The organism is Sorangium sp. So ce887, from assembly GCF_051521455.1.
Taxonomy (GTDB): Bacteria; Myxococcota_A; Polyangia; order Polyangiales; family Polyangiaceae; genus Sorangium.
On sequence record NZ_CP150354.1, the window covers coordinates 922,745 to 1,038,087 of the forward strand.

A 115,343-nucleotide genomic window follows, 5' to 3' on the forward strand; every position below is an offset into this window, starting at 1 on the left:
CCAGCTCCCGTTCCCCGGCGACCTCGCCAGCGTTGTGGCCTCGAAGATCCTGCTCGCACCGCCGCCCGCGGCGACGCAGCTCGTGCCGAGCCTGCCTGCCGGGCTGGACGGCTTCTTCGAGAAGGCGTTCGCGCGCGACCTCGCGCGGCGCTTCCGGTCGATCGACGAGATGGTGGAGTCGCTCGTCCGGATCGCCGACCTCGCGCCGCCTCCCTCGTCCGGCGTGCTGCGCCCGCCCCCGCCGGTGCGCGTCCCCTGGGTCCCTTCGGCGCGGCCGCTGGCCGCGCTGTCCGCGGAGGTGGCCGCGTCCGGCGTTGCGGCGCGGGCGGAGCCTGGCACCGAGCCACCGAGCGCGGGCCGGAGGGCGGCCCCGGTCACGCAGCTCAGCGCGGAGAGCGCCGAGGTCGTGCGCGGGCTCGACGGGCTGTCTGCGCGCGCGGGGTGGGTCATCCCGGCCGGCCTCGTCGCGCTGCTCGGCGTGGCGGTGTTCGCGACGACCGCTCGGCTGGATCGGCCCAGGCTGACGACGGCTGCGACCGGCGCCGCGACGGCTGTGCTCTCGGCCTCCCTCGCCCGCCGCGTCGAGGCGCTGCCCGCCGCCCCCGAGGTGGCCTCCTCCGCGCTCTTCCGTCGAGCGCCGCTCGCCTCTCCCCAGCGCAGCGCCCACGTACCGCCGAGCGCCGCGCCGCCGCGTCCTGCGCGGCCGCGCTCCTCTGCGGAGGCCGCCCCCGGCGGGCCGCGCTAGAGCACCAATCATGTTGAAACCCGGAGAAATTTCACAGGGAGGCGGGGAGGCGGGGAGGAAGAAAAAGAAGAATCTCTTCCTCTCGCCGTCTCTCGCTCCCCGCCTCCCCGCCTCCCTGTGAAATTTCTGCTTTTTTTCGGGGTTTCAACCCGTTTGTTGCTCTAGGCGCTCCGGGCAGCGTCGTCCTCGGCTGCGGCCTTCTCGGCTGCGGCCTTCTTCTCCTCGGCGATGTCGCGCGCCTTGCGCGCCTCGTGCGCCGCGCGGATGGCCGACAGCGGGCCGCGCGCGTCGCGGTGCGTCCGTTCGGCTTCCGCTCCGGGCTCGCTTCCGTTCGCGATGCGCGCGCCGGTCATCACCTCGAAGTACCCGGATTCGCTCCAGACGGCGCCGAGCGTGTGCGCGACCTCCGCGCCCTCCTGCCCGAAGTACCCGATCGCGCCGCCGTAGACCCACCGTGGCCCGACCTCGAGGCTGCGGCTGATGGCGCTCGCGCGCGCTGCCGGCTGGCCCACGGCGCTGCCGCCTGCGAGGGCGGCGCGCAGCGCCTCGACGGGCGACGCGTCGCCGGGGCGCGGCCCGGCCGACGGATCGCGCTCGACGTGGACGAGCGTCTCCCCCGAGGTCCCCGCGATGGTGAGCCCCGGCGCGAACGGCGACTCGGCGAAGTCGACGAAGTAGAGGTGCGTCGACGGCGCGAGCACCCGCAGCGCGCGGTACACGTCGAAGGGATCTGCGCCCCGGAGCGGCGCCCGGAACCTGCGGGCGAGCACGACCTCCGTCGCCTCGCCGGCCGTGATGCGCTGGCGCGCGGCGGCCACCTGCGCCGCGTAGCGCTCGTCGCTCACCGGCGTCTCGAGGTGCTCCGGCAGGGCCTCCGGATCGAGCGCGGGCAGGCTCTGCTGCTCGGGCCCGTGCGCCATCTCCCACGCGCAGCGGTTCACCGCGCCCTGCGATCGGCCGGCGAGGGTCATCGTCTGCGCCACGCTGTCGAACACGACCACGGTCGCGTCCTTCAGCACCCGTCCGAGGTACATCTCCTCGGGCCACGGCTCGATGCCCATGAGCTGGTGCACCGTGTCGTACGAGAGGAAGCCGACCCACGCCTGGCAGACGCGGGCTGCCAGATCGCTCGGCGGGCCCGACGCTGCCGGTGGGCCGAGCCCCTCGGCCAGCGTCGCGAACGGGTCGAACCCGCTCGGGAGGAGGCTCTCGGTGCGCGCCCGGTATCCCAGGATCGCGTAGCGGCCCCAGCGTTCACCGGAGACGGCGGACTCGAGCATGAACGATGATCGGCCCGGCGACTGGGCGCGGAGCGCGGCGTAGGCGCGGACCGGTGTGATGTGATCGGCCGGGAGGGTGCGGGTCACGACGGAGCTCATCGCGGCCGAGCCTACACGACGTTGCGCCGCCCGGCGAAGGAGGGCAAGGTACCCGGAGGAACACGGTGCGAAGCGCGATCGCCCTCTCCTCTGTCCTCTGCCTGGCCGCTTGCGGCGGCGCTCAGCCCGCCGCGGCGGACGCGCGCACCACCGTCGTCTCGCTGCAGAAGATCGACTGTGAGGCGTGCGGCGCCGAGCTCGTCGCGGATCTCCGCGAGCGCCCCGGCGTCTACGCGGCCACCTTCAACAAGCGCCGCGCCGAGATCGCCGTGACGGCGTCGAGCTCGTTCGACGTCGCCGGCGCCGTGAAGCGGCTCGCCGCCGACGAGGGGTTCGAGGCGGTGATCGGCGGCGGCAAGGGTCAGTACCTCGGCTGGGCGACGTTCCCCGAGGGCGCGGACGCCCGGACGATCGCCGACGGTGGCGCGGACGTCCCCGATCTCGGCGTCCACATCGCCTTGGGCAAGGTCACGGTCATCGACTTCGCGGCGAGCTGGTGCCTGCCCTGCCGCAAGCTGGACGCGCACATGGCCGAGGTGCTCGAGGCTCGCCGGGACGTCGCCTACCGCAAGCTCGACATCGTCGACTGGGACACCCCGCTCGCCCGGCGCTACCTGAAGCAGGCCTCGAAGCTGCCTTACGTGATCGTCTACGACCCGACCGGCGCACAGGTGGACGCGTTCGTGGGCCTCGAGATCGACAGGCTCGACGCGGCGATCGAGCGCGGCGCGCGGCGTTGACACGGCGTGGATCTGCGCGCCTGCCCGGGCGTGCGGGTCGGCGGAGGGCGGAGAGCCGCGCGTGGCGGCTCCGGCATCGCCCCTCGCGGATCAGTAGTGGCCGAAGAGGTCCTGGATTCGCGACTCGAGCGCGACGGCGATCTTGTAGAGCGACGAGATGGACGCCGACGACTCGGCGCGCTCGATCTGCGAGAGCAGCGACACGCTGAGCCCTGTGCGGCGCGCCATCTGCTTGAGCGTCAGGTCCTTGTCCTTGCGGAGGTTCCTGATCGTGTCGCCGATGACGCGGTGGAGCTGCTCTTCGGGGGTCCGCGCGAGGCCCTTCTTGCGCATGACGCGGGCGAGCACCTCGCGGAACTCGTCCACGTTGAACGGCTTCTTGATGTAGTCGACCGCGTCGAGCTTCATGGACGCGACGGCGCTCTCGAGGTTGGGGAAGCCGGTGAAGATGACGACGGCGATGTCGTTGTCGACCTTGCGGATGCGCTTGAGCACCTCGATGCCATCGAGCTTCGGCATCATCAGGTCGAGGATGATGAGGTGGTAGCCGCCCGCGCGGACCTCGTCTTCCACGGTCGTCGGATCGCCCAGCGTCTTGACCTGATAGCCGTCGCGCTCGAGCAGCGTCTGCATGTAGTCACAGATCGCCCGGTCGTCGTCGACGATCAGAATGCGTACAGCGGGAAGCTCAATTGCCACCTGTTCCTCCTCTCACGTACGACCGCCGAAGTCGGTCGCTCTTGTCTCACGAGCGACCGCCGAAGCCGGTCGCTCTTGTCCGTTCTGGAAGGGGCCGCACAGGCGGTCCCTGACTCCACGTTGCACGAGCAGGGGCGAGGCCCTGACCGGCGCCCCAGGCACCTCGCTCTCTGCTTCCTATCGGCAACATCGGGATTCCAGTGACACTTTAACACGACCTGAGCAAGGTGGAGACGGGAGTTTTTTCTTGCGCTCCACCGATTCTTGGCTTCGTGAAACGTCCGGGGCGCCGGATAGGCGCCCAACGGCCGTGTTTCCGGCCATTTCCCGCCATTTGTCCGGGCTGTGGTGTGCCGTCGTTCGGGGGAGCGGGGGCTGCGCCGGTCGGGTCCTGATTTATTTCGTCTTGACAGGAGGCTCGCTCTTGGCGATGTTGCGCGCCCGCTGTTCAGCGGGCGTTGCTTCGCGGCAGCGTACGGGGCGTAGCGCAGCCTGGTAGCGCACTCGGTTCGGGACCGAGGAGTCGGAGGTTCAAATCCTCTCGCCCCGACTCATTTCTTCGCATGTTGGCAGGTAGAATCGCCGCGGGACGGCCCTTGCCGTCCTCGCTGGCGTCCCTGTCGTTGATGCCCGACAGGAGCCCTTCGCCGAGGCGTTCGCTCGGCGTGCGCCAGGACCACGGAGGTCCCTGCTCGCCGCGAGAACGCCGGTCCGAGGCGCTCGTTCGGTAGGCGGTAAGTCCGAGGAGGCCCTCCGCCCCGGACGACCTGGAGCCCCGCCGCTAGCCCGTGCGCCCGGCCAGGTTGGCGATCACCGCCGCGAGCTCCGACGCCTCGATCGGCTTGGGAACATGCGACTGGAATCCGGCCAGGAGCGCCCGCGTCCGGTCCTGGGCGCTCGCGTACGCGGTCAGCGCCGCGGCCGGGATGCGCCCGCCCTGCTCGGGGCTCTGCGCGCGCAGCCGCCGGATCAGGCTGTAGCCGTCCTCGCCGGGCATCCCGAGATCGCTCAGGATCACGTCGGGCTTCTCGCGCGCGATCGCCGATAGCGCCTCCTCGACCGTCGCCACCGCCGTGATGGTCGCCCCCTTGCGCTCCAGCACCGTCGTCACGAGCTCCCGCGCGTCCGGCTCGTCGTCGACCATCAGCACGCGGACGCCCTGGAGCGTCGGCTCCGTATCGGCGGCCAGGTGGCTCAGCCCGTCGGCCTTCCGGAGCGCCGCGATGGCCCCCCGCGGCGCCAGCGGGATGTCCACCACGAACGTCGCGCCCTTGCCCTCGCCCCCGCTCTCCGCCTTCACGGTGCCGCCGTGGAGCTCGATCAGGTGCCGGGCGATCGCCAGGCCGAGCCCGAGCCCGCTGTGCGGCCGCGTGCTCGTGCTGTCGGCCTGCCGGAAGCGATCGAACACGTACGGCAGGAACTCCGGGACGATGCCCTGGCCTGTGTCGCTCACCTGGATGCGCGCCAGGCCCTCGGCCTTGCCGAGCTGGATCGAGACCTTGCCGCCGCGCGGCGTGAACTTGATCGCGTTCGACAGGAGGTTCCACACCACCTGCTGCAGCCGGGTCTGGTCGCCCGAGATCGGCCCCGCGTTCGGGTCGAGCTGCACGACGAGCTCGATCCCCTTGGCGTCCGCGCCGTGGCGGACCGCGTCCATGGCCGCGTTGATGATCGGCGGCAGATCCACCAGCATCACGTCGAGCCGCAGCTTGCCGGTGATGATGCGGGAGGCGTCGAGGAGGTCCTCGACGAGCTGCGCCTGGAGCGTGCCGTTGCGCTCGATCGCCTCGAGCGCGCGGACGTGCGTGTCCGGCTTCAGCGAGCCCTGCCGGAGCATGCGCGCCCAGCCGAGGATCGCGGTGAGCGGGGTCCTGAGCTCGTGGGAGAGCGTGGCGAGGAACTCGTCCTTGGCGCGGTTGACCTGCTGCGACTCGCGGTAGAGCTGGGCGTTGTCGAGCGCGAGCGCCGCGAAGTTGCAGAGCTCCTCGGCGAGCGCGAGATCGTCGACGCCGTAGCGCCGGCTCGACTCGGTCGAGAGCAGCGTGATCGCGCCGCGCGTCCGGCCGCGGGCGCGCAGCGGGACGATCATCGCCGAGCGGACGCCGAGCTCCCGGAGCAGCGCGAGGTAGACCGGATCGTGCGCGCCCGACCAGGCCTCGTTGCCGGGCTGGAGCGACGAGGCCCGCTGCCACGCCATGCCGTCGACGTCCGGGAGCAGCATCGACTCGCCGCACCGGAGCACCGCGTGCACCGCGCGCGGCACCTCGGGATCGGTCGGGTAGCGGACCGACAGGTCCTTCCCCAGCGAGAGCTTCGCGCTGCTCGCGTGCACGGCCGCGAGCCGGCTCAGCGAGCCGTCCGGCTCGACGATGTCCACCACCGTGGCCTCGGCGATGTGCGGCACCGCGAGGCGCGCGACGTTGGACAGGGTCGTGTCGTACTCGAGGCCCGACAGCGCGAGCTGCCGGCTCGCCTCGCCGATGAAGTAGCGCCGCTTGTCGGCGAGCCGCTTCTCGGTCACGTCGCGGAAGACGAGCACCAGCCCGACGAGGTCGCCCTCGTCGCTCCGGATCGGCGCGCCGTTCGAGTCGATCGCGAGCTCCGAGCCGTCCCTGCGCAGGAGCAGCGTCGTGTCGTCGAGCCCGATGATCCCGCCGTGGCGCAGCACCTCGGTGACCGGGTTGTCGAGATCGTCGCGCGTCTGCTCGGAGATGACCCGGAAGACCTCGGACAGCCGGCGATCCCTCGCCTCGTCGAGCGTCCATCCCGTCAGCGTCTCGGCCACGGCGTTCATGAAGTCGATCCGGCCCGAGCCGTCGGTCGAGATCACCGCGTCGCCGATGCTCTTCAGCGTCGTCGAGAACTTGGTCCTGCTGACGCGCAGATCCGCCTCGAGCTGCTTGAACTGGGTGATGTCGGCGAAGATGGAGACCGCGCCGAGCATGTCGCCGTCCGGCGAGAAGAGCGGCGCGCAGCTGCCGAGCAGCATCCCGAGCGTGCCGTCGAAGCGCTGGAAGTGGACCTCCTCGGCGGGGACGGTCTCCCTGAGCGTGAGGCACCGCGCCATCGACCAGTCCTCGGCGGCGAACGGCCGGCCGTCGGGGTGGAACGCGCGGTAGCGCCCCCACCCCTCGACGTTCTCGGCGGTGGCGCTGCCGGCCCAGATCCGCTCCGAGGCGCGGTTCTGGAGGGTCAGCTTGCCCTGGTTGTCGGAGACGATGATGCCGTGCGGGCTCTCGCTGAGGAGCGCGTCGAGCAGCCCGCGCTCGTGCTGCGTGATCGCGCGGAGCCGCTCGACCTCGCGGCGCAGCGCCTCGAGCTCGGTGTCGATCGGCGGCACCGACGCGGCGAGGGGCGTGAGCTCGAACGAGGCGCTCGCGGTCGGGTCGAGGCTCGCGATCGCGCGATCGATCTCGACGACCGCCGGGCCGAGGAGCCGTCGCTGCTCGGCGGTCGAGGCCGCTTCGTAAAGCAATGCCCTGGCCTGAGCGAGCGCCGTGACGATCGGGATGTCCGAACGTTCGGGCATAGCGTCAAGGGATCCCACGGCCGCCGGTCGCGAACAAGATGCTAGGCGGGCGACCTGACACGGAAACTACGTTGCCGGACGCGGACTTCTTGCTGGACGGACTCTTCCGGTGTGCCGGGGTACGGTCGCGGGCTCTTGGGGTGTGCCGGGGTACGGCTGCGGCCCTGGAGGGCGGCGCGGGCGGACCCCGGCGGGGTCGAGCGCCGCGACGGTCAGCTGCGCGCCGCCTGGATCAGCTGCGCGCCGCCTGGATCTGCTTCACGAGCTCGGGCACGGTCGCGAAGAGGTCGGCGACCAGGCCGTAGTCGGCCACCTGGAAGATCGGCGCGTCGGCGTCCTTGTTGATCGCCACGATGACCTTCGACCCTTTCATCCCGGCGAGGTGCTGGATGGCGCCCGAGATGCCGATGGCGAAGTAGAGCGACGGCGCGACGACCTTGCCCGTCTGTCCGACCTGCAGGTCGCTGGCGGCGTAGCCGGCGTCGCATGCGGCGCGGCTCGCGCCGACGGCGGCGCCGAGGACGTCGGCGAGCGGGTCGAGGATCTCGTTGAAGCGCTCCTTCAGGGCGCGGCCGCCGGAGACGACGACCTTGGCCTCGGCGAGCTCGGGGCGCTCGCTCTTCACCTGGTCGAAGGAGACGAACTCCACGCGCTCCGCGGCGGCGCTCGGCGGGACGACCGCGACCTGCTCGATCGGCGATTTCGACCCGGCGGGCTCCGCGGCGGCGAACGCGCTCTGCCGGACGCTCACGACCTGGACCTGGGTCGTGACGGTGCAGATCCCGTACGCGTTGCCGGCGTACATCGGGCGCTTGTACTTGAGCGTCGAGCCCTCGGCGAGGAGCTCGGAGATGTCGCTCGCGAAGCCTGCCGAGAGCCGCGCTGCCACGCGCGGGAGCAGGTCCTTGCCGTAGGCGCTCGCGGTGCCCACGACGACCGCGTATCCCTTGGCGGCCGACGCGACGGTCGGCACGTAGCGCTCTGCGACGTAGTCCTTGAGCGCGCTCGACTCGGCGACGAGCACCTTGGCCGCGCCGAGCGTCGCCGCTTCCGCGGCCGCCTCGCCGAGGGCGTCGCCGATCACGAGGATCGCGTACGTCCCGCCGAGCGCCGCGGCCGCTTGCCTGGCGAACGTGACCGCGGAGTGCGTCGTCTTCTTCAGCTTTCCATCGGCGGCCTCGGCCACCACGAGAACGTCAGCCATGAATCCCTCCTGCACCTCGTCGACTCGTGTCGGTTCATCCCCGCGCGCGCGGGGGCCACGACCTGTTTTCGCCGTCCGTCAGAGGACCTTCGCCTCGTCCTTGAGGCGCGTGACGAGCTCACCGACGTCTTTCACCTTGATGCCTGCCTTGCGCGCCGGGGGCGCCTGGAACGCCTGGTACTGGACCTTGAGCGTCGGGTCGGCGGCGAGCTCGGCGAGCTTCACCTCGACGAGGGGCTTCTTCTTGGCGGCCATGATCGCGGGGAGCGCCGCGAAGCGCACGCCGTCGTTGTACTTGAACGCGGGCGCGGTCTTCATCGAGTAGACGCTGGTCGGCGCGACGATGCGGAGGTCGACCGTGACCACGGCCGGCAGGCGCACGCGGAGCGTGGCGACGCCGCCGTCGACCTCGCGGCCGACGAGCAGCGCGCCCTTTTCTTCCTTGAGGGTCGCGGCGAAGGTGGCGAGCGGCCAGTCGAGCAGCTCGGCGAGGATCTGGCCGACCTGGTTCGAGTCGCCGTCGACGGCCTGCTTGCCCATGAGCACGACGTCCGGCTTCTCGCGCTCGACGAGCGTCTTGAGGGCGCGGGCCACGAGGTCGCCGTCGAGCTTGTCGTCGGTGACATCGACGCGGAAGGCCTTATCGGCGCCGGTCGCGAGGGCGGCGCGGAGGGTCTGCTCGGTCTCCTTGGGCCCGAAGGTGACGACGACGACCTCGCCCGCGCGCACCTTCGGCGCCTTGCCGTCCTCGGTCAGGCGCAGCGCCGCTTCCAGGGCGTACTCGTCGAACGGGTTCGGCTTCCACTCGAGCCCGGTCGTCTCGATTTTGTCCCCTGAAGGAGGGATCTTCACCTTGTTCGCGTTATCCGGATCGGCGACGCGCTTGAGCGGAACGAGGATCTTCACGGCTCGGTTGGCTCCTGTGGCTGTGGGGGTAACGCAGAGCGTAGTCCGCCCGGGCAGGGGCGCGCCATACACGACAGACGGGCCGGCGGACCCGAGCGTGGATCCGGCGAGCCCGACTGAAATAACGCGCCCGAGGCGGAGGAAATCGGTCATGGCAGCGCCGACGTGGTGCGTCAAGCAGGCGTGGTGGTTCTGTCGGCATGGAGGCGACCCGTTGTGAGGCGCCTCGCGGCGGCGAGGGGCGCGACGGATGCGAACCGTTGAGAGGGGGCTGGCGGCGGGGGGCGTGACGGATGCGAACCGTTGAGAGGGGGCTGGCGGCGGGGGGTCGCGACGGTTGCGAACCGTTGAGAGGGGGCTGGCGGCGGGGGGCGTGACGGACGCGAACCGTTGAGAGGGGGCTGGCGGCGGGGGGCGTGACGGACGCGAACCGTTGAGAGGGGGCTGGCGGCGGGGGGCGTGACGGTTGCGAACCGTTGAGAGGGGGCTGGCGGCGGGGGGTCGCGACGGATCGAGTCCGTCAGGAGGGGCTGAAGGCGGGGGGTCGTGACGGATCGAGTCCGTCAGGAGGGGCTGAAGGCGGGGGGTCGTGACGGATCGAGTCCGTCAGGAGGGGCTGGCGGCGGGGGCTGCCACGTCAATCCACCCCGGCCACGGGCGCTTCCTCGTCGATCGCGGGCTCGCCCGCGCCGCCGTCTGCCGGCGGGGCGCCGTCGGCCGCGTCGGTCTCCTTGCCGCCCGAGCGCCGGCGCTCGGCCTTGCCCGCCTCCCGCTGCAGCGGCGCGAGCAGGCGGCGCGTCGTCTCCGTGTCGGCTTCCTCGAGCTCCAGCATCTGAAGCACGGTGCGCACCACCTTGATCCAGCGGTTGCGTGCCCTGAGCTGACCGCCGCGCGACTCGGTCGCTCCCGGCTGGTCCTGCGCCTCCAGGTGGACGCGCTGCGCGTCCAGCTTGCCGAGCTCGTCGCCCGCGGCGAACCACGCCTGCACCGCCTTGAGCAGGTTGCCCCCCGGCGTCGGCAGCGCCTTGAGCGCCGCCTTCGACTCCGGCGTCAGCCGGTCGCGCGCGAGCTTCACCTCGCCCGCCTCATCGCTGTAGCTCGCCGAGATGAACTTGAGCCCATCGGCGAAGAGCTGATCGCGGAGATCGAGGTAGATCGCGGCGTCCTCGGGATCGTCGGCCAGATCGGCGAAGCCGGTGAGCACCGCGTGGGCGCCGCGGGCCTTGCGATCATGGATCTGATCGAACACGACCTGCTTTTGCTGGATGCCGGTGAGCTCGTCATTCGCCTTCTTCTGCCGGCGGTGCGACTTCAAGATACCGTCGTGCGCGGCCTCGATATCGTCGATGAGCGGAGCGCACCGCTTCAGCGACGCGAGGCGCGGCCTTTCGCGCTCCGGGTCGAGCCAAGCGGCCGTGATCTGGACCATCTGACGAGGAGAGAGGTCTTTGAGCGCCATGGTGCCTCCTTGGTCTTCCTCCGGCGACGATCGCCGGGGAACGCACCCTCGGTGAGGCTTTCAGGTCGGGCGCTGTCCGTGAAGGCCATTCGCGCGACGCGAACGTGCCCTCGCTACCAGCTCTGCGGCAGTTTTTCGGCCGGCTTGAACCGAGGCCGCCCGGCGCCGCCCTCCAGCCGCCCTCCTGCCTCGCAGGCGAGGACACGACAAGCAGCTTTTCGACCTTGGACCTGGTGATGCTCGGTAACGGTTGAACGCGGTGGGCGCCCTACGGCGGTTCGCTCGGCGGCGGCGCATCGACGTCGCTCGCCCGCAGATCGCCCCTTAGCCGCCTTCGCAGCTGCTCGTCCATGCGCAGCGCGTACTTCTCGTGCACGCCGAGCGCCGCGGCGACCTTGGCCCAGGAGAGGTCCTGCCAGTACCGGAGCTCGATGAGGCGCGCCTCCCGCTCGTCGAGGCCGCGGAGCGCCGTCCTGAGCGCCTCGAGGGCCTGGGTGCGCGCCATCGCGTCCTCGGGGTGCGCCCTGAGCCGCTCGCCGGCATCCGCGACGAAGCGCGCGAAGACGAGCGCGCGACACTGGTCCTTGAGCTGGTTCAATACGTCGGTGTCGTCGTCACCGAACGGATCGCCGGCGTCGCGCATCGACTCGGCCGCAGCGAGCGCGGCGTCGAGGCCGGCGCGCCGGAAAGACGCCTCGCGGGTGAGCAGCCGGAGGACGGCGCCGGCGACCCGCTTCCATGCGTAGACGCCGAACGGGACGCCGCGCGCGGCATCGTATCCGGGGCTCGCTTCGAGGAGCGCCTGATAGGCCGTCTGCTCGCAGTCCTCCAGGCCCTGTCGCGTCCGCACGCCATAAACCCGCGCGGTCGTCCGCGCGACGTGGCGGGCCATGGGCAGCGCCTCCAGCACGCGCTCCCGATCGAGGGGATGTGGAGACGGACGCTGGCTGCCTGTCACCGCCGCCCACCGAAGGTCCCGTCGCCCGGCTCCGGCACCGCCTCGCCCTCGCCCGCTCCCTCACGGGCCACCGTGCCGCTCTCGGACAGGACGGGGTGCCGCGCCCGCAAGCGATCGTCGAGCGCCGCCGCCGCCGGGTGCGTCGTGATGAAGACCGTGAGAAACCTGCGATAGTCCTCGATCTCCTCGGGGGAGAGCGCCCGGAGGTACGGGCCGAGCGCGTCGGCGAGAACGACCTCCAGGAGGGGATCCGCGTCGCCTGTCAGGTCCAGGTCGTCGTGGTCGGCAGCGTCGTGCGTCATGGTGACCTCGCGCAGGGGAGCCCGGGTGCGGTGCGGCGCCCCTTCTATCTCGAAATCACCCCCGGCGGGCCGGTTCGGACAAGGAAAGCGACGTGACAGGATTGTTTGTCGCGCCACCCGGAGGCGCTGCGGCGTCGGGCGCGGGCCGGGGCCTTGCGCCCGCGCGCTCGGCGGCTGGCAACTCCTTGAAACGACGTTGCTTTCCGACAATCGACAGCGCCGGTGCGCTTTCTTTGTCCGAGCCGGCCCGGTGCTCGTGATTTCCTTCTCAGGAGACCCTGCTGGTGGCACGCCTCACGTCAGACAGCTCCGGGCCCGCCGGCGACGCCGTGGATGCGCTGGAGGGGACACCGTACCGGGCGCTCCGGGCGCTCGGGCGCGGGGGCATGGGGGAGGTCATCGAGGCGGAGCACCGCGCCCTCGGGAAGCGGGTGGTGGTGAAGCTGGTCCGCCGCGCGCTCGCGGGGGATCCACGGTTCGCGGACCGGCTGCGGGTCGAGGCGCAGGCGCTCGCGGTGATCGCGTCGCCGCACGTGGTGGCGGTGATGGATCTCGGAACGACGCCGGGAGGCCGCGCGTATCTCGTGATGGAGCGGCTCGAAGGGGGGACGCTGAGGGAGGAGCTCGAGCGGCGCGGCCCGCTGCCGGTGGCCGAGGCGATCGAGGTCACGCGGCAGGTGCTGGCCGGGCTTTCGGCGGCGCACCGGGTCGGGATCGTGCACCGCGACGTGAAGGTCGACAACGTGTTCCTGTGCGCGCCTGGGGCGGCGGCGCCTGGGGCGGCGCGCGTCGTGAAGGTGCTCGACTTCGGGGTCGCGAAGGTGCTCGACGCCGGCGTTGCCCGGACGGGGCCGGGGGCAGCGCCGCCGCGATTCCTCGGCGGGCCGGCGTATCCGACCGAGGCGGGATTGCTCGTCGGGACCCCCAGGACGGCCTCGCCGGAGCAGGCGCGATGTCAGCCGGTCGACGCGCGGACCGACGTGTATGCCGTCGGGTTGCTGATGTATACGCTCCTTGTGGGGCACGGTCCGTTCGCTCATGTCGAGGACGCGCTGGAGGTGCTGCGGGCGCACGTGGGGGAAGCGCCGTCGCCGCCGTCGCGGCATGCGGCGCAGGTGATCCCGCGGGGGCTGGACGGTGCCTTGATGAAGGCGCTGGCGAAGCTGCCGGAGGAGCGCTTCCAGAGCGCCGAGGCGTTCGCGGAGGAGCTCGGGCGGATCGGGGGCGGGGTGGGGGTGGGGGTGGAGGAAGAGTGCGCGGCGGGGCCTGGGGCGGGGGCGGGGGGACCCGGGGGAGGCGGGCGGATGCTGGGGGCGACGGGCGGGGGAGGGAAGGCGGAGGCCGCGTGGGAGCCGGAGATCGGGGCGTGGTTCGAAGCGACGCCGTGCGGCAGCCGAGGCGGGGCGAGAGCTGGGGGGCGCGTGGCGGCGGGCGCGGGGGAGGGAGCGGCGCCGGCGCCGGTGGACGCGCGGCTGTTCGCGGTGCTGACGCTGGCGAGCACGGTGGTGTTCTCGACGCTGGCGGCGGTGGTGCTGCGCGGGCTGGGAGCGTGGTGATGGGGCGGGGACCGCTGCAGGCCGGCGACGTGTTCCTGGACTACCGGATCACGGAGCTGATCGACGCGGGCGGGATGGGGGAGGTGTACCGAGCGGTGGAGGACTACTCGGAGGATGTCGTGGCGATCAAGTGCATGTCGCCACGGCACGTGAGGAGAGAGGACTTCGCGAGGCGGTTCCGGCAGGAGTGCAAGTTCTACCCGAAGCTGAAGCACCCGAACATCGTGAGGATGAGGAAGGCCGGGGTGTCGCCAGAGCACGTGGCGTACATCGTGATGGATTACCTCGAGGGTCGTACGCTGAGGAAGCTGCTGACCAAGGCGTACCGACTCGATTTTTTGAGCGCGATGCACGTGATGCTGCAGGTGGCGGACGCGATGACGTTCGTGCACTCGAAGGGGATATGGCACCGTGATTTGAAGCCCGAGAACATCATGGTGGGGACGAAGGCGGACGCGAAAGGGCACGTGTGGCTCCTGGACTTCGGGATAGCGAAGTTCGCGGACGGCGGAATGAACACGGACGACCTGCCAGACGTGGGGACGGTGAGGTACATCTCTCCGGAGCAGGTGAAGCAGCTGTACGGGGCGTCGAAGAAGGCGGAGCGCGCGAAGCCTGACGGGCGTACGGACATCTACGCGTTCGGGGCGATCTTCTACGAGGTGCTGACGGGCAAGCACCTGTTCCTGGACGACAGCGAGCCGGCGACGGCGGAGGAGACGCTGACGGGGCACCTTGTTGCGGCGCCGGAGCCAGTGCACGAGATCGTGCCGGATTGCCCTGAGTTCGTGTGGCCCGTGGTGTCGCGCTGCATCGCGATCGACGTGGAAGAGCGGTACGCGAAGTTCGACGAGGTGGCGCGAGATCTGCGGTCGCTGCTGAGAGACACGGTGCCGGCAGGACACGTGCTGGCGCGGCGGCTGGCGCAGGAGCGGATCAAGGCGGAGCGGGAGGCGGCGTTCGCGGGGGTGGAGCTGGAGGACAGCGCGCCGGTGAGCGGGAGCGGAGGAGAGGCGGCGGAGGGGGAGGGGGAGACGGAGGAGGCGCGGGCGCGCGGCGAGAGCGAGGGGGGCGGGATGGCGCGGTCGAGCGAGGAAGAAGAGGGAGCGAAGAGGGGGCGGCGGGTGGCGCACGGGGAGACGGCGCCGCTGGCGCATTTCATGGCGCCCGTGAGCGCGCTGCCGTTCGCGCCGGCGTCGAGGGCGCCGGCGCGCTCGCTGCGGGGGCTCGGCGTGGGGTACACGGAGCCGCTGCCGTCGACGTTGCCGTCGCTGAGGGCGCGGGAGGCCGCGGGGCCGGCGAGGACGGGGCGGGAAGCAACCGCGGTGCTGGGGGGGGCGTGGGCGGAAGGGACGGCGCAGCGAGGAGGGCTGCCGCCGCCGGAGGTGAGGGCGCAGGCGTATGCGGGGCCGCCGCCGCTGCCGCCGGAGGTGAGGGCGCAGGCGTATGCGGGGCCGCCGCCGCCGCCGGAGGTGAGGGCGCAGTCGTACGCGGGGCCGCCGCCGCCGCCGGAGGTGAGGGCGCAGGCGTATGCGGGGCCGCCGCCGCCCGTGATGGAGACGCAGCACGCAGCGCCACCGCAGTCGCTCTGGCGAGAGGCGCCGCCGCTGCGGGAGGTTGCAGTGCAGTACGTGACGCCGCCGTTGCCGGTGACGCAGCGAGAGGCGCCGTTGCCGGAGGTTGCGTCGCCGTACGTGACGCCGGAGCTGCGCGAGGTTGCGGCGCAGTACGTAACGCCGCCGTTCCCATCGTCGGTGACGGAGGCGCCGCGAGCGGCATCGGCGCCGCTGCCGGTCGCCGGGCCGCCGACGGCGCCGAGCTCGTTGACGGCACCGAGCGCTCGACCGCCGAAGCCGTTGCGGAGCGAGACGCCGAGGCTGCCGACGGTGATGATCGCACCGCCGCGGCGGGCGATGCGCGCGTACGTGCTGGCGCCGCTTGTGGCGCTGGGGATCACGGTGGTGGGCGTGGGGGCTGCGCTGGGTCTCCGAGCGATGAGCGGCGCGGCGTCGGCGCCGGCGATAGGAGAGCCGGCGGCCAGCGCGGCGCCGGCCGAGAGCGTGACGGCGAGCGCGACGTCGGCGAAGGTCGCGCCCGCGCCGCCGCCCACGGCTGTATCCGCGGCGCCCGCGCCGGAGGCGCCCGCGCCGGAGGCGCCCGCGCCGGAGGCGCCCGCGCCGGAGACGACGGCGAGCGCTGCGGCGGTGAGCCCGGCCGAGGCGGCTGCGGAAGCCGGAGCCCCTGCGAAGGCCGAGGCGGCCGCGGAAGCGGAGGCATCTCCGAAGGAGCAGCTGGCGGCGCCGGCGAGGCCGTTGCCGGTGAGGACCGCCCCGGCGGAGACGGAGGACGAGGAGGACATCTACCCGATGCCGAAGCGGCAGAAGCCGTCGTTCCTGCGGGTGCTGTCCGAGGAGAAGAAGAAGGCGGCGCCGGCACCGAAGGCGGCGCCGGCGAACCAAGGGGGCGCGAAGCCAGCGGGCCCGTGCCCGGCCGTCGGGTGCAGGCCGTTCTAGTCGCTGATGGAGAGAGGTCTTGGATATGGGCAGCAACAAGGACAGCGACGACATCCGGCAGTACCTGCCGGACCTGGAGAGCATCCAGCGCGAGGCGGATCCGGCGGTGGCGGAGCGGAAGCTGCAGCAGGCCCTCGACAACCCGGAGCTGGACCGAGCGCTGTCCGAGATGCAGCACCAGAAGGCGGCAGGGCAGCCGCTGTTCCAGTTCCCGGTGGTGCCGGCACTTCCCAAGGGGCAGGCGGGGCCGCAGGGGGCAGGGCTGCCGCAGGGGGCAGGGCCGCCGCAGCGAGCGGTGCCGCCGCCGCTGCCGGTGATGGAGACGCAGCGGTCGGTGATGCCGCCGCTGCCGGTGATGGAGACGCAGCGCTCGGTGACGCGGCAGGGCGCGGCGCCGCAGCACGGACCGATGATGCCGCAGGGAGCGGTGACGCAGCAGGGCGCGGTGATGCCGCAGCACGTCGGGGTGATGCCGCCGGGCGGGGCGCCGCAGCAGCGCGCGTCGGCGCCGCCCGGAGCGATGGCGCCGCAGCAGCGCGCGTCGGCGCCGTCCGGTGCGCCGGTGCCGCTGTACGGTGGTGCGGCGGCGCCGGTGTACGGCGGTGCGGCGGCGCCGGTGTACGGCGGTGCGGCGGCGGTGCATGGAGCGGCGGTGTCGCGTGGTGCCGTGGTTGGGCCGAGCGCAGCGGTGCAGCAGGGCGCGCCGGCGTCGCAGGGAGCGATGGCGCCGAGCCAGTGGGCAGACCGGGGGCTGCCGCCGATCGACAAGGCGCTGCTGCCGTCGTCGTTGCTGCCAGTGACGCCACCGCCCGTGACCCCACAGAAGCCGCCGGCCGATGCGCAGGCGACCGCCGAGGGTCGGTGGAGGATGCGGTGGTGGGTCGTGGCGCTCGCGCTGCTCGCGCTGAGCATGCCATTCGTGACGCTGGCGCTCGTGCGACGACAGGCGCCGCCGGAAGAGAAGGAGCCAGCGCCGCGGTCGAGCGGGGCGCCGGCGCGGAGCGCGGTGGCGCCGCCGGTGGCCTCGGAGCGGCCGCCGCCGGAGGAGGTCGAGCCAAGCCTTGACGATGTCGTGACCGAGAGCGACCCGCCTGCGCCGCAGGCGCCTGCGCGGCCTGCGCCAGCGGCGCCGCGTCCGCCGCAGGCGCCGGTCGCGCCGGTGCCGGCCGACAAGCCGCTCGCTGATGACGTGATGGAGTGAAATCGCGTGGAGCTATGACGATGAACTGCCGACCCCTTGCTCTGTTGCTCACTGCGGCGACCGTGATCGCCGCCCCTGACATCGCCGCCGCGCAGCCTGCGGCGCCGCGGGAAGCCGCTGCCAGCGCCGATGCGGCGGCGCGCGCCGATGCATCGTATCGGCGCGGCCTGCGCCTGTACTCGGACGGAAAATACGTGGAGGCGGAGTCGGAGCTTCAGTCGGCGTGGGAGCTGAGCCCGACGTTCGACGTGGCGTACAATCTCGGGAACACGAAGTACCAGCTGAAGAAGCACAGGGAAGCAGCGCAGTACCTGTCGCATGCGCTGCGGCACTGGCCGTTGATGAAAGCGGCGGCGAAGCTGAAGCCGACGGCGGAGAAGCGGCTGGCGGAGTCGCGAGCGCAGGTGGGAGCGCTCGTGGTGACAGTGGGCGTGGTGGGGGCGGAGGTGGTGGTGGACGGCAAGGCTGTGGGGAAGGCGCCGCTGGAAGGAGAGGTGTTTGTCGAAGCCGGCGAGCACCGGGTGGAGGCGAGGCTGGAGGGGTATGCGCCGGCAAGCGAGACGGTGAAGGTCGCCAAGGGAGGGACGGCGGCAGCGGCGCTGGCGCTGGTGCCGGTGAAGAGCGAGGCGCAGGAGGCGGCGCCGGGCGCGAGGGCGGCCGAGGGGGGGCGCGCGCCGGGCGCGGGGGCCGGTGCGCCTGCCGCGGAGATGCCGCCGGCGGAGCCGGCGTATCCGGGGCCGGAGCCGCAAAAGCGGAGCTGGGTGCCGGTGATCGCGCTGGGGGCGGCGAGCGCGGTGGGGCTCGGCGTGGGTATCGGGACGACGGTCGCGTCGAACGCTGCGAGCGATGACGCCCACAAGCAGAGCGCTGCGATCATTCAGGGCCGCGGACAGTGCGTGAAGCCGGCGTCAGCGTGGGTTGGGCCGTGCGAGCAGGTCCGGAACGACGCGACTCGTGCCGACACGTTGGGCAACGTCGCACGAGTGGCGTTCATCGCGTCGGGCGCATTCGCGATCGCTGCGGCAACGTACGTTCTATGGCCCAAGCCGAAGCGCTCCGAATCTGCCGTTGCGCTGCCCGTGGTGCACTCGGATGGCGCGGGGATCGCAGTGATGGGGGCGTGGTGATGGAGCTCCGGAAGGCAAGGCACATGCGGAACATGCGCAGAACAGTCGGCGGGTTGGCGTTCGTCTTGGCGGTCAGCGGTTGCGATAGCTTCTGGAGCCATCTGGCGGAAGACTGCGGGCTCCTGGTCACCTGCGATCACTTTTATCCGTCAGGCACGGGAGGGGGTACGCCGAACCCCGAGTGCGATGCGGACCCGAGGCAGGACGCGGGCGCGGTGATAGACGAGTGCGCGGTGTTCGTGAGCGCGAGCGCGGAGGCGGGCGGAGATGGGACGAAGGCGAAGCCGTACGCGTCGCTCGGGGAGGCGGTAGCGAACGCGGGCGGTAAGCGGGTGCTGGCGTGCACGAGCGGAGCGTTCGAGGAGAGCGTGACGATCGAGGCGGGGCTGGAGGTGATCGGGGGCTTCGACTGCGAGGAGGAGTGGACGTGGAGCGAAGAGGCGCGGAGCGCGATCGAGGCGCCTGCAAATCAGATCGCGCTCACGCTGGGGGAAGGTGCGAGCGGGGCGAAGGTGCGGAGCTTTTCGGTGCGTGCGGAGAGCGCGACGGAGGCGGGCGGGTCGTCGATCGGCGTGGCGGTGGCGGACGTCGAGGCGGAACTGGCGCAGGTGGATGTGACCGCGGGCGATGGGATGGCCGGCGCGAAAGGCGAGACACCGACGGAGGCGTCGCAGGCGGGGGCGAGCGCGTCGGAGGTGGTGTCGGATGCGTGCGAGGTCGTCTTCGGCGGCGAGCCCGGCGTGACGATGTGCCAGGACGGCGAGACGCGCGGCGGCGCCGGTGGACTCGGCGGGACCAAGGGTGCCGACGAGGGCAACGGGCAGAAGGGTGCGGATGGTGCGCCGTTGCCGGAGCCGAACCCGAACAACAAGGGCCTCGGAGGTACCGGACAGGCGGATGCGTCCGGCGAATGCAGGCGCGGGGAAGACGGCAAAAGTGGTGATACCGGCAGTGCCGGTGAGGCCGGCAGCGGCACGCAGCTGACGCTGGCCGGCGTCGTTGGCGGTGACGGCGATAGCGGAACATCTGGGAAGCGAGGTCAAGGGGGAGGAGGCGGCGGAGGCGCGAAAGCAGGGCTGTTCTGCGGGCCCGTCGCGAACCCGGTGGATGGCCCCGGCGCCAACGGCGGCGGAGGCGGAGCCGGCGGCTGCGGAGGCAAGGGCGGCGGTGGCGGGAAGGCGGGCGGGTCAAGCATCGGGATCGTGAGCCTGGGGACGAAGCTGGTGCTGAGGGAGGTGACCATCGCGGTGGGCAAGGCAGGCAACGGCGGAGATGGAGTGGTCGGACAGAGCGGAGCAAACGGCGGGGCCGGCGGCCCTGGCGGAGATGCATCGGGAGTGTCCCCCTCGATCCGTGGCTGCGATGGCGGACGAGGCGGTCAAGGCGGAGCGGGCGGCCCTGGCGCCGGCGGTCGAGGCGGCCACGCGGTGGGGATCGCCTACGCTGCGGCGCCGAGCGCAGCCGTGGAGCTGGCAAACTTCATCGCGGGCACAGCCGGCGCCGCGGGCAGCACGGCGCAGGGCGGGATCGCCGGCGAAACAGGTACGAGCGGAGAATGCTGGGACTTCACCGTCAATGCGAGCTGCGGGCAGTGAGGAGTGAAGTGTCGTTGCGGTGGTAATTCCGCAGCGCTCAACGGAATGCAATCGGTCGGTGAGCGCGCGCTGTGATCCGTGAGCAGCTGAGCTGAAGGAGACAACAAGAAATGGTTGGACGCCCTCCGCGCGTGGGTGGTAGGGAGTGGTTTGTCGCGGAGACGCGGCACGGTGGGCTGCCCGGCGCTTACAACCTCGCCACCACAGCGTGGAGTGCCCAAGGCGCGGGCAGATGGACCGGAGATCTGCTGACCCCTTCTGTGTCGGGCCGCGAGTACGGATATTATCCGACGGTCGCTGAAGGCAGCCCAGCAGCAGATCGCTTTTGCCTTCTGCGAGAGCCGTTGGCCTTGGCCGCAGTCTGGTGGACGCGTCGCAGGGCAGCGGCGAGAGCCGCCGGCGAGCAGGAGACCCCTCCCGTCCCGCGCGCAGCGCGGGGCGTGGGAGGGGCGGACCGCGCGCAGGCCCGAAGGGCCGAGCACGGGCCGGGGGTGGGCATCCTTGTATTCCTCTCTGTTCTCCTCTGCGCCCCAGCGCGAGATGCGCGATGCGAGGAGCTTGGTCCGTCGTCCGACGTGCGGCCACGGAAGTACCAAGAAGCGGAGGCGGAGCTTCAATCAGCGTGGGAGCTGAGTCCGACGTTCGACGAGGCGTACAACCTCGGGAACGCGAAGTACCAGCTGAAGAAGCACAGGGAAGCAGCGCAGTACGTGTCGTATGCGCTGCGGCACTGGTCGCTGATGAAAGCGGCGGCGATGCTGAAGCCGACGGCGGAGAAGCGGCTGGCGGAGTCGCGAGCGCAGGTGGGAGCGCTCGTGGTGACAGCGGGCGTGGTGGGGGCGGAGGTGGTGGTGGACGGCAAGGCTGTGGGGAAGGCGCCGCGGGAAGGAGAGGTGTTTGTCGACGCCGGCGAGCACCGGGTGGAGGCGCGCTTGGAGGGGTACGCGCCGGCGAGCCAGACGGTGAAGGTCGCCAAGGGAGGGACGGCGGCAGCGGCGCTGGCGCTGGTGCCGGTGAAGAGCGAGGCGCAGGAGGCGGCGCCGGGCGCGAGGGCGGCCGAGGGGGGGCGCGCGCCGGGCGCGGGGGCCGGTGCGCCTGCCGCGGAGATGCCGCCGGCGGAGCCGGCGTATCCGGGGCCGGAGCCGCAAAAGCGGAGCTGGGTGCCGGTGATCGCGCTGGGGGCGGCGAGCGCGGTGGGGCTCGGCGTGGGGGTGGGGATGACGGTGGCGTCCCGCAACGCGCGTAGCGAGGCGGATGCACAGCGCGCGGCGATTATGTCACGCGGTCCTGGATGCGTTCATGCGCCGAGCGACGTCGCGAGCGCCTGCGGCGCTTTCGAGGACAGTACGAGCCGCGCCGGAACACTGGGGACAGGCGCGATTGTGGCCTACGCCGCGTCCGGTGCGCTGGCCACCGGTGCGTTGGTCTACGCGCTGTGGCCTCGCTCGACCGTGTCGGGCACCTCGGTTGGTATGCGCCCAACCGCTTCCCTGGCGGCGGATGAGACGATGCTCGGTGTCGTCGGTGTGTGGTGAGCGGTGACGGCAAGGAAAGGACGCGAACGTGAGAGGACATAGAGGCTTCACGGCTGGCGCCATCTGCGCAGTGCTCGCGGCCGTCGGGTGCGATGCGCTGTCGATCAACCTGACCGACGACTGTGACTACATGCTGACGTGTGCACGTCATGACTGGCTCCAAGGAAATGGGGGCGGCACGCCGAACCCCGGGTGCGAAGCGGATCCGACCGAGAATGCGAGTACGGTGAGCGACGCGTGCGCGGTGTTCGCGAGCGCGAGCGCGGAGCCTGGCGGAGACGGGACGAAGGCGAAGCCGTACGCGTCGCTCGGGGAAGCGGTAGCGAACGCGGGCGGCAAGCGGGTGCTTGCGTGCACGAGCGGAGCGTTCGAGGAGAGCGTGACGATCGAGGCGGGGCTGGAGGTGATCGGGGGCTTCGACTGCGAGGCGGAGTGGACGTGGAGCGAAGAGGCGCGGAGCGCGATCGAGGCGCCTGCGAATCAGATCGCGCTCACGCTGGGGGGAGGTGCGAGCGGGGCGAAGGTGCGGAGCTTTTCGGTGCGTGCGGAGAGCGCGACGGAGCCGGGCGGGTCGTCGATCGGCGTGGCGGTGGCGGATATCGAGGCGGAGCTGGCGCAGGTGGACGTGACCGCGGGCGATGGGATGGCCGGCGCGAACGGCGAGACGTCGACGGAGGCGCCGCAGGTCGGAGCGAGCGCGCCAGACACGGAGCAGACGCGCGCGTCGAATGCGTGCGGTCTACCCGCGGCAGTTCGAGGTGGCGATCCTGGCCTGACGATGTGCGAGGACGGCGAGACGCGCGGCGGTGCCGGTGGGCTCGGCGGGATCCCGGGTACCGACGACGGCAACGGCCAGAAGGGGGCGGATGGTGCGCCGCCGCCGGAGCCGAATCCAAGCAACAGGGGACTTGGAGGTTTGGGGCAAGCGGATGCCGCTGGCGAATGTGATGCTGGGGCAAACGGCAAGAGCGGCGATCCTGGCGACGCCGGCGTCGCCGGCAGTGACACGACCATGACGCTGGCCGGTATCGCGGGCGGCGACGGAGGCAACGGCGTAACCGGGAAGCGAGGTCAAGGTGGAGGAGGCGGCGGCGGAGCGAAGGCGGGGCTGTTCTGCCCGGCCGGTCCGAACACCATCGAAGGCCCCGGCGCAAGCGGCGGCGGGGGCGGAGCCGGCGGCTGCGGCGGCAAGGGAGGCGGCGGCGGGAAGGCCGGTGGGTCGAGCATCGGGATCGTGAGCCTGGGGACGAAGCTTGTGCTGACGGAGGTGACCGTCGCGGTGGGCACGGCGGGCAAGGGGGGAGATGGCGTGGCCGGGCAGAACGGGGCCGACGGCGGCGCCGGTGCCACCGGCGGAGTAGCATCGCCGAATCCGCCATCAATCCCGGGCTGCAAGGGGGGAGATGGCGGTCGAGGCGGAGCCGGAGGCCCCGGCGGAGGCGGTCGAGGAGGCCACGCGGTAGGCATCGCGTATGCCGCGGTGCCGGGCGGAGCCGTTGCGCTGGCGAACTTCAAGTCGGGCACAGCCGGCGCCCCAGGCAACATGGCGCTGGGTGGGACGGCCGGCGAAGAGGGCAAGAGCGGAGAATGCTGGGACTTCGTCGCCAAAGCGAGCTGCGGGCAGTGAGGAGCGCGGTGTTTGTGTGATAATTCCGAAGAGCTCAACGGAATGAAATTGGTCGGAGAACGAGGGCTGCGGTTCGTGAGCTGCTGAGCTGAAGGAGACAACAAGAAATGGTTGGACGCATCCCGTGCCGGGGTAGTAGGGAGTGGTTTGTCGCGGAGACGCGGCACGGTGGGCTGCCCGGCGCTTACAACCTCGCCACCCTAGCGTGGAACGCCCAAGGCGCGGGCGGACGGACCGTAGATCTGCTGACCCCTTCTGTGTCGGGCCGCGAGTACGGATATTATCCAACGGTCGCTGAAGGCAGCCCAGCAGCAGATCGCTTTTGCGCGGCGGGAAACCCGCGATCGGCGGCCTGGTGGACGCGTCGCAGGGCAGCCGCGAGAGCCGCCGGCGAGCAGGGGACCCCTCCCGTCCCGCGCGTAGCGCGGGGCGTGGGAGGGGCGGACCGCGCGCAGGCCCGAAGGGCCGAGCACGGGCCGGGGGTGGGCAACTTTGTTTTCGCCGTTCTTCTCGTGTGCACATCAGCGCGCGTCGCGTGGGGCGAGGAGCGCGGCTCGTCGCCTGCGATGGTGTCGAGGAAGTACGTGGGGGCGGAGGCGGAGCTTCAATCGGCGTGGGAGCTGAGTCCGACGTTCGATGTGGCGTACAACCTCGGGAACACGAAGTACCAGCTGAAGAAGCACAGGGAAGCAGCGCAGTATCTATCGCATGCGCTGCGGCACTGGCCGCTGATGAAAGCGGCGGCGAAGCTGAAGCCGACGGCGGAGAAGCGGCTGGCGGAGTCGCGAGCGCAGGTGGGAGCGCTCGTGGTGACAGCGGGCGTGGTGGGGGCGGAGGTGGTGGTGGACGGCAAGGCTGTGGGGAAGGCGCCGCTGGAGGGAGAGGTGTTTGTCGAAGCCGGCGAGCACCGAGTGGAGGCGCGCTTGGAGGGGTATGCGCCGGCAAGCGAGACGGTGAAGGTCGCCAAGGGAGGGACGGCGGCAGCGGCGCTGGCGCTGGCGCCGGTGAAGGGCGAGGCGCAGGAGGGCTCGTCGGTCGCCAATGCGGCGGAGGGGAGGAATGCGGCGGGTGCACCCGTGGCGGAGATGCCGCCCTCGGCGCCGGCGGAGCCGCAACCGCCGCCGCAAAAGCGGAGCTGGGTGCCGGTGATCGCGCTGGGGGCGGCGAGCGCGGTGGGGCTTGGCCTGGGTATTGGGATGACGGTTGCGGGCAGCAACGTGCTCGACGACGTGCATGCGCAGCGGCAGGCGATCAGAGACGCCGGAGGGCAGTGCACGAATCCACCGGCTGCATTCGTCGACCGTTGTGCAGAGCTGAACGGTGCCGGCGAGCGAGTTGATACGCTCGGCCATGTGGCAGGCGCCGCATACGTTGCATCGGGGGTACTCGCTGCGGCGGCGGTGGCCTATGCACTGTGGCCGCGCGATGAAGGCAGAGCCGCGGCGCCGCCGCGCGTGGTTGCTACCGTCCATCCTGCGGGCGCTGGCGTTGTCGTGCTTGGTGCATGGTGAAGGGCTCGGGAGAGGACGCGATGAAAACGAAAGCAAGGCGCTGGATCGCGGCGAATGTCGTGCTTGTCCTCGCTGCGAGCGGTTGTGACGTCATCTGGAGTGATGTGTCAGGGGATTGTGAGCTGATGCTCACCTGCGAGTCCTTCCTGCCAACAGGGACGGGAGGTGGCACGCCGAACCCCGAGTGCGAAGCGGACCCGACGCAGGATGCGAGCACAATAAACGACGCGTGCGCGGTGTTCGCGAGCGCGAGCGCGGAGCCTGGCGGAGACGGGACGAAGGAGAAGCCGTACGCGTCGCTCGGGGAAGCGATCGCGAACGCGGGCGGCAAGCGGGTGCTTGCGTGCACGAGCGGAGCGTTCGAGGAGAGCGTGACGATCGAGGCGGGGCTGGAGGTGATCGGGGGCTTCGACTGCGGGGCGGAGTGGACGTGGAATGAGGAGGCGCGGAGCGCGATCGAGGCGCCTGCGAATCAGATCGCGCTCACGCTGGGGGAAGATGCAAGCGGGGCGAAGGTGCGGAGCCTCTCGGTGCGTGCGGAGAGCGCGACGGAGCCGGGCGGGTCGTCGATCGGCGTGGTGGTGGCGGACATCGAGGCGGAGCTGGCGCAGGTGGACGTGGCCGCGGGCGCTGGGATGGACGGGGCGAGCGGGGAGACGCCGACGGAGACGCCGCAGGCGGGAGCGAGCGCGGTGATGATGAGCGCGTCGTCGGCATGTGTTGTGGCGGTATTCGGCGGCGAACCCGGCGTGTCGACGTGCGAGGACGGCGAGACGCGCGGCGGCGCCGGTGGCCTCGGCGGGATTGTGGGTACCGAGGAGGGTAACGGGCAGAAGGGTGCAGACGGCGCGCCGTTGCCGGAGCCGAACCCCGACGGGTCTGGGGTTGGTGGCACGGGACAGACGGATCCAGACGGTGACTGCAAGCCCGGCGCAAGCGGGAAGAGCGGATCTCGCGGCAGGGCCGGCCAAGCCGGGAGCGGCACTGTGCTGGCGCTATCCGGCGTCACGGGCGGCGATGGTGACAACGGCACAATCGGGATACGCGGTCAAGGGGGAGGTGCCGGTGGTGGGGCGAAAGCCGGGCAGTTCTGCGGGCCCAGTACGAGCCTCGTGGACGGCCCCGGCGCGAGCGGTGGCGGTGGCGGCGCCGGCGGCTGCGGCGGCAAGGGAGGCGGGGGCGGGAAGGCAGGCGGGTCGAGCATCGGGATCGTGAGTCTGGGGACGAAGCTTGTGCTGACGGAGGTGACGGTCGCGGTAGGCACGGCGGGCAAGGGGGGAGATGGAGTAAGCGGACAGAACGGGGCCAACGGCGGCGCCGGTGCTACCGGCGGAGCAGCGTCGGCGAATCCGCCGTCAATTCCCGGCTGCGACGGGGGCAAAGGTGGTCGAGGCGGTCCCGGCGGCCCCGGTGGCGGCGGTCGAGGCGGCCACGCGGTGGGCATCGCCTACGCTGCGGGGCCGGTCGGCGCCGTTGCGCTGGCGAACTTCAAGTCGGGCACAGCTGGCGCCCCAGGCAGCACGGCGCAGGACGGCAACGCGGGCAAAGAGGGCGCGAGCGGAGAATGCTGGGACTTCACCGCCAATGGGAGCTGCGGGCAGTGAGGAGTGCAGTGTCGTTGTGGTGGTAATTCCGCAGCGTTCAACGGAATGCAATCCGTCGGAGAGCGAGCACTGCGCTTCGTGAGCTGCTGAGCTGAAGGAGACAACAAGAAATGGTTGGACGCACCCGGCGCCTGGGTGGTAGGGAGTGGTTTGTCGCGGAGACGCGGCACGGTGGGCTGCCCGGCGCTTACAACCTCGCCACCACAGCGTGGAATGCCCAAGGCGCGGGCGGATGGACCGTAGATCTGCTGACCCCTTCTGTGTCGGGCCGCGAGTACGGATATTATCCGACGGTCGCTGAAGGCAGCCCAGCAGCAGATCGCTTTTACGCGGCGGGAATCCCGCGATCGGCGGCCAGGTGGACGCGTTGCAGGGCAGCCGCGAGAGCCGCCGGCGAGCAGGGGACCCCTCCCATCCCGCGCGCAGCGCGGGGCGTGGGAGGGGCGGACCGCGCGCAGGCCCGAAGGGCCGAGCACGGGCCGGGGGTGGGCATCCTTGTATTCCTCTCTCTTCTCGTCTGCACGCCAGCGCGAACTGCGCGGTGCGAGGAGCTTGGTCCGTCGTCCGAGCTGCGGCCACGGAAGTACCAAGAAGCGGAGTCGGAGCTTCAGTCGGCGTGGGAGCTGAGTCCGACGTTTGACGTGGCGTACAATCTCGGGAACACGAAGTACCAGCTGAAGAAGCACAGGGAAGCAGCGCAGTACCTGTCGCATGCGCTGCGGCACTGGCCGCTGATGAAAGCGGCGGCGAAGCTGAAGCCGACGGCGGAGAAGCGGCTGGCGGAGTCGCGAGCGCAGGTGGGAGCGCTCGTGGTGACAGTGGGCGTGGTGGGGGCGGAGGTGGTGGTGGACGGCAAGGCTGTGGGGAAGGCGCCGCTGGAAGGAGAGGTGTTTGTCGAAGCCGGCGAGCACCGGGTGGAGGCGAGGCTGGAGGGGTATGCGCCGGCAAGCGAGACGGTGAAGGTCGCCAAGGGAGGGACGGCGGCAGCGGCGCTGGCGCTGGTGCCGGTGAAGAGCGAGGCGCAGGAGGCGGCGCCGGGCGCGAGGGCGGCCGAGGGGGGGCGCGCGCCGGGCGCGGGGGCCGGTGCGCCTGCCGCGGAGATGCCGCCGGCGGAGCCGGCGTATCCGGGGCCGGAGCCGCAAAAGCGGAGCTGGGTGCCGGTGATCGCGCTGGGGGCGGCGAGCGCGGTGGGGCTCGGCGTGGGGATCGGGACGACGGTTGCATCGAACAGCGCGAACTCGGAAGCTCGTGCTCAACAGGATAAGATCTTCGCCGCGGGTGGCGGGTGCTTGGCGTCACCGTCGTTCGCAGGACAATGCGCTGAGCTTCAGAGCGCAGGTGAGCGCGCCGGTCGACTGGGAGATATCGCATTGGCCAGCTACATTGCGTCGGGCGTACTCGCCACGGCCGCCCTGACGTATGCCCTCTGGCCAACGAAACGGACAGAGGCATCTACCGCCCTGCTCGTGCTCCCGGAGCCGCGGGTTGATGGCGTCGGGTTTGTGATGGTGGGCGCATGGTGAGTCGAGCAGGAGAACGAGGGATGAGAACGTCTAGGCGAATCCTGCTTGGGGGAATTGTCGCTTCGGTTTCGATATCCAGCGGTTGCGATGGGCTCTGGTACCACATCGAGAACGACTGCGAGCTCATGCTCACATGCGAGAAATACCGGGGGAGGGGCAGCGAGGTCGTGCCTTCTGGGTGCGTGCCGAGCGAGGCCGACGGCGCTGTAGATGATGCGTGCGGCGTCTTCGTGGCTTTGACTGGCAAGGACGGCCACGCAGGTACCCGGGCCGAGCCGGTCGCGACGCTTGCCGAAGCGCTTCGGCGCACTTCCGGGACAGGTACGGGGGTCTATGCGTGCGCCGAAACGTTCGAAGAGGCGGTCGAATTGCCGGCGGGCGCCAAGCTGTTCGGCGGGCTCGACTGCGCGAACGGGTGGGGATGGATCGGCGAGGAGAAGAAGACGATCGTGGCGCCGGCCGAAGAAGCGATCGCGCTGAAGGTGATCCGGGGCGTGGAAACGGTGCGGGTCGAGGACGTGTCGGTGCGTGCTGCGGATGCGCAGGCGGCGGGAGCGTCATCGATCGCGATGCTGGTGGATGGCGCGGAGGCGGAGCTCGTGCGGTGCGAGCTGATCGCCGGGAACGGGGCGGATGGCGCGGAGGGAGAGGATGCACCGAGCGAGGTGCCGGCGCAGGCGTCGGCTGGGAACGCCGGAACCAATGCGTGCAGCGATCTGGATACGTCAGGAGCGCCTGATGAGACGTTGCCAGGAGGCGCGCAGGTCGAAAATGTGTGTGGCGGCGCGTTGTCGATCGGCGGAGAGGGCGGCGATGGCAGGGTGAACAACGGTGGCGGTGGACAGGTCGGAGAGCCTGGCGCGCTCGGCGCAGCAGGCTCTGGAGAGCCCGCGGCAGGCGATTGGAGCTGTGCCGCCGGTGGAACAGGCCAGGGCGGCGACAACGGCCCCCCCGGCGAATTCGGCCCCGCGGCGAGCGGTCTCGGCGCGTTGAGCTCATCCGGCTACGTGGGCGTGAGCGGCGGCGCGGGCGGACCGGGTAAGCCCGGGCAAGGTGGAGGCGGAGGAGGCGGCGCGAAGGGCGGCGCGGCGATCTGCCCAGGTGCCGTGCAGGGAGGCGGAGCGAGCGGAGGCAGCGGCGGACCCGGCGGCTGCGGCGGGCTGCCTGGGCAAGGCGGTGGAGCCGGCGGAGCGAGTATCGCGCTGGCGAGCGTGGAGGGGAAGGTGACGCTGACGGACTGCGCGCTGAAGGCGGGCAACGGAGGCAAGGGAGGCCCGGGCGGTGACCTGCAGCCGGGCGGAGGCGGTGGCCTCGGCGGCGTCGGCGGCATGGGAGTCGGCGGCTCAAAGAACGCGTGTGCTGGCGGGCAGGGCGGCCAGGGAGGTAACGGCGGCCCCGGCGGCGGAGGTCTCGGCGGGCCATCGCTTGCGATCGCGTACCGAGGCGAGGCGGTGAAGCAGGAAGGGCAGACGACGCTGATGCCCGGCCCGGCGGGCGCGGGTGGGCCCGGCGGAAGCAGCAACGTTGCGGAGAATGCCGGCGCCGAAGGCGTAATGGCGGCTGAACGGGAGTTTCCGTGAGCGAGCGGCGAGGTAGCGGGCGTCGTTGAGAGCGGCGCCCGCACCGCCGCGGGATGGAGGGGAAGGAGGTGGTGGCGAGCGCGTGGGATGCGATCGAAGGAGCGAGGTGCGTCCCGAGGGGGACGTGCACGGCGAGCGCGCAGCGCTACCGGAGAGCAGCCACCGGCGAGGGCTGCGGAAAGTGAGGCCAGCTGCACGATTTAGTGGCAACTCCGCATGACTGAGCGCAAGTCGGCGAAAAGACGTCCGTTTCCGGAAGAAACCCTTTGGCGACCTCTTCGGATATCGACAGAATCGGTGCCGTCCGATCCGAAGGAGCCCTCATGCCGATGCGCCGGAAGTCCCTCCGAGACAACCTCCCTCCCTCTCGCCGGCGTCCCAGCCTGAGCGGGCTGGGGGAGTGGGAGCGGAAGTGGGTACGGAAGCTCGGCCTCGACGACATCCCGTGGGACCCCGAGCAGTGTTGCGAGCTCTGCATCGCGAAGCGAGCGGCTCGCGGAGAGGCGGTGGAGGAGCTCGTGCCGCCGTCGGGGAGCCGAGCGAAGCTGCTGCTGAGCCTTGGCTGGGCGAAGACCCCACCCACGGCGGTTGGTCCAAGAGGGCGGAGCAAGCGTCGCGGCAAGTTGACGCTGGTGAAGCTCGAGCGAACGGTGCGTCTCGAGCGCAAGGATTCTTGAGCGGAAGGCGCCGTCTCGGGGACGTCGGTTCGAGCGAGCCTACTTGACGGTCTGCGCGCGCTGACGACGTACGGCAGCGCCGCGACGCGCAGCGTGCGCGATAGATAGAACCCGGCGTACCGCGGGCGCGGTGCGCCCCGACTCGGCTCGTCCTTGCGACGAGCGCGTGAGGTGGATGATGGTGTGCCCAACGCTTGCCATCGAGGCAGGGGCGGATGCTCCTGTGTCGAGGCGTCGTGCGAGGAGCGAGGAGAGCTTTGAGGCGTTGCCTTGTCTGGGGCTGTTCCTGGTAACCGGTGACTTCAGCGGAGAGACCGTGTTCCGTACTGCGGTTGAGATGGTGCACGCACATCCCAGACGCGAAAAAGACAATGCAGGTGTCTGTGCTGATGAGATGGCTGCGCCGAGACGCCGGGACGAGGTGCGGATGATGATGAGCCCGCGTCGATGGAGCGGATGTCGTGCCGAGAGCGACTGCTCGGAGCCGGGAACGCATGGCTTGCAGATGGGCTTCGCCGGTGTGCTGCTCGCGCCGGGGGCGGCGTACATGGCCTATGTCGGCGATATGCGCGTCTACCGATTCCGCGGCGGAAAGCTGGAGGAACGGACGCGTGATGACGCTGTGCTCGACGGTGGGATGTTGGACGGATCGATTTCTCGGGATGCGTTGACGATGCTGGTCCAGCATGCGAATGCAGCGACACGCGCGCTCGGCTGCGATGCGGCGGTGGAGATGAAGACCCAGGTAGAGAGCACCGCGCCGGGCGACATTTTTCTCGTGTGCTCGGCGGGGCTTTGGCGTGCTGTGCCCGAGCACCGTATGAGCGGCATCCTTGCGGCGCATCATGAGCTGCGCCTCGCGGCGAGCTTGCTGATGGACTGTGCTCATGAGCACGGCGAGGCCGAGCACGTGACGTGCCTTCTTGCGCGCGTAGGCGACAACTGAGAGGTGGAGCCCGTGAGGAGGGGTGGTGTGCAAGGACGAGAGTGTGGCGAGGGAGAAGGTACGGGATCGGGCAGGGGACCCCTCCCGTCCCGCGCGTAGCGCGGGACTTGGGAGGGGCGGGCGGCGCGCAGGCGCGAAGCGCCGAGCACCGACCGGGGGTGGGCAACTTTGTATTTGTGTCTTTTCCTCATGTCTCATTTCTCCGTTTCTGCACACGCGATGTCTTGCCTCGAGGACGCGCTGGAGGTGCTGCGGGCGCAGGTGGGGGAAGCGCCGTCGCCGCCGTCGCGGCATGCGGCGCAGGTGATCCCGCGGGGGCTGGACGGTGCGGTGATGAAGGCGCTGGCGAAGCTGCCGGAGGAGCGCTTCCAGAGCGCCGAGGCGTTCGCGGAGGAGCTCGGGCGGATCGGGGGCGGGGTGGGGGTGGAGGAAGAGAGCGCGGCGGGGGCGGGGGCGGGGGACCAGGGGGACCGATGAGGGCAGAAGGGTGCGGATGGCGCGCCGCTGCCGGAGCCGAATCCCGAAAAGTACGGGCTAGGCGGCGCCGGGCAGAGAAGGCCCCGGCGGCGGCGGCGGCGGCGGCGGCGGCGGCGGCGGCGGCGGCGGCGGCGGGAAGGCCGGTGGGTCAAGCATCGGGATCGTGAGCCTGGGGACGAAGCTGGTGCTGACGGAGGTGACCGTCGCGGTGGGCACGGCGGGCAAGGGGGGAGATGGTGCTGGCGGGCGAGGTGGTGCCGCTGGAGGCAGTGGCGGAACCGGGGGTGCTGCTACGCCTCTCGGTGGATCCATCGGTTGCGATGGCGCTCGAGGCGGCCAAGGCGGGACGTGGCCCCGGCAGTACCGGTCGTGGTGGCCACGCGGTGGGCATTGCCTATGCCCCGCGGCGCCGGGCGAAACCGTCGAGCTGGCGAACTTCGCGGCGGGCACAGCCGGCGCCCCAGGCAACACGGCGCCGGGCGGGAACGCGGGTAAAGATGGCGCGAGCGGAGAATGCTGGGACTTCACCGCCAATGCGAGCTGCGGGCAGTGAGGCGTACGGTGTCGTTGCGGTGGTAATTCCAAAGAGCTCAACGGAATGCAATTGGTCCGAGAACGAGAGCTGCGCTTCGTGAGCTGCTGAGCTGAAGGGAGACAAGAAGAAATGGTTGGACGCCCCCCGCGCGTGGGTGGTAGGGAGTGGTTTGTCGCGGAGACGCGGCACGGTGGGCTGCCCGGCGCTTACAACCTCGCCACCACAGCGTGGAATGCCCAAGGCGCGGGCGGATGGACCGGAGATCTGCTGACCCCTTCTGTGTCGGGCCGCGAGAACGGATATTATCCGACGGTCGCTGAAGGCAGCCCAGCAGCAGATCGCTTTTACGCGGCGGGAAACCCGCGATCCGTGGCCTGGCGGATGCGTCGCAGGGCAGCTGCGAGAGCCGCCGGCGAGCAGGGGACCCCTCCCGTCCCGCGCGCAGCGCGGGGCGTGGGAGGGGCGGACCGCGCACAGGCCCGAAGGGCCGAGCACGGGCCGGGGGTGGGCATCGTTGTATTCCTCTCTCTTGTCCTCTGCGCGCCAGCGCGAGCTGCGCGGTGCGAGGAGCTCGGTTCGTCGCCCGACCGGCGGCCACGGAAGTACCAAGAAGCGGCGCTGCTGTCGGCGTGGGAGCTGAATCCGACGTTCGACGTGGCGTACAATCTCGGGAACACGAAGCACCAGCTGAAGAAGCACAGGGAAGCAGCGCAGTACCTGTCGCATGCGCTGCGGCACTGGCCGCTGATGAAAAGCGGCGGCGAAGCTGAAGCCGAGGGCGGAGAAGCGGCTGGCGGAGTCGCGAGCGCAGGTGGGAGCGCTCGTGGTGACAGCGGGCGTGGTAGGGGCGGAGTCGGCGGCGTCGGCGGCATGGGGGTCGGCGGCTCAAAGAACGCGTGCGCTGGCGGGCATGGCGGCCAGGGAGGCAACGACGGCCCCGGCGGCGGGGGTCTCGGCGGGCCGTCGCTTGCGATCGCGTACCGAGGCGAGGCGGTGAAGCAGGAAGGGGAGACGATGCTGATGCCCAGCGCGGCGGGCGCGGGCGGGCCCGGCGGAAGCAGCAACGTTGCAGAGAATGCCGGCGCCGGAGGCGTAACGGCGGCGGAGCAGGAGTTTCCGTGCGCGAGCGGTGAGGTAGCGGGCGGCATCGTCGAGCGCGTCGCTCGCGTCGCCGCGGGGTCGCCCGCGCCGCCGCGGGAGGGTGCGGAAGGAGGTGGTGGCGATCGCGCGGGGCGCGATCGAAGGAGCGAGGTGCGTCCCGAGGGGGATGGGTACGGCAGGCGCGCAGGGCGACCGGAGCGCAGCCACCGGCGAGACTGTGAAAAATGAGGACGGCCGAACGATTTAGTGACAACTCGACATGGCTGAGCGTAAACCGGCGAAAGAGCATCAATTTCTGGAAGAAACCGCTTGGCGACTTCCTTCGGTATCGGCAGAATCGGCACCGTCCGATCCGAAGGAGCCCTCATGCCGATGCGTCGGAAGTCCCGCCGAGACGACCTCCCTCCCTCTCGCCGGCGCCCCAGCCTGAGCGGGCTGGGGGAGTGGGAGCGGATGATGGTGCGGAAGCTCGGCCTCGAGGACATCCCGTGGGACCCCGAGCAGTGCTGCGAGCACTGCATCGCGAAGCGAGCGGCTCGCGGTGAAGCGGTGGAGGAGCTCGTGCCGCCGTCGGAGAACCGAGCGAAGCTGCTGCTGAGCCTTGGCTGGGCCAAGACCCCACCCGGGGCGGGGGCTCGCGAACGGCGGAGCAATCGCCGCGGCAAGCTGGAGCTCGTGCGCTCGCCGGGCCAGGAGCGCAAGGATTCTTGAGCGCTCGGGCGACGGGCCCCCGCCTCGAGGCGCCGGTTCGAGCGAGCAGACGTTGACGGTCCGGGCGCGCTGAGACCGCACGGCGGCGGCGCCGTGCGCAGGGCGACAACTAGGATCTGGCGCATCGCGGGCGTGGTGCGCCGGGACTCGGCTCGTCCCTGGGACGAGCATGCGAGGTGGATGATGGTATGCCCAACGCTCGCTATCGAGGCCGGGGCGGAGGGCCCCTGTATCGAGGCGTCATGCGCGCAACGAGCAGAGCCATGGGGCGCTGCCGTGTCTGGGGCTGTTCGTGGTCACCGGTGAGGTAGGTGGAGAGATCATCTCCCGCACGGTGATCGAGAGGGTGCACGCAATGGTCGAGGTGGACAGCGCGGACGACGTTGGTGCAGGGGAGATGACCGCGGCGAGATGGCGTGACGAAGTGCGGCTCATGATGAGCCCACGTCGAACAAGCCATCGTCGCCCCGAGAGCGACTGCCCCGAGCCTGGACGGAGCGGGGCACCCACGAGCTTCGCGGGGGTGCTGCTCGCGCCGGGGGCGGCGTACATGACCTACGTCGGCGATCTGCGCGCCTACCGATTCCGTGGTGGGAAGCTGGAGGAGCGCACGCGTGATCTCGCGGCGCTCGACGGCGTGTCGGAGGGATCCATCTCGCCGGATGCCCTGGCCATGCTGGTCCAGCACGCGAATGCAGCGACCCGCGCGCTCGGCTGCGAGGCTGCGGTGAAGCTGAAGACCCAGGTCGAGCGAACGGAACCGGGCGACGTGCTCCTCAAGGACCAGCTGAAGAAGCGCAAGGAAGCAGCGCAGTACCTGTCGCATGCGCTGCAGCACTGGCCGCTGTGCAGCCCCGCGCCGGTTCACGCCGCCGGCCTCGCGCCGGCCTCGCGCCGGCCCACACCGCCGGCCCACACCGCCGGCCTCGCCGGCATACGCCGGCGCTCGCCTCGACGCGGCTCCCTCGACGCGGCTCCCTCGACGCGGCTCCGTCGGCGCGGCTCCCTCGGCGCGGCGCCCGCCCGGCCCGGCCGCAGCGCCGTCGCGTGCAGGACGCGCACCACGGCCTACCTTCACACGCCCCGCTCCTGCTACCCTCCGGGCCGTGGCGATAACCACCGATTTTCTCGTCATCGGCAGCGGTGTTGCGGGACTTACCTTTGCGCTCGAGGCGGCCGAGCACGGCGAGGTGATCATCATCACCAAGCGGGCGCGTGACGAGTCCAACACGAAATACGCTCAGGGAGGGATCGCCGCGGTCTTCGCGCCGGACGACTCCCCCGAGGCGCACATCGCTGACACGCTCGAGGCAGGCGCGGGCCTCTGTCACGACGTGGTCGTCGAGATCTGCGCGCGGGAAGGCCCGGAGCGGGTGCGCGAGCTCATCGCGCGGGGCGCCCAGTTCGACCACGAGAACGGCCAGGTGCGCCTCGGGCGCGAGGGAGGGCACTCCGCGCGGCGGATCGTGCACGCCGCCGACGCCACCGGCCTCGAGATCGAGCGCGCCCTCCTCGAGCAGGCCCGGCAGAACCCGAACATCCGCTTCGCCGAGCACCACACGGCCATCGACCTGATCCTGCTCTCCCGCTTCGGCGGGCCGGACGTCTGCGCCGGCGCCTACGTGCTCGACGAGACCGACGCCGCGCTGAACCCCGTGCCGCCGCGGCCGCGCGACTCGGACCGGCCCGCGCCCCGGCACCGACCGGCCTCGAAGCCGCACGTCGTCGAGACCTACCTCGCGCGGGCGACCGTGCTCGCCACCGGCGGCGCAGGCAAGGTCTACCTCTACACGACGAACCCCGACGTCGCGACGGGCGACGGCGTCGCCATGGCCTACCGCGCCGGCGCCGAGATCGCGAACATGGAGTTCTACCAGTTCCACCCGACGTGCCTGTTCCACCCGGAAGCGAAGAGCTTCCTCGTCAGCGAGGCGCTGCGCGGCGAGGGCGCCATCCTCCGGCTGCCGGACGGCACGGCCTTCATGGCGAGCCACGATCCGCGGAAGGACCTCGCGCCGCGCGACATCGTGGCCCGGGCCATCGACTTCGAGATGAAGCGGACCGGCTCGGACTACGTGCTGCTCGACATCACCCACCGGCCGGCCAGCTTCGTCCGCGAGCACTTCCCGACGATCCACGCGCAGTGCCTCCGCTACGGCATCGACATCACCGCGCAGCCGATCCCCGTCGTCCCGGCCGCCCACTACATGTGCGGCGGCGTCACCACCGACCTCTACGGCAGGACGACGATCCCCGGCCTCTGGGCGATCGGCGAGTGCACGTGCACCGGGCTCCACGGCGCGAACCGCCTCGCCTCGAACTCGCTGCTCGAGGGGCTCGTCTTCGGCCACCGCGCCGCCGCGCGCCTCTCGACGCAGATCGACGAGCTCCGGCAGAGCCCGTTCCCCGAGGTGCCCGAGTGGCAGGCCGGCAACGCGGTCGCGAGCGACGAGGAGGTCGTCGTCGCCCACAACTGGGACGAGATGCGCCGGACCATGTGGAACTACGTCGGCATCGTCCGGTCCGACGCCCGCCTCCGGCGCGCCGCCCGGCGGATCTCCCTGCTCCAGGAGGAGATCCGCGAGTACTACTGGAAGCACCTGGTCACCCGGGATCTGCTCGAGCTGCGCAACATCGCCACCGTGGCCGAGCTCATCGTCGGCTGCGCCGCCGCCCGGCACGAGAGCCGGGGGCTGCACACGACCATCGACTACCCGGAGCCGGACGCTCGCCTCGGCACGGACACGGTCGTGAAGCGGGGTGTCCTGCCTCATCTGCGAGGTCGATGAGCGATCTGCGCGGCACCGCCGGGCCTCCGCCCAGCGACGGAGCGCCGGCCCCGCTCGCCCGGCGCGGCAGCGGGGAGCGACCGATGTCGGTCCTCGCGGCGGCCGGCTGGACGGCGGCCGTCACCTTCGTCTTCCTGTGCCTGCTCGGCGTGCTCGCCCTGCTCCGGCCGGCGCTTTCGCCGGGCGACGCGGTCAGCTCGCTCCAGCCGGCGACGAAGCTCGACGTCGTCGGCAGCTTCGCGTGCCAGGCCGCGGCGTACCTGCTCGGACTCCTCGGCGTGCGCCGCGTCCACGCGCCGCGCGCGCCGGTCCGCGAGCTCCTCGGGGTGCGCAGGACGCACGCGGCGTTCTATCCGCTCGCGGCCGCGCTCGGCCTCGCGCTCGCGGGGCCCGTCGCCGCCCTCTACGAGGCGATCGAGCGGCGCTGGCCGTCGGGCCTCAGCGACGCCCGGCTCGTCCAGGCCTTCGTCGAGGCGAGCGCGCTCGATCGGGTCGCGTTCGGCCTCATCTTCATCGCGCTCGGCCCTGCGCTGGAGGAGGCCTTCTTCCGCGGGGCGCTCGCCCGCCCCCTGCGCTGGCAGCACGGCGCCCCGCTCGTGGTCGCGACCACGGCCGCGCTCTTCGCGGCGGCCCACGGCGAGTGGCAGAAGCTCCTGCCGATCGCGATCTTCGGCGTGGCCCTCGGCGTCGTCCGGGTCGCGAGCGGCTCGCTCTTGCCGCCCGTCGTGATGCACGGGGTCTACAACGCGATCCAGTGCTTCGCGCTCCTCTCCGCCGGGGGCGCGGGCCCTGTCGACGAGGTGCCCGCCGCCGCGGGCGCGGCGCTGCCGGAGACCGCGTCGATCCCGGGTTGGCTCGTGGCGGTGAGCTCCGCCTGCGCGCTTGTGTTGACCGCGCTCGCCTGCGCCCTCGGCAACCGCGCCGAGGGGGCAGCCCGCGCGAGGGAAGAGGACCTCCGATGATGCCGGCTGTCGAGAGTCAAGGCGGCGGCGCGAGCCGACCCGCGCAGATCGCAGCGGGCGACGGCGAAGGCCGCGCCCCCGAGACCGTGGAAGCAAACGGCGAGGGCCGCGCGGCCCCTCGCCGCGAGGCGAGGGGGGCGCGCGTCAGCCTCTGTCTGCCGGGGGGCGGCCTGACGGGCGCGCTCTACCAGATCGGGGCGCTCGCGGCGCTCGAGGACGGGGTCGAGGGGATCGACAACCAGAGCTTCTCGCTCTACCTGGGGCACGGCAGCGGCGCCGCGGTGGCCGCTGCCCTCGCCGGCGGCATCCCGATCGAGCGGCTCTACCGCGCCCTGCTCGATCCGGTCGACAATTTCTTCCCGCTGGAGCGCAGCCACCTGCTCCACCTCGACGTCAGCGAGTGGCGGCGCGCGCTCACCACCAGCCTGGTCGCGCTCCGCCACGCGATCGTCCGGCTCTCGACCCGGGGCGACGCGACCCCGAACGCGCCGGCGCAGCAGTACCTGTTCGAGCAGCTCGATCGCTTCAACGACTCGCTCCCCGCGGGCCTGTTCCAGCTCGATCGCTACGAGCGGTTCCTCGCCGAGTTCTTCCTGCGGCGCGGCATCCCGAACTCGTTCCGCGCGATGCCCCGGACGCTGCGCATCCCGACGTACGACCTCGACTCGGGCGAGCGCGTGATCTTCGGCGCCGAGGGGTTCGACGACGTCCCCGTGTCGCTCGCCTGCGCGGCGTCGCTCGCGCTCCCGCTGTTCTTCTCGCCGGTGCGCATCGACCAGCGGCACTACCTCGACGGCGGGCTCGGCCACGTGGCGCACCTCGATCTCGCGCAGGCCGCCGGCGCGGAGCTCACGATCGTCGTGAGCCCGCTCGTGCCGGTCTCCACCGCGCACCGCCCGGTCCCGACCGGGCATGGCGTGCGCGAGAGCGTGCGCGACAAGGGCCTGCTCTGGGTCTTCAACCAGGCGATGCGGATCGGCGCGCACGCGCGGCTCCACCAGGCGGTGGGTCGGACGCGCGCCGAGGGGAACATGCAGGTCCTCGTGCTCGAGCCCGCGCGGAACGACGCGCTCCTGTTCCTCCACAACCCGGCCAACCTGCGCGCGCGGCGCGCCATCCTGGAGTACGCCTACCGGACGACGCGCGAGCGCATCACGCTGTGGATGGAGAAGAACCGCGCCGCGGTCGAGGCGATGGGGTGGCACGAGGCCCGCGCTTCCGGCGCGGCATCCGGCTGAGGCGCAGCTGCCGGCTGACCGCGCCCTCGGCCGGCGAGGGCGCGGTCAGCCGACCAGCGCCGAGAACCGGGCGATCGTCAGCTCGTCGGGCGGGACGCTGATGCGGGCCCGGGGGACGGCCACGCCGTGGAGGTAGCGCCAGCCCTCGCCGTCGTGGAGGAAGTCGGAGAGCTCGATGAACGAACGGTCCGCGCCCGCCTCGAAGATCTTGGCGAGGAACAGCACCGACGCGGAGTCGCCGCTCTGCAGGCTGTCGAGGATCTTCAGGCCGCGGTACCGGTGGTGGTGGGTCGTCGCCTTGAGCTCGCGGAGCGCCTCGTCCCTGTCGCGCGCTCGGTGGATGTGGCCCATGTGCAGCGTCCGCCAGAGGTAGGCGGCGTCTCCGACCGCGAACGCGGCGTACCGCGATCGCATCAGCGCCACGGCGTCGGGCGCCTCGCGATCACCCAGATGGCAGGGGGCGCAGCACTCGCGGTACGAGCGCCCCGAGCCGCACGGGCACGGGCGGGACAGGGTGCCCGTGCCAGGACGAACATCTCGGGTCATGGGGCGTTCTCTACACGGGTTCGTGCCGCGCTGCAGCGCCCGGCGCGAGGCGAGGCGAGGCGCAGCACAGCGCGGCACCGCCCCCCGGCGGACCCGGGGCCACCCCGGCACGAAGCCCCTTGCGGGGCGCCGGGGAGGACGGTAAGGCGGGGCCAGACGTATGCCCGCAGCGCGCGCTCACGCTGCGGCCCTCCTCCTGGCCCTTGCCCTGGTTCTGGGGGGCTGCAAGCGCCAATATGCCATCGGTGACGATGTCCTCGTGACGTGGGAAGGAAACGACTACCCCGCCAAGGTCATCGAGGTCCTGGGTCCGACGAAGTTCAAGGTCCACTACCAGGGGTACGATGACATCTGGGATGAAACTGTACCTCGTGAACGGATCCGCGGCCTCGTCGAGGGCGACGTTGTCAACCCCCCGCCGCCGCCGAAGGTCCGGAGCAAGGGGCTGCAGGCCTCGCAGACCAACCTTTACAAGATCGGCGACAGGGTGCGCGTCGAGTGGCACGGGCAGATGTACCCGGCGGTCGTCACCGGCATCGTGGGGCAGGAGCGCTACCGCATCCACTACGATGGCTACGGTTCGGAGTGGGACGAGACCGTCGGACTTTCCAGGATCCAGGCCAAGTAGTTGAAATGATCGCGAAGAATCATTTTCCCCCTGGCGCTGGGGATGGGGCCGATTTAAGAGCCGCGCCGAATTTCTGACTGGGCGCTCGCAAGAGTGCGCACGCCCGGCTGAGGTTCATTGCGTGCCGCACGCCCTCCACGGGCACGCCCTCACGGGTGCGCGGCGGGGAGCCTTCTGTGATCAGCGATCTGTCCAAGCTGCGCAATATCGGGATCAGCGCCCACATCGATTCGGGCAAGACGACGCTGACCGAGCGCATCCTCTTCTACACCAAGCGGATCCACGCCATCCACGACGTCAAGGGCAAGGACGGCGTCGGCGCGAAGATGGACTCGATGGATCTCGAGCGCGAGCGCGGGATCACCATCCAGTCCGCGGCCACGCACTGCTTCTGGAACGGGCACCAGATCAACGTGATCGACACGCCCGGCCACGTGGACTTCACGATCGAGGTCGAGCGCGCGATGCGCGTGCTCGACGGGGCGATCCTGGTCCTCTGCGCCGTCGCCGGCGTGCAGAGCCAGTCGCTCACCGTCGACCGCCAGATGCGCCGCTACGGCGTCCCGCGCATCGCGTTCGTGAACAAGTGCGACCGCGCCGGCGCGAACCCGCTGCGGGTCCGCACGCAGCTGCGCGAGAAGCTCAACCTGAACCCGGTCCTCCTGCAGCTGCCGATCGGGCTCGAGGACAAGTTCGAGGGGGTCGTCGACCTCGTCGCGATGAAGTCCTACCGGTTCGAGGGGCAGAACGGCGAGACGATCGTCACCGGCGAGATCCCGGCGGAGATGGCCGACGAGGTGAAGGCGACGCGCGAGGAGATGCTCGACGCGCTCTCGATGTACTCCGACGAGCTCACCGAGGCGATCCTCGAGGAGCGCGTGACCGAGGAGCTCCTCTACAAGGCGATCCGCGACGCGACCGTGAAGCTCCAGATCGTCCCGATGATGATGGGGTCGGCGTACAAGAACAAGGCGGTGCAGGTCCTGCTCGACGGCGTGACCCGCTACCTCCCGACGCCCGCCGACATCAGCAACAAGGCGGTGGATCTCGACAAGGACGAGGCCGAGGTCACGCTGTCGAGCGACCCGGAAGCGCAGCTCGTCATGCTCGCGTTCAAGCTCGAGGATGGCCGCTTCGGCCAGCTCACGTACATCCGCATCTACCAGGGCACCCTGAGCCGCGGGAAAGAGGTCACGAACACCCGCACGGGCAAGCGCCACAAGGTCGGCCGGCTCGTCCGCATGCACTCGGACGAGATGGAGGACATCGACGGCGCGAGCGCGGGCGACATCGTCGCGATCTTCGGCATCGACTGCAACTCCGGCGACACGTTCACCGAGGGCGGCCTGGCCGTCGCGATGACGTCGATGCACGTGCCCGACCCGGTCATCTCGCTGACGGTGACGCCCAAGGACAACAAGGCCCAGGCGAACATGTCGAAGGCGCTGCGCCGCTTCACCAAGGAGGACCCGACCTTCCGCGTCGGGGCGGATCCGGAGAGCGGCGAGACGATCATCCAGGGCATGGGCGAGCTCCACCTGGACGTCTACATCGAGCGCATGAAGCGCGAGTACGCGGCCGAGGTCGTCACGAGCCCGCCGCGCGTCGCCTACCGCGAGACGATCACGCGCCGCGTGGACTACAACTACACGCACAAGAAGCAGACCGGCGGCTCTGGCCAGTACGGCAAGGTCGGCGGCTTCATGGAGCCGTGGACGGAGGCGCCGTTCCGGTTCGAGGACGAGGTCGTCGGCGGCGCGATCCCGCGCGAGTTCATCGCGGCGGTCGAGAAGGGCTTCGTGTCGATGCTCGCCAAGGGGCAGCTCATCGGCGCGCCGGTCACGGGCGTGTCGGTCACGCTGAACGACGGCGCGTCCCACTCGGTCGACTCGTCCGACATCGCCTTCCAGGAGGCCGCGCGCGGCGCCTGGCGCGAGACGTACCCCAAGGCCGGCCCGCAGATCCTGGAGCCGCTGATGAAGGTCGCCGTCGAGGGCCCGGGCGAGTACCAGGGCGGCATCGTCGGCATCCTCATGCAGCGTCGCGGCATCATCATCGGTTCGACCGAGGCGGACGGCTTCTGCCGCGTCGAGGCGGAGGTGCCGCTTGCCGATATGTTCGGCTTCTCGACCATCCTTCGTTCTGCCACCCAGGGCAAAGCCGAGTTCACGATGGAGTTCTCGCGCTATGCTCCCCTTCCGGCGGCTCTCGCGGAGGAGCTCATCAAGAAGTACCGGGAAGAGCTGGCCAAGAAGGCGAAGTGAGGGGGTCGGCATGTACCGCAAAGAGGTGAACGAGCGGAGCCCCATGCGGGTCTTCGAGGGGTCGATGCACGGCGGGCTGGGTCGCGGCAACGTCGGCGTCATCGTCGCTCGGCCCGGCGTGGGCAAGACGGCGTTGCTCGTGCAGATCGCGCTCGACGATCTGCTCCGGGATCGCAGGGTCCTGCACATCTCGCACGAGAACGCGGTCGACCACGTCCGCGCGTACTACGACGAGATTTTCCACGATCTCGCGCAGTCGATGCGGCTCCAGGAGCCGGAGGCCGTCCGGCTCGAGGTCGAGCGGCACCGGCAGATCTACTCGCACCTCGGCCATGTGAAGGCGCCGCCCGACGCGACCGAAGAGGCGGCGCGGCTGTGGGTCGAGAAGATGCTCGAGACGGTGGCGTTCGCGCGCGGCGTCGCCCACTTCGAGCCCGACGTGATCATCGTCGACGGCTTCGACGTGGCGATCGCGTCGGAGCAGGCGATGGAGGCGCTCGGCCGCCTCGCCAAGGAGCGCTCCGCCGAGATCTGGATCGCGGCGCAGGTCGAGGAGTCGATCCCCCCGGGCAAGCTGCCGGCCGCGCTCGAGAAGGTCGAGCGCCACCTCAGCGTGGTCGTCTACCTGCAGCCGGAGCGCGACGTCGTTCGCCTGCGGCTGCTGAAGGACCACGGCAACAAGGACCTCGCCGAGCTCCACCTGCGCCTCGATCCGCACTCGATGCGGGTCATCGACGAGGACGTGCGCCCCCCGTCGGAGCGGCCGAAGGACCCACGGCAGTTCCGCCTGCACTCGGGCGGAGCCAAGGGGGCCGAGGCCGAGTTCGGCGCCTGCGCCGAGCGGTACGGGGTGCAGGAGCTGAACTACAGCTTCGAGGGCCACCGGCTCCTCGAGCGCCAGCGGGGCGTGGTCGTGCTCGGGGACGACGAGCTGCGCAAGGGCGACTTCAGCCTCGTCTACGTGTCGCGGCGCCTCGGCCGCGTGCTGAGCGAGATCCCGCTCGTGCGCAACATCCTCCAGACGATCTGGCACCAGATCAACGCGGCCAGCCAGGTCTTCGTCGTGGGGACGCTCCAGGACGACGGCACGGTGCGCGGCGGCACCGGCTGGGGCGCGGAGCTCGCGCGCCTCTGGAAGAAGCCGCTGTTCGTCTACGATCAGGAGAAGCGCGGCTGGTTCCGCTGGAGCGGCTCGGCCTGGGAGATGGCGCGGCAGCCGAGCATCATCAGCGAGAACTTCGCCGGCATCGGCACCCAGGATCTCAACGACGCCGGCCGCGAGGCCATCCGCGATCTCTTCGCGCGGAGCTTCGGCGAGCCCGGCTGAGCCGGCGCGCGGAGCGCCTCCCGTCTCCACGACACCTCTCGTCGACGTGAGGCGCACCGGCCGCGCTGCGGAGCGCAGCGGGCCGGTGCGGGCGCCGCGCGCCCCAGGCCGGCGTGGGCGCGCGGGCCTGGGGCGCCGGGCCGCTCAGGACGCGTGCTTCTGGATCAGCTGGGCGAGGCGGGGGACGGCGTCTTCGACGTTCTTCTTCGCCGAGCCGCGCAGCTTCTCGTAGGTGCCGCGCACCACGCCGCTCGTCGAGGTCTTCGCCTTCTCGTCGGTGACGCTGAGGAGCGCGTCGGCGACCCGCGAGCGGTTCGTGGTCAGGTACGAGCTCGCATTGCCGCTGCCCGCAGCCTCGACCCAGAGGGGATCGAGCTTCTTGGCGAACTCGGGCAAGAGCTTCTCGACCACCTGGGCGATGAAGCCGGGCTTGATGCCCTTCACGGCCGCGTAGCCGGCCTTGACCGCCAGGCCGGAGAGCCCGCCCTTCGAAGCCACCTCCTCGTCGACCAGCGTGCAACAGTCGGCGATGACCCGTGATTTCTTGTTCGCATCGAGCAGCGTTTCGCTGAGACCCATTCTCGAACTCCTCCGGGCGCTTCGGGGACCGGACGAGGCCCCCTGACCCATGTCAGCGTGACCCCCGGCAGGGAGCCCCGACCACGTCGGGAGCGGACCCCGGCCCGCTCCCGACCACATCGAAGCGCCGCTCTTACCACAGCAGCTCAGAGGCAGGCATCGCAAGCGCCCACCCGAAAACCCTTCGGTCCAGGACGGTTTTTGCTCCTCCTTGACCGTCCAGGATGGCCGCACATCGCGCGTCCAGCGCTCGATTTCCGTCCGCTTCCCGTTCGCTTCCCGTTCGATTCGCGTCCGATTCGCGGGGAGACCGCATGCACGCCCGGCCCGAGCACGCCATACTCGAGATGTAAGTTAGATCACAGGTTCGGCGTAGCGGGCACTCGCCGCCGTCATGGTGCGAGGCCTGCGGGGGGCTCATGGACGTCTACTGCGAAGTCTGCGGACTCGTCACCACGGTTTCCGGCGGCGCGCGGGGCGGGGCCGCGCCCGAGTGCCGCGTCTGCGGCGGCACGATGCTCCGCGCGCAGGGAAGGGGCACGGCCGGGCTGCCGGCGGCGGGCGCCGGGGGGCGCTCGAGCCGGCCTCCTCCTCCGCTCCGGCGGTCGAGCGCGCCCCCGGTGCCGCGGGACGACGACGACCCGACGATGATGGATCTCCGATCGCTCGCGCTGAAGTCGTTCCTCGCGAACCCTCCCGCCCCGAGGACGGCGGCGGTTGCGCCTGCGGGGAGCTCGGCTGCGCCGGCGACGGGCCGGGTCGCGGCGGCGACGCCGGTCGCGGCGGCGATGCCGGTCGCGGTCGATGCGCCGCCGAGCGTGACCGATGTGCTGCGGGTCTACGACGCGCTCGTGCCGGTCGCGGCGCCCTCGCGGGCGCGGCACCGGGCCCGCGTGCGCGCGCTCATGGCGTCGGCGGCCGGCGCTCTGGCGATCGCCGCCGGGCTCGCGCTGGTCGCCGGCCCGAGGTCCAGCGCCCCGGGGGACGTCCTGCTGCCCCCCACCGCGCAGCGCGGCGTCTCCCGGGCAGGGGAGATCGCGCGCGAGGTGAGCGCGCCGGACGAGGCGCCCGGATACCCGAACACGGCGCCCCGCGGGCGCGAGGCGCAGACACCTGGGGCTGGCGAGGGCGAGGCGGATGCTGCCGAACCCGGCGCGGCGCCGAAGCCGGCCGCCGCGGTCGAGGCGGGGGCGCGCGCGGCCACCGGTGCAGGCGCCCGCACGGCCTCCAGCGCAGGCGTCCGCGCCCTCGCCGCGGCAGGCGCGCGCGCGGCCTCCGCGTCGGGGGCCCGCGCTCGGCCTGCGCACCCGCCTGCGCCGCCGCCCGCGTCCGAGGAGGCGCCGCGGCCCGCGCCGCCGGTGTCGCTCACCGATGCGATGGCCGCCGCGGTCGCCGGCACCCCGTCTCCCGCCGCCGCGCAGGCAGAGCGGCAGGAGGACACCGGCGAGAAGTAGCCCGCGAGCGCGGCGCGCGCCCGGCGAGCGTCAGCGCCGCGCTCTCCCGCGCCGCCGTCGCCCGAGGCCGGCCGCGGCCACGGCCGCCGCGAGCAGCGGCCAGCGCGCCGCGCCCTCCGCCGTCGCGAGTCGGCAGCCGCAGCCGGCGTCGTCCTGGATGCCGTCTGCGCCTCCAACTGCGCCACCGACGCCCGCCCCGCCGGAGCCGGCGCTGCCGCTCGAGGGGCCGCCCCCTGCGCCGGTGCCGCCCGTGGCGCTCTCGTCGAAGTACGCGCCGCAGGCCGGCCCGACGACCCGCCCGTCGCGCGCCGCGAGCGCGAGCGCGTAGACGCCCGCGCCGAACCCCACCATGGGCGCGTTGAACTTGTAGGCGCCGCTCGCCTCGTCGTAGGTCTCGGCGATCGCGAGGTAGTTCGCGGCTGACTGATCGAGCACCCAGCGGAGCAGCCGGTCCGAGCGCGCCTCGTCCCCCATGAGCCGCGCGGCGACAGCGCCGCGCAGATCGGTCACGACCCACTCGGCGCTGTCGTACTCGCTGCCCCAGGGGCTCAGGTCGTTCGCGCCGGCGTGATCGAAGCGATCGTCGTTCCGGGACCACCCGGCGCCCGCGGGGACGAGCAGGTGCTCGTCGAGCCCGACGAGCGTGGCGGCGGCGATGCGGCCCCGCGGATCGAACAGGCCCATCGCGATCCCCTCGAGCACCGCCGCGTCCCAGTAGCCCGCGCCCGACTCGAGCTCCTCCAGGCTCGCGGCCAGCGCGCCCGAGGCGTCCGTGAGCCGCGCGGCGATCGCGTCGCGCAGCCGGTTCGCGGCGTCGCGGTACCCCGCGGCCCGCTGCGCCTCGCCGCGCCGCTCCGCGATCTCCGCCGCGTCGCACAGGCCGCGCGCCGCGGTGATGCTCGTGTACGCGAACGAGCGCTCGCGCCCGTTCCAGTGGGTCTCCCAGATCGACGAGTCCTTCCGGACGAGGCCGGTGTCCGGGTCGATGAGCGCGACGAGCGCGTCCGCGACCTTCGACGACGCGGTGGCCCAGCGCTCGTCCACGAAGGCCGTGTCGCCGGTGAGCTCCTCGTAACGGCGCAGCGCCCAGAGGAACAGGCCGAACCCGTCGAACTCGAGGTTCGGGCCGAAATCGTTGAAGTCGGTCTCCTCGACCCCGAAGCCGTGGTAGCGCACCAGGCTGATCTGGTACGGCGGCATGTCGTACGACGCGAGCTCGTTCCAGCGCTGGAAGCGCCCCGCCTCCGCGTCCAGGTAGTAGCTCAGCGCGTCGCGCGCCTCGGCCTCCATGCCGAGGACCGCCATGGCCACGGTGGCGTAGGCGCCGTCGCGGATCCAGGCGACCGTCCACTCGCCCGGCGGGAGGCTCGCGAGGACGGCGCCGCGGCCGCGGTGGGCGATGGTCGCCGGCAGCGCGGCGGGCTCGCCACCGAGCGTCGTGCCGAAGCGCGTGGCGCGCGGCTCGGCGTCGCGCGTCAGGTGCTCGCGCAGGAAGGCGTGGCTCTCGCGGGACTGCGCCATCCGGAGCATCACGGCCGACTGCCGGAGCAACGCCGTCTCCCCGGGCGTCGCCGTGGGCGGCACCTTCAGCGAGCCCTGGAACGCGCGGTACGCGGCGATCTCGTCCGCGACCACCTCCGCCGCGCCCTTCGCGCCGAGGTACGCGTCGAGGGCGCCCTGCACGAGCGGGTCGGCCGCGCCCGAGGGGTCGCCGTGATGCGCGAACGCCACGCCGACCCACCGCGCCTCGCCGGGACCGATGCTGCCGAGGTCCCACTGGAACGCGCTCACGGAGCCGTCCGCGGTGGGCGCGGCGCCGTCGAGGTCCGGCAGATCGGCGACGGCGCCCTCCGCGACGATCCGGTAGACGTCGAGGTCCGCCGGGCTGCCCGCGCTCGACGCGCCGTGGCGCGCGGCCGGCTCGAGCGCGCGCGCGACGACCACGCCGGCGAAGGCGCGCTCGAGAAAGTCGCGTCGGCCCCCGCTCCCGTCGTAGGCGACGGTCTCGCCCGACTCGCCGATGTCGGTCATCACGCCCGGGCGCCCGAAGCCGAGGTGAAAGTTGTGCAGCGAGAAGGCCGACACGCCCTCCGCCGGCACCTCGCCCCGGTTCTCGACGCGCATCGCCATCACGAACCCCGCCTGCCCGAGGCCCTGCGGCGCGAAGAAGAGCTGCGTGCACTCGAGGTTGCCGACCCGCTGCACCATCGTGACGACGCCCGTGCCGCCGCGCTCCCCGTCGGTCCAGCCGGCGTAGCCGCTCGCGTCGAGATCGACGGGGACCTCGGTCAACCACCGCTGCCTGCCCCCCGAGCGCAGCCCGAAGTACGCGTCGTAGAGCAGATCGCGCGTGGGCACGGCCTGCGGCTGGTTGCCGATCCAGACCTCCTCGCCGCGCTCGTCGAGGAGCGGCTCCTCGGTGGCGAACAGATGCTCGCGGAAGTGGGTGAGCCTCGCCTGGTTCAGATCGAGGAGCACCGCGCCGAACCCGTTCGACGAGGGCAGCCGGAAGAACGTGCGCTGCACCGGGACCTCGGCCTGCGCCGCGCCGGGGGCGGCGACCGCGGCCGCCGCGCCGAGCGAGAGGAGCGCGGCGCCGAAGGCATGGAAGGCGCTACGGGAGGCGCGAGGCGGGGCAGATCGTTGGTGCCCCAAATATTCCCTTGCCAGGGACCGGCGATGCATCGCGGCACTTTACAGGAATGACTGTCCTCCCGGCGCGCCGGCCCGCCGGCGGCCGCTCAAAATGCTGCAACGCGCTCCGTGGCGTGGTAACGGCATGCCCATGACAAAACTGCCCGCGTTGATCCTCGTGGTCTCGGCGCCCCTTGCCGCCTTCGCGGCCGGCTGCGGCTCCGATCCGCAGCCGCCGGCGAATGTCGGCGGCACCGTCGCGCCCCCTCCGGTGGCGAACACGGTGGCGCCCGCCCCGAAGCAGGACACGGCCAAGCCGACGAGCGGGTCGATCCGCATCGACGACAAGATCCTCAAGGCCTGCGGCGATCTGCCGACGGCCCGCTTCGCGTTCGACTCGACGGCCATCGAGGGCGAGGCGGCGAGCGCGCTCGACGCGCTGGCGCGCTGCTTCGTCTCGGGCCCGCTCAAGGGCAAGGGGATGAAGCTCATCGGTCACGCCGATCCTCGCGGGGAGACGGAGTACAACCTGGGCCTCGGCCAGAAGCGCGCCGGCAGCGTCGCGGAGTACCTGGCCAAGAAGGGCCTCGAGCAGGGCCGCGTCGCGACCTCGTCGAAGGGCGAGTTCGAGGCGACCGGCGCGGACGAAGAGGGCTGGGCGCGCGACAGGAAGGTCGACATCCTGCTGGCGGACTGAGCGCCGCGCCGCGCGCGGCGCTGGACGACGTGAAGAGGGCCACGGCCGCGCTTCCAGGTGAGAGAGGGGGCCGCGGTCGCAAACTGCACTGAACGGGGCCGCGCGCGCGGATCCCCGACGAGCCGATTCCCTGACCCCAAGAGATCGATATGGCCTTCCTGCAAAGCGCGCCCGAGGCGGCGACGGCGGTCCCGATCAAGCTCGATCCCGTCTCCCTGGTCCTCCACGCCTCCGGTCCGGTCTTCCTGGTCGTCTGGCTGCTGATCTTCGCGGCGATCCTCGTCTGGGTGATCGCCGTCCTGAAGGTCCTCCAGCTGACCCGGCTCTCGGCGCAGCAGGCGCGGTTCGAGCACGAGTCGGCGCACGCCCACTCGCCCGATCAGCTGTTCGCGCTCGCGCAGCGGCACGCGGACGCGCCGGGCGCCCGCGTCGTGCTGGAGCTCAGCCGCCGCACCGGGACCCACAAGCTCCTCGACTCGATCGCGAAGCGCGCGATCGTGACCGAGACGCAGCGGGCGAGCGCGCTCATGCCGACGCTCTCGTCGATCGCGGCGGCGTCGCCGTTCATCGGCCTGTTCGGCACCGTCTACGGGATCATGGATGCGTTCCTCCGCATCGGTCAGCAGAAGAGCGCGTCGCTGCCCGTCGTCGCACCGGCCATCGGCGAGGCGCTCATCGCGACCGCGATCGGGCTGTTCGCCGCGATCCCCGCTGTCATCGCCTACAACGGGCTCAACAAGCGCATCGACGACCTGCTCTCGGCGCTCGAGGCCGCGAGCGAGGGCTGGGTGGAGATCGCGTCGCTCTCGGCGCGCGCGGTGCAGGAGTCCATCCCGCTGGCGCTCCAGCGGACGAGCGACCGGCCCACGCCGGTGATGCCGAAGGGCTGAGGGGCGGGGCCGATCATGGCGATGTCGGTGGGCGGAGGGCGCAGGCGGCGGGGCGGCGGGTTCAGCGAGATCAACGTCACGCCGCTCGTGGACGTGATGCTGGTGCTCCTCGTGGTGTTCATGGTCACCGCCCCGCTGCTCACGGCAGGGCTCCGGGTCGAGCTGCCCAACGTCTCTGCCGAGGAGGCGCCGACAAAGGACACGAAGCTCGTCGTGACCATCACGAAGGAGGAGAAGATCCTCTTCGGTGAGGACGACGCGACCGCCGACATCGAGGGCGTGCTCGCGTCGAACGGGCGCGTGCAGAAGGAGAAGGAGCTCTACATCCGCGCCGACAAGGACGCCCGCTACGGCGCCGTGGCGCGGGTCGTCGCCGCCGCCCGGGCCGCCGGGGTCGAGGGGCTGAACCTCCTCGTCCAGCCGGAGATCGAGCCGGAGGGCGCGGCGCCGCGGCCCGGCGGCGGCGCGCCGCCACCTGGAGGAGCGGCGCCTTGAGCCCGGCCGCGGCGCGCGCGCCCGGGCCGATGACGCCGCCGGGGAAGCGCCGGCCGAAGAGCGACTTCCGCCCGCGGGACGTCGCGCTGGCCTTCGCGGTGGCGATGGGCGTGCAGGCGGGCGCCGCCGTCGCGGTCAGCCTGGCGGACCTCACGGTGCCCGCGGCGGTGGCCGAGATCGAGAAGGGGCCGAGCGTCCCGGTGAAGGTCGTCCCGGTGCTCGACATGGACACGCCGCTGCTCAAGCTGGGCGGCAAGCGCGACAAGATGAAGCTGCCCGACCGGTGGGTGCGCCAGACGCCCAAGCCGCGCGTCGAGCAGAAGGCGTTCGTGTCGCCGGACGCGGGCAAGACCGAGGAGGACATCCCGCCCCCGGAGGTGAAGGTCGCCGACGCGGGCACCGCGCCGCCGCCGCCCGACGCCGAGATCGCGAAGCAGGTCGACACCGAGCTCGATCCGACGACCGACGCCGGCCAGGTCGCCAACGTCGACCAGGAGGGGCACCAGGACGGCGTGGCCGAGGGGACGGAGACCGATCCCCTCAAGGCGCGCGCGGTGGACCTGTACCTGGCCCGCATCGCGGGCTGGTTCTCGAGCAGGTTCCGCGTGAACGGCTCGGGGCTCCCGCCGGAGGAGCTCACGAAGCACAAGCCGCGCGCGGTGATCGTTTTATCCGACGGGCAGATGGTGAGCTACACGCTGACGCCGAGCGGGAATGCCATCTTCGACGCGGCCGCGCGGGCGACGCTCGAGGGGGCGAAGGGGCAGGCGCTGCCGCCGCCGCCCGAGAACTATCCCGACCTCGGTCAGAAGCAGGTCAGCGTCACGTTCGTCTGTAGGGAGACCACATGCGACTAGCTCAATACGCCCTCGGCGCGCTGGCGCTCGCTGCCGCCGCGCTCGCTGCCCCCCCTGCTCCGGCGCAGGCGCCGGCCTCCACGGCGCCCCCCAACCCGGACGAGATCCTCGGTCACATCACGGTCGTCGCCGGCGCATCGCGCCCGCTCCCGAAGATCGGCGTCCTGCCGTCGCTCGTCTCCGACCCCGAGGACGTGACGCTCCACAGCGTGGTCCGGCGCGACCTCGAGCTGTGCGGCGAGTTCGAGGTGCTGCCCGACAGCGCCGCGCCCGACGGTCTGTACCTCTCCGACAGCCCGGTGGACGTGAAGGCGTGGTCCGCGAAGGGGGTCGAGGCGGTCGTGAGCGTGCGCGGCAAGAAGGTCGGCCCGGACAAGGTCGAGCTCGTCGGCCAGGCGTTCCTGGTGAACCGCGGGCAGGCCCCGGTGTTCGACAAGAAGTTCATCGTGCCGCTCCACGACGTGCGCTTCGAGTCGCACCGGGTGGCCGACCAGCTCATCGGCGCCCTCACCGGCCAGAACGGCGGCTTCGCCAGCCACATGACGTTCGCCTCGGGCTCGGGCTCGCTGCGCCGCGTCTTCACGATCGACGCCGACGGGCACGACGCCAAGGCCATCTCGCCGCCCGATCAGACCGCCATCGCCCCGGTGTTCGGGAAGAACGAGCAGCTCCACTACGCGGCGAGCGTGAAGGGCGACGAGTACAAGATCTTCACGCCGGCGGGCGGCCCGCTGGCGCTGCCGGTGAAGGGTTCGGTCTACGGGATCGCCTTCTCCAAGGATCGTTCCCAGGTTGCGCTCAGCATCGGGGTGGGGTCGACGATCAAGCTGTTCTCCGGGCCCGACTTCCAGAGCATCAAGCCGGCGTCCGAGGTGGGGATGGCGCTCCACCCGGCGTTCACGCCGACAGGCAAGCTCGCCTTCTCCGGCGAGGGCAGGTACGGGCAGCGCATCTACGTGGGCGGCAAGGCGATCTCGCCGGAGGGGCTCTTCGCGTCGGCGCCCACGTTCTGCAACCACCCCGACGGGGTGAAGGCGGTCTATGCCGTCGGGGCCGGCAAGAACACCGACCTTGTCGTCTCGGGGGAGACGGGCGGCGGCCTCGCGCGGTTGACCCAGAGCCAGGGCAGGAACGGGTACCCGGCTTGCAGCCCTGACGGGCGGCTCGTGGCCTTCTTCTCCACGCGCACGTCCGGCGAGGGCCCGGGGCTCTACATCATGCGCGTCGACGGGCAGCGCCCCAAGCGCATCTCCAACCTGCTCGGGGACTCGCTGCGCTGGGATCCCCTTCCTCCCGGCAAGGCCGTCGAGGCGAAGAACTGACCCGCTCGCGGGCGCCGTCCCAGCGCGGCGCCCGCTGACCCGAGCTCGGCGGTGCTGCGCAGATCGGGGGCGCGGCGTGCGGACGCTGCACACGCTGTGGCAAGGCGTCCCGCACGGTCGGCCTCCAGCGCCACGATCCAGCGAGCGACACGCCGCGCGCCGCGCCACGGGAGGTGCGGCCCGGACATCCGGCGCGCGGGAACAGCGGGCGCCGCGTCGCGGCTGGATCCAGGGGCTCTCCGTCCGACAACTTCTTCGGCCCAGGCCCGTCTGACGTGGCTAGCTCCTGAGCGATCACGTGCGTCGCCGCGGAGAGCGGAGCGAAGGGAGACCGCGCCGGGGGTCACCGCTTCTTTGGCCCGCTGCGTCGGACGCGGTTAGCCTCCGGACTGCTCAGGGGTGAGTTGGCTGGAAAGTTGCACGGGAATTGCTGTAGGCCGCCCTGGTCAGCCAGCGAAACGAACATGGAGAAGAGCATGGTGTCGAGCCGTATCTGGACCGCCATCGCGATCGTCGGGTCCTTCTGCGCCGGTGGCTGCAGCTCGGTGGCGGCGGTTCACGAAACGAGGATCAGCGAGCAGGGGGGGTTCCGGAACCCGGATCACCGGCTCGCCCCGCGAGAGGACGGGGGATACTGCAGCGCCGAGGTGCTCCGCTGGCAGTACGACGAGCCGTCGGCGACGCTCCGGCTGGCCGATTCTCGTTTGATGCTCGATTGCTGCGGGAAGCGCGCGATCCACGTCGAGAGGATCGACAGCCTCTACGAGGTCACCGAGCGGGACGAGCCGGACGACGCCGAGGGGCGCTGCAGCGAGCAGTGCGCCTTCGATCTGTCCGTGGGCATGCAGGACGTCCCGCGGGGCGAGATCTACGTGAAGCTGCTGCGTGACGTCGTCGATCAGCAGGGCAGCCCGGCCGTGGTCTGGAGCGGCACCCTCGATCTGGACGTCACCGCAGGCGCGGTCGTCCTCGACGACGCCCCCGCGGATGCCGGCTGCCATGAGCAGAGCTCGCCGCCCCGGCGCAGCACGACCGTCGCCTCGAGGTGACCACCGCGCCCCCGTCGCCCCGCCGTGCGCTGAGCCGGCGGGATGGGCGGCCGGCAACGGATGACAGGCGGCTGTCTGGCGCCGCACCTTGAGGGTGGGATGGTGGAGCAGGTCGACCGACCACGACGTCCAAGGTCAGAGGGTCGGGCGCATTCTGCCACGTTTCACCTGGACATTTATTCCCGAAACGCGTAGATCACACTCGAATGTGCGTGCAGCTGCTCCGGGGTGTGGTGGCACGCGCCTCCTACGTACGCCAGACAGCGGCTGTCTCCGCGATATTTATCACGGAGACAGATCGCGCCTTCTTATTGAAGCCCTGATTCTTCATTTTGGGCGTATTTTAACAGTGGGGCGAGATAACCAAGGAAGTCTGGGCATGAAGAACGCGGCGGTCTATAGGGCACTTGCAACGGTGGGGTCGCTGGTTCTCCTGAGCGCGTGTCTGGAAACCGAGCCTGCGCAGGTGGGGACCGTGAGCGAGGCCGGCGGATTCGTGGAGCCGGAGCGGAGGCTCGCCGTCGAGGGGGAGGAGAGCTATTGCGGCGCCGAGGTGCTGCGCTGGCGCTACGACCCATCGAGCGGATCCCTGACGGTCGCGGACAGCCGGCTCCTGCTCAACTGTTGCGGTCAGCGTGTGATGCACGTGGACCGGATCGACAGCATCTACGAGATCACCGAGAGGGACGAGCCCGACGCGGCGAACCCGAGGTGTGATTCGGTCTGCGCGTTCGACTTCGCGGTGGCAATTCCCGAGGTCGCCCCGCGCAAGATCTACGTGCGGCTGCTGCGGGACGTCGTCGACGCGCAGGGCAGCGCGGAGCTCATCTGGCAGGGGGAGATCGACGTCCGGAAGCTGTCCGGCGAGGTGGTGATCGACCACGTCGCCGCGCCGGGCGAGGTCTGCAGCGGATCGTCCCAGTAGGCGCTCGCCGCTCCGGCGCGGGAGCTGCCGGCGAGCGAGGGCTCGCGCCAAAGGTCATGCGCCTGCGTGACGGGTTCGGCGGCTCCGAACGAGCACGTGGCGGCGCCGGCTGAATGACGGCTCGCCGGCGGCAACGCGCGGCAGCCGCAACGGCGCGGCCGTAGCCCTCAGTCGATCAGCGTGCGCGCGGGGCGACCCGGCTCGCACTTCACGAGCGTGGCGGTCAGCTCGAGCGTCTCGGGGAGCGTGCCCTGCACCTGCGCGACGACCTGCTCGACCACATGCTGGGCCTCGTCCAGGTTGGGACCCACGATCGAGACGACGAACGTGAGCGGGCCGGTGCGCCCGGCCGCGGCCGGCGTCAGGCTGAGCAGCAGCGTCTGGGTCAGGTCCACAACCTGAAGCGCCGCCTTGCGCAGCGCCAGCATCTCGAGGATCGTCGGCCGCAGGCTCACGAGGCCGTTCTGGCCACGGAGCTCGAAGCGCGCGATCTCCATCGGCACCTCGGCCCACTCGGCGAAGAAGCCGTCCTCGTCGATGGCCTTCATCAGGTGCTCGCGCACGAGCAGCCCCGTGAGGCCGTCGCGCCGCGCAAGGTAGCGCTTCGCCTTGTCGTGGTGCGGCGAGTCCGGTCCGAACGTGACCACCATGAGGCGGCACTCGCCGAGCTGCACCTCGGCGCCGTGGAGCAGCGAGACCTGCGCTTTGCGCTCGAACGGGAAGTCCGCGTACGTGCCGTTCGTGCTGTTCAGATCCTCGACCAGCCAGGAGCCCGTCTGCCAGCGAAGGAGCGCGTGCGACCCGGAGACGGTCGCCTCGGCCAGGACGAGATCCTGATCGCTGCGGCGGCCGATGGAGAGCACCGGCTTCTGCAGCGGGAACAGCGTGGTGACGCTGTCGGGCGCGTTCGTGGCGTACGTGATGAGCAGCGACTGCGCACCGGGGGTGAACTGCGTCTTGATGGCCCGACCGGGCGCCGGGCCGGGGTCGATGCGCTCGCGCGGCAGCTGGATCGGCGCGGTCGTGGTCTGCGTCGGGTTGAAGAACCGCATGTGCCGCGCCTGCGGGCGCATCTGCGGATCCGGGTTCAGCCCGCGGAAGATCTGCCTGATCTCGTCGTTCGTCAGCGCGGCGGGCACGTCGAACGTGATCTGCTGCTTCATCGTCTTGAGCCGCGGCTTGTAGCCGGGCTCGGGGACGCGGCAGGTCCACATCTCCCAGAGCGTCAGCGCCGCGGCGTAGACGTCGTCCTCGGGGCTCGCCCCGCCGCTGCGCAGCCGCTCCGGCGACATGTAATGAGGCGTGCCGCCGTCCGGGGGCGCACCCGGCTTGCGCACGGCCGCGCGGGCGCGCTCCTTCGCGAAGCCGAAGTCGAGGATGACGGCGCGATCGTCGGCGACCATCACGTTGCCGGGCTTCAGATCGCCGTGCACCAGCCCCTGCTGGTGGATGGCGGCGAGCCCCGCGCAGACGTCGGTCGAGATCTTGCGGAACTCGTCGGCGCTGAACCCGCCGGACGTCTTGCGCTTGCGGATGTGGTTGTGGAGCGTCTGCCCGGGGATGTACTCCATCACGAGGATGGGCCCCCACGTGCTCGGCGCGAGGTCGTGCACGCGGCAGACGTTCGGGTGACGCGCCTTCTGCGCGAGGATCACCTCCTGCCGCAGGGCCTCGTCGTCGCCCGGCATGGCGGAGGCCTCGGGCACCACCTTGAGCGCCACCTGCTGCTGGGTCAGGCGATCGAAGGCCAAGAAGACCTCGCCCATGCCGCCTTTGCCGATGCTCTTCAGGACCTCGTACCGGTCGTTGATGACCGTTCCGACGTCGATGGGAGGGAGGGGATCTTTGGTCACGGCCACGGGCGCACGAAGGGTGAGGAAGAGCTCCGCGCCGGCGCCGAAGCTGACGCGCCGGCACGTCGATACGGACTGCGCGCAGGGTCGTCCATTCGAGCCCCGGGCGCAACGAGTCGTTGCACAAGCGTTGCGGCTTGCCCGTTCGGCGCGGGATGGGGCGGGGGCAGGCCGTCGCCGCTGCGGGGCCGGCGGCACGAGGCTGCCGCGCGCCGCAGCGGCGGGGCCGGCGCGCGCGCCGCCGTCCACAGGAGGGCGGCGCCCCGCGCGGTGTTCAGGAGAACGGCCGCGCCGTGTGGGCGTGGTTCAGCGGACCGTGGCCGTGGCCGAGCCCGGGCGCGGCGCGCATCGCCTCGCGGAGGTAGCGGCGCGCACGCGCGATCGCAGGGACGAGCGCCAGGCCCTGGGCGAGGCCGGCGGCGATGGCCGAGGCGAGCGTGCAGCCGGTGCCGTGGGTCGCGCGCGTCTCGATGCGCGCGTCCTCGAACAGCTGCTCGCCCCCGGGGTGCCCGGAGGCGCCGGGCTCCGGCGCGGTCCGGAGGACGTCGACGACCGCGGCGCCGGGGAGGTGGCCCCCCTTCAGCAGCACGGCGCGCGGGCCCATGGAGAGCAGCTGCGCGGCGGCGCGGCGCATCGCGTCCACGCTGTCGATCACCGTGCCGGTCAGCGCCTCGGCCTCCGGGATGTTCGGCGTGAGCAGCGAGGCGAGCGGCAGGAGCCGGACGCGCAGGGCGCCCTCCGCGTCGGACTCCAGCAGGCGCGCGCCCCCCTTGGCGACCATGACGGGGTCGACAACGAGCGGCGTGCCGCGGCCGAGGCGCTCGTAGACGCGCGCGACCTCGGCGATGACCTCGGCCGAGTGGAGCATGCCGGTCTTGATCGCGTCGGCGCCGATGTCGTCGAGCACGAGCTCCATCTGGCGGCCGATGAAGTCGGGCGGCACCGGGAACACGGCGGCGACGCCGCGGGTATTCTGGGCGGTGAGCGCGGTGATCGCGGTCGCGCCGTACGCGTCGAGCGCGGTGACCGTCTTGAGGTCCGCCTGGATGCCGGCGCCGCCGCCCGAGTCGGACCCGGCGACGATGAGGACGCGGCCTTTCATGGAGCCTCCGGGCCGCGAGGGGCGGCCGGCCATGTGTCGTTCACGAGCACCCGCGCCGCACGTCAGTAATGCTTGTCGAGGACCGCGGGATCCGTCGTCGTCGAGAACACCGTGTCGCAGCGACGGCACCTGTACTTCACCTTCGTCGGCCGGGCCGAGATCCCGAACGCGAGCTGGATGTACCCAAGGATGCGGTATTGTGCCTCCGCGCTCACCATGTAGTGGTCACGGCCGTGTCCGCAGGGACACTGGAGCGGCCCGGACGTCGTGCGGTTGCGGTAGGGCATGGAAGGCGTGCTCGTCGACATGACGTTCCGGGTAGTCTAGGGGGTCTGCGGCGGACGTCGAGGGGGGCGCCGCGGAACAGGCCCGGAGGGAGCCGGTCGGGCGGCGCGGGCAGGCGCCTCGCGGCCTGGGCCGTGCCCTGCGCATCGGCCCTGCGCGCTGACCGGCGCTTTGCGCCCCGCCGCGGACCGAATAGGACATGCCGCCATGCGCCCCGCACTTCGCGCCGAGCATCTGGTGAAGCGGTACGGCGACTTCACGGCCGTGGACGGGATCGACCTCGCCGTGCACACCGGCGAGGTCGTCGGCCTGCTCGGGCCGAACGGCGCGGGCAAGACGACGACCCTGCGGATGCTCGCCGGCATCCTGTCGCCGACCGCGGGGCGCGTCCTCATCGGCGGCGTCGACCTCGCCGCGAGGCCGCTCGAGGCGAAGCAACGGATCGGCTTTCTCTCGGGCGACACCCAGCTCTACCAGCGGCTCACGCCCCGCGAGGTGCTCCGCTACTTCGGCAGGCTGTACGGCATGGGCGAGGCAGCGCTCTCGCGCCGCATCGACGCGCTCGTGGCCGACCTCGAGATGGACGCGTTCGCCTCGCGGCCGTGCAGCACGCTGTCGGCGGGGCAGAAGCAGCGCGCCAACATCGCGCGCGCCTTCCTCCACGAGCCCGAGGTGCTCATCCTCGACGAGCCGACGACGGCGCTCGACATCATCAGCGGCCGCTTCATCGTCGAGTCGATCCGGCGCGAGCGCGCCGCGGGCAGGGCCGTCCTCTTCTCGACGCACATCATGGGCGAGGCCGAGTACCTCTGCGATCGGATCGCCCTCGTGCACGAGGGGCGCATCGCGGACACCGGCGCGCTGCCGGAGCTCCTCGAGCGCACCGCCACCACGAACCTGACGGACGCCTTCCTCCACCACGTGGAGCGGAGCCGCCCGCGCGAGGCGCGCGATACGCCCGGGAGCGCCGGCGCGCCCGCTCCGGGAGGGACGGCGCGATGAGGCTCGCGATCGTCTGGACCATCCTCCGCAAGGAGCTCGTCGAGTCGCTCCGGGACCGGCGCACGCTCGTGCGCCTCGTCCTCGTGCCGATCCTCCTCTATCCGCTCTTCGCGCTCGGGATGAGCAAGCTCATCGGCTCCGAGGCGGCGGCGCGCGAGGCGCGCTCGTCGCGGATCGCGGTGTGGGGGGAGCTGGCCGAGAACCTGCGAACGCGGCTCGATTCGGCGGGCAAGCTCGAGCTCGTGCCGTGGGCCGGCGCGCCGCCGGCCGTGCGCGACGGGCTCCTCTCGGGGGCGCTCGCGCCGCCGGCGGGACCGGTGCCCCGGGGCGAGGAGGAGGAGGCGCCCGGGGCCGAGGACCCGCCGCCGAGGTGGACCGAGCCGGAGAACCCCGTGCTCGCCGCGGCGCGCGCCGCGGTGAGCGAGCGCAAGATCGACGCGGTGCTCGTCCCGTGGCCGTCGCTGGGGACCGAGCTCGGGCGCGGCGGAAAGGGCTCCGTCGCGATCTACTTCGACTCGGTCCGCGCCGACTCGGCCACGGCGGAGGCGCGCCTCCAGGGCGCGCTGCGGCGTGCCCGCACGGCCATCGTCGCGGAGCGAGAGGCGGCGCGCGGCCTGCCCGAGGGGTTCTCGATCGCCTACGAGGTCGTGCCGCGCGACGTCGCGGCCGACAGCCGCAAGGTCGGCCAGATCCTCGGCTCGATGATGCCGATGATGCTGATCCTGATGTCGCTCCTCGGCAGCTTCCTCCCGGCGATCGACCTCACGGCGGGCGAGAAGGAGCGCGGCACGATGCAGACGCTGCTGTGCGCGCCCGTGCGATCCATCGAGATCATCTCGGGCAAATTCCTGGCCGTGTGGGTCATCTCGCTGCTCACGGCGCTCGGCAACGTGGTGAGCCTGTCGCTCACGGTGAGCCGGATGCTGCCCGACGTGATGGTCGTCGATCCCTGGATCTTCGCGCTGGCGTTCGTGCTGCTCGTGCCGGTCACGCTCCTGTTCTCGGCGCTGTTCCTCGCGCTCGCCGTGTTCGCGAAGGACTTCAAGGACGGCCAGAACGCGCTCATGCCGGCGTACCTGCCGCTCTCGCTGCTCGCCGGCATCACGGCCCTGCCGGTGGTCGAGCTCAACCCGTGGACGGCCTACGCCCCGGTCCTCAACATCGCGGTGCTGATCAAGGCGCTGTTCGTGGGGGAGGCGCCGGCCGATCTCCTCTTCACGGCGCTCCTCTCCTCGGCGCTCTACGCCTGCCTCGCGCTCCTCTTCGCCGCGCGCGTGTTCGAGCGCGAGAATGTGCTGCTCGGAGGCCAGGAGTCGGCGCGCGCCGTGCTCGGCCTCCGGCGCCGGGCCGGCGGGACGCCGTCGGCCGGGTTCTCGCTGGCGGCGTTCGCGGGCGTCCAGGTGCTCTTCTTCTATGGCAGCCTGCTCATCGCCCGCGCCAGCGTGGCGGTCCAGCTCGCGGTCTCGCAGGTCGGCTTCTTTCTCGCCCCGACCCTCGCGCTGGTCGCCGGCTTCGGCTACTCGCCGCGGGCGACGCTCGGCCTCCGTCGGCCCTCGGTCCGGGGCCTCGCCGGGGCGCTGCTCCTCGGGGTGTCGGCGTGGGCCGCGATCGGCGGCACCGTCCTCCGGTGGTTCCCCGCGCCGGAGCCCTTCGCCCGCGAGCTCGGCGAGCTCGTGCTGCTCGGCGGGCAGCCGTACCCTGTCGTGCTGCTGCTCGTCGCCGTGACGCCGGCCGTCTGCGAGGAGCTGCTGTTCCGCGGCCTCGTCTATTCCGGTCTGCGCCGCGCCGGGCCCGCGGTGGCGATCGGGGTGTCGGCGCTCCTCTTCGGGCTCGCGCACGGCTCGGTGTACCGGCTCTTGCCGACGTTCTCGCTCGGGCTGGTGCTCGGCTACGCGCGCTACCGCACCGGCTCGGTGCTGCCCGGGGCGCTCCTGCACGCCTTGAACAACGGGCTCGCGGTGTCGCTGCTCTATTTCAAGCCGCCGTCGGTGCAGGGCATCATCGAGGGAGAGGTGCTGCCGTGGAGCGTGACGGCCGCGGGGGCGGTCGTGTCGGTGGCCGGGCTGCTCCTGCTCCGGTCGACGGTGCCGGGAGAGCCGGAAGACGGGGCGGCGACGGAAGCGAGCGAGCGCCGAGGAAGCGAGGCGGCTCGGGGCGGCGCGGGAGAAGACTGAGGCTGGCGAACGCGGTCGCCGTGTGGGCGGGCGCGCGGGGATGGGGGGATCGCGCGTCTTGCGCCGGCCGCCCGCTGCGGTACGGACATCGATGTGCACGCACGCTTCCTTCCGGGGCTCGCCGCGGCGGCGATGACCTCGGTGCTGTCCTGCTCTCACGGCGGCCCGACGCTCGCGGAGCTCGGCGGAACCGCGCTGATGGCGCCCCCGGCGCCGGCCCTCGCGGGGGCACCGACCCTCGCGGGAGCAGCGCCGGCCCTCGCGGGAGCAGCGCCGGCCCCCGCGGAACCGGCGCCCGCCGTCGCCGGCGGAGCGCCCGCGACGCCGCCGGCGGCATCGCCGGGATGGGCCGGCCCCTGGGTCGAGCACGTCGCCGACGCCGCCGGCCTCGGCGAGCGGCCGCCGCGAGCGCAGCGCCAGTGGAACCACATCGCCGCGGCCGCAGGCGCGGAGTGCCGCGACGCGCTCAAGCTCTCCGGCGCGCGGTTTCAGCCGCTGCCGGACATCGCGAAGCCCAACAAGAAGGGGTGCGGCATCCCGCACGGCGTGCTGCTGACGCGCGGCCCGACTGGCATCGTTTACTCGCCTCCGCTTCAGGTCGACTGCTCGCTGGCCCTCCGGCTGGTCGATATCGAGCGCGTGATCCAGGAAGAGGCGGAAGCGCACCTGAGCTCGCCGATCACCCGCATCAGCACCCTGGGGAGCTACGCTTGCAGGGAAGTGGTCGGCAGGATGCGCCGGTGGAGCGAGGGGCTGAGCGAGCACTCGTTCGGCAATGCATTCGATGTCGCGCGCTTCTCGCCGAAGCGCGGCCGCGCGATCAGCGTGCTCCGCGATTACGTGCTCCACGGGAACGACCCGAGCACCCGCGAGGGGCGCTTTCTCCGCGGCGTGACCCGTCGACTCCGCGCCGAGGGGGCGGCATCGCGCGTCCTCGGGCCCGACTTCGACGCGAGCCACCGGGACCACCTGCACATCGATTGCGGCACGCCGCGCTGGTACTGAGCGGCGGCCCCGCGCTCACCGCGGCCCCGCCCGCAGCTCGAGGATCCGCACGTCGTACGGCGCGAGCTCCACGGCGTGGACCGGGGACTTGCCGCCCAGCTCGGTCAGGTGTCCCGAGGCCACCACGGGCTGGACCGAGAGCGGCTCGCCGGCCTGGCTGACCAGGAACACGAAGCGGCGGCCATCCCGGTGGCGCAGGGTGTCGGCCGCGACGCGCGGGTCGTCCACGATCACCGGCCGCCGCACGCCGGCGAGCTCGGCGAGCGCGTCGTACAGCCTGTAGGTGGGCTCCGGGTTGATCCGCGGGGTCGCCGCGGCGAAGTGCTCGATCGGGTAGGTGCAGAGCACGACGCTGCCGCTCCCGACCTGGCGCCGCAACAGCGCCGGCCGGCCGCGCTCGTCGACCGCGACGACCTCCGCCCCCCTGGGACGCACCGGCAGGTAAGCGCGGCTGTGGTCGGTGCCGGCGACCGGGAACGTGAGCGTCGTGCCCTCGGCGATCGTGCCGAACCGGCGCTCGAAGGTGAGCGTCACGCGATCGCCCTCGATCGGGTCGACCATGCCGTAGCGCAGCTGATGCTCGACACCGAACATCGCATTGAGGTGCGCGTACCAGGGACCGCGCTGCGACCCGTGCGTGCCGTGGGAGTACGACGCGTAGACCAGCGCGCCGCCGGAGGCCAGCCGCTCCAGGAGATGCCAGCTCGGCGCGGTCAGCTGCTTGGCCGACGGCAGGAGATACAGCCGGCAATCCTCGGCGATCCCGTCCCGCTCCCGGGTCAGCCCGAGCGGCAGATCCGCCTCCTTCGCCGCGATGTACGCCTGCCGCAGCATCGTGAACAGGTAGCTGCGATCCTCGGCCTCCGTGAACGGAAACGCGCCCTCCAGGTACGACGGCACGATCAGCGCTGCGTCGGCCGGCTCGCGCTCGCAGCCGAGGACGTCGATGTCGGCGAGCACCCTGGCGAAGCGGGCCATCTCCTGGAGCTGCGGCTTGGGGCGACCGTCGGTGGTCGTCAGCCCGAAGTGGAGCTCGAAGGGGTGATGCCGGTAGGGATCCTGGTGAATGAGATCGAAATCGGTGTTGTTCCAGCCGATCCAGCCGGTGGCGCCGGCCAGCAGCGTGTTGTGGAGGACCTGCCGGTAGTAGTGCGCGGCGTTCTCGTCGGACGCGAAGTCCGAGGACACGCCGAACTCCTCCAGCACCACCGGCTTGCCGAGAAAGCCCGTGAGCTCGCAGACGAACGCCGCGCCGTAATGCTGGCGCACCAGGTCGTTCTCCATCCGGTACACGTGCGGGCCGAGGAAATCGACGAGGGCGCCGAGGTCGCGGACGGAGAACCCGTTGTCGTTGCCGGTGACCTCGATGCCCCACGCGCCGTCGCCGATCGAGATAGGCTGGCTCGCCCCGCCGGCCCGCAGCGCCTGCACGAGCAGGCTCGCCCAGCTCGTGACCGTCTCGCGGACGGAGCGCTCGCGCTCGCCGTAGATCGGCATCTCGTTGGAGATGAGCCAGCCGGTCACCGCCGGGTGGCCCGCGAAGCGCCGCGCCATCTGCTCGCCGAACCACGCCTGCCGGGCGACCATCCACACGTCCCCGTAGAGATCTCGCCCGCGCCGCCAGGCCGGGTCCCAGTTCTCGCCGGACATGTGGCCGACGAGGAGGGTCGGGATCGTGGTCAGGCCCGCTTCCACATGCGCCTCGAGGAAATCGCCGTAGCGCTCGACGCAGCCCTCGTCGATCCGGTCGGGCTCCGGCATGAAATGGGGCCAGTAGAAGAACGATCGGGTCATGGTGAGGCCGTGCTCGGCGAGCACCCGGAGCTCCTCGCGCACCACGGCCGGATCGTAGCTCTGCCACATGAGCGGGCCGCCGCGCCTCGACCAGAAATTGGCCCCGAGCCAGGCGACGGCCTGTTGACGAACAGCGACTTTGGCGAAATTGCGGTGCATATTCCTCTCGTCCTGATCCTGCAGGGTTGCGCCCTCGAACATCGACCGTCTCGAAATGCCGAGAAGTGAACTACAGAGGCACAGAGGTCACAGGGGCTCTTCGTCCCATGTCCTTCCCTCTGTGCCCTCCGTGCCTCTGGGGCTCAAACTCTAGATTCAAACTCTAGGTAACTCCCGCGCGGCGCTTCTCCCTGCTCGCTGCCCGCGCCGCGCGCCCCGAGCCCGCGCGGCGAGCAGGCCACTTAATCGGTTCAGTCTACAGCGTGCAAGGGAGGAACGCACCCCCGGCGGCGCGAGGCCGGCTCAGGCGCGAGGGGGCGGCGCGGTGCTGCCCCGCGTCGCCAGCGTCGGCGCGCTGCACTCGACGTCGGCGATCGCCTCGCCGGCCACGAGGCGCAGGAGCAGCGCGGCGGCGTGGGAGCCGTGCTCGGCGATGTTGCGGCGCACCGCGGTCAGGGCGGGGTGCACGAGCTGGCACAGCGCCGAGTCGTCCCAGGCCACGATCGACAGGCGCTCGGGCACGGGGACGCGCATCTCCTGGGCGACGGCGAGCGCGGCCACGGCCATCACGTCGTTGTCGAAGACGATGGCCGTGGGCGGCGTGGTCCCGGCGAGCAGCCGCCGCGTGGCCTGGCCCCCCGCCTCGCCCGTGTAATCCGCGTGGACCGTCTGGACCCGCTCCAGCCGGCGCTGGCGGGCGGCCGCGTTGAACGCCTTGGTGCGGAGCGCGGTGTGCATGAACTCCGCGGGGCCGGCGACCCGCGCGATCGACCGGTGACCCAGCGCGGCCAGGTAGTCGACCACCGCCCGCATCGCGCTCGCGTCGTCGCTCCACACGCCCGCGAGCCGCCCCTTGCCCGCCGGTCCGCCGACCACCACCGCCGGGAGCTTCAGCTCCTCGACCAGCTTCACGCGCGGATCGCCCTCGCAGAGGTCGACAAGGATCACCCCGTCCACCCGCCGCTCCGCCCACCAGCGGCGGTACGTCTCCAGCTCGGCCGCGCGGTCCTCGGTCACCTTGAGCAGCAGCGCCTCCGCCTTCTCGGACAGCTCCGCCTCGATGCCGGAGATGAGCTGCATGAAGAACGGCTCGATGCCGAGCGTGTGCGCGGGCCGATCGATGACCAGACCGATGGCGCTGGCCCGGCCGTCGGAGAGCGCCCGCGCCGCGTTGCTCGGCTGCCAGCCGAGCTCCGCCGCGATGGCCAGGATCCGCTCGCGCGTCGGCTCCGACACGCCGGGCCTGCCGTTCAGCGCATAGGACACCGCTCCCTTGGACACTCCCGCACGCCACGCGATATCCGTGATCGTCGGACGCTTCACGTCTCACCTCCGCTCCAGGCGACGGAGCCCGCCTGCCGTGTGGACCTGCTCCGTCTCATGGCCTCGGTGGATAGCACGGCGGCCTGCGGGCGAGCCTCACGCCGCGCACGGCCGGACGCCGCGCGAGGCCGCCGAGCCAGCGCAGCCGCTCCCACACCCTCGCCCACCGCAGGCGCCGCGGGCGAGGGGCCGCGGCGGGCGAGCGCTCGGATCGGCGTCGTGTCGACAGGCCGGCCGTGGACTGAATCGGTTCAGTTTTGTGGGCCGGCGCGCCTGTCAAGGGCGGCGCCGGTCACGTCACTTCCAGGAGCTCGCGCTCGGTGATGCCGAGCAGGAAGAGGATGGCGTCGAGGCCGCTCGCGGACAGCGACGTGTCGGCGGCCTCGCGCAGCTTGGGCTTCGCCCGGAACGCGACGCCGAGGCCGGCGCGCTGGAGCATCAGGAGGTCGTTGGCGCCGTCGCCCACGGCGATGGTCTGATCGAGCAGCACGCCTTCCGCCTGCGCGATGGTCTCGAGCAGCTCCGCCTTGCGTTGCGCGTTGACGATGGGCCCGGTGACCCGGCCGGTGAGCTTCCCGCCCTCGACCTCCAGCGCGTTCGAGTAGGCGTAGTCGATCCCGAGCCGCGCCTTCAGCGCCTCCGCCGCGATCGAGAAGCCGCCCGAGATCACCGCGGTCCGGTAGCCGAGCCGCCTCAGCACGCGGATGAGCGTCTCTGCGCCCTCGGTGATGGGGAGCTCGGCGGCGAGCTTCCGGAGCACGCCGACGTCGAGGCCGCGGAGCAGCGAGAGCCGCTGGCGGAGCGACTCGTCGTAGTCCATCTCCCCTTGCATCGCCCGCTCGGTGATCTTCGCGACCTGCTCCGCGACGCCCTTTGCGCGCGCGAGCTCGTCGATCACCTCGATGCGGATGAGCGTCGAGTCCATGTCCATCACGACGAGCCGCTTGCTCCGGCGGAAGAGGCCCTCTCGCTGCAAGGCGAGGTCGAAGCTGCTCTGCGTGGCGAGCGCCAGGAGGGCCTGCTTGAGCGCGTCGGCCTCCTCCTCGCGCTGGAGCAGCACCTGGATCTCCACCGAGGAGAGCCGCTCGACCGACAGCCGCGCGACCTTCTCGATGTTCGCGTCGTGGGCGGCGAGGGTGGAGGCGACGTCGTGCAGCTCCTTGGCGCCGAGCTCCCGGCCGATCGCCGTCACCACGTAGCGGCTCCCGGGAGCGCGCGGCGGCGCGCCGCCGTCGAGCGGCTTGAAGTCGAGCGCCACGCCGAGCTCCTTGGCGGCGAACAGGAGCTCCTTGAGCGCGCTGCGCGCCTCGGGGAAGAGCACGAGCAGCGCGAGGTTCAGGTTTCCGTGGATCACCACCTGCTCGATGTCGAGCAGCGTGGCGCCGATGTCGCTGAGGACGCCGGTGAGCCGGGCGGTGATGCCAGGGTGGTCCCTGCCCGTGACCGTGACGAGGATGGGATCGGAGGCGGCCATCGCGGGCCCCTTACCAGGGCCGCGTGGCAGGGTCGACGCCGATCGCGCGCTGCGGCGCGGGAGCGTGTCTGTCGCGCCGCGGAGGTCCCGGTCGCGCCCCGTCGGCGTCCGGCCGCTCGCGGTGGAGTCAGGAGGGGGGAGGGCTCAGGCCGCCGCCGGGCGGAGGATCACCAGGTGTCGGAGTAGAGCTTGATGGCGGGGAGGCTGTCGCCCGTCTCGAGGTTGTACCGGCGGCCCAGGCCGATCTGGCCCACTGTGTTGTCTCCCCAACACTTGACGCTGCCGTCGCCGAGCAGCGCGCACGTGTGAGACTGGCCCGCCGTGATGGCCTCGGCTGTCTTGCCTGTGCCCAGATCGACCGCCGGCAAGGCGTCGCCCATATCGAAGTCACCCCGCCCGCGCCACTCGAGATTGCCCAGGCCGAGCGCGCCCGTGAAGTTGTACCCCCAGCACTTCACGCGGCCGTCGCTCAGCCGCGCGCAGGTGTGGTGATAGCCCGCCGCGATGGCGGTGGCCGTTGCGCCCGTGCCCAGGTCGACCGGGGGCAGGTTGTCGCCCATGTCGTCCGGGCGCCCGCCGACCTCGTTCGTGGTTGCTCCGAGCCCGAGCTGGCCGAAGTCGTTGCGTCCCCAGCACTTGACCCTTCCGTCGTCGAGCGCCGCGCAGGTATGGACCCGCCCCGCTGCGATGGCGGTGGCTTTCATGCCCGTGCCCAGGTCGACCGCAGGGAGGGCATCGACCGGGGGCGAGGGAATATCGTACAGGGGGATACCGAGCTGGCCATTGAGGTTAAGTCCCCAGCACTTGATGCTGCCGTCGCTCGCCAGCGCGCAGGTGTGAGCGCCGCCCGTCGCGACGGCGATGGACGTCTTGCCGGCGCCCAGGTGGACCGCGGGGAGGGCGTCGCCCATCTCGCCGGGGTCGTCGCCGCGGTTCTCGGCGTTGCCTGTGCCGAGCGCGCCAGTGCCCCCGTACCCCCAGCATTTGAAGCTGCCGTCGCGGAGCAGGACGCAGGCGACGTCGGTGTCGTGGCTGATCGCGATGGCGGTGGCGATCTGGCCCGTGCCGAGATCGATCGGGAGGAGGTCGTCGCCCATCTCGCCGGGCTCGTCGCCGATCGTCTGGCCGAAGCCGATCCCCCAGCACTTGACGCTGCCGTCGCTGAGCAGCGCGCACGTGGACGACACGCCCGCCGCGATCGCCGTGGCGGTCTTGCCGGTGCCGAGATCGACCGCCGGGAGGTGGGCGCCCATCTCGCCGGGGGCATCACCGCGGCTCTCGGTGTCGCCCAGGCCGAGCTGGCCGCTCGTGTTCTCGCCCCAGCACTTGACGGCGCCGCCGTGCAGCAGCGCGCAGGTGTGCTCCCGCCCGGCGGAGATCGCGAGGACCTTCTCGATCTGGCAGCCGGCCGAGCACCTGTCTCCGCCCGTCGTGCCCCCGTCGTCGCACTCCTCGTCGCCGGACACGTATCCGTCGCCGCAGGAGCAGCCTTCTCCCTCTTCGTTCACCAGCCCGTCGCAGTCCTCGTCGCGCGCCTCGGCGTCGCAGCGCTCTGCCTCCGCCGAGACTGGCACGCATCCGCCGTCCGGCCGCCCGTCCGCGTCACAGCGCTGGAGCCCGGCCGCGCAGCTCCCGGGCAGCCCCGTCGCACAGGCGACCTCGGGTTGCGCGAGGTGCACCGGCGCGGCGCCGTCGCACGCGTCCAGCGTGCAGGCGTTCCCGTCGTCCGGCGCGTCGTCCTCGCGGGGGACGGCCTTCACCTCGCCGTCGCCGTCGCATACGGCTTGCTGGCAGTCTCCCGGCGTCTGTTCCGCGACCGAGGTGCCTTCGGCCGCGTCCTCCACGACGCACGCCCCCTGCTCGCAGGCCACCACGACGCGGCACGCCGACCCCCTGTCCGCGCAGTCTTCCACCGCCTGGCACTCGTCCGCCCTGTCCGGCTCGTCCCGCACGACATCGACGTTGGGGCCGCAGCCCACCGCGCCGCCGACCAGCCCGAGCGCGCCTATCCACATGCTTCTAAGCTTCCTCATCACCAAGCCTCCTGCCCCCTGGGGGGTCCCATCGCGTCACGGCTCGCAAAGAAAGAAGGAACCCGACAAGCAAAGATGACGCTCCCCGGACGAGAGACAACGCTTCGACAAGAAAGATGAACGCTTCACAAGAGATCTTGTCTCTCGAGAACGCCTTTCGACGAGAGCGTGCCACGCTCGCAGAGCGAGCGTTTCACGAAGAAAGAGGGTGCGTCGCCAAGAAGAAGAATGCTTGCCGAGAGCTCCTTCCGTTCATTCGCGCCTCACGCGCACGGGCGAGCGACCTCAAGTGGACCGCAGCGCGCCCGCCCAGGTCAACCGTATCGCCGCAAACGTCGCTCTTTCTGCTGGCGGAGGTCCACCGTCCGGAGCGTCCGTGCCGCCCCCGGCCTCACGGCAGCGGCAATGGCAGCCTCGGGCTGCAAAGCGCTTCCGCGCTCGTGAGCGTCCCCATTCGCCCCCCGCGCGCTGCCCCCTCCCCCGGGGGGCTCCGTCGCTATCTGTAGCGCCCGCCCCCGCGCCCGGCCGCCGCCCGCGCGCCGCCCTTGCCGCCGGCCGCCGCCCGCGCGCCGCCGTTGCCGGCCGCGCCGCCCTTGCCGTTCGCGCCCCGCCGGCTCGCCGTCCGCCCCGAGCGCGCCGGCTTCTCCTCGGCCACCTCGCGCGCGGCGCCGGCCTCCCCGTCGCCCTGCTGGGCCTTGAGCTGGCGGAGCTGATCGCGCAGCCGCGCCGCCTTCTCGAACTCGAGGTTCTCCGCCGCCGCGAACATCTCCTGCCGGATCGCGTCGATCTGGTCGACCACGTCCATCGCGGCGCGCGCCGCGTCGGCCGCGAGCTTCGCCGGGCCCTTCGACACGGCGTAGTAGTCGCGCGTGCCCGACGTGGGCGACAGGTCGAGGATCGCCTTCTTGACCGTGGCCGGCGTGATGCCGTGCTCCTTGTTGTACGCCTCCTGGATCACGCGCCGCCGGGTCGTCTCGTCGATCGCGCGCTTCATCGCGTCGGTGATGCGATCGGCGTACATGATGACCTCGCCGTTCACGTTGCGGGCGGCGCGGCCGATCGTCTGGATGAGCGAGCGCGGGCTCCGGAGGAAGCCCTCCTTGTCGGCGTCGAGGATGGCGACCAGCGACACCTCGGGCAGATCGAGCCCCTCGCGCAGCAGGTTGATGCCGACCAGCACGTCGAACTCGCCGCGCCGGAGATCGCGGAGGATCTCGACGCGCTGGAGCGTGTCGATGTCCGAGTGGAGGTAACGGACCCGGATGCCGAGCTCCGTGTAGTACTCGGTGAGATCCTCGGCCATCCGCTTGGTCAGCGTCGTGACGAGCACGCGATCGCCGCGGGCCACCCGCTCCCGGATGCGCGCGAGCAGGTCGTCGACCTGCCCGCCCACCGGCTGGATGCGGATCTGCGGATCGATGAGCCCGGTCGGCCGGATGATCTGCTCGACCACCGAGCCGGCCGACTTCTGAAGCTCGTACTCGCCGGGCGTCGCGCTCACGAACAGGACCTGCGCGTAGTGCTGCTCGAACTCCTCGAACTTGAGCGGCCGGTTGTCGAGCGCGCTCGGGAGCCGGAACCCGTACTCGACAAGCGTCTCCTTCCGCGCCCGATCGCCCCGGAACATCGCCCCGACCTGCGGGACCGTCTGGTGCGACTCGTCGATGATGAGGAGAAAATCCTTCGGGAAATAGTCGATCAGCGTGGGCGGGGGCTCGCCGGGCTTCCGGCCCGAGAGGTGGCGCGAGTAGTTCTCGATGCCATTGCAGAACCCCATCTGCTCCAGCATCTCGAGATCGTACATCGTGCGCTGCTCGATCCGCTGCTTCTCGAGGAAGCGCACGGCCTTGTCGTAGTGGTCGATGCGCTCGCGCAGCTCCTCGCGGATCGCGTGGATCGCGAGCCGGAGCTGCTGCTGCTCGGTGACGTAGTGGGAGCCGGGGAAGACCGCGTAACGATCGAGCTGGCCCACCACCTTGCCGCGGACGGGGTCGACCTCCTTGATCGCCTCGATCTCGTCGCCGAAGAACTCGACCCGGATCGCGAGCGACTCCTCGTAGGCGGGGAAGATCTCGACAACGTCCCCGCGGACGCGGAACGTGCCGCGGTGGAAATCGACGTCGTTGCGCGTGTACTGGATGTCGACGAGCCGCCGCAGCAGCTCGTCGCGGCGGATCTCGGTGCCGCGCTCGAGCTTGATCAGGAGCCCGTGGTAGCTCTCGGCCGAGCCGATGCCGTAGATGCAGCTCACCGAGGCGACGATGATCACGTCCGGCCGCGAGAGCAGCGCGTGCGTCGCCGCGTGGCGCATGCGGTCGATCGCGTCGTTGATGATCGCGTCCTTCTCGATGAAGGTGTCGCTCGTCGGGACGTAGGCCTCGGGCTGGTAGTAGTCGTAGTAGCTGACGAAATAGTGGACGGCGTTGTTGGGGAAGAGCTCCCTCATCTCACCGTAGAGCTGGGCCGCCAGCGTCTTGTTCGGCGCCATGATGAGGGTCGGCTTCTGCAGCTTCTCGATCACCTTGGCCGCGGTGAACGTCTTGCCGCTGCCCGTGACGCCGAGGAGGACCTGGAAGGCCTCGCCCTGCTCGAAGGCGGAGCAGATCTCCTGCAGCGCGCGAGGCTGGTCACCGCACGGCTTGAATTCGGAGACGAGCTCGAAGGGTGTGGGCATGGAGCGAAGGACCCTAGTGCGGCGAGCCCCTCCTCGCAACCTCCCCCGCGGCCAGGGCCGGACGGCCGGGGCGCCCTGCCCTGCCTGGCCCTTTCCAGAGGGGCGGGGGCCGGTTCTCGTCGGTTCTCGTCGATTCTCGGAGGCGCTTGACGGCGGCGCGGCGCTGGCGGATTCTAGGCGCTGCCGCGTCGTTGTGACGTGAGCCGAACACGGAGGTTAGGTCATGAGTGGGAATACACAGCACACCCATTGCGCCGCCGCCGCCGTCTCCGCCGCGGCCAGCTGAGCTCGTCTCCACGCCTTCGCTCCGGCGCGCGCGTGCCCTGATCGGCGCGCGTCCGTCCTGCGTTGCGCGCGCCTCGCAGGGCGTCCGCCCTGGCCGGGCGCGCCCTCCGGCGTGACGTCCCGATCGGTCGACGAGCTCCGCACCGCGGCGGCCCCGCGCGTGGAATGGCCGGCGCGGGCGCGCACTCGCGCGCCGCCGCGCCCTGTCCGTCGATCGCCGCGCGCCGCAGCTTGCGCCGCGCGGCCGAACGCCATGGAGCGCTCGTCCGTCATGCAAATCGACTCCGATTCTCTCGTTGATCCGTCTTCTCAGAACGAACCGCGACCCGATCTGATCGGGCTCGGATGGACTCCCTTCTTCGCGAGCCAGCTCGCCTGTCTGGAGGACGCCGTGCAGCCGGCGCGCGTCATCCTCGCCTCCGCCTCGAGGCACCACGTGCAGACCGCGGACGGCCCGCGCCTCGCGGTCATCAGCGGGCGCCTCGCGCACGAGGCCGCCGACCGCGCGGCGCTCCCCACCGTCGGCGACTGGGTGGGGCTCAGGCCCGGCGACGGCGCCGGGCCCGCGTACATCGTGCACACGTTCGCGCGGAGCACGTGCCTGCGCCGCAAGGCCGCGGGGCCCACGATGGAGGCCCAGGTGCTCGCGGCCAACGTCGACAAGGTGTTCATCGTCACGTCGCTGAACGCCGACTTCAACGTGCGCCGCCTGGAACGGTACATCGAGGCGGTCCTCGACAGCGGCGCTCGCCCGGTGCTCGTGCTCAACAAGGCAGATGTCTGCCCCGATCCGGGGCGGTTCATCGACGCCGCGCGGGAGGTCGCGCCCACCGCGCCGGTCGCGCTGGTCAGCGCCCTGTCCGGCGCCGGCCTCGACGCGCTCCGCGCCGAGATCGGGGCAGGGGAGACCCTCGCCCTGGTCGGCTCGTCCGGCGTGGGGAAGTCCGCGCTCAGCAATCGCCTGCTCGGCGCCGAGATCCAGCTCGAGGGGGAGATCCGGGCGTCAGACGAGCGCGGCCGCCACACGACCGCCCACCGGGAGCTGTTCCTGATCCCGGGCGGCGGCCTCCTCATCGACACGCCGGGCGTGCGGGAGCTCGGCCTCTGGTCCTCGGATGGGGCGGGTCCGGCAGGCTTCGACGACGTCGAGGTCCGCGCCGCCGCCTGCCGCTTCCGGGACTGCGCCCATGACGGCGAGCCGGGGTGCGCGGTGCGTCGTGCCATCGAGGACGGCGAGCTCGACCCGGAGCGCCTCGGCGCGTACCTCAAGCTCGGGGCGGAGCGACGCTACCTCGCCCGGCAGCAGGACGTGCGCGCGAGGGTCGAGGAAAAGCGGCGCTGGAAGCAGATCTCGAAGCGAATGCGCGCCAATCCGAAGCAATAATCCGAAGCAATAGAGCGATAGAGCGATACGTCGCTGAGCCGCGCGGAGGGGGCGAGCCCTCGCCCAGAGCGATGGGACGCGGAGCGCACGCCGCGGACGGGCCGACCCCCTCCGCTGCGGCGCCCCCGCGTCACAGGCGCCCTCGCCGTCAGATCCCGAACTGCCGGAGCTTCTTGTGGAGCCCTTCTCGCGTGATCCCGAGCGATTTCGCCGCGTTGGTCTTGTTGTTTTTGTGCCCGCGCAGCGCTTCCAGGAGGAAGAACTTCTCGACCGCGTCCATCATCTCCTTGAGCGACCCCTTGGGCGTCCCCGCCCGCGCCACGAGCCCCTCGACCTGCCGGATCCGCGGCGTCAGCAGCTCCGGCGTCGCGAACGCCCCCGGCTCCAGCTGGATGACGAGCCGCTGCACCTCGTTCTGGAGCTCGCGGACGTTGCCCGGCCAGTCGTACGCGACCATGAGCTCCAGGGTCTGCTGGCTGAACCCGCCGCACGGCTTGCCGATCTCGTCCGCGTAGCGCTCCAGGAAGTGCGCCGCGAGCAGCTGGATGTCGTCGCGCCGCTCGCGCAGCGGCGGCAGGCGGATCGGGAACACCTTGAGCCGGTAGTAGAGATCCTCGCGGAATCGCCCCTTGGCCACCTCGTCCTCGAGGTTCCGGTTCGTCGCCGCGACGATGCGCACGTTGACGTGCTTCGGGGTCGTCGCCCCCACGGCGCGGATCTCGCCCTCCTGGAGCGCCCGGAGGAGCTTCGACTGGAGCGACAGCGGGGTCTCGGTGATCTCGTCGAGGAAGAGCGTGCCCCCGTCGGCGATCTCGAACAGGCCCTTCTTCTCCTCGGTCGCGCCCGTGAACGACCCCTTCTTGTGGCCGAAGAGCTCGCTCTCCAGGAGGCTCTCGGCCAGCGCCGCGCAGTTCTGCGCGACGAAGAGCTTGTCGCGGCGGCGGGAGCGGTAGTGCACGGCGGCGGCGATGAGCTCCTTGCCCGTGCCCGTCTCGCCCTCGATCAGCACCGTGACGCGCGTGTCGACCACCTTGTCGAGCTGGCCGATGACCTTGCGCATCGCGTCGCTGTTGCCGATGATGTCGACCGCGCCCCCGCCCCCGCCCCGGCGCTTCTCCTCGCGCCCCTTGAGGAAGCTGTTCTCCTTCTGGAGCCGCTCCTCCGCGAGCACGAGCCGCTTGATGAGCCGGGCGTTCGCCACCGCGAGCGACGCGTTCGCCGCCAGCACGAGGAGCGTCTCCAGATCGCCCGCGTTCAGCATCCCGGGCGCGCTCCGGTTGTCGGCCTGGAGCACGCCGATGATCTCCTCGCCCTTCCAGAGCGGCACCGCCAGGGTGCTGCGGATCGAGGCGCCCATCATCGACTCGGTCTGCCCGACCTCGAGCGGCGCGTCGGCGGCGAGCACGGCCGCTCGCTCCTTGATCACCTTCCGGTAAACGCTGCGCGTGATCGGCACCGGCCCCGCCGGCGGCGCCCCGCCGCCCGACGCGGAGCGGACGCGCGTCAGCACCGGGACGAACACCGCCGGCGCCGCGCCCGCCTCCTGGTCGTCGTCGCGGAGCACCACCGTGACGTGCGTCGCGCTCGGCACCAGCGCGAGCACCGCGTCGGCGATCTCGGCGAGCACCTGGTCGAGATCGTTCGCGGCGCCGATGCGCTTCTGCGCCGCGTACATGGCCGAGAGCGCGCTCGGATCGCGCTCGATCTTCGCCTGGGCAGGCTCGATCTCGTCGAGTCGCCGGATCGAGACGACCCGCGCCTCGTCGGCCTCCTCCGGGATCTTCACCACCATCCGGGTGACCGCGTCGCCCGAGCCGAGCTCGATGACGTCCCCCGTCTGGAGGGCGACCGCGCTGCGACCGGGGCCGAGCTCCAGCCGCTCGCCCCGCCGCGTCACGCTCGTCCCGTTCGTGGAGCGCAGGTCCTCGAGGATCACCCCGTCGGCGCCGTTCACGATGCGCGCGTGCGCCCCGGAGATGTGGCGATCGTCGAGCACGACCCGGTTGTCCGGCGAGCGCCCGAGCGTGATCAGCTCGCCCTGGAGCTCGAAGGTGCGCCCGGCAGCGAGACCCTGGGTTACCTCGAGCACGATCATGGTTCGTTCAGCCAGGAAGGCCCCGTGAAGAGGGCCCGGAGTAAACCGTCAAGACGGAGGAGATGCCAGGAAAAATCTGGGATCCAGGCACTCCGACGAAACATCGCCCCGGAGAGCGCCGGAAAAAGAAAACTTGGAAATGGGTACTGGTTCTTACGCTTGCGCGCTTGCGCGCTCGCCCCGTCCCGGGAGCTGGCCGCGGGACGGGGCGCGTGGCGCTGCGGGCTTACTGGGCGCGGGCGGTCAGGCGGTAGATGACCGTCTTGAAGGGCGCGTTGGCGGCCATCTTCTCGGCGTCCCTCGAGGCCTCGCCCTCGTCGACGATCTTCTGCAGCTTGCTCGCGACGTCGGCGTCGCCCTTCGGCGAGAGCGCGTCGATGACCGAGACCGACACGAAGCGCACGGCCGCGTTCGAGGCCTTCGGCAGCGCGTCGATGATCTGCTGGCGGACGTCGGGGGAGCCGAGGACGCCCGTCATGTAGGCGGCCTTGATCCCCGTGAACTGGGTCTCCTTGGTCTGCGCCGACGGGTCGCCGAGCTTCCCGATGTAACACTCGACCTTGGCGCCGCAGGCCCCGAGCAGGTCCTTCGCGAGCTTGATCTCCTTCTCCATCGACTTGCCGACCGTGCCGCCGCCGCTCGTGCGGGTGTTCGCGAGCCGATCGACGTCGGCGACCTGGTCGGGCTTCATCAGCTTGAGCGCCGTCTGCAGCGACACGTCGCGGATCTGCGCGATGTCGTCCTCCTCGCCGCGCGCCTCGAGCCCGGTCTTCACGATCCACGGCACGAGGCTCGCGTCGAAGAAGTTGCTCGCCGCCTCGGCGAGCATGACCCGCGCGTTGAGGCCGGCCGGCGGCATCTCGAGGCCCGCGGGCGTCTTCTCGTAGGCCGCCTGGAAGGCGGCGAGGGTCTCCGGCGTCTTGGGCACCTTGGTGAGCTCGCGCGCGATGATGGCGCGCGGCACGTCCTCGGCCTTCGCGAGCGCGGCGAGCAGCGGCTGCACCGACTCCTGCCGGCCGATCGTCGCCAGGACGAGCGCGGCCGCCGCCACGTGGGCGGTCTCCGCCGCCTTCTTCTGCTCCGCGCTCGCCTTGTCGCCGGCGCCCTTCAGGTTCTCGACCTTCGAGTACTCGATGAGCTCCTTCTGATCGCCCTGGAGCAGCGCGATCGCCGGCTGGATCGCGGGCTTGCCGATCTTCGTGAGCGCGAGGATCGCGGTCGTGGCGGCGTCCGCCTTGAGCGGCGACAGCACCATCTTGAGCAGCGGCACGACCGCCTTCTCGCTGCGCTGCCACCCGAGCACCTCCGCCGCCGTGATCTGCCAGAACAGCTCGTTCCGCATCGTGGCGACGTCCTTCGGATCGTTGATCGGACGCCCGAGCATCGTGATGAGCCCGTCCTCCCACGACTTGCTGTTGATATCGATCATCGCGTCGTGCACGTCGCGCGAGATGCTGGAGCCCTTCGCCTTGCCGTGCTGGAGCTTCGTGAAGACGGCCATGAGCGCCTCGGCGGCCTTCTCCGACTTCATCGCCCCGAGGCCGCGCACGGCCCAGCGGACGTCCTCCTCGGTCGACTCGGGCTTGTAGTCCTTGAGCGCCTTGATGAGGCAGGCGTCGCCGCGCGGGTCGCGCGTGTCGGAGATGAACTTGATGAGCTTCGAGTTCGTGCGCTCGTCGAGGTCGCCGGCCACGCACCGCTGCGTCATCGGCTCGATGATCTTGTCGAGGAGCGGCTTCACGGTCGGGCCGCTCCGGTCCTTGTTGTCGCGCGTCATCGCGTCTTCGAAGAACTGGACGAGCCGGTTGACCGAGGGGGTAACCGTCGCCGGGTCGTCGAGCCGCTTGACGTGCGTCTCGGGGTCGTTTTCGTCGGCGCACCCGGCGACGATCCCTGCGGAGAGCGCCATCGACGACGCGGTGGCGGCCCCCAGGAGGAGCGAGCGAAGGAGCGGCAGGATGCTGCGTGCTGAGCGGGACATGGTGTTTCCTCCGGGACCTCGGTGATGCTGCCGGCCTGACCTCGCCGTCGCGCGGCGCGCGCTGCAGGGGAGGGGGTCAGCGGCTAGCCTTCGTTAGCCTGAGGGGACGAAAGCGGACAAAAACAGCGCGCGGCAGGGGGCGCAGCCCCCCTTCGGCCACGACGTGGCGCCGCTCCGTCATGGAAACGGCGGTGCCGAAACTATTCGGGGCCAGAGATCGTGTCAACGCGAGCGCGGCGCGGACACCAGCCGGCGGATCCCCGTCGCGAACAGCCGGTCGGGGATGACACGGCGCAGCGCGACGAGCGCCCGTGCGTCCCGGCCGATGAGGGTCCGGAACGGCGGCGAGGGGGCCTCGATGAGGCGGAGGATCGCCGCCGCGACCGGGGCGGGCGGCGGGGCCTTGGCGGCGTCCTGGAGGACGAGCTGCTCGATCGTCCTGGTCATGGCAGCGTAGGGGCCTTCGGGCGAGATGTGGGCGCCGCGACGCTGGTTCTCGTAGAAAATTTCGGTCTTGAAGGTGCCGGGCTCGATGAGGCAGACGTGGACGCCGAACGGGGCGACCTCCCAGCGCAGCGCCTCGCTGAAGCCCTCGACCGCGTGCTTCGTGGCCGCGTAGATGCTCACGCCGGGGAGGCCGACGAGCCCGGAGACGCTCGAGACGTTGATGATGCGGCCGCGCCCGGCGCCGCGCATCGCCGGGAGGACGGCGCGCGTCGTGGCCATGAGGCCGAAGACGTTGGTCTCGAACTGCGCGCGGACGTCGTCGTCCGCCTGCTCCTCGAAGGCGCCGCCGACCGCGATGCCGGCGTTGTTGACGAGGGCGTAGACGGGGCCGTGCTTCCGGAGGATCTCCCGGACCCGGTCGGGGGCGCTCTGCGAGGCGACGTCGAGCGGCTCGACCTCGAGCGAGGCGCCCCGCGCGGCGGCCGCGGCGAGGAGGGCGCCGGCCTTCTCGGGGCGGCGCATCGTGGCGATGACCCGATGGCCCGCGGCCGCGCACGCGACCGCGGTGGCGAGGCCGATGCCGCTCGAGGATCCGGTGACGAGGACGAGGTGACCCATGGGGAAGGGGGGCGAGTATAGGCGAAGGGCGGGGAGGGCGGGCGAGGGGAGCGCTGGCGGCGCCCTCGGCCTCCCCGCGCGAGGCTCAGCCGATGATCATCGCCTCGCTGAGGAGCCGGCCTTCCTTGAAGCGGCGGAGGTTCCAGCGATCGAACAGGGGGAGGGCGGTGCCCTCGGCGATGTGCTGGGCGATGAGCTTGCCCATGACCGGCGCGATCATGAAGCCGTGACCCATGAACCCGGAGGCCTGGTAGAAGTGCTCGACGTCGTCGACCCCGCCCACGATGGGGTTCTGATCGGGGGTGAGGTCGTAACAGCCAGCCCACTGCCGCAGCACCTTCACGCTGCCGAGGACGGGGCACGCCGTGACGAGCGCCCGCGCATACAGCGCGAGGAACTTGTGGCTCGACCCCATGTCGAGGCCCTCGGGGACGTCCTCGTTGGAGATGCCGCCCACGATCTCGCCGCGCATCGACTGGGAAAAATAGAGGCCGTTCGAGAGGTCGGCGACGAGCGGGCCGAGCCAGGGCTTGAGCGGCTCGGTCGAGCAGATCTCGTGGCGGTGCGGGCGGTTCGGCAGCTCCACCCCGAGCAGGCGCGCGATCTCCGGGCTCCACGCGCCGGCGGCGTTGACCACCCGGTGCGTCCGGATCTCGCCGCGGTCGGTGACCACGGCGTCGATCCGCGCGCCCTGCGTGCGGAAACCGAGGACGTTCGTGAAGGTGGCGATGTCGACGCCGAGCTTCCGGGCGCGCTCGGCGTAACCCCAGACGAACGGCCAGGGGAAGACGACGCCGTCGTCGGGGTTGTAGCTCGCCGCGACGACGCCCTCGGTGGAGAGCTCCGGCACGATCGCGCGCGCCTCGTTGGCGGTGAGCATCCGCGTCCCGAGGCCGCACGCGTTCTGCACGGCGACGCTCTGCTCGAGCGTCCGGCGGCCGGCCTCGCTGCGCACGAGGAAGAGGTAGCCGCCCTGCCGGAACCAGATGTTGATCTTCATCTCGCGGGCGAAATCCCGGCAGATGCGGATGCTCTCCTGCATGAGCCGGATGTTCCCCTCGCTCGAGAACTGCGCGCGGACCCCGCCGCCGTTGCGGCCGCTGGCGCCGCCGCAGAGGTAGCTCCGGTCGACGACGACGACGTCCGTGATGCCGTGGTGCCGCGCGAGGTTGTAGGCGATCGCGAGGCCCATGATCCCCGCGCCGACGACGACGATCTCCGCCTGCGCCCGCATCGCGCCTCAGCCGAGCTCCGCCCTCGCCGCGGCGACGACGGCGTCCTGGAGAACGCCGTTCGAGGCGATGATGCCGCGCGCGAGCTTGAGCCCGGGGCCGGTGTAGTCGATGGGCGCGCCGGTGAGGTCGGTGAAGCGGCCGCCGGCGCCGCGGAGCACGGCCTCGGGCGCGCAGCTGTCCCAGAGCTTGGCGCCGCCGCCGCCATGCACGTAGAGGTCGACCTCGCCCGTCGCGATCCGGGCGATCTTCACGCCGACCGAGCCGCACGGGACGACCTTCGAGATGCCGAGCCGCGAGAGGAGCGGCTCGATCTCCTTCGGCCGGTGCGACCGCGAGACGATGAGCGTGGCGTCGGCCGGCGAGGCCACCGGCGAGACCTGGAGCGGGCGGCGGCTGCCGTCCCTCGCCTCCAGGAAGGCGAAGCCCCCGCCGTCGCCGGCGCGGCCGGCCAGCGCCTCGCCGGTCGTGGGCATCAGCACGACGCCGAGCGCCGCGCGGCCGGAGACCGCGAGCCCGATCATGACGGCGAACTCGCCGTTCCTGTCGGCGAACTCGCGCGTGCCGTCGAGCGGGTCGACGAAGAACACCCGCTCCCGCCCGAAGCGCGCGGCGAGCTCCTCGGCGGCCGGGACGCTCTCCTCGGCGAGGATCGCCTCGCCGGGGAACGCGGCCTCGAGCGCGCCGCAGATGAGCGCGTTCGCCTCGCGATCGGCGCGCGTCACCGGATCGCCCGGGCCCTTCATCTCCACGATGAACGGCGTCGCGTACACGTCCATCACGATCGCCGCCGCCGCGCGCGCGATGCGGACGAGCTCGTCGAGCTCCCTGTCGCTCTGGCTCATGCTGCTCCCCCCTCGATCCCCGCCTGCTTGAGGCGCTCGGCGAGCTCCATGAGCGCCGTGCCGCGGAGGTAGGGGGGCATGCCGGCCTCGCGGACGAGCTGGTCGAGCTGGGCGACCGAGCGGGGGCCGAGCACCGCCGACGAGACGAGGTTGTTCGAGAGGACGAAGCGGAGCGCCGCCGAGCGGAGCGAGACGACGGCGCCCGTGACCAGCGGCCGGAGCGCGTCGAGCTGGCGGAGGCGGGTCCTGAACTCCTCGCGGGTCCACCGATTGACGCGGTGATCGTCGGCGTAGAACTCGCGGTCGGCGCTCCACTGGCCGGCGAGCAGCCCGTGCGCGAGCACCGAGCGGGCGAGGACGGCGGCGCCGCTCTCGGAGACGTCGCCGGCGACCTCGTGGAGATCGCCGGGGTGGAAGGCGTTGTAGGCGATCTCGATGACGTCGGCCTCGTCGCGCAGCGCGGAACGGGCGACGTCCGCAGAGCCGGCGCTCACGCCGAAGGCGCGGATCTTCCCGGCCTGCTTGAGCTCCTTCAGGAAGGCGAGGGGCTCCTTGTCGCGCATCGCGGCCACGGTGGGGTTGTGGAGCAGGACGACGTCGACCACGTCGCGGGCGAGCCGCTCCTGGGACCGCTCGAACGCGGTGCGGAGGTAGGCCGGGTCGAAGCGCTTCGTCGGCGGGAGGCCGTCGAGATCGGTGCCGATCTTTGTGACCACGAAGGTCGTGCCGGCGCCCTGGAGCCGCTTGCCGAGGCGGCGCTCCATGTCGCCGCGGCCGTAGACGTCGGCCGTGTCGAAGAGGTCGATGCCGACGGCGATCGCGCGGTCGATGACGCGATCGACCTCGACCTGGGAGACCGGGCCGTAGCCGTCGCTCGAGAGGCCCCAGGTGCCTAGGGCGAGCTCCGAGACCTGCAGGGTTGTCTTGCCGAGGTGGCGTTTCCTCACGGGCGGCGATCTACACCAGCGCGGGAAGGGCGCCACGAAATAGGCAGGCGCGCGAGGAGCAGCCCCAGGAGGAGCCAGAGCGGGCCGTGGCCGGCATCACCCGCGGCGCTGCCGGCGGCGCCGCTCGCCGCGCAGCCGTTGCCGTGGAGCCGGAGCTGCCCGCGCCCGGCGCCGCCGGGGGGGTTGCCGCCGGCGGCAGCGTCGCCGCCGGCGTCGCCGCCGGTCCCCGCGCCGCCCGAGCCGGCGAACGCCCCGCCGGAGCCGCCGGCGGCGCCGCCCGAGCCGGGAGCGGCCGCGCCCGGCCCGCCGCCGTTCCCGTTCGGCTCGCCTCCGCTCCCGCCCGGCCCGCCGCCGGCGCTTCCGCTGCCGGGGGGATCGTCGAGAAGGCAGCCGCCGGCGATGCAGATCCCGCCGGGGCACGGCGAATTCTCGAGCTTGCTGCCCTCGACGCAGGCGCCGTTCGGCGCCTCGCAGACCGCGAGCCTGCACGTGCTCGAATCGGGCTGGGGGCACAGGAACGGGTCGCTGCCGACGCATCGCCCCGCCTGGCAGGTGTCGGTCTGGGTGCAGGGATCGCCGTCGTCACAGGGGTCGCCGTCCTGCCTGGGCGGGTCGCAGCTGCATGCCCGATCGGAGGTGCTGTCCGGGTCCGCGACCGTGGGGCAGGCGTCCTCGGGGTCCAGCTTGCCGTCGTCGTCGTCGTCGGTATCGCAAGCGTCGCCGTCGTCGTCGGTGTCGGAGTTGGTCTGCGTGGAGTTCGGCGTCCCGAGGCAGTTGTCCACCGCGTCGCTCACGCCGTCGCCGTCGTTGTCGAGCGAGCAGAGGCCGTCGATGCAGGCGCCCTGGGCGCACTCGACCGTCGCCCCGCAAGGCGCGTCGAGCGGCTTCTTCGCCCGGCAGGAGGGAGGGGCGCAGTAGGCGTCGGACGTACATTGCTCGTGGGTGGCGCAGCCGGTCAGGCACGCGTCGCCGGCGCAGACGTTGAGGCCGCAGTCCACGGCGGTGCGCTCGACGCAGGCGCCGTCGGCGGAGCAGCGGCTCGGCGGGACGACGGAGGTCGCGTCGGCGCTGCAAGCGCCGGGGGCGCAGACGGTGTCCGGCGCCGCGAGGGCGTCTGCGGGGCAGGCGGGGGCGGTGCCGGTGCAGCGCTCGATCGCGTCGCAGGGGCCCGCGGCCGGCCGGCAGAGCGTGGTGGCCGAGGCGAAGGCGTTGGGGGGGCATGCGGCGGCGGTGCCGGTGCAGGCCTCGGCCGCGTCGCAGAGGTCCTCCGCCGGCCGGCAGAGCGTGGTGGAGGGCGCGAAGGCGTTGGCGGGGCAGGCGGCGGCGGTGCCGGTGCAGCGCTCGGCCGCGTCGCAGAGGTCCTCCGCCGGCCGGCAGAGCGTGGTGGAGGGCGCGAAGGCGTTGGCGGGGCAGGCGGGGGCGGTGCCGGTGCAGGTCTCGGCCACATCGCAGAGGTCGTCCGCCGGCCGGCAGAGCGTGGTGGCCGAGGCGAAGGCGTTGGGGGGGCAGGCGACGGCGGTGCCGGTGCAGCGCTCGGCCACGTCGCAGAGGTCGTCCGCCGGCCGGCAGAGCGTTGTGGAGGGCGCGAAGGCGTTCGCAGGGCAATCGACGGACCTGCCGGTGCACGTCTCGGTCGCGTCGCACAGGTCCTCCGCCGCCCTGCACACGGTGGTGCCAGAGGCGAAGGCGTCCGCAGGGCACGCCGTGGAGCTGCCGTTGCAGCGCTCCTCGACATCGCAGCTCCCGGCCGAGCCGCGGCAGACATTGCCCGACGCGCGCGGCCCGCACACGCCGTTGACGGCGGCGCCGGCCGCGGCGCTGCAGGCCCGACAGTCGCTCGGGTCGCCTCTGCCACACTCGTTGTTGCAGCAGACCCCGTCGACGCAGCGGCCGCTCAGACACTCCCCGTCGGCGCGGCAGGACACGCCGTCCGCGGACTCGAGGCGATAGAGCTCGGCGCTCGACAGGGCGGCCGTTGTGTTCCGGCCGCCGGCCGCCAGGAGCCGGCCGTCGCCGAGCGCCACCAGCGTGTGGTAGCCGCGGGCGGTGAGCAGGCTCTCGGCAGCAGACCACGCCCCGCTCGTCGGGTCGTACAGCGCCGTCGTGGCGAGATAGCTGCCGTTGAAGCCGCCGGTTACCAGGACGCCGCCGCTCGAGGCGAGCAGCACCGCGGCGTGGTTGCTGCGCGCAGCGGGCATGTCGCCGGCGGGCAACCAGCCGCCCGCCTCCCGGTCGTACCGCTCCGCGCTCGTCAGATGCGCGCCGTTCGTGCCGCCGGCGACAAGGACGTCGCCGTCCGGGAGGAGCGTCGCGCTGTGCGACCGGCGCGCCGTGCTCAGACCGCCGGTCGCCGACCATCTGTTCGTGACCGGGTCGTAGATCTCGGCCGTGCCCAGGTCGCTGGTGGAATACCCGCCCGCGACGAGCACGGTCCCATCGAGCAGCCGGACGGCGCTGTGCGTGTGGCGCGCGCTCATGGTCCCCGCGGTCGACCAGGTGCCTGTCGCGGAATCGTAGCGCCGCGGGTCGCTGAGCACGCTGGTCCCGTTGATCCCGCCCGTGACGAGCACGTCGCCGTCCTCGAGGAGCGTCGCGGTATGGGACGCGCGATTGCCCGCCTCTCCGGCGTTCGTCCAGGTGTTCAGCTCGGGATCGTAAATCAGTGCCGTGCCCGCCACGGACGTCGTGCTGGCGCGTCCGCCCATCACGAGCACCCGGCGCCCGTCGCTCAGCAGGGTCGCGGTGTGCTGATACCGTCCCGTGGCGCCGATCGTGGCCGTGAGCGACCAGCGGTTCGTCACGGGGTCATACAGCTCGGCGTTGTTCAGCGCCGCTGCCCCGTTGTAGCCGCCCACGACGAGGACCTGGCCGGCCCTCGAGCCGCTCGTGATCAGGGTCGCTGTGTGCTCCCGGCGTCCCGCGCTCATGGCCGCGGAGACCTGCTCCCAGATGGGGTCGACGAGCACCGCCTCGCCGTCGGCGTCGACGTGCAGCGCGAGCGTCGCTCCTTCGACCGACAGCCGCGCGCCGACGGGACGCTCGCCCCCCCGGGCATACGCCTCCGGCGCGGTCACGCGCAGCCGCGGCACGCCTGCCCCATCCACGACGAGCACCACGTCGCCCGCCTGGCGCAGCGTCGCTCCCTCGATGTGCCAGGAGGCGACGGGGGCGCCGCGCCGAACCGCCTCCGCCTCGAGCAGCAGCCACTCCTCGGCTGCGCTGGGCTCGACGGTCCAGAAGGAAGTCCCTCCGGGTCGACCGTGGGCGAGCGCGCGGCCCGCCCGCGTCACCTTCCCCCGGGCGCCCGCCTCGCGCACCCGGATCTCGAGGGCATCCGGGCACTCCGCCGCAGGTCCGGCGCATCCGTCGGCGCCGGGGAGGCGAAAGCGGACCGGCTCCCCCGCGTCGCGAGGCAACTCCACGGAGAGGGGCCCCTCCGCACGATCCTCCGGGAGGGTGAAGACGGCGCCCCGCGCGACCATCTCGTCACCTCGGTTGATCACGCGCGCTGCCACGGTGGGGAACCGCTCCGCGAGCACGTCGGTCGCCGACGGATCGGGTCGGGCGCAGGCCGCCGTGGCGGCGAGCGCCACGAACAGCAAGCTCGCCAGCGGGCCAGTACGGGTAGACGTATTCTCGCACCGCAAACCAGGCACGCGCCACATGTCGCCATGAGAGCCAGGCGCTCGAAACGGCGTCAAGGTGCAGATGTCTTCCGCGCAATTCCATCGTGAGCGGAGCGCGCTCCTGCGGGAGCGACGCGACGGCTCACTCCTCGTCGGGAGCGGTGAATTCCGTTGTCCTTTAAGAGCCGCCAGCGGCGATCGTCGTCTCGAACCCTGCGCCGCGCCGCTTCGACTGAAGGCTGCGCGAACGAGAAAAAAGGATTCCATCGCCCCCCGGGAGCATGCATTATCATCGAGCCTCTTTGTCTGAGGCAAAGCGAGGATAGAATGAAGCGCAATGTTGGTCGGTGGGGGACCGCCGGCGCCGTGGTGCTTTGCGGGTGGCTACCCAGCGAGGCGCTCGCCGTCGGGCCGGACGCCGTGATCTACGATGAGGGCTGCTTCCAGAACGCGCTGCCGGTGGACGACGACGGCTCGAGCTCCGCGCACGGGCTTCCGTTCGAGGTCAATTTCTTCGAGAATCGTTACAACACCGTTTACGTCAACAACAACGGCAACGTCACCTTCGACGGTCCGCTCAACATCTACACGCCGTTCCCGCTCGAGAGCACGAGCCACGCCATCATCGCCCCCTTCTTCGCCGACGTCGACACGAGGGGCGTCGGCTCGGGGGTCGTGCACTGGGGCGCCGTGGAGAAGCTCACCGGCGATGGCCGGCCTGCCTTCTGCGCGGTGTGGGCAAACTACGATCCCGGCTCGGGGACCCCCACGGGCGTCGGCTATTATCCGGGCGGCACGGACAGGTTGAACATCTTCCAGCTCCTGCTCGCGGACGCCCACACGTGCTACGTCGACGAGCCATCGTGTACCACGCTGGTCTGCGATGGCTCGGATCCCGCCTGTCCCCCGCCGAGCTGCGATCCTGCGTCGGTACAATGCGATCCGCAGAGCCTCGTGTTCCGCGCAAAGGGGGATTTCGACATCCTCTTCAACTACGATCAGATCCAGTGGAACGCCGGGGCTGCGAGCGGCGGCATCGGAGGGCTCGGGGGTGAGACCGCGCGCGTCGGCTATGCTCCCGGCGTGCGCCCGGACGGCACCCTCCCCGCCGACGCCAGGCCCTACGAGCTGGACAAGGTCGCGGTGCAGCGTGGCACGGACAATGACGTCGGCGACATCTTCGTCGATTCGGACGTCTCTTACCCGCTCGTCTCGAGATCCGTGGGAGGCCTCGAGCGACCAGGGCGCTACACGTACCCGGTCAAGAACGGTATCCTGGATACCGGAAGCGCAAGCATCCGTGTGAAGGTCACGGCGCTGAACGACCTGGGGCAAGAGGTGACGGTGGCGGGCGCGCCCGTGCAGATCTGTGAGAGAACACAGCAGCTGCTCCGTTGCCCGTGGTACGGGACGACCGACGAGGCAGGCTTCTTCATTGCGGACCGCATACCGCTCGAGCAGGAGGCGGCGAGCGGGACCCTCTTGACGATCACCGCGTTCCCGCCGACGGGGTCGGACCTGATCCAGAATCAAACCAACCTGCCGCTGCGGGTCAGCGGCTACGACGATCTGTCGTTGCGGCTCGACAGCCCGACCGAGCCGCCGCCCGGCACCGACCTCCAGCCCTCCTCCCGGGGCGGCGGAGACGTCCCCGTCGTCTACTGGCATGACCCGACCACCCTGACCACCCCCGGCTGCGACGGCGGGACGGCGACCTACGACGTGAAGTTCGGCGCCGTCACCTTCGCCTCGGGCCCGATGCAGCTCGATGGCAATGGCCGGTTCAACGCCGTCATTCCGCCCTTCTATCCCAACCACGGGGCCGCCAGCGTGCTCCTCCGGACGCAGTGCGGCCCGACGACCACGAGCATCACCTTCCCGATCTACATCGACCCGAGCGGGTGGATCCGGACCGTGGGCGGCGCGCCGATCGAGGGGGCCACGGTCACCCTCTTCCGCTCCGACACCGGGGCGCCGGAGTCGTTTACCCTCGTGCCGGATGGGAGCGCGATCATGTCGCCCATGAACCGCGCCAATCCGAGCATCTCGGACGCGGAGGGGCACTTCGGCTGGGATGTCCTCACCGGTTATTACAAGGTCCGCGCCCAGAAGCCCGGCTGCCACGCGCCCGACAACGCCGCGCAGCCGTATGTCGAGAGCGCCGTCATGCTCATTCCGCCGCCGGTCTTCGATCTCGACCTGCGGCTCGACTGCGGCACCGGCGCTGTCGGCGACACGACAGAGCCGACGCTCTCCGTGCCCGACGACCTCGTGATCGAGGCGACCGGCGCGAGCGGCGCCGCGGCCACGTTCACCGCCACCGCGATCGATGACGCCGACGGCGCCGTCCCCGTGATCTGCACGACGCCCCCGGGCAGCACCCTCCCGATCGGCGTCACCCTCGTCCACTGCTACGCGCTCGATGGCACTGGCAACCTCGATTACGGCACCTTCGCCGTCATCGTCGAGGACACGAGCGCGCCGATCCTCACCGTCCCCGGCTCGATCACCGTGGAGCCGGCGGGGCCCTGGGGCGCCGAGCTCGCCTTGGCCGCCATCGCGCTCGACGCGGTCGACGGCGTGGTCCCGGTGACCTGCTCGCCAGCGCCGGGCACCGTCCTGCCGGTCGGCGTCACCACCGTCACCTGCGGCGCGACCGACGCGGCGGGCAACACGTCGAGCGCCTCCTTCGAGGTCAACATCCCCGAGTGGGTCGACACCGACGGCGACGCCGTGAGCGACACCCTCGACAACTGCCCCGACGACGAAAACCCGGGACAGGGCGACAACGACGCCGACGGCGAGGGCAACGCCTGCGATCCGATCTGCGTCGCCATCCACCGCGGCGGCGCGGGCGGAGCCGTCGACGCCTTCATCTCGAGCTCCGATCCGAACACGACCTCGGGCTCGTATCTCAACCTCTTCACCGGCGTCTCCGGCTCCGGAGCGAAGATGGGCCTCGTCGCCTTCGATCTCGCCGGGATCCCCGGAGACGCCACCATCGAGGGCGCGACGTTCTCGGTGAGAGCGCTCTACGCCGCGACGGCCGCGACGCTGGAGGTGCACGCGATCACGGCGCCGTGGACCGAGGCCTCCGTCACGTACAACACGCTGAACGGCGCCTTCGACCCCGCCGTCGAAGCGTCGCTCGCGGTGCCGGCCAACCTGACGACCACGGTGTCGTGCGACGTGACGGCGCTCGTCCAGGACTGGGTGTCGGGCGCGCTCCCCAACCACGGCGTGCTCCTCCGCGAGCTCGGTACGGGCAAGCGGACCCTCCGGTCGAGCGAGGAGCCGATCGCCTCCGAGCGGCCGCGCCTCGACCTCTGCTACGTGACGCCCTGAGCCGCCAGCCGGCTTAGCCGTCACCCGCGGTGGGTCTCCCCGGCTCCCCTTCAGCCGTGGCTTCAGCCGTGGATGGCCTCCGTGTGGCCGAATTCCCTGATCACGCGCCGGTCCGCGTCGCTCATCCCGTCATCGACCTTGCGGACGATCTCCTCGTCGAGCACGAGGCCGCGGAACGCCCTCGCGAGCTTGAGCTGCGTCTCGTGGGCCACGTTCTGCTCCGTGTAGTCGATGTCGAACGTCGCCTTGGCGTGCTCCTCGAAGCGCCTCGCCAGCTCGGTGTTGAGCATCTCGGTGCCCTCCAGGATCTGGCGCATCCGGCGCCTCTCCTGCCGGCTCAGGGCCGGGACCACATGGTCGAACAGGAAGTGGTCGAACTGGACGTGGCGCGCCTCGTCCAGGCCGTGGGCGTGCAGGAGCTGGGTGAAGAAGAACCGCTTGCCCGGATCCAGCGCCCTGAGGCGGTGCTCGAACACGGTGATCACCGACTCGCCGACGTACGCGGAACAGCAGAGCGCCGAGAGCTTCACGTACGGCGAGTCACCGCCCTGGTACAGCGCGACCCGCTGGGCGAAGAGGTTGTCGGGACACTTGAAGTCCCGGCCCGACAGCAGCCGGACGTAGCGGTAGAACATGCCGGCGTGCTGGAGCTCCTCCGCGGCGAAGCAGGACAGCGCGTGGTTCAGCTCGAACCCGTCGCCGAGGGGCGTCGCGTCCGCCTGGATCTCCGCCATGACGTAGGTCATCACCGCCGAGACGTGACGCTCTATCTCGGCGAGCTGCGCGAGCTCCTTGACCAGGTAGGCGACCGCCCCCGAGCGGCGCCCCGGCGCACCGAACGCCACGCGCGAGATGAAGTCGAGCTCCTCCGGGTGCATCCGCTCGGGCCAACCAAGGCCGTTCGGGTGCATCGTCCGCAGGTGAGCCTGCCGGTTGATGTCGTGCAGCTCGGAACGCATGCCCCTCACCCCTCTCCTCGAAGCGTCTCTCGCCCGACGTCTCGGCCCCCGTCCAGGGCGCCGCGGTTCGTTTCCTTGAATTCCACGAGCTCCTCCTTCATCGAATCGTTGTTTGCCAATCTTCCATCGAGCGTTGCGGTGATTGCGGCCAGCGGCCCCGACGACGAACAGGCCCGGCGCCGCGCCTCGGCACCTCGCTCGCACCTCACCTGATGAAGCTCAGGGCGTTGTAGATGGTGCGGCAAGGGTCGAGGATCGCGCGGCGGCCGTGCATCACCCGGGTGTTGTCGACAAGCAGCACGTCGCCGTTCTGCCACGCGATATCCAGGGTCATCGCCTCCGTCACCCTGACCACCTCGCTCAGGAGCGACGGCGGGATCTCCTCGCGATCGGCGAACGTGATCCTCGGCTTCTCGTAATTGTAGGACGGGCCCAGGAGGCTGTTCGCGAAGGCGATGCGGTCCGAGAACAACGTCTTCCTGGCGGCCGGCACCTGGAACTCGTAGTAAATCGACCCGCCGGCGCTGGCGCGGATCACCGTGCCGGACCGGCCGTCGGCGAGCGAGAGCAGGTCCACGAGGGTGATGTCCTCGATCTCCTTCTTGCCTTGCAGCGAGTGGTAGACGAAGCCCTTCCACTTCGCGGCCTCGACGTGGCGGCTGTACACGATGTCCCTGTCGAGAAACGCCCGCTGCGCCGCCGGCGTGAGCGCGTCCCACACCCTGTAGCCGTCGCACACCGTCGTCTCCGAGCCGACCGCGGCCGCGCGCTCGCAGAAGAACCAGCAGAGGTGCGGCATGAACGGGCTGTTGCCGTTCTCGCAGTGGAGCCCGATGGCATCGAGCCCGGCGTCGACCTTCTGCGCCACCCCGCCGTGGAGCGACCGGGCCGGGTCGAGCGTGATCCGAGCGCTCATGCGCCACACGAGCCGCGAGAACTCGTTCAGGCTCGCGGCGAAGCCACGCAGCAGGATGAAGCCGGCGTCCGCCAGCATCTCCATCACAGAGGACCTGTCGAGGACGTCGAGCGGCGTGCCCGGCTGCACGGTGATGAGCGCGCCGCCGCCGTGATCATAGCTGACCTTCGTCGTCAAACCGGACATGATGTCTCCCTGATGCCGAGCGCCAGCGAAAGCCGCTTCCAGAGCTCGGCGCGAATGGGCCGGCCGGTGATGGTGAAGCACTGCCGGTAGAGCTCGGGCGTGCTCTGCAGGACGACGATCTCGGCGGCCCGCTCCACCTCCGACAGGTGCCGCCGGCCGAAGTCGTCGATCGCGGCCCGCGCCGCGTCCGGATCCGTGCCCTCTTCCACGATGAAGAGGCCGTGTATCTTCTCGAGGCGATCGCCGAAGATGACGGCCTCTTCCACGCAATCGAGCGACTTGTACATCGCCTCGACCCACGCCGGTGAGACGTTCCTGCCGCTGGCCGTGATGATCAGGTTCTTCTTCCGGCCGGTGATGCGGACGAAGCCGTCGCCGTCGATCTCGGCGAGGTCGCCGGTGTGCAGCCAGCCCTCCGCGTCGATGACGCAGCTCGAGGGGTCGGCCGAGGTGTAGCCGGCGAACAGGGAGGTGCTCCTGATGAGCAGCTCGCCGTCCGCGCCGAGCTTCACCTCCACATGATCGAGCGGCCGGCCCACCGTCCCGATCCTGGCGCTCCCGGGGACGTTCCACGTCACAACGGAGGAGTTCTCGCTCAGCCCGTAGCCCTCGTAGACGGGGATCTTGCGCCGGGCGAGCCGAGAGAGCACGTCCGGCGCGACAGGGGCACCGCCGCAGCCGAGGAACGCCGGCTCGTCGCGGCCGAAGAGCTGTTGAAACAGGGCCTCGCCGCTCTCGCCGTTGGCCTGGCAGAAGCGGTCGATCGCCTCCACCATGGCCGGCGGGAGGGTCATGGCCGAGGGGCGCGCGAGCCGGAGGTACGGCAAGATCGCCTTCGCCGTCGTCCCCGGGGTGCCGAGGAGCAGCGATGGCGGCGACAGGAGCACCAGCGTGCCGCCGTCGCTCAGCGTCATGTAGATCCCGGTGACCTGCTCGATGAGCAGGCTCAGGGGCACGATGGACAGATATCGCGCATACGTGCCCGGTCGCACGTTGCGGCGAAGGGACCCGACGAGCTCGGCCACGCCAAGAGCCCGGATCTTCACGCCCTTCGGCGCGCTTGTGGTGCCCGAGGTATGGATGATCTTGCAGAGGAAATCCTGGCCCTGACGGGGCGTGAGGTCCCTCGATCCGCCGCGCCGGATCAGCGCGTCGACGTCGACAGGAAGGCATTTCGGGGCCACGACGCCGGCCTCGGCCCACGCGCGAAGCTTGAGCTGCCCCGGCCCGTCGACAAGGCAGATGTCGACGTGCTCCAGCAGGTGCCTGGCCTGCTCCGCCGAGAACGCGAGCGGGATCGGCACCTCGACGGCCCCGCCGAGCAAGAGCGCCAGATCGGCCGCGACCCACTCCGGCGAATTGGCCATGACCAGCCCGACCCGCAAACTGCCTCCGGCCGTCTCCTGCAGGTCGATGAGCAGGCCTCGCAGCGCGGAGACCGCGTCGAGCATCTCACGCCAGCGATAGCTGCGTCTGGCGCCGGGCGAGGCGTCCAGCACCTCGATCATGACGGCATCAGGCCGCGCTTCGCCCCTGGCGACGATGTCCTCAAGGAGCCTCATGGTAGCGCTCCGCTCGCCTGTGCTCTTCCAGGTCGAGATCGAGGGCCGTGAACCGGTAGCGGCCCGTGCTCCGGGCGAACATCTCGGCGATCGCCTCGAGCCTGATGTAGCCAGTCTGCGGCCCTCGGTCGTAGTAGCTGCCCCACCTGTCCTGCTCTCCGGCGCCGAGCCGGGCGGCGTCCGCGCCCCGGATGGGCTGGAAATTGAGGCCGACGGCGTCGAAGATGAGCTTCAGGCTCGAGGTGATCGTGCAGAGGATATACCTCTTACCAAGGCACCAGGCGAGGATCGGCACGGCGCGGATAAGCTCGGTCCCGGCGCGGCGCTCGACGGACGCGAGCGACCCGACCTCCACGACCGCATCGCGGTCCGCCGGTCGCCGCTCCATCCCGGAGATGATCTGCTCGATCGGCTCATCGAGGTACTGTTCGGAGAACAAGCGGGCGCCCGAGCTGAAGGTCATTCCCGCGCAGGCGACCACCTTCGAGGCGCCAGCGCCGAGGCCGTGGTCCGCGGTGCAGACGACGAAACAATCGGGGCTGGGCATCACCTCGGCGCCGAACGAGCGTCGGTACTTCTGACGAACCAGGTCGACGGCCTGGCTCCAGTCGTCGCTCGAGCCAAACGAGACTTTGATACGCATGAAGAACATCCTTTCGATGCAATGAAACCTACAGGGCGACGCGAACGCCGCGGCCGAGTGCAACGCGCGGTCCATCTGGCGGCCATCGCGCCCCTCCCCGCGCAGGCCGCGCTCACGCGGTCCACGCGGCGGGCGGGGCCATCGGCGTGCTTCAGGCGAACGTTTGCGCGACCGCGCAACACGGGTGAGCAAGGTTCGGGAGGCGGACCCGCGAGCAGAGGGCTCGTCCGGGCGTCACCTCGGCGCGACAGCGGATCGGGCCGGGATCCATCCGTTCGACGCCGAGCGGGCGCTGGTGATGCGCGGTTCGGGCACGGGCATTGCTCACGGCAAGAGCGAGGGCGGGGGCGAGGGCGAGGGCCTCATGGATCAAGGGTCCTCATGGCCAACGCGTCCTCGGACGAGGCCCGAGCCCTGCTTCCCTTCGACCCAATCAACCCGCGCCCCACAGGAGGGCTACCCGATGGATTCACTGAGCACCCCCGAAGTTTCCCGCGTTCTTGCCCGGATCTACCACGAGGCGGACGACACCGATCCTGCCGTGTTCGATCACATCATCGCCGAGATCGACAGGACCGGTGCACCGAAGAGCGCCCAGTACTGGGCGAAGGAGCTCGACCGCGCGTACATGCCGGTCGCGCCGGACGTCGGTCGCTTCTTGTACATGCTGACGAGGACGCGCCGGCCGCAGGTCATCGTCGAGTTCGGCACCTCGTTCGGCATCTCGGCGATCCACCTCGCCTCCGCGCTCCGCGACAACGGCGCAGGCCGGCTCATCGCCACCGAGCTCAACCCGATCAAGGCCGCGAAGGCCCGCGAAAATCTGCGCGCTGCGGGCCTCGCCGACCTTGTCGAGCTTCGTGAGGGCGACGCGCTTCAGACGCTGCGCGACGGGCTCGACGCAGGGGTCGACATGTTCCTGCTCGACGGCTGGAAAGAGATCTACCTGCCGGTGCTGCAGCTCCTGGAGCCGCACCTGAGCCCGGGAGCGCTCGTCATCGCGGACGACACGACGGTGTACCCGGAGTCGGTGACACCTTATCTCGAGTACGTCCGGAAGGACGGCAACGGCTATCTCTCCGTCGCCATCCCGCTCGACGACGGGCTGGAGCTCTCTTACTGCACGGGCGCCGCGCGCCTCCGATCCGACCTGGCATCCTGAGCGCGCGCCGCGATCGGCGCGCCGCGCGACCTGCTCGCGCCCGTCGGTCCGGACGTCGAGGTCGAGCCCGCGCTCCGGTCCGTCAGCGACGACGGCCGCCTCCACCTGGCCGCCACCGGCGCTGCCGCCGTCTCCGTCGTCTTCTCCGTCCTTCTCCCCCTTCGACGACGCTGGGGTCGCGAGATCACCGGCGAGACGGCGCGCCGCGTCGCGCGCGCCGCCGTGCCCGGAGGTGCCCGGAGCGGCGGGGTCGCCCCGTGGTCAGGCGTCCCCCATCGAGCCGCCGCGTCCGGGCGAAGGGCGCCCCTTCAGCGGCCCGCGCGCCGGCACGGGCCGCCGGGGCGCCACGTCCCTGCGCGCTTGGTTGCGGAACGATCCATGCCAGAGGAGCCGGGGAAGGGGAGTGATGTGGGAGCGCGCGGGGCGGCTCCGCCGAGGGCAGGTCTCCACAGGACATGCAGAGTCGACCCCTGCCCGTGGGCGACGAAGGGGGCTGTAGAGTATGGCGAAAAGGCCTAATGAGGCATCGAGGGCCGAACCCGTCAGCGACCGGAAGTCACGGCCGCCCGCGGCGAGCACCTCCGCGCGGCGCGCGCTGGAGCTCGTGGCCGTCCGAGGCAAGGACGTGATCGGCGTCCGCCACCTGCTCGCCGAGGGGCGGGCGCACATCGGCGATACGCCCGCGTCCATCGCGCGCGTGCCGTCAGGAGAGCTGGATAGAGCGGCCCCCGTCATCGCGGAGGTGACCGGCGCGCGCTATGTGCTGCACGTACCGCGGCGAACGCGGGCGCGCGTCCACGGCGCCGACGGGCTCGGGCGCCTGCTGACAGGCCCCGCCGACATCGAGCTCCAGGAAGGAGACCGCGCCGTGCTCGTGATCGGCGCGATCCAGATCCGCGCGCAGATCGTGCCCATCGAGATCATCTCCCGGCTGGGCGCGTCCGGTCTGCGCTGGATCGGCCTCCTCGGCGCCCTCTACCTCGTCGCGCTCGCCATCTGCGCCGTCCTCGCGCCGCGCGACAGAGCGCGCCTCGACGAGGGCTCGATTCGCCGCGCGGTCAGCGCGGCTGCGGCGCAGCTCTGGGCAGAGCAAGCCCCGGCGCCCTAGCGCGCAGCATCCTCCCTCGCGGACGTTTCCGGCGGACAGGCCCGCAAGTCGCGGAATGCTATCCTCTCGCCTGTCATGCGATTCAAGGCCCTCGCGTTCCTTCCGTCCCACCTCCCGCTGTGTCTGCTCGCCGTCGCCGGCTGTGACGGCCCGTCCGCCAAGGACGAAGGCCCGACCAGCCCGCCACGGGCTGGAATCCTGAGCTTGCCGTCCGGCTGGAACACCCTCGAGCCGGGCGGCGAGACGACGTGCGCCCGCGGCGATCCGTTCAAGTACCTCGTACGCCCGGGCACCGTGAATCGCCTCGTCGTCGAGTTCCGCGGCGGCGGCGCGTGCTGGAGCGCCGCCACCTGCGCCCCTGGAGTAGAACTCTTCCAGGAGACGGTCAGCGAGGATCCCATGACGACCGGGATCTACGATCATGAGAACCCGGACAACCCGTTCAGGGACTGGCACCATGTCTATATTCCCTATTGCACCGGGGATATCCACTGGGGCGACCACGTGGCCACGTACGGAGAGGGGAGCAGCGCCGTCACCGTCCGGCACAAGGGCGCCGTCAATGTCCGCGCCGCGCTCGACTGGGTCTACGCGAACGTCCCCGCCCCAGAGAAGATCTTCGTGACGGGGTGCAGCGCGGGCGCGTATGGGTCGATCCTGTGGTCCGCGCACCTGCGGGAGCACTACAAGGACGCGTCCGTGGTCCAGTTCGCCGACAGCGGCGCGGGGATCATCACCGAGGCCTTCTTCGAGGACAGCTTCCCCTCCTGGAAGCCCGAGGGCGCCTACCCGACCTGGATACCCGGCTTCGACCCGGCCGAGCTCGCGAAGCTGTTCGTGCTCTACGAGAAGCTCGGCGCGCACTACCCCGAGATGCGCCTGTCGCAGTACAACACGGTCCAGGACGACGACCAGATCTTCTTCTTCAATGCGATGGGCGGCGGCGGCGCGGAGGCGTGGTCGGACGCCATGAGGGCTTCCATTGCCCATATCGAGGCGTCGACGCCGAGCTTCCGCTCGTTCCTCGCCCCCGGCAGCGCTCATTGCATCCTCTGGCGGCCGGAGTTTTACTCCGTCGAATCGGGCGGAACGCGGCTCGTGCGGTGGCTCGACGCGCTCGTGAACGGCGAGCCGCCGCAGAGCGTCGCCTGCGACAGCTGCGGTCCGCCGTAGAGGGGACGCCAGGGTGGGGTGAGCGCCGCCTCGACGCGGCGGACCCGGCGCCGCGGCGCCTCCGGGCGCGCTCCGGAGCCGCCGCGGCGGCGCGGGAGAGCGACGGCGGGCGCGCCCGCCGGGGCCGCGGGGAGGCGCCGTGGGCCGCTCGGGCGCGCGCCGTTGACGCGGCTGTTGACACGCAGCCAGAGCTCTAGATTATGTCCGCCGCGATCGCGGGCGCGCCGACGTGCCCGCGGCAGCCCCGGAGGACGAGCTCCGGGAGGAGACAGAGGGATCCATGCGCACGCTTTGCATCGATATCGGCGGAACGGGGATCAAGGCCACCATCCTCAACGAGCAGGGGACTCCGATGACGGATCCCGTGCGCGTGGCGACGCCGCAGCCGGCCTCGCCGGACCCCATCCTCGACGTCATCGAGGAGATCGCGCGCGCGCTGGGGGAGCTCGATCGCGTCTCGATCGGCTTCCCCGGCGTCGTGATGGACAACGTGACCAAGACGGCGCCGCACCTCGACAACGAGAAGTGGAAAGGCTACCCGCTCGCCGAGGCCGTCGAGCGCCGCCTCGGGAGGCCTGTGCGCGTCGCCAACGACGCGGGCATCCAGGGGCTCGCCGTCATCGAGGGCAGGGGGCTCGAGATGGTGCTCACCTTCGGCACGGGGCTCGGCTGCGCCCTGTACATCGACGGCCACTACGTGCCGAACCTCGAGCTCGGGCACCACCCCTACGGAAAGCGCGACCTGAAGTACGAGGATCGCGTGTTCGACGCCGAGTGCAAGCGCATCGGCCCGAAGCGCTGGAACAAGCGCGTGCGCCAGATGATCGCGCAGCTCGAGCCGATCTTCAATTACCGCAAGCTCTACCTTGGCGGCGGCAATGCGCGCCTGCTCGATGTCTCGCGGCTGCCCGAGAACGCCGTCGTCGTCGACAACGTCGCCGGCCTGCTCGGCGGCATCAAGCTCTGGGCTTAGCACCGCGCGGGCGGGCCCGGCCTCGTCGCCCGCGGCACGCCGGCCGAGGGGGGGCGCTCGCGGCTGTGGGCCGCGCCGGTTCCCGCGCGGGCGTGGGCCGCGCCGGTTCCCAAGCGGGCGTGGGCCGCGCCGGTTCCCGCGCGGACGCGGGCCGCGCCGGTTCCCAAGCGGGCGCGACCGGCGTACCCTGGGCCGATGAACTCGCCCGACGCACCGAAGCCCGACGCGGCGCCCGCGGCCACTCCAGCGGCGGACGCTGATCTCGACCCGTTTCGCCTTCAATCGCCGGAGACCCTCGCGAACCCGTACCCCGTGTACGCACGGCTGCGCGAGGAAGCGCCGGTGTACTTCAGCGCGGCCTACAACGGCTGGCTCATCACCCGCTACGACCAGGTCGCGGCGGGCTTCCGCGATCCGCGGCTGTCGGCGAAGCGTTCCAGCGCCTTCGTGACGAAGCTGCCCGAGGACGTGCGGCAGCGGCTCGAGCCCTTGCGCCGCAACCTGGCGTCGTGGGCCTTGCTGCTCGACCCGCCGGAGCACACGCGCATCCGCTCGCTCATCAACAAGGCGTTCGTGCCGCGGCTCGTCGAGGGGCTGCGCACCCGGGTGGAGGCGCTTGTCGGCGAGCTGCTCGACGCGGTCGCGCCGGCGGGGCGGATGGACGTCCTCCGCGACCTCGGCGACCTCCTGCCGCTGCTCGTGATCGGCGAGGTGCTCGGCGTGCCCGCCGAGGATCGGCACCGGCTGAAGGGCTGGTCCAACGCGCTCGGGGGTTTCCTTGGCTCGGGCCGGCCGACGCTGGAGATCGCGGGGAACGCGATGACCGCCGTGGCCGAGCTGGAGGACTATTTCCGCGGCGTGATCGCCGCCCGGCGGCAGAGCCCCGGGAGCGATCTGCTCAGCCAGCTCCTTGTCGCGGAGGAGCAGGGCATGATCCTCGGCGAGCAGGAGCTGCTCTCGACGTGCTGCATGTTGCTCTTCGGGGGCCACGAGACGACGAAGAACCTGATCGGCAACGGTCTGCTCGCGCTCCTCCGCAACCCGTCCGAGCGCGACGCGCTCCGCGCGTCTCCCGCCCTGATCGGCCCCGCGACGGAGGAGCTGCTCCGTTACGACTCTCCGGTGCAGTGGATGAGCCGCGTCGCGCTCGAGGACATCGAGCTCGACGGCGTGCGCATCCCGAAGGGGGATCGCGCGTTTCTGGTGCTCGGCGCGGCGAACCGCGATCCCGCGCAGTTCCCCGATCCTGACCGGCTCGATTTCCGCCGCACGGACATCCGTCACATCTCCTTGGGTCTTGGCGTCCATTACTGTGCCGGCGCCGCGCTGGCCCGGCTGGAGGTCCAGGCCGCGATCGTCACGTTCCTGCGCCGTTTCCCGCACGCCGAGCTCTCCTCCGCCCCGCTGACCTGGCGCCAGACCCCCGGCGTGCGCGGCCTCACCGCCATCCCCGTCGAGCTGGGCGCGCAGAGCTCCGCTTCCTGACGCTCTTCAGCCATCGCAGAGCGCCTCGAGCCGCCGGCGCCCGTTGCCCTCTCGTCAGTTGCCCCGCATCCCCGGCGCCAGCTGCGCAGGCAGCGCCACGCTCGCCGCCTCCAGCCCCGCGACCGGGTATGCGCAGTAGTCCGCCGCGTAATACGCGCTCGGCCGGTGGTTCCCGCTGCTGCCGATACCGCCGAACGGCGCCGCGCTCGACGCCCCCGTCAGCGGCTTGTTCCAGTTGACGATCCCCGCCCGGGCCTCCCGCCAGAACTGCTCGTAAAGCTCCTTGCGATCCGAGAACAACCCCGCGGCGAGCCCATAACGCGTGCGATTCGCCAGCGAGATCGCCTCATCGAAGCTCGCGTAACGCTGCACCTGCAAGAGCGGCCCGAAGAACTCCTCGTCCGGGAGCGCCTCGACCGCCGTCACATCGATGATGCCGGGCGAGAGCAGCGCTGTCCCCTCCTCGAGCCGGCGCATCTCCAGCAGCGCCTCGCCCCCGAGCGAGAGCAGCCGCGCCTGCGCCCCGAGCAGCTGATCCGCGGCCGCGAGCGAGATCACCGCGCCCATGAAGGGCTGCTCGGCGTCATCGTACCTGCCCACCTTGAGCCGGCCCGCCGCGTCGACAAGGCGCTCCACCAGCGCGTCGCCCTCCGGCGTCGACGGCACGAGCAGCCGCCGCGCGCACGTGCACCGCTGGCCCGCCGAGATGAAGGACGACTGCAGGATATGGTGAATCGCCGCCTCGGTGTTGGCCACGTCCTGCACGATCAGCGGGTTGTTGCCCCCCATCTCCAGGGCGAGGATCTTCTCCGGCTGGCCCGCCAGCTGCCGGTGCAGGGCGCTGCCCGTGCCGGAGCTCCCGGTGAAGAACAGACCGTCGATCCCGGGATGACCCGCGAGCGCGACGCCGGTGCTCTTCCCCCCCTGAACCAGGTTGAGCACCCCGGCCGGGACGCCCGCCTCCTGCCACAGCCGTACGATCTCCTCCGCGACCTTCGGGGCGAGCTCGGAGGGCTTGTAGATCACGCAGTTGCCCGCGATCAGGGCCGGCACGATGTGGCCGTTCGGCAGGTGGCCCGGGAAGTTGTAGGGCCCGAACACCGCGACCACCCCGTGCGGCCGGTGCCGCACCACGGCCGTCGCGTCGCCCGCCTCGGCCTGCCGCTCGCCCGTCCGCTCCCGGAAGGCCATGAGCGACACGTCGACCTTGCCGATCATCGTCTGGACCTCGGTGAGCGCCTCCCACCGCGGCTTGCCTGTCTCGAGCCCGATCACGTCGGCCAGCCGGGCCTTGTGCTCGCCCAGCAGCCCGGCGAACCGCTTCACCAGCGCCGCCCGCTCCTCGACGCCGCCGTCGCGCCACGCCCTGGACGCGCCGCGCGCCGCCGTCACGGCCGCGTCCACCTGCCCCTCGGCCGCGGCGCGCCCCTCGAAGACGAGCGCCTGCGTCACGGGGTTCCGGCTCGCGAACGGCTCCCCCGTGCCGGACACCCAGCTGCCGCCGATGAAATGGGTCGACATGATCACCTCTCCACGTCCCTGCGCGGGACCCCCGCGACCTCGGCCGTCCGTCCAGCCAGGCTGGCGAGCGTCCACCTTGCCCCGCCAGTGTGCACCGTACCAGAGGCCGGCGCAGCGAGCCCGCGCCCACCCCGGCGGAACGGCTCGCCAGCGACCGGCCTGCTCCGCCCCCGGCCGGGGCCGCCCGCCGGGCGCCCCGGACCCGCCCTTCCCGGGTGCGACCCCAACAGAGGGGGTGCCGGCTCGATTGACCCCCAACCCGATGGGGCCCGCTCGCCTGATGAGAATCTCTGAAGGAGGATCTCAATGCACTTTGTGCACCGGCGCCCCGACAGCGCTTGTGGCGAGCTTGCGACATTCACAGGAATGCACGGTGGCGAACAGGTGTGCTGAGCGCGCTCTGGCCATGGAGTCACGCTCCGGGCGAACTGCAGCAGGGCGCCCCCCGGGGCCCATGACACCAAGTCTTGACGGTCCCGTGGCTGGCGTGGAAACGTGGATATGTCAGGTTCTCCGCCGATGCATCACACGGTGGCTATCTCAGACATCCATCTATGTGAGCTCGAGCCGACGGCCGGTCTCTGGATGCGCTACCGGCAGGCGCCGTACTCCCCGGACGGGGAGATCGCGGCGATGCTCGACGCCCTCCGAGGAGAGATACGGAAGGGGGCGGGCGGGCTCAACGGGCTCAACGCGCCGCGGGACGAGCTCACGCTGGTCCTGAACGGCGACATCTTCGACCTGGATGCGCCTCGCGTGCTCGACAACGAGAGCGTGGTCCACGACCTGCCGCGCACCGCCGAGCACGCGGTGCCGGCGATGGAGGCCATCCTGCGCGATCACCCCGTGTTCGTCGCGGCCGTCGGCCGGGTCGTCGCGGACGGGCACACGGTGGTGTTCGTGGCGGGCAACCACGACATCCAGCTCACGCTCCCCGAGGTGCGCGACGCGGTGAAGCGGCGCCTCGTCGAGGCCGCCCTCCACGCGCTCTCCGCCCGCGACGGCGCCCCCCCGGCGAGCGCGGCCCCGGCGCTCCGCGCGGCGCTCGCGGCGCGGGTGCTCTTCCGCGCCTGGTTCCACCGCACCCACGACGGCGTGATCGTCGAGCACGGCAATCAGTACGACTCGTACTGCTGTTACCGCTATCCGATGGCGCCGTTCGGCCGCAAGCCGGGGGAGATCCAGCCGACCATGGGCTCGCTCGTGAGCCGCCTGCTCGTGTCGCGCATGGGGTACTTCAACCCGCACGTCGACTCCTCGTTCATGCTCTCCGGCCTCGGGTACCTCGCCCACTGGGCGCGGTACTACCTGTTCACGGGCCGGTCCCTCGTGCTCGCGTTCGCCGTGGGCGCGCTGCGCACGATGATCGAGCTCGTGCGCCGGCGCGACCCGTGCCGCCGCGCGCTCCGGCGAGCGGACCTCGGTGCCGCCGCCCGCGAGACGGGCGCGCCGTTCCCCGCGGTGGTCAAGCACGCGCGGCTGTTCGCCCGGCCCGCCGAGGACTGCCTCGGCCGGGTGGCCCGCGAGCTCTGGCTCGATCGGCTCGGGCTCGTGCTCGTCGGGCTCGTCGCGGCGCTCGCGTGCCTGTGCTGGATGCCGGCAGGGCTCGCGCCGGCGGTCCTGCTCGCCCCGACGCTCCTCGTCGCCTATGAGCGCGCGATCCCGAAGCCCACGCTCGATGCGGTCTGGCAGGGCGTGAACCAGGCGGCGCGGCGCGTGGCCAGGGCGCACCGCGCGAAGGCCGTGGTCTTCGGGCACACCCACAACCCGGAGGGCAGCTGGGAGGGCGGGGTGTTCTTCGGGAACACCGGCTCCTGGTCCGCGGCGTTCGAGGACATCGCGTGCACGAAGCCCGTCTTCGAGGCGCGCCCGCTCGTATGGCTGCGCTCCGAGGAGGGCGCGGGCCCCGAGGCGCCCCTGTCGGGTGGCCTCGTGATGTGGAAAGACGAGCGCTTCCAGCCCTGGAGAGCCGACGCCAGGCCCTCCGTGCCCCGCAAAGCAGAGATCGCCAAGCGTCCGCGCCCCGCGCTGCGACCTCAGGCGACCGCGGCGCTGCGCAGCTAGAGCGACAAACGGGTTAAAATCCAGAAAAAAAGCAGAAATTTCACAGGGAGGCGAGGAGGCGGGGAGGGAGAGACGGCGAGGGGGAGAGATTCTTTTTTTTCTTCCTCCCCGCCTCCCCGTCTCCCTGTGAAATTTCTCCCGGTTTCAACATGATTGGTGCTCTAGCCTCGCTCGTCTCGGATGCGCGCGCTCGGCGCCCGGCAGCGAGCTCGACAGTGCACGGATCGCGAGACTGCCGTCCTCAATGAATGGAGATGAGGAGGAGCCAGACGCTCCGACCTCACCCCCGGGCGGAGGCGGTCGCTTGCCGCCGCGTCACGCTCATGCTTTGACGGAACGACGGCTCCCGGTGCAGCAGCTCCGGTCACGGCCAGCCCCCGCAGCGCGCTGACGTGAGCATGACGAGCAACGCGACGAAACTCCTCGGTACCGGCATCCCCGGCCTGGACCACGTGCTCGGCGGCGGCTTCTTCGAGAGAGGCATGCTCCTCGTGTTCGGCCCGCCCGGCGCGGGCAAGACCACGATGGTCTTCCAGATGGCGCACCACGCCGCGTCGGCGGGTCGCCAGGTCGTCTACGTCTCGACGCTCGCCGAGCCGGCCCCCCGGCTCATCGAGCACGTCGGGACCCTGTCCTTCTGGGACCCGCGCCTGATCGGCAAGCGGCTCTTCATCGAGAGCATCTACCCGCTCGTCCGTCAAGGCGTCGCCGAGGTCGCCAGCGCCCTGATCGGGACCGCACGATCGCGCGGGGCCCAGCTCCTCATCCTCGACGGCCTGATGACGATCCGCGATCTCCACCCCGAGTCGGCCGCGCACCGTTACTTTCTCCACGAGGTCGGCGTCGCGCTCGCGGCGCTCGGCTGCACCGTCGTCGTGACGACCTCGGAGGTGGCCGACATGCGCGGGAGCACGCCGCCCGAGTTCACCATGAGCGACGCCGTCGTCGAGCTCCGGCATCCCGACGGGAGCCGGCCGCAGGTTCGCGCGTTGAGCGTGTGGAAGAACCGCGGCGCCCCGTGCGTGCTCGGGAGCCACGCGGTCCGGATCACCGCAGACGGCCTGACCGTCCATCCGCGGTTCGAGACTCGCCCGCTCCCCCCCTCGGCGCCCTCGCCGGCAGAGCGGCTGTCGACCGGGCAGCCCGAGCTCGACGCGATGATGTCGGGCGGATTGCCCGGCGGCAGCGTCACGATCGCCGCCGGCGCCCCCGGCACGGGCAAGACGCTCGTCCTGCTGCAGTACCTCGTCGAGGGGGCGCGGCAGGGCCAGAAGGGGCTCCTCGTGGGGTTCCGTGAGTCGTACCGTGATCTGAGCGCCACGGCGCGCTCCTTCGGGCTGGACCTCGATGGCCCGGTGAGGGAAGGCCTGCTGACCGTCGTTCGCCACGTGCCCGCGGAGCTCGTGATCGATGAGGTCCTCGCGCAGGTGCTGGCCGAGCTGGAGCGCACGGGCGCGACGCGCCTGGGGGTCGACGGCCTGGCCGAGCTCGATGACACGATCGTCGACGAGCGGCGCCGGTTCGGCGTCCTGGCCTCCCTGGCCGAGCTCGTTCGCGCGCGCGGCGTCACGGCGCTCTTCACGCGGGAGACAGGGCAGGTGGTGGGGCCCGAGCTCGACTTCGCCGGCTCGCCGCTCGAGGTGCTCGCCGAGAACGTGCTCCTCCTCCGCTATGTCGAGTTCCGGGGCGCTCTCCGGCGGATCCTGTCGATCCTCAAGATGCGGGGCACCATGCACGACCACTCCATCCGACAGTACGAGATCGGCGGCGAGGGGATCCGGGTGCTCTCGCGGCAGGAGAGCGCCGAGGGGCTGCTGACCGCGATAGCGAGGCTGCCCTCGGAGCGCCGGGTGAAGCGGCGGGGGACGGCCGCCGGCCGCCCCGAGGACAGCCGGTGAGCACACCCGGCTCCAGCGCTCGTGTCCTGTCGCGGCGGATCGTCGAGCGCGAGCTCGCCGGTCGAGAGGGGCCGGCCGAGATCGCGGCGGGGATCGAGGGCGTCTTTCGCCAGCTCTACCAGATCATGGTGACGGTCATCGGGCCGCTGGGCTTCCAGGCGGTCCTGACCCGCGCCGTTCACCTCACGAGGCGGGACTATCCCGGCCTCGGCGCCTGCGAGATCGCGTGTGGAGACACCTTCGTGATGAGAGGGATTTCGGAGATGATCGAGCGCGAGGGAGCAGACCAGGCGGGCGCGGCTGCGGCGGCCCTCCTCGACCATATCATCGCCTTGCTCTGCAGCTTCATCGGCGAAGACCTTACCTTGCGCCTGCTGCGCAGGGGTTGGGCGGGGTTGCCCGGCGGCGGGGAAGGCTCCGGCGCGGAGGAGGCCTAGGTTCCATGAGGAACGGAGAGAGAGAATGGGTCTGAAGCTCCTGTCGACCGGGATCCCGGGGCTCGACAAGGTATTCGGCGGCGGGCTCCCCGAGTACTCGTTCAACCTGATCGCCGGCCCGCCCGGCGCGGGCAAGACGACCCTGGCCCACCAGCTGACGTTCGCCAACGCCTCGGCCGAGCGACCTGCCATCTACTTCACCGTCCTGGGGGAGCCGTCCCTCAAGATGCTGCGCTACCAGCAGCAGATGGGGTTCTTCGACCCCGAGAAGGTGGGCACGGTGATCCGCTTCATCGACCTGAGCCCTGAGGTGCTCGCGGAGGACCTCGACGCGCTGCTGGACAGCATCGTGCAGCACGTCCAGCAGACGAACCCCGCCATCGTGGTGGTCGACTCCTTCCGCACGGTGACGCGCGCGTACGCCGGGGGCGACGTGGAGCTGCAGGGCTTCTTGCAGCGGCTCGCGCTCCACCTCACGAGCTGGCAGGTGACCTCCTTCCTCGTCGGCGAGTACTCGGACGGCGAGCTGAGCAACAACGCCGTCTTCACCATCGCGGACGGGATCTGCTGGCTCACGCAGAACAGGGAGCGGAACTCCATTGTCCGCAAGATCGAGGTGATGAAGATGAGGGGGCAGGCGACGATCCCCGGTCTCCACACCTTCCGCATCAGCGAGCAGGGGATCCACGTCTTCCCGCGGACGATGTCCCGGCTCCCGAGCGCGGAGGGGCTCCCCGAGCGGTGCCGCGTCACCATGGGTGTGCCCGGGCTCGACGAGATGCTGGGCGGCGGCCTGCTCACGGGCGACGCGACGCTCGTGGCGGGCCCGTCCGGCACGGGCAAGACGGCCATGAGCATCCAGTTCACCGGCGAGGGGGTCAGGCACGGAGAGCCAGGGGTTCTTGCCCTCTTCGAGGAGCACCCGGAAGAGTTCGTCACGCGGGCGGCGGAGATGGGGTTCGATTTCGAGGCCATGATGCAGCAGGATCGGCTGCGCGTGCTCTATTTCAGGCCGCTCGATCTCTCCGCCGACGAGATCCTCCACGAGGTGCAGCAGGCGGTGGCGCAGATCGGCGCCAGGCGGCTCGTGATCGACTCCCTGAACGGCCTCGAGCTGGCGCTGTCGGCCAGCTCTCGCGAGGACTTCCGGGAGTCGCTCTACCGCATGGTCGGGGCGGTGACGGGCGGAGGCGTGAGCGTCCTGCTCACGGTCGAGGTGACGGAGTCCTTCGACAGGATCAATTTCAGCCCGCACACCGTCTCTTTCATGGCGCACAACATCATCTTCCTGCGCTACGCCGAGATCGACGGCCAGCTTCGCAAGGTGCTCACCGTCGCCAAGATGCGGAGGAGCCAGCACAGCCCGTACCTGCACGCCTACGAGATCTCGTCCAAGGGGCTCAGGGTGGCCGAGCCGCTCACCGGCTACAGCGGCATCCTGACGGGGGTCCCGACCCAGCGGCGCCTCGATCCAGCGGGGTTGCCGGGGCTGACCGGCCGGGAGCGCGCCGTGCTCGACAGGGTCCTGGCGCTGGGCGAAGCGACGGCCGAGCGCCTGACCGAGGCGCTCGGGGTGGACCCTCCCGCGCTGTCACGCGCCCTGGCCCGTCTGGTCGACCTGAACTACCTTATCGCTGTCGACGAGGACGGGAGGGTGCTGTACCGGTCGGTCGTGCGCCCGCTCGGACAGACGGAGAGCGAATAATACGACAAGGGGGGAACTCGATGGGATACGCGCCGTGCAAGGGAGAGGGCATCCAGGTGTCCGATGCAGCGGGGAATCTCATCCGCCTGCACCAGCCCGCGATCGAGCGGTCTCCGCTTCCAGCGGTCCTGACCGTGACGGAAGAGCACCTCGTCCGTTATGCGAACCCCGCGTTCTTCAGGCTGTCTGCCCTCCGGTCGGGGGTCCCCGCCGGGGTTCGCTTTACCAGCCTCTTCCGGGGAGCGGAGGCGCTGGATGCGCTGCTGGACCGCGTGTTCCGGGACGGCGTCACCGACGTTGCGGCGAATGTCGCGTTCTCCTGCTGGGAAGGGAGAACCTTCCACGGCACCGCGATCGTGGCCCCGCTCCTCGATGACCATGGCCTCCTCGTGCAGATCCTCGACACCACGGGGCAGGTCACGGGGCGCGCTCGCGAGGTCCAGGCCGCCCGGGACCTGAAGGAGGCCAACGAGCGGCTCCTCGTCGCGGGGATCCGGGAGCAGGAGCTCGCGGATGAGGCGAGCCAGAGGGCGGCCGAGCTCAAGGCGCTCCTCACCGCGATGGTCGAGGGCGTGACGGTGTTCGGCGCCACCGGCGAGGTCGTCCTGGTGAACCCGGTCGGCCGCGCGATGCTCGGCTTCTCCAGCGAGAGCCCCACGCTGGACGACTACCGCCGCTGCGACTTCCGGCATCTCGACGGAGCGCCCCTCGATTTCGAGCAGGACGTGCTGTCCCGGATGTTGCGGGATGAGCCGTTCGCCGAGGAGGAGGTGCTCCTGCACGCGCCCGACGGCACGGTGCGGCACATCGTCCTGAGCGGCTCCGCCGTGCGCGACGCGCGGGGGCAGGTGGCGCTCGCGATGAACGTCTATCGGGATGTGACGCGGATCCGTGAGCTCGAGCAGGTCCGCGAGCAGTGCACGTCGTTCATCACCCACGACCTGCGGAGCCCGCTGACCGCGGCGATGTTCTCCGCCCAGGTCATCGAGATGGGCCGGGTGGGGCACGACCCGCAGCAGCTCGCCGGCCGGATCGTCCTGAGCCTGGGCCGCATGGACGAGATGATCCGCAATCTCCTGGACGTGCAGCGGCTCAATGCCGGCCACAGCCTCTCAATGGCGCTCGGCGAGTGCGATCTCGCCGCGATCGCCCGCGCGGCCGCCGACGACCTTGCGGCCTTCCACGATCAGTGCGTCGTCGTCCAGGGAGAGCGGTGCGCCCGGGGGGTCTGGAGCGAGGGGGGGCTGCGCCGCGCGATCTGGAACCTGGCGAGCAACGCGCTCAAGTACGGAGCGCCCGGCGCGCCGGTCGTCGTCACCATCAAGAAGTCTTCGGAGCGCGCCGCCGTGGTTGTGCACAACGAGGGCCCGCCGATCCCGGCCAACGAACAGGCCCGCCTGTTTGTGCCGTTCTTCCGGACCAGGGCGTCGAAGGCGGGCGGGCCGCAGGGGTGGGGGCTCGGCCTCGCGTTCGTGCGCGGGTGCGCCGAGGCGCACGGAGGAAGGGTGACGCTGGAGAGCGACGCCGAGCGCGGGACCACGTTCACCCTGGAGCTGCCCCTCGATTCGAGGCCGTACCAGGACCCGGGCTGAAAAGGCGCGCCGCTGCGCCTCGCGCCGCCCGCGCGGAGGAAGCGGGCAATGCGGCCCCCGGCGAGGAGGCGAAGAGGCCTCGGGCAGGAGCGGTGTCCACGGGCGCTCGTCGGATTCGGGCCAGCGAGAGCTCGCGCTCGCGCACGAGCGGCTCGGCGACGCCGCGCTCCAGCGCGCGTGATGGGTGATGACCGAGACGAACGCTGCAATCGCTGAACATCGCGACAGGGCGGCTCGCTGCGCTGGGTGCTCGCACTGCAATTTTCACGCAGGGACGCCATGCCGGGCTGAATCACGTCTCGGTGCCGGCGCTCGGCGCGGGAATTCAGCATTGCGAGCGCGAGGCGAGGTGTGATATGTGTCGCCTATGAAGGTTGGGGGAATTCTTTTCAACACCATTGCCCTGGTCCTCGCCTGCGGGTGCGCCTCGTCGTCGCCGCTGTCGCCGTCGCTGCCGGAGAGCGCGGGGGATGGCAGGCGCGCGCCGGGGGACGGCGTGCCGTCGGCGGGCGCGCCGGCGCCGGCCGGGGGCGCCGCGGCGGCGAGCGCTGCGGGTCCCCGGGGGCGCATCTATCCCGCCGAGGAGCTGCGCCGGGTGGCCCGGGTCGCGTCCGCGCGCTGCAAGAAGGCGAATGTGCCCTCGGACTCGGCGTGCCTCCTCGCGGAGGCCACGCCGTTCCTGAAATACAGGCCCGAGGACCCGGATTGCCGTTACGTGTCGGGGACCGCGCTGTCGGTCGCCGAGTGCTCCGACTTCGCCGAGGGCTGCCAGAGCGTGGATCCCAAGGATCTCGACCACCAGCTCACGGCCCTGCAGAACGCCGGCAAGGATTGCAGTCGCGAGCCGACCGAGGTCGAACGGGCCGAGGTGCTGAAGCTCGCGGGCTCGCCGTAAGACCCTGTCTCGCCGAGCGCGCCGGCCGCGTCAGCCCCCCCCGGCCAGGACCACCAGGGTGAAGGTGTCATAGCCGCTCGACGGTTGTGCCGTGTCGGCTCAATCCGCGCGGCCTCCGCGCACGGCGCTCGCCGGCCGAAAGCATCCCGCGCCGCCGAGCGCCGCCTGGCACATCCGCTGCTCAGCGAGCCGGCATGGCCACCGACGCTCCGGCAACCGTCGCTCCCGAGGTGCGCGAGCGCAGCCTCGAGCCCTCCTGTAGGGCCCCTGCGCGAAAGCTCCGCCGCGAGATCACCTCCTTCATCGCCCTCGCCGCCGCGCTCCTCCTCATGGCGCGGGTGGTCCAGCGAACGGTGACTCCTGGGCTGCCCCCCGCCCTGCACATGGCCTATTCTTGGGGGCTTCTGCTGGTCCTCCTCATCCCCGTGGCGTGGTACGTGCGCCGCCAGTCGCTGCCGCTCTCGCGGATGGGCGTGACCACGGCCGGCCTGCGCCGCAGCGTGACGGAGTCGCTGATCGTCGCGCTCGGCCTGGCCGCCGCCTGCGCCGCGCTGCGGTTCGGCGCGTGGAGCCGCGGCGAGCCCCTGATCACCTGGGGATCGATCGCCGGTTACGACGCGACCTGGCGCGCGCTCTTCCTGGTCCTCTACGCGCCCCACTGCCTGCTCCAGGAGTTCGTGGCGCGCGGCGTGATCCAGACCTCCCTGGAGCGCTTCCTGCCCCGGTCGGGCCGGGCCGCCCCTCTCGCGCTCACCTCGGCGTTCTTCGGCGTCTACCATCTGCACGTCTCGCTCGGCTTCGCCTTTCTCACCTTCGCCATCGGCCTTCTCTTCGGCGCGCTCTATGCGCGGCACCGCACCCTCTTCGGGGTGACCCTCGCGCACGCCGCTCTGGGCCTCGCGAGCGTCGCTGTCGGCCTGAACTGAACCAGGAGCTCCCCTCGATGCGCATCGCGATCATCTCGACCTACACGCACCCGAGCCGCCTGCACCGCAAGGAGCGCTCGATCATGCAATCCACCGTGCCCGAGCTCCTCGCCGCCCTGTGCCCGCCGGACGCCGAGATCGAGCTCTACAACGAGAAGGAATCGGACGTCCCCCTCGACCGCGATTGGGACCTCGTGTTCTTCTCCTACCTGCACGCCTATTACGAGCACACCAAGGTGCTCTCCACGCTGTTCCGGCGGCGGGGCATGACCACCGTGGCCGGCGGCCGGCACGCGAGCCATTTCCGCGCGGACGCGCTGGAGCATTTCGATGCGGTGGTGGCGGGCGACCCGGAGGCGAACGTCCCGGCGCTCATCGCGGACTTTCAGCGGCGCGAGCTCCAGCCCGTCTACGCGCTCCCCCCGGTGCCCCCGGAGCAGATCCCCACGTACCGTTACGATCTGGTCGATTACCGCACCAACCTCGTGCGGATGCCGGGCATCGAGGCGTCGCGCGGCTGCCCCTTCTCCTGCAACTTCTGCGTGCTGACCGGGCACGAGCAGTACCGTTATCGCCCCGTCGACCACGTGATCCGGGACATCCGCGATCGGATGATCTTCAACCAGCGCGTCCCGGGGCTGATCAAGGATACGTTCGCCTTCGTCGACAACAACCTGGGAGGCTCGCCCCGTTACCTGCGGGAGCTCTGCGAGGCGCTGATGCCCCTCAAGAAGATCTGGGGCTGCGCGCTCACCTTCAACGTGCTGCGCGACCCGGAGCTGGTCCGCCTCCTGGGGCGCGCGGGGTGCCGCTACGTCTACACCGGGCTGGAGTCGCTGAACCCCGAGTCGATCAGCGCGATGAACAAGGACCAGAACAAGCTGAGCGAGGTCCGCGAGGTCATGCAGCGGGCCTTCGCGAGCGGGATCGTGCTCTCCTTCGGGCTCCTCGTCGGCGCGGACGGGGATACCAACGAGTACTTCGAGCGGCTGCCCGAGTACCTCCACGAGCTCGGGGATCATTGCCCGACGTTCCTGGGGATCGTCTGCCCGTACCCGGAGACACCCTTCTTCGCGCAGGTGGCGGCCGAGGGCCGGCTCCTGCCCGGGGTGACCAGCCGGGACCTCGACGGGTACACCCTCTGCCACCGGCCGACCCGGCTGCACCCCTCCGAGGCGATCGAGCATTTTCAGCGCCTGAGCCGCGCGCTGGGGAGCCTGCGGAACGTGGGCCGCCACGTCTGGAACCGGCTGATGGCGAGCGATCTGCCTCGTTACAAGGCGAGCGTTCTGATGTCGGCGCCCGAGGTGATCAGCCTGCGCGGGCCGCTCGTCAACCGCTCGCGCAGCTACATCGCCGGGCGCGACCCCATCGAGGCCTGGGACGAGGCGAGGATGCGGGAGCTCGGCCTCGAGCCGCAGCGCCTCGACGCCTCGTCCTGCCGGGCGGATCCGCGCGGCCTCGCCCGGATCCGGTCCCGGCGGGCGGGCCGCTCCGCGGCGGTCGCGTGAGGCGAGGCGGCGACCGGCAACCCGACCCGGGTTGAGCCGTCGACCCGGGTTGAGCCCCCAGCTCCCCCTCGCTCGGCCTGGGATGGGCTCGCCTGCAGACTACGCGCTCGATCGGCGCGAGCGCTTCCCGAGCGCGCGCTGCTTCGCCTTCAGGTACGACGCCTCGTCGACCGCCTCGTCGTGCGCGAAGCGGACCAGCGCGGGCACGACGGCGGCCTCCCACGCCTCCGCGAGGCGGAGCGCGAGGAAGTCGCTGAAGAGCGCGTCGAGCGTCGCCTCGAGCGCCTCGACCAGGCGCATCCGCTCGTAGAGCACCTCGTGGACCTCGTCGTCCTTCTTCGTGAGCTCCACCGGGATCGACAGGTTCGCGAGAGCGAGCGTGTCCCCCTTGAAGAGCCACGCATACTCGCGCTCGCCGGACACCAGTCGTAAACGCGCCTCGCGCGGGAGCTTGCCCTGGCGCAGCGCCTCCTTCGCCTCGGGCGCCGCGCCCGGCGTCGCGGTCTTGAGCACGCTCTCGTCCTTCTCGAAGGCGAGCGTGAGGCGCGCCTCAAGCCAGAGCGCGCACGCAGGCTCGCCCGTCGGAGCGAGGTTCGTCTCGAAGAGCATGCTCTCGAACCAGAGCCAGAGCAGAAACTCGCGCCCGATGAAGCGATTGCGCTCGATGCGCTCGACGAGATCCGTCACTCCGCACCTCCGGGCCGCGCGAGCGACGTCGGCTCGAGCGCCTCCCAGAGCTTCTGCGCGCGCGCGTCCAGCTGGCGCCGTTCCGCCGCGGTGCCGGGGCTCTCCGGGACCAGCTTGAGGCGGAACGTCTTCTCGAAGAGATCCTGGAGGAGGAGGTGGACGCGCGGCGACTGGCTGAAGAAGCGGGCCATGCCAGTCCCCGTGTTCCACACAAGGTCGGTGCTCCTCGTGGCCGGGATGAGCTGCCGCCGGAGCTTCTTCAGAACGAAGAGCTTGAGATCGGCGCGCGCCTTCTTGCCGAGCCGCTCCAGTCCCTTTCTCTCGAGCAGCGCCGCCTCCGCGTCCCGGAGGTGGGCCTGCAGCAGCGGCTTGGGCACGGCCCAGCGGTCGACGCGCAGGCCGAGGCAGACGTACTCGTTGAAGAAGACCTTCTCGCGGTCGAGCTCCACATCCATCGGGTCCTCGATCGAGCACTACCCGTGGCGCTCGTTCTCGTCTTCCTCCGGGACGAGCGGCTGCGAGGCGGCGGCGCGGATGCGCTTCATCGACGTGCCGGCGAGATTATCGGGAAGATCGCCGAGCACGAAGAACCGGGAGAAGGTGAGCTTGCCGCGGAGAGCACCCAAAGTCGCGTCTGCTTAGAGGCGAGGCCCGCGCGACGCAAGAGATTCTGAAACCCCCCGCGCCGCGCGGCCACGCTCTCTATCGTGGAGCAATGAGCTCGCTGGAGCCCTCTGGCGCCGATACCTTGGCGAGAGGTCACCCGATCAGCGAAGATGGAGGGATGGTGCTCGACACGGATCCAAAGGGCTCTGGAGCGCGATCCGATCGCGCCCGCGGGCTCGAAAGGGTCACCGGCCCTATCGCCGGCGTGGTCGCCGGGTTCGTTGCCTTCGGGATGTCGCGCGGGCTTCCGGCCGGCGAGATCTTCGCGACCGCGGGGCTCCGGCCCGAAGAGCTGGCCGACCCCGACCGGCATGTGCCGGCCACCGCGATGCTGGCGCTGTGGAAGATGTACATCGAGCGATTGAACGAGCCCGAGCTCCCGCTCACGCTGGCTGCCAGCTTCGAAGCCGCGCGCTTCGGCGTCGTCGGCGAGCTGATGAAGAGCTCGGGGTCGGTGCGCGAGGCCCTCGCCCAGCAGGTGCGCTATGGGCGGCTCACCGCGCCTCATCTGCGGCTCACGATGGAGGAGACGGGGGGCGAGACAAAGGTGGTGCAGCGACATCACCCCGCGGTCGAGGACATCGGCGGCCCGATCGAGTTCATGCTCGCGCTGCTCTTCAAGGAGGTCTCGCGTCTGGCCGGGGCGCGGATCGAGGTGCGCGAGGTGGCCTTCAAGCACCGCGCGCGCGGCCCGGTGGAGCCGTACGAGGCTTTCTTCGGGGCGCCCGTGCGCTTCTCCGCCGACGCGACGGCGCTGACGTTGCCGGCCACGGAGCTCGATCGCGCGACGACGGCGCCCGCGCCCGAGGTGGCGCGGTACCTCGAAGCGCACGCCGCTCGCATGCTGGAGGCGCTGCCGTCCGACGAGGCTCCGATCGTGCAGCGCGTGCGCGACCTGCTCGCCCGCGAGATGCCGAAGAGCCCTGTGGATCAGATCCGCGCCGCGCGCCTCCTGGCGATGAGCTCGCGCACGCTGCAGCGCCGCCTGATGGAGGCCGGCACCACCTTCAACGACCTGCTCGACGACCTGCGCCGGGTGAACGCGCTCGGGCTGCTGCGCTCGCGCGACACCACGATCACCGATGTGGCCTTCCTGCTCGGGTACTCCGATGTCCCGGCGTTTTACCGCGCGTTCAAGCGCTGGACGGGCAAGACGCCGCAGGCGTTCCGCGCCGCGACGTGACGGGCTCCTGCGCCGTTCTGGCGGCTCGGGCCAATTGGATGGCGGCTCGGGCCACGGTACCGGGGCGGCCCTCTCCCTAGGCTCGACTCATCGCGCTGCACGGAGCGGCGCGGCGGAGGACTCCCCGAGCCATGAAACGAATCGCCCCCCTCGCCCTGTTCGCCACCGCCCTGTCGCTCGCCGCCTGTCAGGCCGTCGACGCGGGCCTCGACACGGACACCGACGCCGACAGCGAGCTCGACCCGCCGGTCGCGGAGGCGGCGCAGGCGCTCCAGACGGTCACGCCGTTCTCCGTGATCATCGCCTCCGACCCCCAGTTCTGGTGGAGCAAATACAACTTCACGGGAGCCATCGACGACGCCTGTCCAGGGAGCCCCTACGACGACTCGGGCCTCACCGACGACGACCAGGAAGAGCTCGGCTACGAGACCAACCGGAACCAGGTGAAGGCGATGAACGCGCTCGCGGCCGACGACGCCTCGTTCGGCTACCGCGCGCCAAAGCAGGTCATCGTCAACGGCGATCTGACGGAGTTCGCCCGGACCAAGCAGTGGAACGCGTACGAGGACGAGTATCCGGGCAAGCTCGTCGTCCCCGTGTTCCCCGGCCTCGGGAACCACGACTACGGCCACAACGTGCACGGCGACTGCTGGGCGAGCGTCGGGGACTACGACTGGTATTCGGAGTATTCCAACTGGTGCGGCAACAACTCGCGGCGCAAGATCGAGTCGTGGGTGGACGATCACAGGGAGGATCTCGAGTCATTCGACCCCGGCAGCGTGGCCTACTCCTGGGTGAAGAACGGGATTCGCTTCGTCCAGCTCCACCACTACGCCGCTTACGAGGAGCCCGACTTCCGGATCGCGAAATCGACGCCGTGGCTCCGGAGCCAGCTCGCGGACGCGGTCGCGCACGGGCAGCGCGTCGTCCTCAACATGCACGAGTTCGGCAACAAGCACGGCGACCCGGGGGCGGAGGAGGATCAAGAGCTGATCGACGCCATCACCGGCTTCGAATACAATGTGGTTGGCATCTTCGCCGGGCACGTCCACGAGACCGCCGGCCATCGCGGGGACGTCACCCTCCACGGCGTCAAGATCCCGTGGTACCGCTCCGGCTCGGCGACGTGGAACTTCTTCCTGCTCGTGCAGTTCGAGCAAGACCGCATGATCGTGACCGTCGTGGACAGCGGGACCGGCTCCCCGATCGCGATCCCGTTCGACGCGGACTTCCGGAACCCTTACGTCGAGAGCTGCGGCCCCGTCGCGGCTCACGTGACCGCGCCGCACCAGAGCTTCTATCCGAAACACCCCTGCATCGCCGGCCTGCAACCCGACGCGCCGCTGGTGGGCGGCGAATGCAAAGGGACCTGTTCCTGCGAGGGGGTGCCGGCCCACCGCATCACCACGGCGGAATTGGCGGGCGGCTCCGAGGCGGACGACCAGCTCGGAAGCGCGGTCGCGACCGGCGATTTCAATGGAGACGGCAAGGCCGACCTCGCCATCGGCGCCCCGTACGAGGACATCGACGGCCACGACGACGCCGGCGCCGTGAACGTCGTCTACGGCTCGATCTACGGCCTGGCGCGGCCGAACAACCAGATGTGGGACCAGGGCTCGGACGGCGTGCCCGGCAGCGTTGAAGGGGACGACCGCTTCGGCTACGCGCTCGCGGCCGGCGACTTCAACGGCGATGGATTCGACGATCTCGCCATCGGCGCGCCGGGCGAGGACGTGGACGGATACAACGACGCGGGCGCGGTCTTCGCCCTCCACGGATCGGCATCGGGGCTGCGCGCCACTGGCACCTTCTCCGCCCAGGGATGGGACCAGAACGCGCCGAACGTCGCCGGCGGCTGCGAGAGCCAGGATGGCTTCGGTTGGTCGATGGCGGCCGGCGACTTCAATGGAGACGGCAACGACGATCTCGCCATCGGCGTGCCGCACGAGGACCTCGCGGGCGGCGACGACGGCGGCATGGTCCACGTGTTTCGCGGCACCAGCAGCGGTCTG

The 115,343-nt window shown here is 71.2% G+C and carries 84 protein-coding genes, 1 tRNA gene and 2 pseudogenes (2 of these 87 running past the window's edge); 52 read left to right on the forward strand and 35 right to left on the reverse strand.

Going from position 1 to position 115,343, the window contains the following annotated elements:
• Positions 1 to 745, forward strand: partial view of a serine/threonine-protein kinase gene (locus WMF36_RS03505; protein ID WP_437578173.1) — the 3' portion only. It extends 653 nt beyond the left edge of the window; only the last 745 of its 1,398 coding nucleotides appear in the window; its start codon lies off the left edge, out of view; its stop codon occupies positions 743 to 745.
• A 161-nt stretch (positions 746 to 906) separates the two neighbouring features.
• Here the strand turns inward: WMF36_RS03505 and WMF36_RS03510 are convergent, their stop codons facing one another.
• Complete coding sequence (locus WMF36_RS03510; RefSeq protein ID WP_437578174.1) at positions 907 to 2,124, reverse strand: chorismate-binding protein; 1,218 nt, start codon at positions 2,122 to 2,124, stop codon at positions 907 to 909.
• A gap of 65 nt (positions 2,125 to 2,189) precedes the next feature.
• On the opposite strand from WMF36_RS03510, the gene WMF36_RS03515 reads away from it, so the two are divergent.
• On the forward strand, positions 2,190 to 2,864 hold the full coding sequence (locus WMF36_RS03515) for a TlpA family protein disulfide reductase (protein ID WP_437578175.1): 675 nt from the start codon (positions 2,190 to 2,192) through the stop codon (positions 2,862 to 2,864).
• Positions 2,865 to 2,954: 90 nt separating this feature from the next.
• Here the strand turns inward: WMF36_RS03515 and WMF36_RS03520 are convergent, their stop codons facing one another.
• Positions 2,955 to 3,563 (reverse strand): response regulator, encoded by a 609-nt coding sequence (locus tag WMF36_RS03520; protein ID WP_436625099.1) that lies wholly within the window; start codon positions 3,561 to 3,563, stop codon positions 2,955 to 2,957.
• Between the two features lie 476 nt (positions 3,564 to 4,039).
• Here WMF36_RS03520 and WMF36_RS03525 point away from each other — a divergent pair.
• A tRNA-Pro gene (locus WMF36_RS03525) sits at positions 4,040 to 4,113 on the forward strand.
• A gap of 231 nt (positions 4,114 to 4,344) precedes the next feature.
• Here WMF36_RS03525 and WMF36_RS03530 read toward each other — a convergent pair.
• The 6 genes from WMF36_RS03530 to WMF36_RS03555 form a co-directional block, all read right to left on the reverse strand.
• Entirely contained in the window at positions 4,345 to 7,092 is a 2,748-nt protein-coding gene (locus tag WMF36_RS03530; protein ID WP_437578176.1) for an ATP-binding protein, read from the reverse strand.
• Between the two features lie 232 nt (positions 7,093 to 7,324).
• Positions 7,325 to 8,296, reverse strand: a complete 972-nt coding sequence (locus tag WMF36_RS03535) for an electron transfer flavoprotein subunit alpha/FixB family protein (protein WP_437578177.1) — start codon at positions 8,294 to 8,296, stop codon at positions 7,325 to 7,327.
• A 78-nt stretch (positions 8,297 to 8,374) separates the two neighbouring features.
• A complete protein-coding gene (locus WMF36_RS03540; protein ID WP_437578178.1) occupies positions 8,375 to 9,202 on the reverse strand; it encodes an electron transfer flavoprotein subunit beta/FixA family protein in 828 nt (275 codons plus the stop codon).
• 637 nt (positions 9,203 to 9,839) lie between these two features.
• Positions 9,840 to 10,661 (reverse strand): hypothetical protein, encoded by an 822-nt coding sequence (locus WMF36_RS03545; RefSeq protein ID WP_437578179.1) that lies wholly within the window; start codon positions 10,659 to 10,661, stop codon positions 9,840 to 9,842.
• Positions 10,662 to 10,929: 268 nt separating this feature from the next.
• Complete coding sequence (locus tag WMF36_RS03550) at positions 10,930 to 11,553, reverse strand: sigma-70 family RNA polymerase sigma factor (protein WP_437486486.1); 624 nt, start codon at positions 11,551 to 11,553, stop codon at positions 10,930 to 10,932.
• Between the two features lie 62 nt (positions 11,554 to 11,615).
• Entirely contained in the window at positions 11,616 to 11,921 is a 306-nt protein-coding gene (locus WMF36_RS03555; protein WP_437578180.1) for a hypothetical protein, read from the reverse strand.
• Between the two features lie 284 nt (positions 11,922 to 12,205).
• Here WMF36_RS03555 and WMF36_RS03560 point away from each other — a divergent pair, with 284 nt between their 5' ends.
• The 13 genes from WMF36_RS03560 (at position 12,206) to WMF36_RS03620 (ending at position 31,393) form a co-directional block, all read left to right on the forward strand.
• On the forward strand, positions 12,206 to 13,477 hold the full coding sequence (locus tag WMF36_RS03560; protein ID WP_437578181.1) for a serine/threonine-protein kinase: 1,272 nt from the start codon (positions 12,206 to 12,208) through the stop codon (positions 13,475 to 13,477).
• Positions 13,477 to 15,990, forward strand: a complete 2,514-nt coding sequence (locus WMF36_RS03565) for a protein kinase domain-containing protein (protein WP_437578182.1) — start codon at positions 13,477 to 13,479, stop codon at positions 15,988 to 15,990. Before WMF36_RS03560 ends, WMF36_RS03565 begins: the two co-directional genes overlap by 1 nt.
• 25 nt (positions 15,991 to 16,015) lie before the next feature.
• On the forward strand, positions 16,016 to 17,191 hold the full coding sequence (locus WMF36_RS03570; RefSeq protein ID WP_437578183.1) for a hypothetical protein: 1,176 nt from the start codon (positions 16,016 to 16,018) through the stop codon (positions 17,189 to 17,191).
• Positions 17,192 to 17,253: 62 nt separating this feature from the next.
• Positions 17,254 to 18,318: a PEGA domain-containing protein gene (locus tag WMF36_RS03575; protein WP_437578184.1), complete on the forward strand. Its 1,065-nt coding sequence runs from the start codon at positions 17,254 to 17,256 to the stop codon at positions 18,316 to 18,318.
• Positions 18,319 to 18,350: 32 nt separating this feature from the next.
• Positions 18,351 to 19,913: a hypothetical protein gene (locus WMF36_RS03580; RefSeq protein ID WP_437578185.1), complete on the forward strand. Its 1,563-nt coding sequence runs from the start codon at positions 18,351 to 18,353 to the stop codon at positions 19,911 to 19,913.
• 710 nt (positions 19,914 to 20,623) lie between these two features.
• The gene (locus WMF36_RS03585) at positions 20,624 to 21,448 is read left to right on the forward strand and encodes a PEGA domain-containing protein (protein ID WP_437578186.1); all 825 of its coding nucleotides are present in this window, start codon (positions 20,624 to 20,626) and stop codon (positions 21,446 to 21,448) included.
• Between the two features lie 28 nt (positions 21,449 to 21,476).
• On the forward strand, positions 21,477 to 23,075 hold the full coding sequence (locus tag WMF36_RS03590; protein ID WP_437578187.1) for a hypothetical protein: 1,599 nt from the start codon (positions 21,477 to 21,479) through the stop codon (positions 23,073 to 23,075).
• A 482-nt stretch (positions 23,076 to 23,557) separates the two neighbouring features.
• The gene (locus WMF36_RS03595; RefSeq protein WP_437578188.1) at positions 23,558 to 24,586 is read left to right on the forward strand and encodes a PEGA domain-containing protein; all 1,029 of its coding nucleotides are present in this window, start codon (positions 23,558 to 23,560) and stop codon (positions 24,584 to 24,586) included.
• Positions 24,587 to 24,822: 236 nt separating this feature from the next.
• Entirely contained in the window at positions 24,823 to 26,190 is a 1,368-nt protein-coding gene (locus WMF36_RS03600; protein WP_437578189.1) for a hypothetical protein, read from the forward strand.
• 485 nt (positions 26,191 to 26,675) lie between these two features.
• The gene (locus WMF36_RS03605) at positions 26,676 to 27,713 is read left to right on the forward strand and encodes a PEGA domain-containing protein (RefSeq protein ID WP_437578191.1); all 1,038 of its coding nucleotides are present in this window, start codon (positions 26,676 to 26,678) and stop codon (positions 27,711 to 27,713) included.
• Between the two features lie 182 nt (positions 27,714 to 27,895).
• Positions 27,896 to 29,293 (forward strand): PGRS family protein, encoded by a 1,398-nt coding sequence (locus tag WMF36_RS03610; protein ID WP_437578192.1) that lies wholly within the window; start codon positions 27,896 to 27,898, stop codon positions 29,291 to 29,293.
• 1,104 nt (positions 29,294 to 30,397) lie between these two features.
• Positions 30,398 to 30,916 (forward strand): PP2C family protein-serine/threonine phosphatase, encoded by a 519-nt coding sequence (locus WMF36_RS03615; protein WP_437578194.1) that lies wholly within the window; start codon positions 30,398 to 30,400, stop codon positions 30,914 to 30,916.
• A 219-nt stretch (positions 30,917 to 31,135) separates the two neighbouring features.
• A complete protein-coding gene (locus tag WMF36_RS03620) occupies positions 31,136 to 31,393 on the forward strand; it encodes a hypothetical protein (RefSeq protein ID WP_437578195.1) in 258 nt (85 codons plus the stop codon).
• A 57-nt stretch (positions 31,394 to 31,450) separates the two neighbouring features.
• Here WMF36_RS03620 and WMF36_RS03625 read toward each other — a convergent pair whose 3' ends face one another.
• Positions 31,451 to 31,609 (reverse strand): hypothetical protein, encoded by a 159-nt coding sequence (locus WMF36_RS03625; protein WP_437578196.1) that lies wholly within the window; start codon positions 31,607 to 31,609, stop codon positions 31,451 to 31,453.
• A gap of 1,873 nt (positions 31,610 to 33,482) precedes the next feature.
• Here WMF36_RS03625 and WMF36_RS03630 point away from each other — a divergent pair.
• The 4 genes from WMF36_RS03630 to WMF36_RS03645 all read left to right on the forward strand — a co-directional run bounded on the left by WMF36_RS03630 (position 33,483) and on the right by WMF36_RS03645 (position 38,729).
• Positions 33,483 to 33,740 carry a hypothetical protein gene (locus tag WMF36_RS03630; RefSeq protein ID WP_437578197.1) on the forward strand — a complete coding sequence of 86 codons (258 nt, stop codon included), beginning with the start codon at positions 33,483 to 33,485 and terminating at the stop codon, positions 33,738 to 33,740.
• A gap of 1,106 nt (positions 33,741 to 34,846) precedes the next feature.
• A complete protein-coding gene (locus tag WMF36_RS03635) occupies positions 34,847 to 36,529 on the forward strand; it encodes an L-aspartate oxidase (protein WP_437578198.1) in 1,683 nt (560 codons plus the stop codon).
• Positions 36,526 to 37,491, forward strand: coding sequence for a CPBP family intramembrane glutamic endopeptidase (locus WMF36_RS03640; protein ID WP_437578199.1), 966 nt, complete (start codon positions 36,526 to 36,528; stop codon positions 37,489 to 37,491). Before WMF36_RS03635 ends, WMF36_RS03640 begins: the two co-directional genes overlap by 4 nt.
• The gene (locus WMF36_RS03645) at positions 37,488 to 38,729 is read left to right on the forward strand and encodes a patatin-like phospholipase family protein (RefSeq protein WP_437578200.1); all 1,242 of its coding nucleotides are present in this window, start codon (positions 37,488 to 37,490) and stop codon (positions 38,727 to 38,729) included. Before WMF36_RS03640 ends, WMF36_RS03645 begins: the two co-directional genes overlap by 4 nt.
• Positions 38,730 to 38,774: 45 nt before the next feature.
• Here WMF36_RS03645 and WMF36_RS03650 read toward each other — a convergent pair whose 3' ends face one another.
• Positions 38,775 to 39,275, reverse strand: coding sequence for a YchJ family protein (locus WMF36_RS03650; protein WP_437578201.1), 501 nt, complete (start codon positions 39,273 to 39,275; stop codon positions 38,775 to 38,777).
• A 160-nt stretch (positions 39,276 to 39,435) separates the two neighbouring features.
• Between WMF36_RS03650 and WMF36_RS03655 the strand changes: the two genes are divergently transcribed.
• The 3 genes from WMF36_RS03655 (at position 39,436) to WMF36_RS03665 (ending at position 43,494) form a co-directional block, all read left to right on the forward strand.
• On the forward strand, positions 39,436 to 39,903 hold the full coding sequence (locus WMF36_RS03655; RefSeq protein WP_437578202.1) for a Tudor-knot domain-containing protein: 468 nt from the start codon (positions 39,436 to 39,438) through the stop codon (positions 39,901 to 39,903).
• Positions 39,904 to 40,079: 176 nt separating this feature from the next.
• Positions 40,080 to 42,167 carry an elongation factor G gene (gene fusA, locus WMF36_RS03660; RefSeq protein WP_437578203.1) on the forward strand — a complete coding sequence of 696 codons (2,088 nt, stop codon included), beginning with the start codon at positions 40,080 to 40,082 and terminating at the stop codon, positions 42,165 to 42,167.
• Positions 42,168 to 42,177: 10 nt separating this feature from the next.
• Positions 42,178 to 43,494, forward strand: coding sequence for a hypothetical protein (locus WMF36_RS03665; RefSeq protein WP_437486540.1), 1,317 nt, complete (start codon positions 42,178 to 42,180; stop codon positions 43,492 to 43,494).
• A gap of 144 nt (positions 43,495 to 43,638) precedes the next feature.
• Here WMF36_RS03665 and WMF36_RS03670 read toward each other — a convergent pair whose 3' ends face one another.
• The gene (locus WMF36_RS03670) at positions 43,639 to 44,073 is read right to left on the reverse strand and encodes a DUF6918 family protein (RefSeq protein ID WP_437578204.1); all 435 of its coding nucleotides are present in this window, start codon (positions 44,071 to 44,073) and stop codon (positions 43,639 to 43,641) included.
• 419 nt (positions 44,074 to 44,492) lie between these two features.
• Between WMF36_RS03670 and WMF36_RS03675 the strand changes: the two genes are divergently transcribed.
• Positions 44,493 to 45,527, forward strand: coding sequence for a hypothetical protein (locus WMF36_RS03675; RefSeq protein ID WP_437578205.1), 1,035 nt, complete (start codon positions 44,493 to 44,495; stop codon positions 45,525 to 45,527).
• A 30-nt stretch (positions 45,528 to 45,557) separates the two neighbouring features.
• Here the strand turns inward: WMF36_RS03675 and WMF36_RS03680 are convergent, their stop codons facing one another.
• Positions 45,558 to 48,182: a glycoside hydrolase family 15 protein gene (locus WMF36_RS03680; protein ID WP_437578206.1), complete on the reverse strand. Its 2,625-nt coding sequence runs from the start codon at positions 48,180 to 48,182 to the stop codon at positions 45,558 to 45,560.
• A gap of 130 nt (positions 48,183 to 48,312) precedes the next feature.
• On the opposite strand from WMF36_RS03680, the gene WMF36_RS03685 reads away from it, so the two are divergent.
• The 7 genes from WMF36_RS03685 (at position 48,313) to WMF36_RS03715 (ending at position 54,396) form a co-directional block, all read left to right on the forward strand.
• The gene (locus WMF36_RS03685) at positions 48,313 to 48,858 is read left to right on the forward strand and encodes an OmpA family protein (RefSeq protein ID WP_437578207.1); all 546 of its coding nucleotides are present in this window, start codon (positions 48,313 to 48,315) and stop codon (positions 48,856 to 48,858) included.
• Between the two features lie 149 nt (positions 48,859 to 49,007).
• Positions 49,008 to 49,748 (forward strand): MotA/TolQ/ExbB proton channel family protein, encoded by a 741-nt coding sequence (locus WMF36_RS03690; protein ID WP_437578208.1) that lies wholly within the window; start codon positions 49,008 to 49,010, stop codon positions 49,746 to 49,748.
• 15 nt (positions 49,749 to 49,763) lie between these two features.
• The gene (locus tag WMF36_RS03695; protein ID WP_437486552.1) at positions 49,764 to 50,243 is read left to right on the forward strand and encodes a biopolymer transporter ExbD; all 480 of its coding nucleotides are present in this window, start codon (positions 49,764 to 49,766) and stop codon (positions 50,241 to 50,243) included.
• Entirely contained in the window at positions 50,240 to 51,100 is an 861-nt protein-coding gene (locus WMF36_RS03700) for a TonB C-terminal domain-containing protein (protein ID WP_437578209.1), read from the forward strand. Before WMF36_RS03695 ends, WMF36_RS03700 begins: the two co-directional genes overlap by 4 nt.
• Positions 51,091 to 52,422 (forward strand): tolB protein, encoded by a 1,332-nt coding sequence (locus WMF36_RS03705; RefSeq protein WP_437578210.1) that lies wholly within the window; start codon positions 51,091 to 51,093, stop codon positions 52,420 to 52,422. Before WMF36_RS03700 ends, WMF36_RS03705 begins: the two co-directional genes overlap by 10 nt.
• Positions 52,423 to 52,886: 464 nt before the next feature.
• Positions 52,887 to 53,471, forward strand: a complete 585-nt coding sequence (locus tag WMF36_RS03710; RefSeq protein WP_437578211.1) for a hypothetical protein — start codon at positions 52,887 to 52,889, stop codon at positions 53,469 to 53,471.
• A 379-nt stretch (positions 53,472 to 53,850) separates the two neighbouring features.
• Entirely contained in the window at positions 53,851 to 54,396 is a 546-nt protein-coding gene (locus WMF36_RS03715) for a hypothetical protein (protein WP_437578212.1), read from the forward strand.
• Between the two features lie 167 nt (positions 54,397 to 54,563).
• Here the strand turns inward: WMF36_RS03715 and WMF36_RS03720 are convergent, their stop codons facing one another.
• From WMF36_RS03720 to WMF36_RS03730, 3 genes are all read right to left on the reverse strand, one after another.
• Positions 54,564 to 56,249 carry a protein kinase domain-containing protein gene (locus WMF36_RS03720; RefSeq protein ID WP_437486562.1) on the reverse strand — a complete coding sequence of 562 codons (1,686 nt, stop codon included), beginning with the start codon at positions 56,247 to 56,249 and terminating at the stop codon, positions 54,564 to 54,566.
• Between the two features lie 274 nt (positions 56,250 to 56,523).
• Positions 56,524 to 57,351, reverse strand: coding sequence for a bifunctional hydroxymethylpyrimidine kinase/phosphomethylpyrimidine kinase (gene thiD / locus WMF36_RS03725; RefSeq protein WP_437578213.1), 828 nt, complete (start codon positions 57,349 to 57,351; stop codon positions 56,524 to 56,526).
• Positions 57,352 to 57,413: 62 nt separating this feature from the next.
• Complete coding sequence (locus tag WMF36_RS03730) at positions 57,414 to 57,659, reverse strand: hypothetical protein (protein ID WP_437486565.1); 246 nt, start codon at positions 57,657 to 57,659, stop codon at positions 57,414 to 57,416.
• A gap of 184 nt (positions 57,660 to 57,843) precedes the next feature.
• Between WMF36_RS03730 and WMF36_RS03735 the strand changes: the two genes are divergently transcribed.
• The 3 genes from WMF36_RS03735 (at position 57,844) to WMF36_RS03745 (ending at position 61,817) form a co-directional block, all read left to right on the forward strand.
• Entirely contained in the window at positions 57,844 to 58,638 is a 795-nt protein-coding gene (locus tag WMF36_RS03735) for an ABC transporter ATP-binding protein (RefSeq protein ID WP_437578214.1), read from the forward strand.
• Positions 58,635 to 60,812, forward strand: a complete 2,178-nt coding sequence (locus tag WMF36_RS03740) for an ABC transporter permease subunit/CPBP intramembrane protease (protein ID WP_437578215.1) — start codon at positions 58,635 to 58,637, stop codon at positions 60,810 to 60,812. Before WMF36_RS03735 ends, WMF36_RS03740 begins: the two co-directional genes overlap by 4 nt.
• Before the next feature lie 93 nt (positions 60,813 to 60,905).
• Positions 60,906 to 61,817 (forward strand): extensin-like domain-containing protein, encoded by a 912-nt coding sequence (locus tag WMF36_RS03745; protein WP_437578216.1) that lies wholly within the window; start codon positions 60,906 to 60,908, stop codon positions 61,815 to 61,817.
• Between the two features lie 15 nt (positions 61,818 to 61,832).
• On the opposite strand, the gene WMF36_RS03750 is transcribed toward WMF36_RS03745, so the two are convergent.
• From WMF36_RS03750 to uvrB, 5 genes are all read right to left on the reverse strand, one after another.
• Positions 61,833 to 63,770: a glycoside hydrolase 5 family protein gene (locus WMF36_RS03750; RefSeq protein WP_437578217.1), complete on the reverse strand. Its 1,938-nt coding sequence runs from the start codon at positions 63,768 to 63,770 to the stop codon at positions 61,833 to 61,835.
• Positions 63,771 to 64,073: 303 nt separating this feature from the next.
• Positions 64,074 to 65,093, reverse strand: coding sequence for a LacI family DNA-binding transcriptional regulator (locus tag WMF36_RS03755; protein WP_437578218.1), 1,020 nt, complete (start codon positions 65,091 to 65,093; stop codon positions 64,074 to 64,076).
• A gap of 292 nt (positions 65,094 to 65,385) precedes the next feature.
• Positions 65,386 to 66,567, reverse strand: coding sequence for a phosphoserine phosphatase SerB (serB, locus tag WMF36_RS03760; RefSeq protein WP_437578219.1), 1,182 nt, complete (start codon positions 66,565 to 66,567; stop codon positions 65,386 to 65,388).
• 167 nt (positions 66,568 to 66,734) lie between these two features.
• Entirely contained in the window at positions 66,735 to 68,600 is a 1,866-nt protein-coding gene (locus WMF36_RS03765) for a hypothetical protein (protein ID WP_437578220.1), read from the reverse strand.
• 496 nt (positions 68,601 to 69,096) lie between these two features.
• The gene (gene uvrB, locus WMF36_RS03770) at positions 69,097 to 71,274 is read right to left on the reverse strand and encodes an excinuclease ABC subunit UvrB (RefSeq protein ID WP_437578221.1); all 2,178 of its coding nucleotides are present in this window, start codon (positions 71,272 to 71,274) and stop codon (positions 69,097 to 69,099) included.
• 556 nt (positions 71,275 to 71,830) lie between these two features.
• On the opposite strand from uvrB, the gene rsgA reads away from it, so the two are divergent.
• Positions 71,831 to 72,943: a ribosome small subunit-dependent GTPase A gene (gene rsgA / locus WMF36_RS03775; RefSeq protein ID WP_437578222.1), complete on the forward strand. Its 1,113-nt coding sequence runs from the start codon at positions 71,831 to 71,833 to the stop codon at positions 72,941 to 72,943.
• Between the two features lie 148 nt (positions 72,944 to 73,091).
• Here the strand turns inward: rsgA and WMF36_RS03780 are convergent, their stop codons facing one another.
• From WMF36_RS03780 to WMF36_RS03810, 7 genes are all read right to left on the reverse strand, one after another.
• A complete protein-coding gene (locus WMF36_RS03780; protein WP_437578224.1) occupies positions 73,092 to 75,038 on the reverse strand; it encodes a sigma 54-interacting transcriptional regulator in 1,947 nt (648 codons plus the stop codon).
• Between the two features lie 226 nt (positions 75,039 to 75,264).
• Entirely contained in the window at positions 75,265 to 77,019 is a 1,755-nt protein-coding gene (locus WMF36_RS03785; RefSeq protein WP_437578225.1) for a hypothetical protein, read from the reverse strand.
• A gap of 222 nt (positions 77,020 to 77,241) precedes the next feature.
• Complete coding sequence (locus WMF36_RS03790; protein WP_437578227.1) at positions 77,242 to 78,084, reverse strand: SDR family oxidoreductase; 843 nt, start codon at positions 78,082 to 78,084, stop codon at positions 77,242 to 77,244.
• An 85-nt stretch (positions 78,085 to 78,169) separates the two neighbouring features.
• Positions 78,170 to 79,318, reverse strand: a complete 1,149-nt coding sequence (locus tag WMF36_RS03795; protein WP_437578228.1) for an NAD(P)/FAD-dependent oxidoreductase — start codon at positions 79,316 to 79,318, stop codon at positions 78,170 to 78,172.
• A 6-nt stretch (positions 79,319 to 79,324) separates the two neighbouring features.
• Positions 79,325 to 80,161 carry a 3'(2'),5'-bisphosphate nucleotidase CysQ family protein gene (locus tag WMF36_RS03800; protein ID WP_437578229.1) on the reverse strand — a complete coding sequence of 279 codons (837 nt, stop codon included), beginning with the start codon at positions 80,159 to 80,161 and terminating at the stop codon, positions 79,325 to 79,327.
• Positions 80,158 to 81,108 carry an aldo/keto reductase gene (locus WMF36_RS03805; RefSeq protein WP_437578230.1) on the reverse strand — a complete coding sequence of 317 codons (951 nt, stop codon included), beginning with the start codon at positions 81,106 to 81,108 and terminating at the stop codon, positions 80,158 to 80,160. Before WMF36_RS03805 ends, WMF36_RS03800 begins: the two co-directional genes overlap by 4 nt.
• Positions 81,105 to 84,701: a kelch repeat-containing protein gene (locus tag WMF36_RS03810; RefSeq protein WP_437578231.1), complete on the reverse strand. Its 3,597-nt coding sequence runs from the start codon at positions 84,699 to 84,701 to the stop codon at positions 81,105 to 81,107. The genes WMF36_RS03805 and WMF36_RS03810 overlap by 4 nt, the downstream gene beginning before the upstream one ends.
• A gap of 360 nt (positions 84,702 to 85,061) precedes the next feature.
• Between WMF36_RS03810 and WMF36_RS03815 the strand changes: the two genes are divergently transcribed.
• Positions 85,062 to 88,079: a DNRLRE domain-containing protein gene (locus tag WMF36_RS03815; RefSeq protein WP_437578232.1), complete on the forward strand. Its 3,018-nt coding sequence runs from the start codon at positions 85,062 to 85,064 to the stop codon at positions 88,077 to 88,079.
• A 62-nt stretch (positions 88,080 to 88,141) separates the two neighbouring features.
• On the opposite strand, the gene WMF36_RS03820 is transcribed toward WMF36_RS03815, so the two are convergent.
• From WMF36_RS03820 to WMF36_RS03835, 4 genes are all read right to left on the reverse strand, one after another.
• The gene (locus WMF36_RS03820; RefSeq protein WP_437578233.1) at positions 88,142 to 89,038 is read right to left on the reverse strand and encodes a diiron oxygenase; all 897 of its coding nucleotides are present in this window, start codon (positions 89,036 to 89,038) and stop codon (positions 88,142 to 88,144) included.
• 205 nt (positions 89,039 to 89,243) lie between these two features.
• A complete protein-coding gene (locus WMF36_RS03825; RefSeq protein WP_437578234.1) occupies positions 89,244 to 90,140 on the reverse strand; it encodes a TauD/TfdA family dioxygenase in 897 nt (298 codons plus the stop codon).
• The gene (locus WMF36_RS03830; protein ID WP_437578235.1) at positions 90,128 to 91,702 is read right to left on the reverse strand and encodes an AMP-binding protein; all 1,575 of its coding nucleotides are present in this window, start codon (positions 91,700 to 91,702) and stop codon (positions 90,128 to 90,130) included. Before WMF36_RS03830 ends, WMF36_RS03825 begins: the two co-directional genes overlap by 13 nt.
• Entirely contained in the window at positions 91,689 to 92,345 is a 657-nt protein-coding gene (locus WMF36_RS03835; protein ID WP_437578236.1) for a thermostable hemolysin, read from the reverse strand. Before WMF36_RS03835 ends, WMF36_RS03830 begins: the two co-directional genes overlap by 14 nt.
• Positions 92,346 to 92,808: 463 nt before the next feature.
• On the opposite strand from WMF36_RS03835, the gene WMF36_RS03840 reads away from it, so the two are divergent.
• From WMF36_RS03840 to WMF36_RS03860, 5 genes are all read left to right on the forward strand, one after another.
• The gene (locus tag WMF36_RS03840) at positions 92,809 to 93,507 is read left to right on the forward strand and encodes an O-methyltransferase (protein ID WP_437578237.1); all 699 of its coding nucleotides are present in this window, start codon (positions 92,809 to 92,811) and stop codon (positions 93,505 to 93,507) included.
• Between the two features lie 604 nt (positions 93,508 to 94,111).
• Entirely contained in the window at positions 94,112 to 94,615 is a 504-nt protein-coding gene (locus WMF36_RS03845) for a hypothetical protein (RefSeq protein ID WP_437578238.1), read from the forward strand.
• 75 nt (positions 94,616 to 94,690) lie between these two features.
• A complete protein-coding gene (locus WMF36_RS03850) occupies positions 94,691 to 95,788 on the forward strand; it encodes a pectin acetylesterase-family hydrolase (protein ID WP_437578239.1) in 1,098 nt (365 codons plus the stop codon).
• A gap of 280 nt (positions 95,789 to 96,068) precedes the next feature.
• The gene (locus tag WMF36_RS03855) at positions 96,069 to 96,761 is read left to right on the forward strand and encodes an ROK family protein (protein ID WP_437578240.1); all 693 of its coding nucleotides are present in this window, start codon (positions 96,069 to 96,071) and stop codon (positions 96,759 to 96,761) included.
• A 195-nt stretch (positions 96,762 to 96,956) separates the two neighbouring features.
• Positions 96,957 to 98,246 (forward strand): cytochrome P450, encoded by a 1,290-nt coding sequence (locus WMF36_RS03860; protein ID WP_437578241.1) that lies wholly within the window; start codon positions 96,957 to 96,959, stop codon positions 98,244 to 98,246.
• Between the two features lie 54 nt (positions 98,247 to 98,300).
• Here WMF36_RS03860 and astD read toward each other — a convergent pair whose 3' ends face one another.
• Complete coding sequence (astD, locus tag WMF36_RS03865; RefSeq protein ID WP_437578242.1) at positions 98,301 to 99,767, reverse strand: succinylglutamate-semialdehyde dehydrogenase; 1,467 nt, start codon at positions 99,765 to 99,767, stop codon at positions 98,301 to 98,303.
• Between the two features lie 531 nt (positions 99,768 to 100,298).
• On the opposite strand from astD, the gene WMF36_RS03870 reads away from it, so the two are divergent.
• The 9 genes and pseudogenes from WMF36_RS03870 to WMF36_RS03910 all read left to right on the forward strand — a co-directional run bounded on the left by WMF36_RS03870 (position 100,299) and on the right by WMF36_RS03910 (position 110,795).
• Positions 100,299 to 101,831 (forward strand): hypothetical protein, encoded by a 1,533-nt coding sequence (locus WMF36_RS03870; protein WP_437578243.1) that lies wholly within the window; start codon positions 100,299 to 100,301, stop codon positions 101,829 to 101,831.
• Positions 101,832 to 102,229: 398 nt separating this feature from the next.
• Positions 102,230 to 103,729: an RAD55 family ATPase gene (locus WMF36_RS03875; RefSeq protein ID WP_437578244.1), complete on the forward strand. Its 1,500-nt coding sequence runs from the start codon at positions 102,230 to 102,232 to the stop codon at positions 103,727 to 103,729.
• Positions 103,726 to 104,166, forward strand: a complete 441-nt coding sequence (locus WMF36_RS03880) for a hypothetical protein (RefSeq protein ID WP_437578245.1) — start codon at positions 103,726 to 103,728, stop codon at positions 104,164 to 104,166. Before WMF36_RS03875 ends, WMF36_RS03880 begins: the two co-directional genes overlap by 4 nt.
• Before the next feature lie 25 nt (positions 104,167 to 104,191).
• Positions 104,192 to 105,871: an ATPase domain-containing protein gene (locus WMF36_RS03885; RefSeq protein WP_437578246.1), complete on the forward strand. Its 1,680-nt coding sequence runs from the start codon at positions 104,192 to 104,194 to the stop codon at positions 105,869 to 105,871.
• Between the two features lie 20 nt (positions 105,872 to 105,891).
• Positions 105,892 to 106,962, forward strand: a pseudogene (locus tag WMF36_RS03890) (PAS domain-containing protein); the annotation flags it as partial.
• Between the two features lie 162 nt (positions 106,963 to 107,124).
• A pseudogene (locus WMF36_RS03895) lies at positions 107,125 to 107,463 on the forward strand (sensor histidine kinase); the annotation flags it as partial.
• Between the two features lie 367 nt (positions 107,464 to 107,830).
• Positions 107,831 to 108,358, forward strand: coding sequence for a hypothetical protein (locus tag WMF36_RS03900; RefSeq protein ID WP_437578247.1), 528 nt, complete (start codon positions 107,831 to 107,833; stop codon positions 108,356 to 108,358).
• A 194-nt stretch (positions 108,359 to 108,552) separates the two neighbouring features.
• A complete protein-coding gene (locus WMF36_RS03905; protein ID WP_437578248.1) occupies positions 108,553 to 109,284 on the forward strand; it encodes a CPBP family intramembrane glutamic endopeptidase in 732 nt (243 codons plus the stop codon).
• Between the two features lie 17 nt (positions 109,285 to 109,301).
• Positions 109,302 to 110,795 (forward strand): B12-binding domain-containing radical SAM protein, encoded by a 1,494-nt coding sequence (locus WMF36_RS03910; protein WP_437578249.1) that lies wholly within the window; start codon positions 109,302 to 109,304, stop codon positions 110,793 to 110,795.
• Positions 110,796 to 110,894: 99 nt separating this feature from the next.
• On the opposite strand, the gene WMF36_RS03915 is transcribed toward WMF36_RS03910, so the two are convergent.
• Genes WMF36_RS03915 through WMF36_RS03925 form a run of 3 tightly spaced genes read right to left on the reverse strand, consistent with a single transcriptional unit; the run spans position 110,895 to position 112,108 of the window.
• Complete coding sequence (locus WMF36_RS03915) at positions 110,895 to 111,482, reverse strand: hypothetical protein (RefSeq protein WP_437578250.1); 588 nt, start codon at positions 111,480 to 111,482, stop codon at positions 110,895 to 110,897.
• The gene (locus WMF36_RS03920; RefSeq protein WP_437578251.1) at positions 111,479 to 111,937 is read right to left on the reverse strand and encodes a hypothetical protein; all 459 of its coding nucleotides are present in this window, start codon (positions 111,935 to 111,937) and stop codon (positions 111,479 to 111,481) included. The genes WMF36_RS03915 and WMF36_RS03920 overlap by 4 nt, the downstream gene beginning before the upstream one ends.
• Positions 111,938 to 111,955: 18 nt before the next feature.
• Positions 111,956 to 112,108, reverse strand: a complete 153-nt coding sequence (locus tag WMF36_RS03925; RefSeq protein WP_437578253.1) for a hypothetical protein — start codon at positions 112,106 to 112,108, stop codon at positions 111,956 to 111,958.
• 158 nt (positions 112,109 to 112,266) lie between these two features.
• Here WMF36_RS03925 and WMF36_RS03930 point away from each other — a divergent pair, with 158 nt between their 5' ends.
• Entirely contained in the window at positions 112,267 to 113,331 is a 1,065-nt protein-coding gene (locus WMF36_RS03930) for an AraC family transcriptional regulator (RefSeq protein WP_437578255.1), read from the forward strand.
• Positions 113,332 to 113,462: 131 nt separating this feature from the next.
• Positions 113,463 to 115,343, forward strand: partial view of a hypothetical protein gene (locus WMF36_RS03935; protein ID WP_437578256.1) — the 5' portion only. The gene runs 876 nt beyond the window's last position; 1,881 of the gene's 2,757 nt are visible here — the first part of the coding sequence; it begins with the start codon at positions 113,463 to 113,465; its stop codon lies beyond the right edge, outside the window.

Coding starts and splice junctions, on each gene's coding strand:
- WMF36_RS03510 (WP_437578174.1), bottom strand. CDS start 2,124: ATGAGCTCCGTCGTGACCCGCACCCTCCCGGCCGATCACATCACACCG.
- WMF36_RS03530 (WP_437578176.1), bottom strand. CDS start 7,092: ATGCCCGAACGTTCGGACATCCCGATCGTCACGGCGCTCGCTCAGGCC.
- WMF36_RS03535 (WP_437578177.1), bottom strand. CDS start 8,296: ATGGCTGACGTTCTCGTGGTGGCCGAGGCCGCCGATGGAAAGCTGAAG.
- WMF36_RS03545 (WP_437578179.1), bottom strand. CDS start 10,661: ATGGCGCTCAAAGACCTCTCTCCTCGTCAGATGGTCCAGATCACGGCC.
- WMF36_RS03550 (WP_437486486.1), bottom strand. CDS start 11,553: ATGGCCCGCCACGTCGCGCGGACGACCGCGCGGGTTTATGGCGTGCGG.
- WMF36_RS03555 (WP_437578180.1), bottom strand. CDS start 11,921: ATGACGCACGACGCTGCCGACCACGACGACCTGGACCTGACAGGCGAC.
- WMF36_RS03565 (WP_437578182.1), top strand. CDS start 13,477: ATGGGGCGGGGACCGCTGCAGGCCGGCGACGTGTTCCTGGACTACCGG.
- WMF36_RS03570 (WP_437578183.1), top strand. CDS start 16,016: ATGGGCAGCAACAAGGACAGCGACGACATCCGGCAGTACCTGCCGGAC.
- WMF36_RS03580 (WP_437578185.1), top strand. CDS start 18,351: ATGCGCAGAACAGTCGGCGGGTTGGCGTTCGTCTTGGCGGTCAGCGGT.
- WMF36_RS03615 (WP_437578194.1), top strand. CDS start 30,398: ATGATGATGAGCCCGCGTCGATGGAGCGGATGTCGTGCCGAGAGCGAC.
- WMF36_RS03620 (WP_437578195.1), top strand. CDS start 31,136: ATGTCTTGCCTCGAGGACGCGCTGGAGGTGCTGCGGGCGCAGGTGGGG.
- WMF36_RS03630 (WP_437578197.1), top strand. CDS start 33,483: ATGATGGTGCGGAAGCTCGGCCTCGAGGACATCCCGTGGGACCCCGAG.
- WMF36_RS03640 (WP_437578199.1), top strand. CDS start 36,526: ATGAGCGATCTGCGCGGCACCGCCGGGCCTCCGCCCAGCGACGGAGCG.
- WMF36_RS03645 (WP_437578200.1), top strand. CDS start 37,488: ATGATGCCGGCTGTCGAGAGTCAAGGCGGCGGCGCGAGCCGACCCGCG.
- WMF36_RS03650 (WP_437578201.1), bottom strand. CDS start 39,275: ATGACCCGAGATGTTCGTCCTGGCACGGGCACCCTGTCCCGCCCGTGC.
- WMF36_RS03655 (WP_437578202.1), top strand. CDS start 39,436: ATGCCCGCAGCGCGCGCTCACGCTGCGGCCCTCCTCCTGGCCCTTGCC.
- WMF36_RS03665 (WP_437486540.1), top strand. CDS start 42,178: ATGTACCGCAAAGAGGTGAACGAGCGGAGCCCCATGCGGGTCTTCGAG.
- WMF36_RS03670 (WP_437578204.1), bottom strand. CDS start 44,073: ATGGGTCTCAGCGAAACGCTGCTCGATGCGAACAAGAAATCACGGGTC.
- WMF36_RS03675 (WP_437578205.1), top strand. CDS start 44,493: ATGGACGTCTACTGCGAAGTCTGCGGACTCGTCACCACGGTTTCCGGC.
- WMF36_RS03685 (WP_437578207.1), top strand. CDS start 48,313: ATGACAAAACTGCCCGCGTTGATCCTCGTGGTCTCGGCGCCCCTTGCC.
- WMF36_RS03690 (WP_437578208.1), top strand. CDS start 49,008: ATGGCCTTCCTGCAAAGCGCGCCCGAGGCGGCGACGGCGGTCCCGATC.
- WMF36_RS03695 (WP_437486552.1), top strand. CDS start 49,764: ATGGCGATGTCGGTGGGCGGAGGGCGCAGGCGGCGGGGCGGCGGGTTC.
- WMF36_RS03705 (WP_437578210.1), top strand. CDS start 51,091: ATGCGACTAGCTCAATACGCCCTCGGCGCGCTGGCGCTCGCTGCCGCC.
- WMF36_RS03710 (WP_437578211.1), top strand. CDS start 52,887: ATGGAGAAGAGCATGGTGTCGAGCCGTATCTGGACCGCCATCGCGATC.
- WMF36_RS03715 (WP_437578212.1), top strand. CDS start 53,851: ATGAAGAACGCGGCGGTCTATAGGGCACTTGCAACGGTGGGGTCGCTG.
- thiD (WP_437578213.1), bottom strand. CDS start 57,351: ATGAAAGGCCGCGTCCTCATCGTCGCCGGGTCCGACTCGGGCGGCGGC.
- WMF36_RS03730 (WP_437486565.1), bottom strand. CDS start 57,659: ATGTCGACGAGCACGCCTTCCATGCCCTACCGCAACCGCACGACGTCC.
- WMF36_RS03735 (WP_437578214.1), top strand. CDS start 57,844: ATGCGCCCCGCACTTCGCGCCGAGCATCTGGTGAAGCGGTACGGCGAC.
- WMF36_RS03740 (WP_437578215.1), top strand. CDS start 58,635: ATGAGGCTCGCGATCGTCTGGACCATCCTCCGCAAGGAGCTCGTCGAG.
- WMF36_RS03750 (WP_437578217.1), bottom strand. CDS start 63,770: ATGCACCGCAATTTCGCCAAAGTCGCTGTTCGTCAACAGGCCGTCGCC.
- serB (WP_437578219.1), bottom strand. CDS start 66,567: ATGGCCGCCTCCGATCCCATCCTCGTCACGGTCACGGGCAGGGACCAC.
- WMF36_RS03765 (WP_437578220.1), bottom strand. CDS start 68,600: ATGAGGAAGCTTAGAAGCATGTGGATAGGCGCGCTCGGGCTGGTCGGC.
- uvrB (WP_437578221.1), bottom strand. CDS start 71,274: ATGCCCACACCCTTCGAGCTCGTCTCCGAATTCAAGCCGTGCGGTGAC.
- rsgA (WP_437578222.1), top strand. CDS start 71,831: ATGCAAATCGACTCCGATTCTCTCGTTGATCCGTCTTCTCAGAACGAA.
- WMF36_RS03780 (WP_437578224.1), bottom strand. CDS start 75,038: ATGATCGTGCTCGAGGTAACCCAGGGTCTCGCTGCCGGGCGCACCTTC.
- WMF36_RS03785 (WP_437578225.1), bottom strand. CDS start 77,019: ATGTCCCGCTCAGCACGCAGCATCCTGCCGCTCCTTCGCTCGCTCCTC.
- WMF36_RS03790 (WP_437578227.1), bottom strand. CDS start 78,084: ATGGGTCACCTCGTCCTCGTCACCGGATCCTCGAGCGGCATCGGCCTC.
- WMF36_RS03795 (WP_437578228.1), bottom strand. CDS start 79,318: ATGCGGGCGCAGGCGGAGATCGTCGTCGTCGGCGCGGGGATCATGGGC.
- WMF36_RS03800 (WP_437578229.1), bottom strand. CDS start 80,161: ATGAGCCAGAGCGACAGGGAGCTCGACGAGCTCGTCCGCATCGCGCGC.
- WMF36_RS03815 (WP_437578232.1), top strand. CDS start 85,062: ATGAAGCGCAATGTTGGTCGGTGGGGGACCGCCGGCGCCGTGGTGCTT.
- WMF36_RS03820 (WP_437578233.1), bottom strand. CDS start 89,038: ATGCGTTCCGAGCTGCACGACATCAACCGGCAGGCTCACCTGCGGACG.
- WMF36_RS03825 (WP_437578234.1), bottom strand. CDS start 90,140: ATGTCCGGTTTGACGACGAAGGTCAGCTATGATCACGGCGGCGGCGCG.
- WMF36_RS03830 (WP_437578235.1), bottom strand. CDS start 91,702: ATGAGGCTCCTTGAGGACATCGTCGCCAGGGGCGAAGCGCGGCCTGAT.
- WMF36_RS03835 (WP_437578236.1), bottom strand. CDS start 92,345: ATGCGTATCAAAGTCTCGTTTGGCTCGAGCGACGACTGGAGCCAGGCC.
- WMF36_RS03840 (WP_437578237.1), top strand. CDS start 92,809: ATGGATTCACTGAGCACCCCCGAAGTTTCCCGCGTTCTTGCCCGGATC.
- WMF36_RS03850 (WP_437578239.1), top strand. CDS start 94,691: ATGCGATTCAAGGCCCTCGCGTTCCTTCCGTCCCACCTCCCGCTGTGT.
- WMF36_RS03855 (WP_437578240.1), top strand. CDS start 96,069: ATGCGCACGCTTTGCATCGATATCGGCGGAACGGGGATCAAGGCCACC.
- WMF36_RS03860 (WP_437578241.1), top strand. CDS start 96,957: ATGAACTCGCCCGACGCACCGAAGCCCGACGCGGCGCCCGCGGCCACT.
- astD (WP_437578242.1), bottom strand. CDS start 99,767: ATGTCGACCCATTTCATCGGCGGCAGCTGGGTGTCCGGCACGGGGGAG.
- WMF36_RS03875 (WP_437578244.1), top strand. CDS start 102,230: ATGACGAGCAACGCGACGAAACTCCTCGGTACCGGCATCCCCGGCCTG.
- WMF36_RS03885 (WP_437578246.1), top strand. CDS start 104,192: ATGGGTCTGAAGCTCCTGTCGACCGGGATCCCGGGGCTCGACAAGGTA.
- WMF36_RS03900 (WP_437578247.1), top strand. CDS start 107,831: ATGAAGGTTGGGGGAATTCTTTTCAACACCATTGCCCTGGTCCTCGCC.
- WMF36_RS03905 (WP_437578248.1), top strand. CDS start 108,553: ATGGCCACCGACGCTCCGGCAACCGTCGCTCCCGAGGTGCGCGAGCGC.
- WMF36_RS03910 (WP_437578249.1), top strand. CDS start 109,302: ATGCGCATCGCGATCATCTCGACCTACACGCACCCGAGCCGCCTGCAC.
- WMF36_RS03920 (WP_437578251.1), bottom strand. CDS start 111,937: ATGGATGTGGAGCTCGACCGCGAGAAGGTCTTCTTCAACGAGTACGTC.
- WMF36_RS03930 (WP_437578255.1), top strand. CDS start 112,267: ATGGTGCTCGACACGGATCCAAAGGGCTCTGGAGCGCGATCCGATCGC.